The sequence below is a fragment of the Lachnoclostridium sp. Marseille-P6806 genome, from assembly GCF_964238185.1.
In the GTDB taxonomy this organism is placed as follows: Bacteria; Bacillota; Clostridia; order Lachnospirales; family Lachnospiraceae; genus Brotaphodocola.
The window spans coordinates 1-115,343 of sequence record NZ_CAXSLG010000001.1; the positions used below are offsets into that span (position 1 = coordinate 1).

Here is a 115,343-nt window from a genome sequence, read left to right on the forward strand (position 1 = left end):
TTACCTCACCAACTAGCTAATCAGACGCGGGTCCATCTCATACCACCGGAGTTTTTCACACTGCATCATGCGATGCTGTGCGCTTATGCGGTATTAGCAGTCATTTCTAACTGTTATCCCCCTGTATGAGGCAGGTTACCCACGCGTTACTCACCCGTCCGCCGCTCAGTCAATTTAACTTCCATCCGAAAACTTCCGCTAAATCGCTTCGCTCGACTTGCATGTGTTAGGCACGCCGCCAGCGTTCATCCTGAGCCAGGATCAAACTCTCAATAAAAAGTTTGTGTCCCGATTCAAAATTAACTACTAGCAAATTTTAAACCGTTCTACTGTTGTTTGGTTTGTTTTTGTTCTGAATACTCTGATTCAAAGATGTCCAACCAGGACTCTTTTTTATTAGAATTTTCAGGGTTTTAAACACTGTTCAATCTTTCATTTTCAAGGTTCATGTTGTTGTTTGTTCTCAGCAGCAACTTTTTAAGTATATCACAGTTGCTTTTGTTTGTCAACAACTTTTTTATTTTTCTTTTGAACTTTTTGAAGTTCGTTGCCGCCGTTTTCAGCGGCGAGTTATATAATATCAAACCTTCCAACAAATGTCAACAGTTTTTTTCAATTTTTTTATTTTTTCGTTTTTTCCTGTTTTATGCTGCTTTTCCATATTTTTTGTATCTGCCTCCTTTCTCATTTTTCCTCTCCCCAATCCGCCCGACTCTCTTCTCTCCCTTATGATTCTCTTTTTTCTTCGCAGTTTCTTCTATTATATTTTATAGAAATAACAGGTGTTGTACTTTTTCATAGACAATGCTTCCACGGATTGTATAATCTTTTTTTCCATGTTAAGATGATATAAAGGAATCGTAACCGTTCAGGACGGGGCATCTTCTTGTCCGGCAAAGCCGGACAAGAAGCGTCGGAGATTCCTCCGATGTGAGAACTGGAAGAAAGCCCCGCTTACAAGCAAGCTTGACACGGATTTTTCTTCCAATTCTCCCGCCGTCCTGAATAGTTACAAGAAATCAACAAGTCTGCTGCGGGGAAAATTCATTCTGCGGCATCATTTTTAGGGGAGCAGGTTTACAAATGAAAATAAAAAAATTTAACAACAGTCAGATCATTAACGGAATCGCTTTTGGCTTTTCTGCCGCATTTCTGATTTCCGCTTTTATTGCAGCAATTTATACTGGTGAATGGGGATCCGTATTTCAGAACTGGTACAGGATTCTTATTACGCCATGTCCTCTGGTGACTGATTATTTTGCCATAGGCGGCCTGGCCAGCGCCATGTTAAATGCCGGCGTATGCGGTATGGTCTGCTTTTTGTTTATGATCGGCCTTCCAGGCAATTCTCATACCAATACCTTATCTGGATACTTTCTTGTAGTTGCCCATTGTTTCTACGGACTGAACCTGCTGAATATGATGCCCTGCTTTCTGGCTCCTTTTGTATATCTTCACCGCCAGAAACTGGATTATAAAGATAATCTCCATATTTGTATGTATACAACCTCCTTTGCACCATTTATCAGCGAATTTCTCTTCCGCTATACCCAGAGAGATACCTTTCTGTTCGGTCAGGCTCAGCTGGAATTAAAGGGTGTGATTCTGGCTGTCTGCTTCTGCCTGATGATGGGCTACGTCACTCCGGCTATTTTGCCGGGAGCCCGGGCATGGCATAAGGGCTATAATCTGTACAATGGTGGGCTGGCTTTCGGAGTTTTTGGCTTTTTCGTTTTCAACCTGATGTATCGGACCATGGGAATTGTCCCACCGGAGATTATCACTGTAGAAAACCCCATTTATATCCGTTTTGGAGAAAGCTATCGGCTTTATGGAAACTGTTTCTATCTGCTGATTTTTTTATTTTGTTTTCTTACAGGTTATTTTTTAAATGGACGAAGCCTGAAGGGTCTTTCTCATTTGTTAAAGGATACCGGCTTTCGAAGTGATTTTGCAGAAAAATACGGAATGTCTGTATGTCTGATGAATATTGGAATTTATGGTTCTCTGTTTTTACTATATTTGAATCTGGTAATTCTCTTTACAAATGGAGCCGGATTCACCGGCCCCACCTTTGGTATTATGCTGGCAGCTCTTACCTTTTCTGCCATGGGACAGCATCCCCGAAATGTACTTCCTATCCTGATCGGATATCAGATGCTTTATCTTGTTACAGGATTTTTCTGTCACATGAACGGCCGTGAGCTGACCTGGTCCCTTTCTACCCAGGGATACTTAAATGGTGTTGCCTTTGCAACGGGAATGAGCCCCTTAGTTGGCCATTACGGCTTCCGCGTAGGCATTTTAAGTGGTTTTCTCTGTGCCTCCATGTGTACCGCAACCAGCGCGGTTCACGGTGGTTTTGTTTTGTACAACGGAGGCTTTACTGCAGGAATCACCGTTCTGATCCTCCTTCCCATTCTGGAGCATTATCTGCCTGGTACCAGAAGTGAAATGAAGGATCAGCGGCTGAATATGCAGGAGCTGCTGGCACTCGTTCAAAATAAGAAGAATTCCTCCCAATCAGAGAAACAACCCTGACAAAGCCTATGCCAGATAAGGCTTTGCCAGATTCTCCAGCATATCCGGATTTTTCTGACGCCACTCATGGAATTCCATGCCGCTTTCAGCCACATGCCGTCCCAGAGTTACCAGAAATTCCGGAATTTTTGTTTCTTCAATAGTTCCCAGCTGTTGTCCCATTGTCTCTTTTCCCTGGTAGTCACAGCCGCCTACATACAGTACAAAGGCTGGCCAAACCTTTCCGTCTACTTTTTTCACTCCACCGCGGAATCCCATTTCTCCTGTCTGATGGGTTCCGCAGGAAGACGGACAGCCGGAAATATGGATTTTCGGCAGAGCAGAAGCTGGAAGCTGTGCTTGCCGAACCGCCTCCACACATGCTGTCAGAAGTCCCTGAGAGTCACGGGCTCCTACCTGACAAATCGATGCACCAATACAGCTGACAGAAGCCTCAAACGGAGTTTTTGCACTGTCATCTGTCAATTCCAGAATCTGCTTTGCCTCACTGCCGGTAAGATTGATAATATAAGCAGTCTCGTCAGGAGCCAGTCGCATTTCTGCGCCGTCTATTTTCTGCAGTGCATCATTCAGCGCACAGAATTTTTCCGTGGAAGCCAGACCTCCGATCGGATGCCACATGACTGTATACAGTCCCTCCTGCTTCTGAGGTGTTACACGAACATCTGAAATTTCACTTCCGTCTCCTTTTTTCTCTATCTCCGTCACAACAGCCTGAACCGTCAGATCCTCACCAGACTCCCGAACCTGCTGAAGCTTTTCTAAAAATGCGTTTTTATATGCCTCAGGACCACCGAGAGACTCCTGCATATACCGGGTACGGGCCTTTGCACGATTTTCGTAATTCCCGTAAGCCCGGAAAGTCAGCCACATGGCCTTTATATAATAGCAAATCTCCTCTGGCTTGATTCCCTCTGCCACCAGAACGCCAAAACAGGGATTATTTCCCAGTCCGCCTGCACTATATACGTCAAAGAGTCCATCTGGACGGGCTGCAAATCCCAAATCTCTGTAAGTGGCATGGGTCATGTTTTTTGGGGAATTGGAAAATCCCACCTTCAGCTTTCTCGGCATTTTTTCTGCCTTAATAAAGGTCAACAGATATTCTCCTGCTTCTCTGGCCCATGGCAGTACATCAAAATATTCATCTTTTTCGGTTCCGGAAAGAGGAGAGCACATCACATTACGCGGGTAATCTCCGCCTCCTCCCATGGTAATAATCCCTGCATCCAGAGCCTGCTCCATCACACCAAAAACCTGTTCCTGATTCAGATCATGAAACTGAATCGTCTGACAGGTAGTAAAATGCATTTTCTTTACCTGATACTCCTGAATCATTCTGGCTACAAATGCCATTTTTTCCTTTGTAACCTGTCCGGCAGTCATTCTCAGCCGCAGCATACTGGCTGTTCCGCCTTTCTGTGCATAGCTTCCATAGTAGCCGGAAAATCCCTTATACGCGCCCTTATCCATTTCTCCTGCATAAAATGCGGCTGTTTTTTCCCGAAATTCGGGAAGATCCTGCTTCCAGTTTTCCTGATTTTTTTTCATGCTTTCTCTTTCCTTTCGTTATTTTGGGTTCATTTTTCCGCCGGACCCTTTCCTATGCAAAATCCGGCATTTCCCCTCTATGTTCTTCCTGTTATGGCAGTTCCATCACAGGCTTCCCTTCTGTATCATTTCCCGTGAATCATCCTCTTTGGTCTGCGCCATAGCCAGTGTAAACCAGAACTCTACTCCATTTTCCTTATTAACCACACCGCAATCCTGATGATGAGCATCCATAATAGCTTTAACAATTGATAGCCCAATGCCGCTTCCGCCATAAGAACGGGTTCTTGCCTTATCTACTTTGTAAAATTTGGTCCACAGATTCGGCAAGTCTTCCTCTGGAATCGGGTTTCCTGTATTGAACACTCGAATCACAGCCTGTCCTGTTTCTTTTCTGACTTCTGCACGGATCCGAATCAGCCGTTCTCCGTCCAGATGATGAATGGCATTTGTCAGATAGTTTGTCACCACCTCTTCGATTTTAAACTCATCTCCTAAAACCTCCAGATGCTCAGGAACAGAAACCTCTACCTGGGCCTCATTCTGCTGAAGCAGAATGCTGGAGGAATTTACCAGATCACGAATGAGCTCCGCCCCGTCAAAAGGCTCTATGACCGGCATATCTCTTCCAAATTCCAATGCTGTCAGAGTGAGCAGCTGCTTTACCATTTTATTCATCTTATTAGCTTCGTCCATAATGACCTCGCAGTAATAGCTCCGGCTCTCCTCATCCTCACACATTCCCTCTGTCAGTCCCTCTGCATATCCCTGAATCAGGGCAATGGGCGTTTTCAGTTCATGGGAAACATTGGCAATAAACTCCTTTCGCATTTCATCGATCTGGATTTTTTCGTCAATATCATGCTGAAGCTGCTGATTGGCCTCCTGAAGCGCTCCTATGGTTTCCTTCAGTTTATCCGAAAGAGTATTCATACTGCGTCCCAAAACTCCGATTTCATCCAAACGGCTGTCGTCGCAGCTTACGTCAAAATTCAGTTCTGACATCTGCTCTGACAAAGATGCCAGCTTCAAAATCGGTCTTGTAACCTGGTTCGTTGCAAAATACATAAGAACACTTCCGGCAACCAGCACGATAAGACCCGCATACGTAATAAAACGGTTTGACAGACCAACGCTTTCCCGGATACTGTCCAGAGGCATAGACATAATAAACAGAGTCTTATTGTCAGAAAAATATCCCCAGCTCTCCACATAGGTTGCGTTCGTTCGGGAATCGTAATTCATTTCAATGACGTAATTTTCCCCCTGTTTTAAAACCTTGGACCTGTCGGCATCCATTCCCAGCACATACTGCTGAACCTTCCTGGCCAGAAAATCTGTTTCCCAATCTGAACGCAGAAGAATAGTTCCTGTGTAGCTGTCAATCAGCACCGTGGTAATGTTGTTATGGTCCCCATAAGTTCGAATGGTACCCAAAAGCGTTTTTTTTCTGCTTTCGGGGGAAGCTTTTGGAAGGCTCTCTGAATCATTTCCCCAGGAACCGGACTGTTTTCTGTCCTCAACCCAATTTTCCCACTCCTGATGCTGTTCCTCCGTGATGATATCGCTGACGCTTTTTCCTGCCTGAACCTGCTCCATTACTACACAGTTAATATCCAGGTAAGCTTGCTCCATCACCTCCTGCTTCTGGGACACATAATAGCGTTCCAGCCAGAAATTGTTAATCGCCCAGACAGCCAGAAGCATACTGGCCATGAGGCCAATAAAAATCACCATAATCCGGCGGCGAATGGAATGCCTCAGGCTGAACCGCTGCCTGAGCCTGCTGAAATATGACTGATTATTCATTGATCTACCTCAAATTTATACCCCATTCCCCAGATGGTTTTAATATAGTTTCCCTTTTCTCCCATCTTGCTGCGGAGCTTTTTCACATGGGTATCAATGGTTCTCGCATCACCAAAATAGTCATAATTCCACACATTATTTAAAATCTTTTCCCTGGAAAGAGCAATTCCCTGATTGTCCGCAAAATATGCCAGCAATTCAAATTCCTTATAGCTCAAATCTACCGGCTGTCCGTCAATCGTTACCTGATGGGCTGCTTTATCAATGCGGATGCCGCCTATATCTGTCACGTCTGACACTGCCATATTGCTGCGTCTGAGAATCGCCTCTACCCGAGCAACCAGAATTTTGGGGCTGAAGGGCTTGGAAATATATTCGTCTACTCCCAGCTGAAAGCCCTGGAGCTCATCCCTCTCCTCGCTTCTTGCTGTCAGCATGATAATCGGAACTCTGGAATACTGGCGAATAGTTTTGCACACATCCCAGCCATTCATTTTCGGCATCATCACATCCAGAATAATCAGAGCGATATCCTTCTGCTTAAAAAACAGATCGACTGCCTGCTCTCCATTTTCTGCTTCAAGCACATAAAAGCCTTTTACTGTAAGAAAGTCCCGGACCAGCTTTCTCATTCTCGCTTCATCATCTACAACGAGTACCTTTAAACCATCTGTTCCCATATAGGAATCCTCTCTCTCTGCTTCAATTTCTGCTCAACATTTCTGTCTTCTATAGATATCTTCATTAGTAACTGTTCAGTTCTCCCGCCGTCCTGAATAGTTACCCTCATTGTATCAAATTAAAGTCCGTTTTTCCATGTTTTCACATACTTTTCACAGATCATGTCCAGAAAATTTGTCTCCAAAAGACGCAGAGAACCGCCATGTTTTTCACACGACGGTTCTCCATTTTCCGCTTCTCTCTATTCTGCTGTAATTTTGCTTTTATTCAGCATCCGCTGCCTCAGGGGAAATCTCAATGCCAAGCTCTTCCAGCTGCTTGGGATCTACCGGAGTCGGAGCCTCTGTCATCAGACAGGACGCATCCTTTACCTTCGGGAAAGCGATCACCTCACGAATGCTGTCGCAGCCGCCCATCAGCATAGCCACACGGTCCAGACCATAAGCCAGACCTGCGTGAGGCGGAACTCCATACTTAAATGCCTCTAACAGGAAACCGAACTGCTCCTGTGCTTTTTCCGGAGTAAAGCCCAGTACCTCAAACATTTTGGACTGGATATCGCTCTGGTGAATCCGGACAGAACCACCGCCCAGCTCTGTTCCGTTTAATACAATGTCGTAAGCCTTTGCACGAACAGCGCCTGGATCAGAATCAATCAGATGCCAGTCCTCATCCATCGGCATGGTGAATGGATGGTGCATAGCTACGAAACGTCCCTGCTCCTCAGAATACTCTAACAGCGGGAACTCCGTTACCCACAGGAATTTGAAATCATCCTTTTTCAGGAGATCCAGCTGACGGGCCAGTTCCAGACGCAGAGCACCCAGCACTGCCCATACAACCTGCTTCTTATCTGCCGCAAACAGCAGCAGATCGCCAGGCTTTCCGTCCATAGCGGCCACCAGAGCAGCCATCTGCTCCTCTGTCATGAATTTTGCGAAGGAGGATTTCAGGGTTCCATCCTCCTGAATTGCTACATAAGCCAGTCCCTTTGCGCCGTAATCCTTTGCAAAGGAAACCAGAGCGTCAATTTTCTTTCTGGGCATTCCTCCCTGTCCCTCGGCATTGATGCCGCGAACCGTTCCGCCATTTTCCAGAGCGCCCTTAAATACAACGAATTCACAGTCTTTTACTACTTCGGAAACATCTTTCAGTTCCATACCAAAACGAATATCCGGTTTATCGGAACCATAGCGATCCATAGCCTCCTGCCAGGTCATTCTCGGAATCGGCTGAGGAATCTCCACATTCAAAAGCTCCTTAAACAGCTTGTAAAGCAGACGTTCATTGACATCAATTACATCGTCCACATCTACAAAGGACATCTCCAGATCGATCTGGGTAAACTCCGGCTGACGGTCTGCCCGCAGATCTTCATCTCGGTAGCAGCGAGCCAGCTGGAAATAACGGTCATAGCCAGAGCACATCAACAGCTGCTTAAACAGCTGCGGAGACTGCGGCAGTGCATAGAAGGATCCCGGGTGTACACGGCTGGGAACCAGATAGTCTCTTGCACCTTCTGGAGTACTCTTAATCAGAGTAGGAGTCTCAATCTCCAGGAAGCCTTCCTCAGCCAGGAACTGTCTGGTGAGAATGGCAATCTTACTGCGAAGGATCAGGTTTCTCTGAATATCCGGTCTTCTCAGATCCAGGAAACGGTATTTTAAGCGAAGCTCCTCTTTTGTCTTGGAATTTTCCTCAATGGGGAATGGAGGAGTCTCAGACTCTGAAAGGATACGCAGACTTTCTGCGCGAACCTCAATTCCTCCGGTAGCCAGATTTTCATTGACACCGCCGGAACGGGCCTCTACTTTTCCTGTTACTGCAATGACAAATTCACTTCTCAGCTTCTCTGCCTTTGCAAAGCTTTCCTCTCCACAGTTATTTTCCTCAAAAATAATCTGCAGAATTCCGGAACGATCCCGTAAATCCACAAAAATAATTCCGCCTTTGTTTCTGCTTTTCTGCACCCAGCCCATAACCGTTACCTGTTCACCGATATTGGCTGTGCCAAGCTCTGTACAGCGATGGGACCGTTTCAGCCCCAGCATAGACTCTGCCATGATCATAATCTCCTTTTATTTATCTCCCGGCGGAACCTGCCGCCGTTATTTGCATCTCTCTAAAATCCTGCCTATTTTAATGCTTCCCGGTAGAACTCTACAAATTCTGTGTAACCTTCTTTTCCAAGCTGTTCCTTCTGGAACTTTTTATTCTTGTTCATCTGGGAAACCAGTACCTGAACACCGGCCCGGCGCTCGTCCATGGCCTGCTTCATAATCTGGCTGAACCGGCCAGAATCCATTCCCTTTTCCACCAGATATGCTTTTCTCACAATACCGTCCTCAACACGGCCGCCCTGCTCCATCAAAATCGTAACAATCCGCTCAAAACCAATGGAAAATCCGCAGGCCGGGGTATCCTGACCAGTAAATTTGCCGATCATCTTATCGTAGCGGCCGCCGCCTGCCACGGAACCACCAAAGCCCTCCATGGAAACCTCGAAAATCGTTCCTGTATAGTAAGACATTCCGCGAACCAGAGTGGGATCAAAAGCCAGCTTAAAATCTGTCTCTGCCACCTCTGTCACCGTATCCATAATAGAAGCCAGATTCTCTGTCACAGCCACAGGAAGTACCTGAGACAGCTTCTCACCGAGGCTTCGGACAGCTGCCGCATCATCGCCAAGCTCTGCCAGAAGACCTGTATACTTCTCCACACTCTCTGACTCATATCCCAGCTCCAAAAGCTCTGCGCTGACTCCCTCCAAACCAATTTTGTCCATCTTATCCAGTGTAATAAACACCTGATCCAGCCCATTCTCCGGGAATCCGCAGTATAAAGCCATTCCCTTCAGAATTTCTCTGTCATTGATCCGCACGGTAAAACCATTGTCCGGACAGATCCTTCCCAGAGCTGTGGTAGTAGCCAGAATCAGCTCAATCTCAGCCATATTGGTGGCATCTCCCAGAATATCAATATCACACTGGGTAAACTGACGGAACCGCCCTCTCTGAGGACGATCGGCGCGCCATACGCTTCCCATCTGAAGTGCCTTAAAGGGGCTGGGAAGCTGGGCTCCGTTATTAGAATAATATCTGGAAAGGGGCAGGGTCAGATCATAGCGCAGACCGCTGTCCGCCAGATCATTCTCTGTCTCTGCTGTCTCCAGATTCAGCTTCTCTCCCCTCTTTAAAATCTTAAAAATCAGCTTTTCATTGTCCCCGCCCTGCTTGCTGGTCAGGTTCTCAATGTGCTCTACACAGGGAGTTTCCATCTGCGTAAATCCAAAGCTTCGATACGTTTCCTTAATCTGGTTCATTACATATTCCCGTACCTGCATTTCTGCAGGCAGAATATCTCTCATGCCGGTAACCGGCTTTTTCTTCAATGCCATGATATCCTTTCTCCGTTCCTCTTCTGCATCTGCCGCCCTGCGGCAAGTGCGTTTGCTTATCGATTATACTATTCTCACAGTTAAATAGCAATGGTTTTTTCCGAGAGCAGGCGCCTTTTCCTCTCAATCATTTCATCAATTCGGCTGATATACTGCTCCACGTCTTTTACATTTTCCGCCCGCTCAATGCGGTTTTCCTCTGGAAACAGACGCTTGGTCGTAGTCCCCGCGCCGCAGCCGATAATGGTCTGCTGCTCCTCCATAATCAGCACATTGTAAATACATGCCTTTCCTGGAGCCGCGTAGCCTACGTTTTCAAAATTTCCGGCCATATTTTTCTGCCGGTACAGATAATAAGGCTCAAGCCCCATCTCCCGGGCATACTGCGCTGTCAGATCAATCATTTCCTGCGTATTGGTAATTTTTAAATCCTTATAAACTTCCTTCATGGTATTCAGCCGTGCTGCCCGCTTAATTGCCAGAGAATGAACGGTTACACTGTCCGGCGCCAGAGCCTTCACCTCTTCCATGGTCGTCCGCACATCCTCCAGCCCTTCCTCCGGAAGTCCGATAATCAGATCCATATTGATATTGTCAAATCCCATCTCCCGGGCCATTTGGAACCGTTCCTTCACATCCTCAACCGTATGGCGGCGTCCAATCAACTTTAAGGTTTCCTCCTTCATAGTCTGAGGGTTGATGGAAATTCTGGTTACTCCATGATTTTTCAGCACCTGAAGCTTTTCCCTGGTAATGCTGTCCGGTCTTCCCGCTTCTACCGTAAATTCCTGAACGGTGGAAAAATCAAAGGTTTTCTTCAGCCGGGTAATCAAAATATCCAGATCCTCCGGAGAGAGAGAGGTCGGTGTTCCTCCGCCAAAATATACCGTATCCAGCGTGCAGCCGCGCTTTTCTTCTGCCACATAATCCATTTCCCGGAACAAAGCCTCCAGATATTCCCCTGTTCTCTCTTTCCATTTTCCAATGGGGTAAGAGGTGAAGGAGCAGTACAAACAAGTGGTCGGGCAGAAGGGAATACCGATATATAAGCTGTAGCCATTTTTATAATCAATGGCTGACAAAAGCTGGCGCTCTCTCTGAGCAATCTCAATGCTGAGACGTATTTTCTCATCACTGGTAAAATACGTTTCCTTCATGTAGCGGAAAATCTCCTCCGGCAAAGCCCCCTCGGCCAGCTTTGTCATAGCAATTTTCGTGGGGCGGATTCCAGTCAAAGTTCCCCAGGGAAGCTGCTTTCCTGTCTCCCCCATTAAAAGCACATACAGTCGCCGCTTGATCCTGTTTTTTGTTTCAAACCGATCCTCATAATCCACGGAAATCTCCGTGCTTTCACTGGCTGCTTCCCACTCTTTTCTGACCTCCGGCTCCAGATCCTCTGGCACATAAAACCGGGAAGCTCCCGGAAAACGCAAAGACAGAGAAAATACCTGTCTTTCCTGATTTACCTCTCCCTCTGCATAAAAGCGCACATGTTCCTGGTCATCCTGCTCTTCATGAACAAAGGTCTCTCCCGGATAAAATGCCATCAAAAGCTCGCGGATATCCTGCTCATATCCATTATCATTTAATAAAATTCCTATCATTTTATATTATCCTCACAGATGTTTTCCTCTGAAACAGTTTTCAGCGGTTTTTCTTCCAGTACGGCACAACCGGATTGTATATTTTTTCATGGCCAATGGTTGTGGGATCTCCGTGCCCCGGATAAACCATGGTATCATCGGGAAGCTCAAACAACCGCTCTGCAATGGACCGGACAATCTGCTGAACACTTCCTGTCGGAAGATCCGTTCTTCCCAGGGACTCTGCAAATAAGGTATCCCCACTGAAGAGCACCTCCTCAGAAGCAAGGTAGTAGCAGACAGAGCCCTTTGTATGCCCCGGCGTAGCCATCACCTTCCAGTCACAGTCCAGAAGCTTTACGATCTGTCCATCGCGAAGCAGCTCATCTGCCTCCACAGAAAACTGTTCTGTTCCCATGGTTCCTGACAGATTCATAGACGGATCTCTCAGCAGTTCTGTTTCATCCATGTGAGCATATACCTTACAATGAAATGCCCGCCGGATATCATCAACTGCCATAATATGATCAAAATGTCCGTGGGTCAAAAGCACTGCCTCCGGCTCCACCTGAAGCTCCCGGCATTTGTTCAGAATATAAGCTCCATTGTCTGCCGGATCTACGATCACCGCAGACTTTCCGCCCTTTCTGTAAACAATATAGCAATTCGTGCTGACCATCCCCATCACACAGGTCTGTATCCGAAAATCACTCATGATGTTTCCCCTTCTTCTCTTCTTATATAATTTGAACAGAAGCAAATATCCTCTATCTGCCTCTGTTCTCTCTTTTCTGCGCTCCTATCAAATGCGGCTGCAACTATCTAACCTGCAGTTCGCTCAATATCCAGAACGCCCTCTATCTGTCTTAATTTATCCGTCAAACGGTTCAGCTCCTCAATCCCTTGGATATCAAAGGTCATGATAATCGTAGCCTTCCCCTGCTTGCTGGTGCGTACATTCATAGAAGTAATATCAATCTGACGCTCCGTAAACACCTTGGAAATGTCTACGAACATTCCAATTCGGTTGTTGGCATAAATCTGGATTTCCGTGGAATACCGCTCCTTATTGCCTTCTCCCTCCGGCTGCTGCCATTCTGCATCAATCAGACGAACCCGCTCATCGCTGGGAAGATTAATAATGTTGATACAATCTGTTCTATGAATAGAAATTCCGCGGCCTCTGGTAACAAAACCAACAATCTCATCTCCTGGAACCGGACTGCAGCAGCGCGAAAAACGCACAGCCACATCGTGGATTCCCTTAACGACAATTCCGCTTTTGGATTTTTTATTTTCAGGAGCTTTTCCTGTCATCTCCTCAATGCCGTCCAGAATCGCCTTGTCCGTTACCTCTTTTTTCTGCTTCTTGGCCTTTTCATCCAGCATCTTGTTGATGACCTGACCTTCTTTTAATCCGCCATGTCCAATGGAAGCCAGAACAGAATCCCAATCCTTAAAAGCATACCGGGCCATAACCTTTTCCTGAAACTCCGGCTTGTTAATCTCCGGATAGTTAATACCCTTGGCCTTACAATACCGGTCAATCATCTCTTTGCCCTTGGTAATATTGTCTTCCTTAAGCTCTGTCTTAAACCACTGATTGATCTTATTTCTTGCCTGTGTGCTCTTGACCAGAGACAGCCAGTCCCGGCTGGGACCTTTGGAATTCTGGGAAGTAATAATCTCAATTCGATCGCCGTTCTGGATCACATAATCAATGTTCACTAGCTTTCCGTTGACCCTGGCTCCTACCATTTTATTGCCTACAGCGCTGTGGATGGAATAGGCAAAGTCAATCGGCGTAGAACCGCTGGGCAGGTTCTTCACATCTCCAGTAGGTGTAAAGCAGTACACGCTGTCAGAAAACAGATCCAGGTCGCCCTTAACCATATTCAAAAATTCTTTGGAGTTATCTGCCTCTCTCTGCCACTCCAGAATCTGACGCAGCCAGGACAGCTTGGCAGCCTCATCTCCTGCTGCAATCTTACCGCTTCCGCTTTCCTTATACTTCCAGTGAGCTGCAATACCATATTCTGCCGTCCGGTGCATCTCATAAGTCCGAATCTGAATCTCAAAGGGCTGGCCGGTACTGCCGATCAGAGTCGTGTGCAGCGACTGATACATATTGGGCTTGGGCATGGCAATATAATCCTTAAACCGGCCCGGTATGGGCTTGTAAAGCTCATGGATCACACCCAGAGCCGCATAGCAGTCCTTCACTGTCTCCACAATAATCCGGACTGCAAACAAATCGTAAATCTGATCCAGGGTTTTGTCCTGGTTTACCATCTTTTTGTAAATGCTGAAGAAATGCTTCACTCTTCCGTCTACCCGAGCTTCAATCCCGGCCTCGCGGATATGAGCAGACACCTCGTCTACAATACTCTGTACAAAGGCTTCTCTGGCATCCTTGCGCAGGGAAATCTTCTCTGCCAGATCATAATAAACCTCTGGCTTCAAATACTTCAGAGACAGATCATCCAGCTCCACCTTGATCTTGGAAATACCCAGCCTGTGAGCAATAGGTGCATAAATGTCCATGGTCTCACGAGCCTTTTCCTTCTGCTTCTCCGGCTTCATATACTGAAGAGTACGCATATTGTGAAGGCGGTCCGCCAGCTTAATCAGGATCACACGGATATCCTTGGCCATGGCCAAAAACATCTTTCGCAGATTCTCAGCCTGAATCTCCACCTTATCCATGGACCAGGACAGCTGAGTCAGCTTTGTAACTCCATCTACCAGAAGAGCCACCTCAGCACCGAATTCCTTCTCCACCTCATCCAGAGTCATAATGGTATCCTCTACCACATCGTGAAGAATTCCGGCAATAATAGTTTCTTTGTCCAGCTCCAGATCTGCCAGAATAATAGCAACACAAAGAGGGTGAATAATATATGGTTCACCCGACTTTCGCTTCTGATCCTTATGCGCCTCTCTGGCGATTTTGTATGCTTTTTCAATTTGGGAAATATCATCAGACGGATGGTACTTCCTGATACTTCTGATCAAATCCTGATACAATACTTCCGGACTGGTAAAGTCCGCAGGATTTTCCAGTTCAATATCCACTCCCGTTTCCAATTGTTTTTCTGCCATAGAAAAGCCACCTTTTTATACGCATAGTTATTGAATCATTATAATTATTTTTGTCGAAAAAAGCAAGAAAAAAAAGGTTTTTCGCAAACTTCCTTCCCCTTTGTCAGCCTCTGGTCAGCTGATACATCAGGGCATTGCAGACAGCTGCCGCAATATTGCTTCCCCCTTTGCGCCCTTTTGCCACAATACAGGGTGCCGGATCTGCCGCAATCAGCTCCTTCGATTCTACTACATTTACGAAGCCTACCGGAACTGCAATAATAAAATCCGGATGAATGCTTCCCTCTTCCATCATTTCATGAAGACGGATCAGAGCCGTGGGGGCATTTCCAATGGCGAATACTAAAGGGCCTGTAAGCCTTGCTGCATATTCCATGCTGACAAGAGCTCTTGTTACCTCCCGTTTCTTTGCCTCCTCTGCTACCTTCGGATCTGCCATAAAGCATACTGCATGGCCGTCCAGCGTTTCCAGGGCTCGTTTATTAATGCCTGATGCCGCCATATTCGTATCTGTCACAATGATAAATCCGCCCTTTCTGAAGATTTCCAGAGCTTTTTCTACAGCATGATCAGAAAAATACAGATTTTCTGCATAATCAAAATCTGCCGAGGTATGAATACACCGCTTCACTACTGCCAGTTCTCCGGGGCTCCAGCTTCCCTGGGGCATTTCTGATTCAATGATTTCCATACTGCGGGCTTCGATCTCCTCTGGCCGAATCCACTGCATTTGTTCTTTCATACTGTCAACTCTCCTTCTGCCTGTTTCGTCTCATCTGTGTTTTTCGCATCCATTCCCATGATTTCATATATCTTCTTCATATCCAGGTTTTCCCGCACCAGCTGGGCCAGCCTGTCATACTGTCTCTCCTTATAAGCCCTGCGGCTTTCCTCTGGGCTACTCCACAGAATTCCCTTTTTCTCTGCCAGGCCAGACAGCAGCTTCCCTGTCCATTCTTCATTATCAAACAGTCCGTGAAGATAGGTTCCAAATACCAGGCCATCCTCCCTGCAAAGGCCGTCTCTTCGTCCGTCCTCCAGAAAAACTGCTGTTTTCGCATGTTTTTCTTCCGAAGAAATCGCTCTGGTAATCCCCATATGAATCTCATAGCCGGAAATCAAGCTTCCCTGCCCTGCTGAAAAAATTCCGCTTCCAGCCTGTATGCGGCCTGTGATCCTTGTTCTTGTTTTTCTGGATGCAAATATGGTTTCTGCATGAAGAAGCCCCATTCCCTTCATAGAGCTTCCGGGTACCCCCTCTGCTCCTTCTGGGTCCTGAAGGCCTTCTCCCAGCATCTGATAACCGCCGCAGATTCCAATCAGAGGAATCTTTTTTTCCTCCACCAGGCGAATCACCTCTTCTTCCAGTCCATTTTCCCTCATCCAGGCCAGATCTGCCATGGTATTTTTCGTTCCTGGAAGAATCAGAAGATCCGGCTGTCCCAGCTGAGAAACACAGCTTACATACCGAAGCCTTGCTCCACTGCCCTGTTCCAGAGGATTAAAATCTGTAAAATTGGAAATATGGGGAAGGTGAATGACTGCAAGATCCAGATACGGCTGCTCATCTCCTGCTTCTGTCTGATATCCCCGTCTCTTCCCCGCATCCAGCCGTTCTGAAAGACTGTCCTCATCATCCAGATCGATCTGCTCCATGGGAATGACTCCTACCACCGGAATCCCCACCTTTTCTTCTATCATATCCAGCCCCGGCTTCAGTATTTCCACATCTCCCCGAAATTTATTAATAATTAATCCACGAATCCGTTTCTGTTCCTGTGGAGAAAGCAGCTTCACAGTTCCGTAAAGAGAGGCAAATACACCGCCCCGGTCAATGTCTCCAACCAGAAGAACCGGAGCATCTGCCATTTCTGCCATTCCCATATTTACAATATCATTTTCTCGAAGATTAATCTCCGCAGGACTTCCGGCACCCTCTAAAACGATTACCTCGTACTGCTCTTCCAAACGGGCAAAGGCGTCTTTGATTACGGGAATCAGCTCCGGCTTTCTCCGGTAGTAATCCATGGCCTTCATATTGCCAAAAACCTCTCCCATAATCACCACCTGGCTTCCCATATGGCTGGTAGGCTTTAACAGAATCGGATTCATCTCTGCTGCAGGCAGAATACCTGCTGCCTCTGCCTGCATGGCCTGGGCTCTGCCGATCTCCAGCCCGTCATCTGTGATATAAGAATTCAACGCCATATTCTGAGACTTAAAAGGCGCTGTCCGATAACCATCCTGATGAAAAATCCGACAAAGCGCTGCTGCCAGAAAGCTTTTTCCTGAATTGGACATGGTTCCCTGAATCATAATTTTTTTTGCCATTTTCCGTCCTCCTGTCCTGTTCAGCGCTCCATACCTGCTTCTCTGTTCTCTGCCTCTTCTTTCTCCGGCTTCCGGCTCTCCTGTATTGCCTTCCGGTAGCCGTGGCTGAAGTTCTCATCATACAGCTTAGAAAGCTCAAACTCACCTCCAAGAAAACGTCCCACTGTGATCATGGCCGTTTTCCGTATCCCTTCCTGACGCACTCGCTCCCCGATGTCCTTTAAGGTTCCGGTCACAATTTTTTCATCCTCCCAGGAAGCCTTATACACCACTGCTGCCGGAGTTGTTTCCGGATATCCGCCTTTGATCAGACGGCTGCTCAGCTCGTCCATCTGTCCTACGCTTAAAAAAATCGCCATCGATGCCTGATGAACTGCCAAGGCTTCTATCTGCTCTTTTTCCGGAACAGGCGTTCTTCCTTCCATTCGGGTAAGAATCACTGTCTGGCTGATTCCCGGAAGGGTATATTCTTTTTTCATGCTTGCTGCTGCTGCCAGAAAAGAGCTGACTCCCGGCACTACATCATAAGAGATTCCAAGCTCATCCAACTGAACCATCTGCTCTCTGTGAGCTCCGTAAATTGCAGGATCCCCTGTATGTACCCGGGCTACAGTTTTCCCCTCCTCTTCTGCCTTCTTCATGACAGCAACCACCTCAGGAAGCGTCATTTGGGCGCTGTTATATATTTCTGCATCTGGTCTGGCCCCTGCCAGAACCTGAGGATTTACCAGAGAGCCGGCATAGATAATCACATCTGCCTCCTCAATCAGCCGTTTTCCCTTCACTGTAATTAAATCCGGATCTCCCGGTCCTGCTCCGATAAAATGTACCATATCCGTCTGCCTTCCTTTCCTGTCTCTCCCAACCCCTGCTTTTCCGGTTTTTCTTGCTTTATCCCTTTTCCGGTTTTTGTACCGCTTCTGGATTTCCTTTTCCCGGACCTTTCTCAGTCTTCAAAGCTTTCGTAAGCCTTGATTTTTATATCTGCAAAGGTACTGTTTTCCTCATAAACTGATGCCGCCATATCTAACAGAGGAAACAGCATCACTGCTCCGGTTCCCTCTCCCAGTGCCAGTTGGCCGTGAATGACCGGCTCAAATCCCAGACGCTCCATGACCAGGCGGCAGGCCGGTTCCTTCCCCAGATGGGAAGGCAGAAGATAATCTGTCACCCCTGGACAAAGCGCCGCTGCCAGAAGGGCTGCCACCGCAGAAATCATCCCGTCCAGAACCACAGGAATCCGGTAAATAGCTCCTCCCAGCAAAAATCCAGTCATAGCTGCGATATCCAGTCCTCCCAAAGCTGACAGAACCTCCAGAGGCTTTTCCCGATCTGGGCCATGCAGGACAATGGCTTTTTGGATCACCTGGATCTTCCGCTCCAGTCCCTCTCCGGAAAGTCCGGCGCCCCGTCCCGTCACTGCTTCCGGCGGCTGTTCCAGCATAACGCTTGCAATGGCGCTGCTGGTTGTGGTATTGCCAATTCCCATTTCTCCCACTGCAAGCAGGTCATAGCCGCTGTCCTTTAACTCCCCTGCCAGAGCAATTCCTGTATGAATCGCCTCCAGAGTCTGTTCCATGGTCATTGCTGGCTCATGCAGCAGGTTCGCCGTCCCGTCTGCAATCCGGCAGTTTCGGATTCCCGTCTCCTGAAGCCGTCCTTTCACTCCCACATCTATCGGAATTACGTCAGCTCCGGCTACTGAAGCCATTCGATTGACGCTTGCAATGCCTCTGGCAATATTTTCCGTTACCACAGCCGTTACCTCACTGCCGGTTTGGGTTACACCCTCAGCTACCACACCGTTATCCGCACAAAAAACCACAACAGCCTTTCGTTCCAGGCACAGCTTCTCACTGCGGACTACTCCTGCGATTTTTACCAGTAAATCCTCCATTCGGCCCAGACCGTCCAGAGGCTTCGCAATTTTGTTCCAGTGCCTTTTTGATGCTTCCATTGCTTCCCTGTCTCCCGGTCTTACCTGGCTGCAGAGACACTCCAGCTGCTTTGCATAATATGATTCCATATCTCACACTCTCCCTCAGATATTCTGATATCCTCTGGGCGTTACCATGCGCCCGTCTATGATCCTTGTCTCGGAATTTCCTATAAAGACCGTTGTAAACATATCTGCCGGATACTCCTCCAGCTCTGACAAGTACATCACCTCTGCACATTCTCCCTCTCTTCCAGCCGATTTCACCACGCCGCAGACTAACTCCTGCCCTGCTTCTTCAAAAATGATCTGGCAGGCCCGTTTCAGATAATCAGAACGCTTTTTGCTGGAAGGATTGTAAAGGCAAATCACAAAATCCGCCGCTGCTGCTGCCCGAAGACGCTTCTCAATCTTCTCCCAGGGCGTCAGCAGATCACTCAGACTGATGACAGCAAAATCATGCATGAGCGGCGCTCCCAGCAGGGCTGCTCCGGCCAGGGCAGCGGTCACTCCGCTGATAACCGTTACCTGACAGTCCGGGTATTCTCTTCCCAGCTCCAGCATCAGACCGGACATCCCGTAGACACCTGCATCTCCGCTGCAGACCATAGCTACCCGCTTTCCCTTCTGTGCCTCCTCAAAGGCCATCCGGCACCGCCTGGTCTCCTGACGCATAGGCGTCGTCATGTACTCCTTATCCGGAAACCGCATTTTCAGAAGATCCACATAAACCGTATAGCCTACAATCGTATCACAGGCCTCCAGCGCCTGCAAAGCCTCTAACGTCATCTTTTCTTCCCGTCCCGGTCCCATTCCGATTACATAAAGCTCATGCTTCATCTGTCTGTACCCCATTTCTTTCCGCCCTGTTTTCCTGCAGCTTCTTTTTTTCCTTTACAAGAATCAGGGAATAGTATCCTTCCTGTCCTGTCACAGCCCCGGCGCCTCTCTGCAGCCGCTGTCCAGGCATTCCGCAGTTTTCTGCCAGAAAAACCTCCTGTCCCTCCTGTTCTGCTGTCTCCAGCTGCTGCCGAAACTGGCTGCTCTGCCTGCTGCTTTTCATAATCACCTTGGTTCCAGACAGGGCCAGACCTGCTTCTACCTGCCCCGGCTTTGCCAGAATATGAAACTGCTCATGTCCCTCTGCCAGTCCTCTTCCAAAAGCCGCAGCTGCAGCACAAAAGGATGGAATTCCGTTAATCAGCTCTGCCTGAAATCCCCGCTTCTGTATCCGGCGGTGAACATGGAGATATGTGGCATACAGAGTCACATCTCCCAGATTCAGAAAGGCTGCCTTCTGCCCCCGGCAAAGCCTCTCTTCCACAAGATTCGCTGCCTGGTCATACGCCTGCTTCAGCTGTTTTCTGTCATGTACCATGGGGATCTCCACACAGACACAGTCCTTCTCCTCCAGCTCCGGCAAAGCCTGAACGGCAATCCCATATGCAGTACTTTCCATTCTGCTTTTTCCTGGTGTAAACACCACATCACATTCTTTTAAAATACGAAGTGCCTTTATGGTCATTAACTCCGGATCCCCTGGTCCTACGCCGATTCCATAAAGAATTCCTTCCTCTGATTTTTCCTGTCTTATTTTATCTGTCATCCTTCTGTCTCCCTATTTTTCTTTTATCAGCAGGCAGACTATCATATTAATGTTTTTCACTTATCATGTCAACCTTGCATTTTGTTTCTGTTATGCGGAGCATTTTTATGTCATAGGAAATTGCCGTCCTATGACATAAGAAAAAGATTCCTGCTTCAAGAACAGGAATCTCTTACTTTATTTTCCCTCATAAATAATAGCGGAATCCACATCATATCCAGACAGATTCTTTCGTCCCTGCAATCCTGCCAGTTCCATAACAAAGCATACCTTCACAACCACGCCGCCCAGCTGCTCTATCAAATCAATAATTGCCTCCACAGTTCCTCCTGTGGCAATCAGATCATCTACAATCACTACCTTCTGTCCTGGTTTAATCGCATCCTTATGAATCTCAATCTCCGCAGAACCATACTCCAAATCGTACTTTGCAGAAATGGTTTCTCTTGGAAGCTTTCCTTTTTTCCGTACCGGAACAAAACTTTTATGCTCTGCATAGGCAACCGGCACTCCAAAAATAAATCCTCTGGATTCCGGACCTACCACTACGTCAAAATCCAGATCCTTTACCATCTCTCTCAGCTTGTCAATCGCCATGTGAAGTCCGTCTGCATCCTGAAGAATGCTGGTAACATCACGGAAAATAATCCCCGGCTCCGGAAAATCCGGGATACTGACAACATACTCTTCCAATCTTTTCATTGTGCTCATTTTCTTTTCCTTCCTGTTTCATTTTATTTTCAGCGAAATACCTGGAGCAGATTCTCCACTTCCTTCTGACATGCCTCCTCCTGGAAGGAGCTGTAGGCATAAAAGCAGAAGCCGGATACCTGTCCCGAGGCTCTTCCTGCCAGCACCTGACGCTTCATAATATCATCATATCTGAGCCATTCCGGCACCTCATTGTTGTCACTGGAGTTCGAGCCGGTCTTATACATGGCAAGACCCAGATACAGCTTTGCCTTCCCCTTCTTTTTCATCTCCAGCCAAGATTTCAGATTGTTTTCAAATGCAAAGGGAGCAGGACTTCCGCTGGAGGTTTTATGCTCAAAGCCCCAGTAAATCTGCGGCATAATGTAGTCAATATACCCTTCCTCAGACATCCATGCGTCTATATCTGTAAACAGTCTGGTATCACTGCGCAGGTGCGCCAGATATCCCTCCGGGCTGATTCCGAACTGGGCTGACGGCCTTGTTTCCTTGACTGTGCTGTAGACACTGCGAATCAGCTTGTTGACATTCTCCCTTCGCCAATCCGCAATGGACAGAGTGCTTCCTGACGCCTCATATTCCGGCTTATCAAACCAGCGGCTGGAATCCTCATCATCTACATCCGGATAAAAATAATCATCAAAATGAATTCCATCTACTGTATACTTCTGGACAATCTCCCGCACTCCGTTTACAATCAGCGCTCTCACCTCTTCCACTGCCGGGTTCAGATAATATGCGCCGTTCTGTTTCAGCACCCAGCGATCATTGGAAGGATCCCCGTCACTTAACCACTGCTTGACAGGACTGTTCTCCGACACCTGTTCCCAGGTGTTGTGATAACCTGTAACACGAAACGGATTGATCCAGGCATGAAACTGAAGTCCCCGCTCATGAGCGGCACGGACAAAATATGCCAGAGGATCATAGCCCGGATCCTGTCCCTGGGTTCCTGTTACAAAACGGGACCAGGGAAAATACTGAGACGGATACATGGCATCTGCATCCGGACGTACATGAACAAATACCGCGTTCATTTTTAATTCTGTACACCGGTCCAGAATCTTATCCACAGCAAGCTGGTAGGATCCCCGTTCGGCAGGAAGCTGTTCCCAGTCCAGATAGGAAACCCAGACTCCTCTCAGTTCATCGGATCGAATCACCAATGCCCCAGGCTGCGCGCCTGTATCCCCGGCTGTGGGAGCAGCCGCAGCCTGCTGCGGCCCGCTCATCACAATCAGAGCGCAGGCCACAAGCAGGCTGCACATTCTTTTCCATAGTTGTCTCTTGTTTTCTTTCGTTTTCTTCGCCCTCATAAAGCCTCTCCTGATTCTGCTTTTCCAAAAATATACATAACTATTCAGGACGGCGGACAAGAAGATACCCCGTCCTGAACAGTTAAAAATTTCCATATATAGCATAGTATAGCAAAACCACTGAAAAAGAACAACTGAAAGAACTCTTAAGATTCTCTGTCTTCCTCTGCCCAGTCCCCACGGATATCCTTCACGGTACTTCGGATAATCAGCTTGTTTTCCAGATAAATACGGCTGTTGTCCACAACACCATCCTCCAGACGCCGCAGAAGAACTCTGGTTCCCTCCTTGGCAATCTCACCCATATTCCGCTCTACCGTTGTGAGCTTCATACTGTTGTACCCAGACAGATCCCAGTTATCAAAGCCAACCAGAGAAACGTCATCCGGAACCTTCAGCCCCGCCTCTACAATAGCTTCTCTCGCTCCAAAGGCCATTTCATCATTAAAACAGAGAATTGCCGTAGGCTTGTGCTGCAAAAGCAGCTTAGCTCCCTGATAGCCGCTGGCGTACCGGTAGGTTCCTCCTACAATAGGGATCTCATCCGGATCCAATCCATGCTTTCGCACCGAGGCCCTCCAGCCCTTGTGACGAAGTCTGGTGGAATCCAGATTCGGCCCTCCTTCGATCACGCATATTTTTCTATGTCCGTTTTCAAGCAGATAATCCATAGCCTTTTCCATGGCCCCTGCCTCATCTGTAGTCACATTGGGCGCATCGGCATACACCGTTCTGCAAATCGTCACCATAGGGATCTTCTTTCCCAGAACCTCATCAATAAATGCCTGATCCTCCGAGCGCTGGCTCAGTACAATAATGCCATCAAAATAACTGGGATTTAAGGTGCCCGGTTCATGCATATCAATACCTTTTACCACCACATTGTATTTGCTTCCCACAACACTGTAAACCCCGGTCAATACATCATGAAGAACAAACGGCGAAGACATTTTACTGATTGTGGAAAAATACAGGCCAATCACATAGGAGCGGGAAAGCTTCAGGTTAATTGCCGCCTGGTTGGGCACATATCCCATTTCATCTGCAATCTCCAAAATCCGCTTTCTTTTTTCTGTGTTTTCGCTTCCGATTCCATTCAAAGCTCTGGACACTGTAGAATAGGACACCCCGGCCTTTTTTGCCACATCCTTAATTGTTACTGCCATTTGCTCTCATCTCCTTGCCTCTGATACCTTTTGCAGATGTTCCGTTTTCCTATAACCACCTGCCGCTTTTTCTTTCTCTCTTATCGAAGAGCGCCCTCCAGCCGATCAATACCGTCCAGAATCATAGCCTCTCCCTCCTGCCCCTCTAAAACCACATCCCGAAGCACAAGGTGGGACACATTTTTTACGAAAATGCCCATTTTTCTGCATTCTCCCTGACCGTCCAGCATAGCCGGCACCCCAGCAGTCGCATTCTCTGCATAAGTAACACGGATATGCTCCATAATCACCTTCTGAATCTTCTTTTCCGGAAGACCATACATATAAACTGCTGCCACATGGCAGTTTTCCGCCTGAATATTGTGGAATACCATTGTCCGGATCTCCGGCGTTCTCTCATCGGCCGGATATGGTTCTCTGCTCTGAACGTATTCCGTATGACCGTCCGGATCACAGAAATAGAAGCAGTTAATTACAAAAGGTGTCATTACATGATCCATTCGGATATTTTCAAACAGAACTCCGTCAATAACAGCGTCTTTTCCTCTTCCTCTTCTTGTCTTAATCCGCAGTCCCCGATCCGTGTGCAGAAACAGGCAGTCGCAAACTGTTAAATTCCTGACTCCGCCTGCCATCTCACTTCCAATCGTAATAGAACCATGTCCATCCCTCATACAGCACTGCCGGATAGTAATATCCTCACAAGGCTGTTTGTGCTTGGAACCCATATATATTTTTCCGGATTTAACGGCAATACAGTCGTCTCCCAGAGAAAAATATACGCCTGCAATCTCTACATCCCTGCAGGATTCCGGATCCAGTCCATCTGTATTGGGGGAATCCTTAGGATTTAAAACGGTCATATCAAGGAATCTGAGATGCTCCGAAAAATAGGGATGGATATTCCAGCTGGGACTGTTCTGTACCCGGATTCCCTGAAAAACAATGTCCTCACAATGGTTGAGGAAAATCATTCTGGGCCGCCATGCCCCCCGCTTTACCTTCGCATCATACCACCAGTTGTCCGGGTCCCCGTTGGCATTTCCCTCAATCACGCCTTCCCCATAGAATACCACATGCTTTACATTTATTCCAGTGATAATTGCAGAAAACATAGACAGAGGATTGCCTTCCCAGGTTCCCAGATTGTACTCTGACTCCTCATCATAGCTCTGAATCAGGCCGGGAAGTACAGGAAAATGGCTCCGATCCGTCTCAGCCGAAAGCACAGCGCCTTTTGCCAGCTCTATTTTCAGATCATCCTTTAAAAACAGACTGGTAATTTTATAGGTTCCCTCCGGAATCAGAACGCGTCCTTCCTTTGGACAGGCCATAATCGCTGCCTGAATAAACAGAGTATCGTTCTGTACGCCATCGCCCTTTGCACCAAAATCCCGCACATTCAGGGTTACAAATTCATGGTCTGTGTGAAGCCTTACAGATGCGCTTTCCTCTCCCTTTCTGACAGTAATCTCGTAATCTGTATCTGGCTTTAATCCGTATACGCTTGTAATAACCCGCTTTGTTTCTCCATAAAACGCACCGTTTACCAGAATCTCCCAGCCTTCCTCCAGTTCAAATATTTCGTTATTCTCAAGCTCCAGGACAGCGTTTCTGGCTGTCTGAAAAATACAACTGATTTTCATTCTGTTTTCCTCTTTTTCATCGTTTTTTCAATCACAAAAGGGAACCCCAAAATGAGATCCCCTCTTTGTAATTCACAAGGTACTTATTTAACCCTTTACGCCGCCTGCTGCAATACCGTCGATGAAAGAGTTCTGTGCGCAGAAGAACACAATCAGAGACGGAATAATTGTAATCAGAGACATGGCAAGAATACGGTTCCACTGGAAGCCTGTATCACCGTCCATAGACATACGCAGGTAAATAGAGTGGGTGTACTTTGTCATGTTGGAAATGTAAATCAACGGTCCCTGGAAGTCGTTGGATGTCCACATAAACTGGAACAGAGCACAGGAAACCAGTGACGGCTTCAGCATGGGAACAATCACATACCACAGGGTTTTAATGGAGTTACATCCATCGATTTTGGCTGCCTCCTCCAGCTCTCTGGGAATACCGCGCAGGAACTGTACCAGCATAAATACGAAATAGGTATCAGCTGCAAACAGAGACGGAATTACCAGCGGAAGGTAGGAATCAGTCCAGCCCCATCCATTGTACATAATGTACTGCGGAGCATTCAGCACTACCTGCGGCAGGAACAGGGTGGAAATCATCAGGGAGAACAGAATACCTTTTCCCTTAAACTCAAACCGTGCAAAGCCGTAAGCAGTAATAGTTGCAGAAACAACAGTAAAAATAACCTTCGGAATAACAATCTTGTAAGTATTGATCATGGATTTCAGCAGGTCAATCTTACCGCCGTAGCTCTTAAATGCATTGTCATATCCGTCAAACACCGGATTCTTAGGCCAGAACCAGGCGCTGGTGAAAATCTCGGAGTTGGTCTTGAAGGTAGCGCCTACCATCCAAATCAGAGGATAAACCATGATAATACCAACAACGATCAGTACGGTATAACGCAGGAATGCGCTGACTTTTGCTCTCTGCTCTCTTGTCATGTTTTCTACCTCCCATCCTCATCTGAATAGTAAACCCATTTTTTCTGGCTGATAAATGCAACTGCAGTAAAGGTCATAACGATAACAAACAGAACCCATGCCTGGGCGCTTGCCATACCCATTTTATGACGAAGGAATGCATTGTTGTAAATCAGCATGGAAATCAGAGTGGTTGCTCCGTTGGGGCCGCCCTTTGTTACCAGATACGGTGCGTTGAACTCCTGGAATGCCTGACACAGCTGAGTAATCAGGTTATAGAAGATAACCGGTGTAATAATCGGAACGGTAATCTTGAAAAACTGAGTCCACTTGCCTGCTCCGTCAATGGAAGCTGCCTCATACAGATCCTGAGAAACACCCTTTAATGCAGCCAGGAAAATAACCATGGCAGAACCAAACTGCCATACACGAAGCAGAATAATTACAAACAGAGCACTGTTGGCACCTGCCATCCAGTTAATCGGCTCCATGCCAAACATTCCAATTACGGTATTGATCAGACCGTCTGTATTAAATACTGCTCTCCACAGAATCGCAATGGCAATGGAACCGCCCAGGATAGAGGGAATATAGTAAGCAGTACGGAAAAAGTTTACTCCCTTTAACTTAAAGTTCAGGATATAAGCAATAAACAATGCAAATGCCAGCTTCAGCGGCACATCGAAAATTGCGTATTTAAATGTTACTGCAAAGGCACGGACAATATCCTCATCCGTAAAGATTTTCTGATAGTTCATCAGTCCTGTCTTTGTAATTCCAGTAAACAAATCGTAGTTTGTAAAACTGTAATACAGAGAAGATGCAAATGGATATACCTTAAATACCAGGAATCCGATCAGCCACGGCACAATAAATAAAAAGCCGATGTTGTCTGTCAAAAACCTGCTGAAGCTTTTTTTCTGCATACGCTGCCTCCTCGTTATTGTACTAATTCTTTTGCCAGCTCCTCATACCTCTCAGCCAGCACCACCTTCTGCCTGCATGCGCTCTCCAGCGCTCTGGCTAAAAGCTGTCTGTCTGCCTCCTGCGGAAAAGCCTTTTTGCAGCCTTCCTCTCTGCAGATTCTTCTAACTCGCTGAAGCTGCCCCTTAAGCAAATCACAAAGGGCCTTATAATGTTCAAATATTTCCTCGGACACCTGAGCGATGGTGTCTGCAAGGCAAACCATCTGTTCCGGGCTTAACTCCCCTAAGCTGCGGAATTCTGCCACGATGTCCGGGTACTTTGCTTTCTCTATCATAAAAACTCATTCCCCTTATATGGGCCGCTGAAAGCTTTTTCAGCGGCCCCTTTATGTTCTGCCAAGATGTCAACTACGATGCTGTTTTTTATCATGTTTCTAATTACGTTTGTTTCTTAGTTGCCCATGCACTCGTTTACGCCGTCCATCAGATCCTGAGCAGCCTTTGCACTGTCAATATCTCCAGAGCTCAGCTTACCAAATACCTTGTAGTATACGCCGTCCGGATTTGCCTTCAGATCGTTGTGCTCAAACTTCGGATCCAGCGGGAACTTGCTGTAGCCCATAACCTTTGCGTTTGCTTCCTTTACAAGAGCATCGCCCAGACCCTTTTCATTCAGCAGAGCAAGACCTGCTGCAGAACAGGGAATACCGCGCTCGGTACCGGAAATCTCAACGCCCTCAGCCTCGTTTAACAGGAAGTTGATCAGCATTGCTGCTTCCTTCGGATGTGCAGAGGTTGCGGATACTGCCAGACCCATGGAAATCTTGGTAAAGCCTCCGTTATTATCGCCCAGCTTTACGAAATCACCAATTACAAATTCCTGACCCGGCTTGTTAGTAGACTCTTCTACTGCCTTCTGGAACTTGTTTGCAGAGGAATCCCACTCGAAGATACCTGCATACTTACCATCAATCCATTTTGCATTCTTATCCAGAGAGTCAGCCATATCGCCCTGAATGGTAGCGATAGTCGGGATTACATGAGCCTCTTCCAGCTGGCAGATAAAGTCCATACCATCCTGAATCTCTTCTGCAGTGTACTGAATCTCATTGTCCTGAACCCACGGCTTGTTGTACTTGGACTCCAGATAGTAAACCAGGAAAATCATGCGGTCGTACTCGCTCAGAGCCAGGGGATAATAATCCTCGTTGAATGCCTTAAATGCAGCACCTGCATCCAGCAGAGACTGGGTATCGGTGGGGATTGCGCATCCAACCTCATCGAAGGTGGTCTTGTTCCAGTAGAACACACGTCCTGTCATAGCTACCGGCACTGCCATCAGCTTGCCGTCTGCCTTACACTGCTCCAGAGCAGCTTCCGGGAACTGGGTCAGATCCAGAACATCTCCGTACTGGCTCAGGTCTGCAAAGTTTGCTCCGTTGTTGGAATAAGCTTCAATCCAGTTCCAGTTGATCTGCATTACGTCAGCAGCATTTCCACCCAGAATATTTAAGGACTGCTTCTCTTCCCAGCCGGTCCATGCGCCGTATTCAGGAGTTACGGTGATGTTGGGGTACTTTGCCATAAATGCTTCGATTGCCTTCTCAGTAGCCTCATGACGGCTGTCACCGCCCCACCAGGAAAAGGTCAGTTCAACCTGCTCGCCGTCTGCGGCTGCGCCTCCTTCAGCCTTGCTCTCTCCTGCTGCCTGGGTTGCTGCCGGTGCATCTGCCTTTCCGCCTCCGCATGCGGTCAGAGACAGTGCTGTAACTGCTGCCAGTGTCAATGCTGTTGCCTGTTTCATGCTCTTTCTCATAAATGTTTTCTCCCTTTCTTTATGATATATTCTTTTTCTTCCGCACCCCTTTTCCCTCCTCCTGATGAGTTGCAAAGGTTTGCAAAATAATCTGAAAATTTATGCATTTCTGCCATTTGTAAGCAATTACAATTCAAGTCCATTAGGCATCCATGCATTCCTTTTGTTGATGTTTTCATTTTAACATGGTTTGTTTCTCGTGTCACTAGACATTATGCTCAATATTGTAAGCGCTTTTTTATGCATTTTCTCCAATTCTTTTCTATCTTGTTTTATGATAAAATAATGATAGCTTGCAAACGTTTGAATTCAGAATCAATCAATTAAAAACTTACAACTAAAGGAGTAAAACTGTGAAAATTCTTGACCGCTACATTGAACAGCTGCTGGAAAAAAGCAGTCCCCAGATGCCTGTCTGGAATATTGAAAAAATCAAAGAAGGAAAGGAGTCTACCTGGAATTACATGGACGGCTGTATGATTAAGGCCATCCTGGAACTGTACCATATTACCAAAAAAGAAGAATATCTGACCTTTGCCGACAATTTTATTGATTATTTTGTAAGTGAGGACGGCTCTATCAAATCCTACGATCCAAATGAACACAATCTGGATCATGTGAATGCCGGAAAAACTCTGTTTGACCTGTATAAGCTGACCGGAAAAGAAAAATACAGAAAGGCGATTGATACGGTATACAGCCAGTTAAAGACACAGCCCCGTACTTCTACCGGCAATTTCTGGCATAAGGCGATTTATCCCAATCAGATCTGGCTGGACGGTCTTTACATGGCCCAGCCCTTCTATATGCAGTATGAGCTTACTTATAATGAGGGAAAAAACTGCCTGGACAGCTTCCAGCAGTTTCTGAATGTCTACAGCCTCATGCGGGATCTGCGCAATGGTCTTTACTACCATGCCTATGACGATTCCCGTGAAAGCTTCTGGTGCGACAAGGTAACTGGCCTGTCCGACAATTTCTGGCTTCGTGCCCTGGGCTGGTATGCCATGGCGCTGATTGATACCATGGAGGTTATGCCGGAAGAGACCTTAGGCGCTGAGAAAAAGGAATTAAACCGGATTTATAAGGAACTGATTGATTCCATGCTTCCTTATCAGGATGAGAAAACCGGTATGTGGTATCAGGTTGTCAACCGCGGCGGCATCCGCCCCAACTATCTGGAAACCTCCGGTTCTGCAATTTTCGCCTATGCGATTATGAAAAGCGTTCGCCTGGGCTTTCTGGAGGAAAACTACTTCCAGTACGGACGAAAGGCCTTTGACGGCATCTGCAGCACTTATCTTTCTGAGGAAAACGGAGAACTGCAGTTAGACGGCATCTGTCTGGTTGCCGGCCTTGGCAATAAAGAAATGAGAGAAGGCACCTTTGACTATTATATGAGGGAGCCGATTGTGAAAAACGAGGCCAAGGGCGTAGCTCCTCTGATTCTGGCCTATATTGAAATTCTGTTCCGCGGAGAGGAATAAATATAACAGTTCAGCCTTGCGGGGATTCAGTCAAATCCCGGTTGGCTGCTTTTCCTACTGAACCTCAAAACGCCGCTGAACTATAAGTTTTGCTTCTGGTTCAGCGGCGCTTTTTCCTACAAAATCTTCACTGCCTCTGCTTTATCCTTTCGAATTCCATGATGGACTGCCGGCTCTGCATCTTCTGCCGGGTATCCCACAGGGAATATGGCAATCAAACCATAGGGTTCCATCTCCGGATACAGATTTTTCAGGCGGGGAGCGTCAAAGTGCCCCACCCAGGTAGTGCCCAAACCCAGATCCTGAATTTCCAGCATCATCTGCGTGGCCACAATGCTGGCATCCACATCTGCAAAATTTCTGCCGTCATACTTCCTTACCCATGCCTCTTCCTCCAGATATCCCACTACAAAAAAAATATCTGCCTCAAATGTAAAGCGGGTCACCTCATAGATTGCTTTCCGGGCCTTTTCAGACTGCATCAGCCATATTTTGTAGGGCTGCTTATTGACTGCCGTAGGCGCGGCAATCCCGGCCTCCATAATTTTTTCCAGCTTCTCCTGCTCTACCTCTTTTCCAGAAAACTTTCTGCAGGAATACCGTTCCTTTGCGAGTGTTAAAAAATCCATAGAATCCTCCTTTATCCTTTTCCTTATATGGTTTCCACCGTTTCACCATGTCTCCATTATACAGAATTCTTTCCGGAAAGTCTTTATCGAATTGTAAAAACTGTAGCCGCTGAGCTGTCACGAAAAATACAAACTTGTCACAGAACTGCTGAAATTTCTCTCAAAATATAGTATACTAATATTCATACGCTTTGTTATTTAAAAGTAACTGTTCAGGACAGCAGCTTCCTGTCTGGATTTGCCATCCTGAATCGTTACGTTCAAAATACATCTTTTAGGGAGGAAGATCGATGAATTTCCGAAAGTCATCCTCTGTTTCCAAAACAGAATTATTTGAAGAAATCCCTGTTTATCAGGCAGTCCTTCAGCTCTCCATTCCATCTGTCATCAGTTCTCTGGTTATGGTGATCTACAATCTGTCTGACACCTATTTCGTAGGACTGTTAAATAATCCCATAGAGACAGCTGCAGTTACTCTTGTTTCCCCTGTGACCCTGGGTTTTAATGCAGTCAACAATCTGTTTGGCGTCGGCTGCTCCAGTATGATCAGCCGCGCTCTTGGAAGAAAGCAGGAAGACTTTGCCAGACGGATCTCTTCCTTCGGCTTTTACGGTGCTCTGTGCTCCGGACTGATGTTTTCTCTTCTGTGCCTGCTGTTTCAGCAGCCTCTTCTTGGACTGCTGGGAGCAAACGATACAACCTGGGCTGCTACAGAAGCTTATTTATACTGGACCGTGCTCTGGGGCGCTGCCCCGTCGATTCTAAATGTTGTACTGGCCTATATGGTACGTTCAGAGGGAGCCTCTCTCCACGCCAGCATCGGAACCATGAGCGGATGTATTCTCAACATCATTCTGGATCCTATTTTCATCCTTCCCCAGGGACTGAACATGGGCGCCTCCGGAGCTGGACTTGCCACATTTTTATCCAACTGTGCGGCCTGCATCTACTTTTTTATTCTCCTGTATAAAAAACGGGCAAACAGCTGCATCCGGATTTCTCCCCGGAATTTTTCTCTGGAGAAGAATCTGGTTTTGGGCGTATGCCAGGTGGGCATTCCCTCTGCGATTCAGAATCTTCTGAACGTCACCAGTATGACCCTTTTAAACAACCTGACTGCCGTTTATGGTCCAGATGCTGTGGCAGCTATGGGCATTGCTCAGAAAATCAATCAGGTTCCCATGCAGATGGCCTTTGGCTTCTCCCAGGGCTGTATGCCGATTATCAGCTACACCTATTCCGGAAAGCTCTATTCCCGGATGAAGGACTCCATTGATTTCGCCTTCCGTGCCCTGGTTCCTATTATGATAGGAATTACTGCCCTGTATTTTATTTTTTCCGGAAACCTGATTCGACTGTTTATGGACAATCCAACCATCATCCAGTATGGAACCAGCTTTCTCAGAGGACTGTGTCTGATTCTTCCTTTTCTTCGAATGGATTTTCTCACAGTCAGCATTTTCCAATCCCTTGGAAACGGACGGATTCCCCTGTTCTTTTCCATTCTGCGCAAGCTGATTTTGGAGGTTCCTGCTCTGTTTCTTTTAGACTGGCTGTTCCCCATGTATGGTCTGGCCTACGCGCAGCTGATTGCAGAGATGGTTCTGGCTGCTGTAGCTATGGTTATGGTAAAACGACTTTACCGAAAGCTTCACATTTCATAAAGCGCAGAACGCATTTTTGACAGGGACGCTGCAAAATCAATGACAATCAGTTATTGACACGAAAAGAAACTTTTAAAAGCCACAGAAACAGCAATCTTATTTCAAGTACATTAAAAAAGAAGCTCGCCCGCGAGCTTCTCCGCCTGCGGCGGGTCGCTTCTGCGACAAAATTCTCTACCGCCGCATGGCGATCCTCGCGGAGCGTTTTTGTTTCATAGGACGTAATTTCCTATGAAACAAAAAAGCCCGTCGGGGCGGAGGAGTCACAAAAAACTCCTCCGCCCCGACGGGCTTTTACCAGATATCCTTTACCTGCTATTTAATCCAGCAAAAACTGACTGAGTACCCGATTGCTGACATCAATTCCCTGCTCAGTCAGCCGAATCACGGGCATCTCCACCTCCAAAAGGCCCTGCTGCTCCAGCCTTTCAATCACAGTCCCATAAACATTCCACATGTTCTGACCAAAGCGGGAGAAAAAATCTGTTCCGGACACACCTTCCATCATGCGCAGTCCCAAAAACATAAATTCCTCCATCCGCTCCTCCAGACTGATTTCCTGAATATCACGGACAGCAGCCCCGGCCTCCGACAAATCCAGAGAAAGATATTCCTCCATATCGTCTGTATTGTGATACCGGTGAAAAAAAGTGTAAGAGGAGGCTCCCAGTCCCAGTCCCAAATACTCCGTTCCAGTCCAGTACCCCTTGTTGTGGAGGCATTCACATCCAGAACGGGCATAATTGGAAATCTCATAGCGGTGATATCCGTGGGCTGCCATCAGCTCCTTCGTTATATGGTACATTTCCCGATCCGTTTCCTCATCCGGCAAATCCGGAAGCGCCCACAGACTCATGGGACTGCCCTTTAATCCCCGTCCTGTCCAGATTGTCTGGGAATCCCACTGACTGCAGGAACAGGAATTTTTTCCTTCTCCATATCTGCTGTAAAAAGGCGTTCCTTCTTCAATAATCAGGCTGTAGGCGGAAATATGCTCCGGCTTCAGCATCAAAACCTTTCTCAGCGTAGTTTTCCAGGAATGGAGATCCTGTCCCGGAAGAGCTGACATCAAATCTACATTAATATTTGTAAAGCCAGCCTGTCTCGCTCTCTGATAGCTTTTCAGAAAATCCTCATAGGTGTGGATTCTTCCCAGATAATTCAGTTCCTGATCATCTGCCGACTGAAGTCCCAGACTCAGCCGGTTGACACCGCTCTGCCGGTAAAGCTCCAGCTTTTCCATAGTCAGTGTGCCGGGATTTGCCTCTATGGTAATTTCCGCATCTGCCTCAATATCAAAACACTGGTGAAGAACTGCAAACAGCTCTTCCATAAGCGATGCCGGAAGCAGGGAGGGGGTTCCTCCTCCCACAAAGATAGAAACCACCTGATATTCCCGAAAATTTTCGCTCTGACCGTATATTTCTTCAATCAGCTTATCCACATATTCCCGATACATCCGTTCCGGCGCAGCAAAAGACAAAAAGTCACAGTAAGCGCACTTACGGACACAGAAAGGAATATGAAGATACAGCTCCAGCTTCTTTTTATTCATTATCCAGTTTCAAAACACTCATAAATGCCTTCTGCGGGATCTCTACGTTGCCCACCTGACGCATCCGTTTCTTTCCTTCCTTTTGTTTCTCCAACAGCTTCTTCTTTCGGCTGATATCGCCTCCGTAGCACTTGGCCAAAACGTCCTTGCGCATAGCCTTTACTGTTTCTCTGGCAATAATCTTGCCGCCTACCGCTGCCTGAATGGGAATCTCAAACAAATGACGCGGAATCTCCTCCTTCAGCTTTTCACACATTTTCCTTCCCCGCTCATAGGCAGAATCTGCATGAACAATAAAGGACAGGGCATCCACCTCTTCCTTGTTGATCAGAATATCCAGCTTCACCAGCTCAGACGGCTCATAGCCCTTCATATCATAATCAAAGGATGCATAGCCTCTGGAGCGGGATTTCAGTGCATCAAAGAAATCGTAAATGATCTCATTCAGAGGCAGCTCATATTTTAACAGAGCTCTTGTCTCCTCAATATACTCCATTCCCAGATACACGCCGCGCCGCTCCTGACACAGCGTCATAATAGCGCCTACAAACTCCGTTGTCACCATAATTTCCGCGTTGACAATCGGCTCTTCCATATATTCAATCTCTGTCGGATCCGGAAGATTGGAAGGATTCGTCAGGGCAATTACCTCTCCGTTTTTCTTATGGACCTTGTAAACAACGCCAGGGGCAGTCGTTACCAGATCCAGGTTGTATTCTCTCTCCAGACGCTCCTGGATAATCTCCAGATGAAGAAGACCTAAAAATCCGCAGCGAAAGCCAAATCCCAGAGCAACAGAGGTCTCCGGCTCAAAGAACAGGGAAGCGTCGTTTAACTGAAGCTTTTCCAGCGCATCCCGCAGATCATTGTATTTTGCACCGTCTGCCGGATAAAGTCCGCAGTACACCATAGAGGTAACTTTTTTATAGCCAGGCAGAGGGCTGTCGCAGGGACGGACCGCATCCGTAATCGTATCGCCAACCCGGGTATCCTTTACGTTTTTAATGCTGGCAGTTACATATCCTACCATTCCGGCGCTCAGCTCTTCGCAGGGAATAAACTGTCCTGCTCCAAAATATCCAACCTCCACTACATCTGCTTCCGCTCCTGTTGCCATCATGCGGATTCTGGTTCCCTTCTTCACCGTTCCCTCTTTGATCCGGCAGAATACAATTACACCCTTGTAAGAATCATAAAGAGAGTCAAAAATCAGGGCCTGAAGTGGCGCATCTGGATCACCAGTAGGCGCTGGTATCTTCTGAACAATCGCCTCCAGAACATCTTTAATATTCAATCCTGTTTTTGCAGAAATTCTCGGCGCATCGTGGGCCTCTATGCCGATTACATCTTCAATTTCATTGGCAACCCAGTCCGGGCGCGCACTGGGCAGATCGATTTTATTAATCACCGGAAACACATCCAGATCGTGATCCAGAGCCAGATAAACATTGGCCAGAGTCTGGGCCTCAATTCCCTGAGCCGCATCCACCACCAGAATGGCTCCGTCACAGGCGGCCAGGCTTCGGGAAACCTCATAGTTAAAGTCCACATGTCCGGGAGTGTCAATCAGGTTGAAAATATACTCCTCTCCATCCTCTGCCCGGTACACAATCCGGACTGCCTGAGACTTGATGGTAATGCCTCTTTCCCGCTCCAGATCCATGTTATCAAGAATCTGCGCCTGCATTTCCCTGCTGGTCAGCAGTCCGGTCTGCTCAATAATCCGGTCTGCCAGAGTAGATTTGCCGTGGTCAATGTGGGCTATAATACAAAAATTGCGAATTTTACTTTGGTCCATTACTGCCATATATCGTATTCTCTCCTATGCAAATGCTGGTTATCCGGCTGTTTTTCAAAGAAACAGCCTGTTTTCAAATTGAAATTATCATACCATTTTTTCAATTTCCTTGCAACACCCTATCTAAAAGATCCGCCAAAGGCTCCATGGCATTCATAGCTTCCTGAAGGGTATTGGTCTGAGCTCCTACCTCAATCAGGGCTGATCTGCCGCGAAGATGCAGATTGTAGCGCAATCCCTTTAGATAGATTTTTCTTGTATACCCCGGATACAGCCCCTCAGCCGCAAACTGCATCTGAAAGGCAAAGGCCAGATTTTCCTTCAGATAAGGGTTGGGAAGATAGGCAATCTCCCCCTCAGGAGTCCGGCTCATTCCATGAAAAAACATAATTTTTGCAGTCTCTTTCCCGTTTACCTGACTGATCAGCCTGGTTCCCTCCTTTACTCCGTCCCGATGAAGATCCAGAATCACCTGAATTTCCGGATTCTCCTGCAGAATACCTGTAATCCCATCCAAAGCGTAATTATAGGCTCTGTTCCGATCCAGCTTTCCTCCCTGAATATCATAGGTGCCTGTGTCGTGGATCACATTCCAGCCCCTGTCTCTAAGCAGTTCTGCAAGATACTCGCCGCAGGAAACTATGGTAGCTTCCGGATTTTCCGAGCCGTAATCTGCATAGGTTTCCTGGGAATGGGTGTGATAAATCAAAATCTGCGGAACCTGGGGATTCTGCTCCAGCTTCATGCCGGTTCCCAAAAGCATATCTGCCTTCATCAGATCCCGGCCTGCTGTTGTGGAAGCATGGACGCTGTAAAAATGCTTCATAAGAAAATCATAATCCTGAAGCTGGGCCAGGGTAATCTGAGCCGCTTCTTCCCCTTCCTTCGGCCAAAGGCTCTCTTCCTGAAAACCATCTTTCTTTTCCTCCCCCTCCTGCAGCACCTCCTCCTGCTCCAGGGAACCCTTCCCCTCCTGAAAGGACTGCTCCCCATCTCTTCTTCCCTGACTGTCCTCCCCTGTATTTTCAGACAAAAACAGGTATCCGTATGTATCATACGCATACCTGTATCTTTGATATATCTTATAAGCGGGATCCTGTTCCCTCACAGCCCCGGTCTCCGTCCTGACTGCCGCCGGATAGCGGATTTGAAGCAGAACCAGAAGCAGCAGCTGAATCAGCCATGAGACAAGCTTATTCAAACCGGACAATTTCCTTCTTCAGGCGCTTCATAATTTTCTTCTCCAGCCTTGAAATATAGGACTGGGAAATCCCCATCAGATCCGCTACCTCCTTCTGGGTCATCTCTGTTCCTTCCTCATTTTGCAGCCCATAGCGCAGCTCCACAATCTGCTGCTCTCTTGGAGTCAGGCGGCTGATCGCTGACAAAAGCAGCTGTTTTTCTGTTTCATCCTCCAGATCCCGGTAAATAACATCCTCATCTGTTCCCAATATATCAGAAAGCAGCAGCTCATTGCCGTCCCAGTCCACATTCAGCGGTTCATCAATGGAAACCTCCATTCTTGTTTTATTATTACGCCTCAGATACATCAGAATTTCATTTTCAATGCACCGTGACGCATAGGTAGCCAGCTTGATGTTTTTCTCTGGATTAAAGGTGTTGATTGCCTTAATCAGTCCAATGGTTCCAATGGAAATCAGGTCCTCCACCCCCACACAGGTATTGTCAAATTTTTTTGCTATGTATACCACCAGTCTTAAATTATGCTCAATCAAAAGCGAACGGGCCGCTTTCGCATCCTCAGTTCCCAGAAGTGCGATCGTTTCTGCCTCTTTTTTGCTTTCCAGCGGCGGCGGAAGAATGTCTGCCCCTCCAATATAATGAACCTCCCCCTGTTTCTGCAGAAGCACCGTTTTAAATGACGGAACTGCCTTAAACTGAAACCGGTTGGGTATGGAAACCTTTACTATCATGATCACTGTCCTCCAAGTCTGTTTTTCCTTTACTGCTCTCCGTGCAGAAGCATTTCATACTGATGACGGGATGAAAGCGGCTCCCTGCTGACGGCAATCCATGGCCTGATGCAGGTTTTTACCAGCTTTCCGTTCTGCCATATTTCCATTTCATCTGCCTGAATTCCTGGAATGAGACCATAGCTGGTTCCCACAGAACGAAAGGGAATGTAAATCACCCGGGAAAGGGTTTCAAACAGCTCCTTTCCAGCTTCCGGACTCATCACATGAACCGGCTGATGGCCGTAGGGCTCATAAAGAGTATTTCCTGTATCCCACAGCGCCGGCAAAATCTTTGTTTTCCCATGATAATGAATCACCGCCTGACAGATTCGATTCTGCATCCGAAATCTCTGCTGCAGATATCCAGCCCCTGCCCTTCCGCAGAAAAAAATCCCCATCCCCCCCAGAATCACTCCTTCCAGAGGAAACTGGCCAGAAATTCCAGCTTTTCCCGCAGCCTCTCTGACTGCCTCAAGCACGCCTCCTGCAGCGGCTCCGCTCATCCACAAAGCCGCCAGACAGCGAAGCCCTTCTCCGGGACTCTGCCTTCCAAATGCAAGAGCTGTCATCACAAGGCCTGCCCCTGTCCAGGAAGCTGCTGCTGCCCAAAGGCACGGCTCTCCAGGAAGCCGGATTACTGCCTCTGCACAGGCCCAGAACGCTCCCACACCGGCTGCTGCTGCCAGCCGCAAAGTCCGTCCTGGAGCCATTTTCCTGTTTTCCGCGCAAATTCCAAGAAGCTTTCTGACCAACAGAAGCAGCAGAAAGTCCATGAAAAAATTCACAGCAAAATACACATCCAGATACAATACTGCAGTCACATCCGGCTCCCACCTCCTGCACTCTGATTTACAGTCTCTATTATACCTGCTGTCCTGTAAATATTTTGTCAAAACAGAGGAGGGTATCCCACTTTTTTGTACGACAAAAAAAGACAGAAAATCCTGTTTTTAGAATTTTCTGTCTTAAATCTTTCTTATTTTCTTCCCTGCCGCGGGGGAGAAGGTTCATTTTCACTTCTGACTTCTTATCTCTTGTTCTTCAGGAAATCCGGAATGTTAATCTGTGTTTCCCGGTTCAGAGGACGGAATGTGGGCTGAGTCGGAGCAGCCTGCTGCTGTACCTGCTTCTGTACAGATGCAGCCGGTGCAGATGTCTGCTGAGGAGCAGAAGTTCTGGGAGCCGTTGCGCTGGCTTCTGCAGCTGCAGCAGTGCGGTTCAGATTCATACCAGTCGGATTCAGATTCATGCCTGCGGGCATCTTCGGCTTAAAGTTGCCAAGACCAGACATGGTCTTGTTTAAGGGAGCCGCATTGTTCTGATCATCCAGACCAGTTGCAATTACAGTAATGGTAGCCTCGTCCTGAGCATTCTCATCATACATAGCACCGAAAATAATATTGGCGTCATCACCTGCCAGCTCCTGAACGTAGCTTGCTGCCTCATTGGCCTCAATCAGGCTGATATCACCGGAAATATTGATAATTACATGGGTAGCGCCCTCGATAGTTGTCTCTAACAGAGGAGAAGCAACTGCCTGCTTCACTGCCTCTACAGCCTTGTCGTCTCCCTTGGCATGTCCGATACCGATATGTGCAATACCCTTGTCTGTCATAACAGTCTGTACGTCTGCGAAGTCCAGATTAATCAGGCCAGGTACGTTAATCAGGTCTGTAATGCCCTGAACAGCCTGCTGCAGAACCTCATCTGCCTTCTTTAATGCATCCGGCATAGTGGTACGGCGATCTACGATCTCCAGAAGCTTGTCATTGGGGATTACAATCAGAGTGTCTACACTCTCTTTTAAATGCTCGATTCCGTTTAACGCATTGGTCATACGGGTCTTTGCCTCAAAACGGAAGGGCTTGGTCACAACGCCTACAGTCAGAATTCCCATATCCTTGGCAATCTTTGCAATCACGGGAGCTGCGCCGGTACCGGTACCGCCGCCCATACCGCAGGTAACAAATACCATATCTGCACCCTTGATAGCCTGTGCCAGCTCTTCGGAGCTTTCCTCTGCTGCCTTCTGACCTACCTCAGGCTTTGCACCTGCGCCCAGTCCCTTGGTCAGCTTCTCGCCGATCTGCATCGCGGTAGGAGCCTTGCAGAACTGAAGCGCCTGCTTATCTGTATTGATGCCGATAAATTCCACACCTGCAATATTTTCATCAACCATGCGGTTTACCGCATTATTTCCTGCACCACCAACACCAATCACTACGATCTTAGCAGAATTCTCCGCCTCATTTATCTTTATCTCTAACAAGACTTTCTCCTCCTTAACCTCTTTTTCGCGTCTTATATTGTAACAATTTTGTAATATTTTTTGTAAAACTAGCCTACCTAATACTATATTTGATTTCCTAAAAAATATCAACCTCTAATTTGTAGATTTTCACCGGATTTTTGCTGTTTCCTTTGTTTTTTCTCACGAACAGAATCCTTCTGCCTGACCTGTCTCCTTTACTGCCGAGGCTTAAAGGCATACATGGCATTGGTCGCCGTCTCGTCATAGGTATCCAGATACAGAGTCCCCTTTCTTCCTTCCAGTTTGGGAAGCATATCGCTAAGCTCGGCAATCTTTCCGTTCATTCCAACATTGTTCCCAAGAATTACTTCCAAATCTCCCATATAAAGGGCTGCCTCTCCAAAGCTGTTGTACTGAATCCGGTTTACCTCCAGCTGATAAATCGAAAGGATCTGGGTCAGATTTAAAATTTCCTGAAATACCGCGTCATTTTCTACCGGAAGCTTCTGATACAGCACAATATGGCCAAATTTCAGCCCCGTAATCTCAGGGATTCCAGGAAGGGTTTTGCTGGTACTCTCCACAACAATACCGTCCTTATCAAAATACATGCAGCTGCTCATATAGGAAACGTATCCCACTACACTTTTTTCATAAACAATGATTTCTACCTTGTTCAGACCCTGAAATTCAATCTTATAATCCTGTACAAAGGGAATCTCCACATGTTCCTGGAAATGATCCTTCAGGTAGCAGACCACCGGATTGCGGCTTACCTTATCTGGAAACAGCATTTCCGTAATCTGCTCCTGAGTATACCGCACATTTCCCGTAACCGTCACCGTTTTAATCTGCAGAGAAAAAAGACCGATCAAAATCAGCAGCAGAACAATCACTGCTGCAGCAATCCCTGTTTTTTTCTTTTCTGTCCATCCATATTCCATCTTCCGCCGGTTCCCCTGTCATCGTTCTTATAGCGCAGAATATGCTCTGAGCCCATTTGTTAGTCCTCTGTTTCCATAACTCTTGCGCCTGCTCCCTGCAGATCCCGGCAGATATCCTCATAGCCTCTTTGGATGTGGCCGCAGCGGTCATCCACCGTTACCGGCTGCCAGGAAGCAAGAGCCGCCGTCACCAAAGCCGCTCCGCCTCTGAGATCTGCTGCATAGACCCGGCCTCCGCTTAAAGGAAACCGGCCTTCTATCTGCGCATTTCTTCCCTCTATTATAATATGGGCCCCCAGTTTCCGCAATTCCTTTGCACAGGAAAAACGGTTTTCAAATACAGTCTCCCTGATATGGCTTTTCCCCTCTGCAACAGCAGCCGCTGCCATCATCACCGGCTGGAGATCCGTAGAAAAGGCCGGATACGGGCCTGTAGCAAAGGAAACAGGAATCGGGCGCCGGTTCATTTCCACAAGGATTCCCTCCGGACTGCAGGAAATCTCTGCTCCCATCCGGGATGCCAGCTTTAAATTTGATTCCATATGTTCCTGAGGAGCCCCGGAAAGGAGTACTTTCCCTCCTGCAGTCATCACTGCGCCCAGATAAGTACCTGCCACAATCCGATCTCCCGGAATGGCAAATTCCACATCATGGAGAGAACTTCCCCCATATATCACAATCGTTTCTGTTCCTGTCCCCTCTATCCTCGCTCCTGCCGCTTTAAGGAAATCACAGAGAACCTTTATTTCCGGCTCTCTGGCCGCCCCTGTCAGAGCCGTAACTCCTCTGGCTGCTGCAGCAGCCATAATAAGATTCTCCGTTGCTCCCACGCTTGGATAATCCAGGTGAACATCACTTCCTTCCAGAGCTGCTGCTGAAGCGGCAATCTGAGCTCCTTCCTCCCGGATATCAGCTCCCAGCTTCCGCAATCCCTCCAGATGAAGATTGACCGGGCGTTTTCCCAGACAGCATCCCCCTGGCAGGCTGGTCACTGCCTCTCGAAACCGCCCCAGCATTGGCCCCAAAAGCATAATGGAGGAACGCATTTTCCCTGCCATTTCCACCGGTATGGGCATTCCAGATGCCTTTCCTGTATCAATGGTAAGACTATGTCCCTCCAGCTTCAGCTCACAGCCCAGATACTCCAGAATCTCCATCATGGAATACACATCCTGTATCTTAGGTACATTTCTAAGAACCGTAATTCCTCTGTGAAGTAAAGATGCTGCCATTACAGGCAGCACCGCATTTTTTGAACCCTGAATTTCTATGGCTCCCTTCAGGCCGCCAAGTCCCTGGATATGAATCACAGACAAACCTATTCCCTCCCGCTCTATCCGTCTCTATTCCATCCTATGTACTCTGCTCCTAAAAAGGTTCCTCAAAAAGGTTTATTTTTCCATTTTAATCTGATTGGATACACTTAGAACCATTCCCATCTCCACCATCAAAAACAGAACTGACGTTCCTCCATAGCTGATAAAGGGAAGGGTAATTCCCGTATTGGGAATGGTATTGGTTACAACCGCAATATTTAAAATAACCTGAATCGCCACATGGGCCATAACACCTACGACAATCAGCGCACCGAACAGATCCGGGGCATTAAAAGCAATCACCATAAACCGGTAAATCATAAACAGAAAAATCAAAATCACCGATACCGCTCCAAACAGCCCCAGCTCCTCGCAGATAATGGAGAAAATCATATCGTTCTGCGCCTCTGGCACAAATCCCATCTTCTGGATGCTTTCTCCCAGCCCTTTTCCCACCAGACCGCCGGAGCCAATAGCGTAAAGTCCCTGAAGCACCTGAAATCCGCCATCCAGCTTGTATGCCTCCGGCTCCAGCCATACATGAATACGCTCCAGCTGGTAGGGCTTTAAAATCTGGGTTGCCTCCAGAAAGGATGCAAGAGGGCCTGCCAGAAAGATGGAGCTGACTGCTCCAATCCCACACAGATAAAAGGGCCAGCTTTTTTTGCAGGCAACAAACAGCATGACAAAGGCAATTCCCACAATAATAATTCCCGAGCTTAAGTTATTGGCTGCCACGATTCCCGCAATCGGAATGGCAAGTCCCATAACCACAGCCATAGCCTTCCAGGAATTGACCTTCCTTCCCATCTGGGTAATCACTGACGCCAGAAGAACAATCAGCGCGATTTTAACAAACTCTGTAGGCTGAAAGCTGACAGGTCCCAGCTGAAGCCAGCGCCTTTTTCCGTTTACCACTTTTCCAAACAGAGATACCACGATCATCAAAACATACGAAAGCGCATAGGCAAAAAGGGCAAACCTGGCATACCAGTGATAATCCATTTTTGAGATCACCAGAGCTACCACCAGACCGGCCACCCCGATTTTCAACTGGCGCATCATAAAGTAAGCCGCATCTCCATATTTCAGCTGGGCCATATAGGAGCTGGCGCTGTAAATCATCACCAGCCCAAAGGCCATAATAAAAATAATGGTAAACAGCAGGCTGTAATCATAAAAACGCCTGTTCTTTTTCTTTTTTGCCATAGGCTCCTCCTACAGATTTCTTACACACTCCTTAAATATCTCGCCCCGCTGCTCATAGTTGTCAAACATTCCCCAGCTGGCGCAGGCCGGAGACAGAAGCACATTCTCCCCGGCATTGGCATATGCCGCACAGACCCGGACAGCCTCCGGCATATCCTCTGCATACATAATCTCCGTAAAGCCATGGCGTCTGGCGCACTCGGCAATCTTATCCCTGGTCTGACCAATCAGAACCAGATATTTTACCTTATCTCCAAAGGACTCAATCCACTCATCATACTCGCTCTGCTTATCATAGCCGCCAGCAATCAGCACCGTCGGCCCCGGCATAGCGCGGATAGCCTGAATGGCTGCATCTGGATTGGTTCCCTTGGAATCATTGTAATACTTCACACCGCATCGCTCCAGAACAAATTCAATCCTGTGCTCCACAGCCTTAAACTCCTTAATCACCTTCCGAATCGTATCCAGAGGAACGTTCATCTTCAGACTCATAGCTACAGCTGCCATCACATTTTCATAGTTATGTTTGCCCAGAAGCTTCAAATCATGAACATTGACTACAGACTCTCTCTTGCCGCCCTTTGCCAGAATGATCTCATCCTGATCCAAAAACAGACCGTCCTTTAACTCCTGGGTGCTGGAGAAAAATACCACTCCGGGCTTTAAGTCCTCCTTCTCTCCAAACTCCCGCAGAACCGGATCGTCGTAATTAAGTACAACCCAGTCGTCCTCTGTCTGATTTGCACAGATCCGCTCCTTAATGTCAATATAGTTTTCCATGGTTCCGTGACGGTTTAAGTGATCCGGAGTAATATTTAAAATCGCACTCACATCCGGGCGAAAATCCATAATGGTTTCCAGCTGGAAGCTGGAGACCTCAGCCACTGTCACTGCCTCATCCGTCGTCTCCAGAGCTGTCTCTGTATAAGGAATTCCAATATTGCCCACCACATAGACCTCTTCAAAATGGGCCTTCATAATCTCTCCCATAAGAGCTGTGGTCGTGGTCTTGCCATTGGTTCCGGTAATTGCAATCAGCTTGCCCTTAGCCACATGATAGGCCAGCTGAATCTCGCTCCAGATAGGGATCTTTGCCTCATCCAGTACTGGAACAAAGGGCGCATCCAGAGGAATTCCAGGGCTGATTACAGAAAGCTCCACTCCCAGCAGATCTGTCCGTGTCAGTTCTCCCAGCACAATAGTCAGACGCTCCCGGTCCTTTTCCTCAAACTTTTCCTTCAGTTCTTCTGCATCCAGTTTATCATTTCCGTCATACAGGACCACATCGCCGCCCATCTGCAGCATCAGCCTTGCTGCAGCGATACCGCTTTTTCCGGAACCTGCTACTAATACCTTCTGATTGCTCATGTACCTTTCCTCCTTTTATCACAATCCCAGATAAGCCACCAGACAAAGAATGGCGGTGGTTATGGAAAATACTGCCACTACTCTGGTTTCCGACCATCCGCACAATTCAAAATGGTGATGAATCGGAGCCATTTTAAAAATCCTTTTTCCATGTGTTGCCTTAAAATAAGATACCTGCATAATCACAGACAGTACCTCAACCAGATAAATCAGCCCGATAATGGGAATAAAGAACGGCATCTGCATCATAAATGCGCTGGACGCCACAAAGCCGCCCAGAGCCAGAGAGCCGGTATCTCCCATAAAAACTCTGGCAGGATAGACATTAAACAAGAGAAATCCCAGAAGACTTCCTACAACAGCCCCGGTAATGGGACTGATTCCGCTGTTTTCTCCCAGAGCTACAATGGTCATAAAGGTTGCCACCAGAATCGTTACACTGGTACACAGGCCGTCAAGACCGTCAGTGAAGTTTACTCCATTGTCTGTTCCCAGCACGACAAAAAACAGAAACGGCACAAATAAAATTCCGAGACTGATAAAAATACCGTCGTCAAATCCACCAGTAAAGGGAATCAGCATGGTCGTATCCACCTGTCCGGAATGAAGCAGATACCAGGCAAAAATCCCGGTAATAATAAACTGTCCGATCAGCTTCTGAAGAGGATTCAGTCCCTCTGAACGCTTCATGACAATCTTAATATAATCATCCAGAAAACCGACAATGCCAAAGCCAACGGTTACAAACAAAACCGGAATAATCTTTGGATAATCTCTGATATAAAACAGAGAGGTAATTACAATACTGGTCAAAATCACCAGACCGCCCATGGTAGGGGTTCCCTGCTTTTTCAAATGGGCCTGAGGGCCGTCGTCCCGCACCTGCTGTCCAAATTTCAGCTTGTGAAGAAAGGGAATCACCACCGGACAAAGCAGGGCGCTGATGGCAAAGGCTATAATAATCGCTAGTATGGTTTCATTAATCATGATGCACTCCTAATTGGTTATGTATTCATTTGTGGCTGACATATTGTAACCGTTCAGCCATGCATCTTCTTGCCCGCTTACAGCGGACAAGAAGCATCGGGCATCCGCCCTATGAAGATTCAGACAGGAAAACTCTTATGAAAACAAGCTTTCAACGCTTTTTCCTGTCTGAATTTTCGCATGGCTGAACGGTTACGACATATTAAGTAGTATACGTCTTTTTATGGGAATAATCAACTACTGATTCCCATTGACCAGACAGTTTCTTCCACTGCTTCCGGAATTCCCAGATACGGAAGAATATTCTTAAAAAGATCTGCAATCACCGGCGCTGCAATGGTTCCGCCATAGTAAACGCCCTGAGGTTCGTCAATGGTAATCAGAGCAATTACCCTGGGATCATCTGCCGGGGCAAAGCCAATAAAAGAAGAAATATACTTTTTCAGACTTCTGGGAAGCTTCTCTGACGTAGCGGTTTTCCCGCCAATCCGGTATCCCTCTACCGCAGCCTTTTTTCCGCTTCCCTCTGCTACCACCTGCTCCAGAATATACCGCATGGAAGCGCTGGTTTCTTCTGAAACAATATGCTCCTTTACCGGCCAGGAAAAGCGGTGAACGGATGTTTGATCTTTGCTGACTGCCCGGACTGCAAAATGAGGCGTCACCCGGTTCCCTCCGTTTATAATCGAAGCAGCTGTAGTAATCAGCTGAATTGGCGTGATCTGAAAGGACTGGCCAAAGGACACTGTAGCCAGCTCTACCAGTCCCATATTTTCTTTTTTGTGCATAATGGTTCCGGCCTCTCCCGGCAGGTCAATCCCGGTCTTCGCCTTTAATCCGAACTGCTCAAAATAATAATAATACTTTTCAACCCCCAGCCTCTGCCCTACATCAATAAATACTGGATTGCAGGAATTCATCACTCCCTGCAGAAAGGTTTCTCCTCCATGTCCCCCGATTTTGTGGCAGCGGATTTTCCGATCCTCCACAATCCGAAAGCCAGGGCAGGAAAAACGATCCTCCAGCCGCACTGCGCCCGCCTCCAGACCAGCTGCCGCAGTAATAATTTTAAAGGTTGAACCTGGCTCATAGGTGTCATTAATTGCCGGGTTCCTCCACATCCTGTTTAAAAGCTCCTGCTTATTTTCTCCTTCTCCGGTATAGGGCTCTGTCAAAGTAAAGGGATCGTTCAGATGAAACTCCGGAGCATTTACCATAGCCATAAGCTCTCCGTTCTGCGGATTCATCACAATAACGGAAACCTGCTTTGCCCCCTTGCGCTCCATCGTTTCATAAGCCGCCTGCTGAGCATACTGCTGAATATTCATATCAAGGCTGATATACAGATCGTGTCCTGGCACCGGCTCAATCCGATCCTCAAAAGCATTTTCAATCTCCACTCCCGCTGCATCTGCCTGAGTCAGAATCATGCCATTCATTCCCTTCAGCCATTCCTCATAAACCACCTCCAGACCGATAATTCCCTGATTATCTCCTCCGGTAAAGCCCAGAACTCTGGAGGCAAGGCTGTCATAGGGATAATATCTCCGGTAATCCTCGTCTACCTTAACTCCGGCCAGATGAAGATTTCGGATCCGATCCCCGATTTCCTTATCTACATTTGTGGAAATGATTTCTCTCGAGCTGCGTTTTTCCACACGTTTTCTCACTTTTCCTTCATCCATCCCCAGTTCTTCACAGAGCATCCGGATCACCTGCTCCCGATCCTCCACCTGATTGTATATCACAGAAATGGTACAGACCGTCCTGTTCGTTGCAATCACATTCCCTGTAGCATCGATGATTCTTCCTCTGGCCGCCTTGATGCTCCGTTCTCTCTGGTGAAGCTCCTCTGCCATCCTGCTGTAATAATCTGAGCGGTATACCATAAGATACACAAGCCGCCCTGCTAATCCTGCCATACATAGGCACAGCAGGAAAAACAGGACGGCTGTTCTTTTTCGATGTTGTGTGTGATTGGAACTCATGGCCCGCTCCCGACAGAATCCTTGTTATCACTATATGAAGGGGAACGTGCTTTAGAACAGCCTCTTTTCCGGCTGTCTCCTATTAAGTGCCTTGAGAACTTGTTTCAGCCGGAGTGCTGCCTTCCCCGCTGCTGCTCTCGGTTTCCGATCCTGCGGGCTTTTCGCCGCTGTCTGACTGGGTCCCGGAGCCTTCCTTTCCAGATTCAGAAGCGGCTCCTCCATCTCCCTCAGACGCCTCTGCATCTGGAAGCCCCAGATCCATTCCCGGATCTACATATTCCTCGGTATCATATACCTTGGATTCTTCCGGCTCCTCTTGTGTTTCTGTGCCGGTCATATCTGTAATTCCCTCAGACTCCGGAAGCTTCTCTGCTGCCTCCTGGTCTACCTGGATATCTGTATCCGGGAAAATATTCAAATATGGAAGAATATCGCTCATAATTTTCTGGAAAATCACACTTGCATAGGTACTATGAGGCTGATCCTCCACGTGGGGAACGTCTACCACCACATATACCAGAACCTGGGGATCATCTGTGGGCGCAAAACCACAGAAGGACAGCAGATAATTACGTGCGGAACGGGGAAGCTTCTCTGCTGTTCCTGTCTTGCCGCCGATTTTATATCCTGGAACTGCTGCCGCCTTACCGGTTCCCTCTGCAACCGTCCGGTAAAGAGCATCCCGGATAAAACTGCTGGTAGACTCGGAAACCGTTTCCCTTACCAGCTTCGGCTCAATTTTTTTAACAACCGCTCCCTGCTCATTTACAATCTGGCGAACCACATGTGGCTCATAATAGGAGCCACCGTTGATCACGGAGCTGAATGCCGCTGCCATCTGCACCATAGTACAGTTATAGGTCTGTCCAAAGGAGCTGGTTGCTAAATCCACCGGCTTCATCGTATCCGCCGTATAAAGCAGGCCGGAGGTATCCGGCTCGCCGGGAAGATCAATCCCGCTTTTTGTTCCAAATCCAAACAGTCTCTGATATTTTGTAAATAAAGGCGTACCTATTTTTGCCGCAATCTGCATCATGGCATCGTTGCAGGACACCATCAGAGATTCTGCAAGATTTACATTCTGATGACCTCCCTTAATATAAGCAGTACACTTTATCGGAAATCCTCCTACCTCCTGATATCCGTCGCAGTAAAAACTGTCATTGGGCGTAACAATTCCCTCCTCCAGCGCTGCGGCTACCGTAAAAATTTTAGAAGGAGAACCCGGCTCAAAGGTATCGCTGACGCAGAAATTTCTCCACTCCTGATTCCAGGCCACCTGAAGACCCAGTGAGCGGATTTCCTCCTCCGTATAGTGAGCTGGAACCTGATCCTCTGTAATCGTTGCCTGATCGGTATTTCTGTGTTTTCTCTTATAATCTCCAACTGCCTCTTTCACACCCAGCTGACGGATTTCTGCATCCGTATACCGGCTGGATACTTCTCTGGGATTGTTCAAATCAAAGGGACTTTCTCCTGCCATGGCGAGAATCTCCCCATTATTGGGATTCATAACTACAACCCCCACATGATCGGATCCCGTTTCTGTCATCCACTCCTGGATCCGCTTTTCCACAGCATTCTGTACATTCACATCCAGCGTAGACACTACCGTATTCCCGTTGACAGCCGGCTTAATCACCCGCTCCAGATTGGAGTCATCATTTAGATATCCATACTCTCTTCCATTCGTTCCAATCAGAGAACTGTTGTAGGACTGCTCAATTCCTCCATTTCCTCCTCCGCCGTCGCTGGTGGCAAATCCAATTACACTGCTGGCCAGAGAATTGTAGGGATAAACCCGTTTATACTCCTCCTCAAACCAGACCCCCTTTACCCGGGCCTTGGAATCTGCTTTAGAATTAGCCTCGTTCGTCTCCTTCTGGTATGTTAGAAATGCCTCCTTCTGATCATAAGAAAGCTGCCTTGCATACCGCACATAGGCAGTATCCGGATTGCCGGTAATCAGCGTCCGCAGTTCTCCGGCATCGTACCCCAGAACGGTTGACAGCGCTGTGATAGAAGCTTCCAAATAATCCTCCTGATCCGACATAATCTGTCTGGGATCCAGAATCAGATTATAAACCTTTTCTGTTGTTGCCAGATAGGTTCCATTTCGATCCACAATGTCCCCCCGACGGTATGCCAGAGATCTGCTGTCATAATCCTGCTGAGTCAGCACAATCTGATTGTAACTGTCTCTGTTATTTTCCACAATATTATGAAGCACATAAATTAAAGCAAACAAAGCCAGCGTAATCGCAATTACTGCGATCGCCAGCCTTTCCTGCATATATTTTACGAAAACCTGTCGTTTCACAGACTCCCTTTTTTTCTTCCGCTTCCTATCGGGATTAGTTTTCTGGGATGTCCTCATACTGTCTCACATACTCGCTTTCCGTTTTGTCATAGAGAATTACCTGGTCCTTATTGGCATAGACCATTCCCAACTCCTCTGTGGCAACCTTATAAACGTGATCCAGATCAATTTCTGTATTGATTCTTGTCTGCAATGCATCATTATTGGATCTCAGCTGCTCAATCTCCCGCTCCAGTTCTTCAATATGATGAATTCTTCCCATAATGGAGGACTGCACATGAAGATAATTCACACAGATAGTAAGTGCACAGAAAGCCGCGATGGTAAGCATTACCACATAGGGCAGATCCATCTGCAGGGCCTTCTCCTGATTTCTTCTCACCCGGCGGTTCATCCGCTGGTATCTGGCTGTCTGGCGCTCCAGCTCGGCAGCTTTCTTCTGTCTCCGGCGGTAATCCGCCTCTGCCGACTCTGCAGCCCGCACCGTGTTTCCATATATATATTCCTGTCCGCTTCTTCCACGGTATCCTGCAGCCATGTCCATTTCCTCCCTGAAATTCCTATTCCAAAACTATTTTTTGAAAAAGAAGCTCGCCCGCGAGCTTCTACGCCTGCGGCGGGTCGCGTAAGCGACATTTTCCTTTCCGCCGCGGTGCGATCCTGCAGAGCATTTTTTATTTCATAGGACGCACTTTCCTATGAAATAAAGAAACTCCTTTGCTTTGTTCCATCCCCGGCCTCTGCTTTCAGCTCCGCTCAAAAACCCGGAGCTTAGAACTTTTTGACCGTTTGTTCTCTTCTAGTTCCTTTTCTGTCGGTACAATGGGCTTTCTTGTAATCACTCTGCCCTTACTTTTTTTCCCGCACATGCATACAGGAAATTCCGGAGGACAGGTACAGGGATTTTCATTGATTCGGAATCTGTTTTTTACAATCCGATCCTCCAGGGAATGGAAGGTAATGATGCTCAGTCTTCCTCCCGGATTCAAAAAATCAATCATCCTATCAATGGAATTTTCCAGTACATCCAGCTCATGATTTAACTCAATCCTGATTGCCTGAAACGTTCTTTTTGCCGGATGACCGCCTGTTGCCCTTACTCTGGCCGGAATCGCTGCCCGAATGGTTTCTGCCAGCTCACCAGCTGTCTCAAAAAGTTTTTCCTGCCTTCTTTTCACAATATGCTTGGCTATATTCTTTGCAAACCGATCCTCGCCGTAATCCCGAATGATCCGATACAGTTCCGATTCGCTGTAGGTATTTACAATATCTGCCGCTGTCTCGCTTCCCCGCTGGTCCATACGCATATCCAGCGGTGCATCCTCTTCCCGGTAGGTAAAGCCCCTCTCTGCCGTATCCAGCTGATAGGAGGATACCCCCAGATCCAGATAGATACCGTCTACCTTCTCAATTCCCAGAGAAGCCAGAACCTCGGCAATATTTACGTAATTGTTCCTTACTACCGTAACTCTGTCGCCAAATACGGACAGACGTTCTGATGCAGCGCGAATGGCATCTGCATCCTGATCAATTCCAATCAGACGGCCCTTTTCTCCCAGACGGCTGCATACCTCAAAAGCATGTCCTCCCCCGCCTAAGGTTCCATCCACATAGATCCCGTCTGGTTTTATATTCAGACTGTCTACGGTTTCTTCTAATAAAACGGATTTGTGTTCGAATGCCATATTAAATTCCAAGACCCTCCATATTTTCTGCGATTTCCTCCATATCATCATAGGTATTGGACTGATTCCAGTTGTCCTTGCTCCATATCTCAATTCTGCTTCCCACACCTACTAAAACCGCATCCTTGTCGATTCCGGCAAAGTCTCTTAATACAGCCGGCAGAAGAATCCGTCCCTGCTTGTCTACTTCACAGGTGGTAGCTCCTGCCAGGAAAAAGCGCGAGAACTTGCGGGCATTCGCATTGGTCAAAGGCAGGGCGTGAAGCTTTTCTTCCAGAGCTTTCCACTCTGTATTTTCATAGACAAATAAACAGCCGTCAAGTCCCTTTGTCACAACGAACTCTTCGCCCAGCTGTTCTCTGAATTTGGAAGGAACAATGACTCTTCCCTTCGCGTCCACTGTATGATTATACTCGCCCATGAACATACGAATCACCTGTTACCCTGTTACACCACTGTCGTACCCTTATCTACCACTTTACTCCACTTTCTACCACTCGTATGTTTATTTTATTACATTAACAGGAAAATAGCAAGGAAATTTCACAAAAAATTAAGACGGCCGCAAGATATTGCAGCCGCCCTTAAAAGGTCTGTAAGATATGGCGATTACAGTCATCCCCATAAAGCTTTCTGTCAGTATTCCGCCAACAGATAGGCCTCTATCAGATGATCCAATTCAACACTGTACTGATATACAGTTTTGTACTCCTCACCGTTTTCTATGCTTCTGTTCAGTTTTTTTCTGGCCGCCTCAATCTTTTGAACCAGTTCTTCCTTGGATATCCCCATCACTTGTTTTCTCCTTCTGTCTCTTAAACAGTCTGCGGTAATGATAAATCAAAACCCCAACTGAAGCCAGAACCAGTATCAAAGACAGCCCCTGTGAAACAGCAATTCCTGTTCCAAACAAAATCAGCTGATCGGTGCGCAAACCCTCGATCCAAAATCTTCCCAGGCCATAGCCCACCAGATAAATCCAAAGCATTTCTCCATCAAACTTCTTCCTTTTTCTGTACCAGAGCATAAACATCAGCAAACCCAGGTTCCACAGGGATTCGTAGAGAAATGTAGGATGCACCTGTATATATTCCACGCCGTTTTCCACAATCAGATGATTCAGCACATCCCCATTCAGCATGTTTTCGTTGACAAGAGAGCGTTTGATCCGCATTGCAAGCAGACTGTCTGTGTATCCGCCAAATGCTTCGCAGTTAAAAAAGTTCCCCCATCTTCCAATAATCTGTCCGGTTATCAATCCCAGAACACCACTGTCGGCCATGGAAAAAAAAGGCACCTTTCTTTTGCGGGTAAATACAATTAAAGTAAGAACCGCGCCAATAACGCCTCCATAAATCGCCAGCCCTCCAGCTCTCAGATTGAATATCTGAAGCAAATTATCTTTATACATATCCCACTCAAAAATCACATAATACAATCTTGCCCCGATAATGGCAAAAATAATACCATAAAGTGCGAAGTCCAAATAAATATCTGGATCCTGCCCTCTTCTTTTTGCGTCATTCTGGGCCACCCAGATACCGGTCAGCATACCGATTCCAATAATAATCCCATAGTACGCAATTGAAAAACCAAATACAGAAATCTGATTTTTCAAGTTTTCAATGGTAATTCCTAAATGAACGAAGCTGATGTCCGCTTCCGCCATGATAAAACTCTCCTTTCGACCTGATTCTTATTTTACCCCTGGAAAAACTGAAAATCAAATACAATCGAGCGACTAATTTCGCTATGCTTCGACAGGGTAATCAATTGTAACCATTCAGCCATGCATCTTCTTGTCCGCTTACAACAGACAAAAATCATCGGAGTTTCCTTCGATGGGAGATCTGGCTGGAAAATCCGCTTACAAACAAGCTTGATACGGATTTTTCCGCCCGTTCTCCCGCCGTCCTGAATAATTTACATGAATTCTATGCTACAATAGATTTGCATGAAAATCAAGTCTGAGCTGTTACTATTTCTCATTGGATACAGAAGCAGGGCGCAATCCCATAGGAACTCCCTGTTCCTGCGCCAATGCAGCCGCCCTTACTCAGAGTCAAAGCATAGCTTCCTTTGTTCTCGCCCATAAATATCGATCGGAACCAGGTATAACTGCTTCCCCCTCTTTCATCGTAGAGATATGCGTTTTCTGTATTATAATTAACTTTCCGGAGGCGCTGACCCTCCAGCGGCTCGCCCTCCAGTCTGTGATAATAAGGCGTCTTTTCACCATCTGCAAAATATTCATTATATGCAGGAAGCCACAGTCTGTCCCGCGTAACCGCCACATTTTCCGGGATTCCCGTATGATGAACCGTGTCTGATTTTATTGCCCGAGGACAAATAGCGTTTTGAAGTTCCTCTGGAAAGCATGACAACAGGCAGTTTGATTCATGCAGCCGCTTCTGTGCAAACTCATGATTCTGATTCGTAATATTTCCCATATTATCTGTAACTGTTCCGTTTAACATATTTCTTATTGCGCTGTCCGGCCATCCGCCCTTATTGGTTCCGTATTTGTATTCATCAGAGTTTTCTTCAAAATAAGCAGAATATTTGTAATTCCATCGTCTATAGCTAGTGGCAATTGACCAGAACATACTTCCCACTCCATCTCCCTGATCCATTTTTCCGCTGTTGCTTTCTCCTTTCAGGGGACTTTCATTGCCGTCCTCATCGGTAAAAAGAATCAGTACGGAATGCGTACAGCCATTTTTCATGCAGGTATAAAAAACCGCAGAATCCTGTCTTACCTGAGCAATGATTTCCTTCCAGGTCAGATCATGAATACACAATTCCCCTTTCTTCGGAATATGATTGACATAAGAACTGCGTAAATCTCCTCCTGCTGGTCCGAAGGTTATGGGGATTACCGTTCCATCTGCATCCTTATCATTGATTGCATAAATCGACACTGCATATTTTACATCATAGGCTTCTTCCCATTTTGCATAAATGCAAATATCCTTTTCAACCGGCTCTGAAAAATCATATTTTTCCTGAAGTGCCTGATCCTGATACCATCCGGCAAACCGGAATCCTGATTTTTTCGGCTTGTTTTCCGGTTCTGGCAGAATACTTCCTTCTCTTACCAAGCGCTCCCATCTCTCTACCGCCGTATTCGTCTCATCTCCGTCCCTTACAATAGTTCCTCCGTTCAATTCCATAACAACCTGATACTTCTTCCAGGGTTTTGGAAGCCGTATTCCAATAGTAAAGGATGCTGTTTTCTCCGTTCCGTTTTCCCGATACCGTACAAGCCCCGTATAGCTGTCAGAGCTTCCGTCTGCCAGCGGATTGTCAAGAATCCAGCTTCCCTGAGGAAGTATTTTTTCTGTTCCATCATCATAGAAAGCAGTAACTGTCAGATCTGTATCCTTGATAAGATATTGCCTTTTCTCTGCATCATAGCCCTCCGTATTCTCATCAATGGGATCTGGCCCATGATATTCTGCCCGAATTCCCGTAAGCTTTACGCCTGACTTGATAATATTTTCCACATTGGCTGTGTGCGACAGCTTTTCATACTGCTTCATTTCATTTACAAAAGTGACCTCTCCGTAATCCGCTGTAGTCAAATCTGCCCTTGCAGTTTTCCCCACGACAGATACCTGCTCCGTATCTGGAATAATCCGGCTCAGACGATATCTTCCTGCATTTAATTCTGTAATTTCGTATACATAGCCCTGATCTGCTGATATCTGTACACTTCCCATAGGCTCTTCATTTGAAAGAGTGATGGTCTTATACAATGTTTCCACTGCCCTGTTTGTTTCTCCATCCCTTTTTTCAATCCGAAAAATAAACGTAGGGTTTCCAAAGGGCTCATATACTGTATTTACCCTTTTGTTGATTCTCAGCTCTGCCCGATTTCTCTGATCCTCTGCCGTCAGCTCCTGAATGATATCCACATTCTCTCTGGTAATAGAAAATCTGATTTTTTCATCAGAAAGACCATACCCCTGCGGGGCCTTTGTCTCCTGAAGATAGTAGCCTCCCTGAGGTATCTCTGTCAGAAGAATGGTACCATCCTTTCCAGTTACAATTTTGTTCACCCCTTCCGGAAGTACATAATCCATACCTGGCCGGCATTTTATTCCATTTGTCTTATACAGTTCATATTCTGCTCCCTGCAAAGTCCTCTCCGGCTCCTCTTTATCTATTTTAATCAGACGGATCCTTCCCTTTTTTCTCTGATCCACCGCTCTTCTGTAAATAACAGACTGAACGGTTTCCTGGTTAACACAAAAACCAATCCTTTCCGATGACAGCTCAAAGCCTCTGGGAGCCTTTGTCTCTATCCAGTAATAATCTCCCCACTCCAGCTCAGATGCATGAATTTCTCCATTTTCATCAGAAGAAGATACAGAGCCAACCCTTCTGTAGCCCTCCTGCTCCGATTCTCTGTACATCAGCATATATTCTGCCCCTGACACAGGAAGTCCTGTTTCATCTGTTTTTGTTAAAACTGCCTTTCCTTTCATTCTCCGGTTGGTACAGGCAAGCTCCAGAACCTGACCAGCTGTTGTTCGATCCAGGGTAATGGTTTTTGCCGTCTCCGGATCGGTCTTTTCCAGTTCGTAACCCATAGGATTTTTCGTTTCCACAAAGTAATACGTTCCGTACAAAAGACCGTCTGCCTGCAGTTCTCCTGTCCCATCGGTTTTCAGGCCGCTTTGGATCAAAACATCTTTCTTCTCTCCCTCCTTTGCCTTCCGATACAGACTGAAAACTGCGTTTTTTAATCCCTGCCCTGTCTTTTCATCCACCTTCCGCAAGCGCAGAGATGCCGGTGTCTGTCCATTATAGGCCCTAAGCTGTACTGTAATTTTTGCATTTTCCTCTGAACCGTCTTCTTCGGATACCTGCTCCTTTCCAATCGAAAATGCAATTGGTGTATCCATCCGCTCATATCCATCCGGCGCCTTTGTCTCTGTCAGGCTGTAATTTCCCCATGGAAGATTGGTAATTTTCAGAGTTCCATCTGGTCCTGTAACTGCTGCAGAAACCGTTCCATCCTCAGAATAGCTTCCATCCTCGCTCAAATGCACGGTCTCTCCGCGAAAATCAGAAAGCTCAAATTCAGCTCCCTCAAGAGGACGGACATTTATATCATCCCGATCATATTTGGTTAAAATCACCTGCCCGCGAAGCCTCTCGTTGGGAATGGAAATCATTTTTGTAATTCCGTCTACCGTAAAAGAATGTCTGCCCTCTATTTTTTTGTAGCCCTTGGGAGAAATCAGTTCCTCCCACTGGTATGTTCCAAATGGAAGATTGGAAAGACTGATCTGCCCCAGTGCATTAACCGGAATCCCATCTTTTCCAAACATAGGATCTCCTGCCGGATTATAAATCTGAAAGGAAGCCCCTGTCAAAGGTGCATATCGAGCTGTACCGTCCTGATACACGCCAATTTTATGCTCTCCATCTGTTTTCTGCAAAATTATGCTCCCTATTGTATCAAGCAGTCTGACTCTGGTTTCTGCAGAAGAAAGCCGGTATCGTGCCTCCATCGTATCAGAAGAACCGATTCCATAGGCATCGAACTCTACGAAATACTGATTCACTGCTGTTTTTCCCGCCAAATCCTGCGCCTCAGGCGCTTCCATATGAATTTCGACATAGGTCATCTGACGAGTCTGTAAAAGGCCATACTCCAGCTGTGAAGTATCCAAATGGATCCATACTGCTTTTACATCTCCCGGATCCTTCGGCCGCTCCTTCCTCCACCCATCTGCATCTGCACGCAGCTCCTGTTTTTCATCTGTACTGTAATATACAGTGGGAATCAGCTTCATGCTTTCTGCATAAGAAGTATCCACAAACAGGAAACGTCCTTGCCACTGTGAGGGAATCCACTGTTCCTCCTGTCCTGGCTTATGGGAAGCGAGTCTCGCCCCTTGCTCAATAGAATCAAAAAAATCGATGTTCTTTGCATGATTCGATCCCAGTCCAAAATCCAGCCGATAAGAATATCCCGACTGAGCGCTTCTGTCTCCGGCACGGACAACGGCTTCTGTCCCATATCCCGCAGAGTGATCTGATTTTACATATTTTGATACATACTCCCGCCACTCTGTCGCAGAATCCAGAACCACCTCCCGATCACTGGAATAGGCGGCCTGTTCCAGAACAGAACCATTGTCATCCATATCATAAACATCTGTCATAATAGAGGTTCCTGCAATTTTATCCAGTCCGTCATCATGAACCATCAGGTAAGATACTGTCCGATACTGATTTCCAAAGGAAATAAAATCTGTGTAGCTTAATCCCACCTCAAAATCTAACACAGCCTCCACTCCTTTTAAGCCTTCCAACGGAGCCCCTGAAAAGTCAAAATCTGCCGCCAGCATAGTTTTTTTGTTGTAACTTCTCACCTGATAGCTGACATGATTCTGAAAATCCCCTTCTGACACCGCTTCCCCGGACAGGTACTCTCCTTTCCCCTTCACACGAACAGCGTCTGGGTTCAGATTCAAAACCAGTCCCTCTGGAAGCTCCACATATAAGGAAAAACGCTCCAGTGCTGCCGAATCGTCTGTTCTGATTTTTCCGCCGGTTTGAACCCTTGAGGTAAATCCATTCTTCTGATTTCCCTCAAAAGCCCCCATTGCTGTCTTTGATTCCAGGTTGGTAACCGGGCTTCTCAGCCACACATTGGAATAAGCCCGCAGTGTACACTCCCCATATACCGCCCTGTCCCGTTTTGCCAGCTCTCTTCCATAGGTTCCTGTGTAGCTGTCTGTATCCACAGCACAGTCATTCACCTCATATCCGTCCTGATCTACATAAAGAGAACGAACATAGGAAAAATTGATCAGATGATTTTCATGATCTGGAACCGGCTCTCCTGCTGCCGCCTTTTCCTGCTCTTCCTTCCAGTCCAGATGCAGCCTTACCCCCAGCTGTACAAGACTGTCAAAGCTGCCCTGAAGGCCGTTAAATCGGACAAACACTGCCTTAACACCGTTCGGAAGAAACACAGTGCTTTTCTCTTCTGTAGTTCCCTCTCCCAGACACATATAATCCTCTGTCGGCGTATCCTGGGCAGGAGCTCCATATACTTCATATGCACAGGCCTTTGGAGTTTTCGCTATAACAGCATAAACCATATCATACTCATCATCCTCCAGACAGCGCACAGTACCGTCTGTCAGGAATACCGCCAGCTTATCATCGCCTACAATCAAACTGTAGTCCTCCGAATTGCCATTCTGTCCAATCTGGCTCATTCCAGACAGATTGCCTCCTGGGCGTATGGGACGTCCAGCTGCAGACATGCTATCAGAAGAGGTGGCTGGTGTCGCTTTCTCTCCTTCTTTGGATTCGGCTTCTGCGGTTTTTATGTTCTCCTCATTTCCGGAAACTGCCGCAGCCCTCTGTTTCGGCATCAGCCACTGCCCTGCCTTCAAAAACATTCCTCCCAGCGCTACCACTGCCCCAGCTAGTCCTTCCTCCTCTTCTAAAATCCAGTCTGAGCCTGTAGCCTTTTCCGGATGGCGTTCTTTGTAAGTCATAGCTTCCTCCCATATTCTGCTGTCTCCCAAAGCCGCCCCGTCCAGTCCATGTTCCCGCCAGTGAAGATCCTTCCAGTCCTCCATCCCATTTTCCGCAGTCTCCAAAGTCATGTCAATACGTGAATTGCCAGAATATTCCAGCTCTGACGGAGTTGCAGCCTATAGTTTCTGAACGCCTCTATATAAATCTTCTTCCTCCCTGAAGGCTTTCTGAACATAATCACGGTTTGCAGATGTCTCCAAACGAAACTGTACCAGCTTTCCGCTGTACATATTCACGGCATTCATACGGGAAGAGTAATCTTCCGGCGCACCGTGGTGGTAAGGGTAATTTTCATAAGAAGGACACCATTTCCTATGATTGTACAGGTATCCTGCATACTCAAAAGAATAATCGGCTACTGTAAAGCTGACTGCATCCTTTACCTGTTCCAGCTCTCCCGCAGCAGTAATCCACTGTTCTTCATCCTGATACAGTCTGTCCAGATGTCCCCGCACTGTCACTGTACGATAGGCTTCCTCCCCATCTGCAAAATGCTCCTTCAAAAATCCAATCTGAAAGCAGTCAAAAAAAGTTTCATATTCACTGCCCAGATCCCCTTTCCTATTCTGAAAGGGATAAAAGCCCCATACCCGCTCCCCGGATTCTGTTTCAATCTGCTCCAATGGAAACTGCTTTCCGTCTTTCTTTATCAGCACACTTCCATAATCCTTTCCCTCCGGAAGCTCCACTGCGATAGAATAGCTGGATTGAGACAGGCCTCTGGCCAGCCAGTCCTTATCAAACCTGGTTTCCATTTCATACCAGATATAATTTTGATCCGCTGTTTCATAGTCTTCAGCAGGAAGCTTTTTCTTTTCCAGTGAAATCCGGTATCTGTCCCTCCAGGAAGAAAATCGGTAGGTGAGAGGCGTCAACTCCATTGCTTCCTCCCCCTGAATTTGAAACACCGGTTTTCTCTCCTGAACATATCCGCTTTCAGAAAGTCTGGACTCAATCGTCCAGAGCAGCTGAAAACCGCCGGAAAGCGACTGTCCCTTCTCCACCGAAAATTGATTGGAAAATGTATAAAGATCCTGTTCCTGATCCCAGTCGCAGCTCCACTCCGAATCCTCCTCATCGCTGGCCAGCTTTGATGCCTTCAAAATAGAGGAGCGGTTCAGATTTCCGATTCCCGGGATTATAAACTGGATTTCTCCTGGAACATAATCTCTGGGAGCATGATCCATACGGTATGTTACAACCATTTTGGGCTGCTTCATACTGTCAGTTTCTGCTTCCCAGAAGTCGTCATAAGACAGAACAGACCAGGCGCAGTCCACCTTCCATCCGTCTGACGCTGTGTCCTGCCCTTTTCCTGCCCGTACAGGAAAAGGAATTCCTGTCAATGCCAGAACCAGTACCAGAAAAACAGAAAATTCCCTGCGCATATCACGCTTTCTTTTCTTCAACCAATCCTTCACCTGTTCTTCATCTCCTCTCCAGATATTCCGTCCATGCCATTTTCCATCCCTCATCCTGTTGTGAAACATCTGCTGCCGTAAAGCTCCCATCCTCCTGTTCCTCAAAAATACAGGTCTGAATAGAATCTGCTGTCACCAGAATGTCAAAATCCCGAATCTGGCTGTCCTGTTCATAACTTACCAGAATCTGTTCTGCCAAAGGCACAGTCCTTTCTCCTGGATTCACTGGAACTGTATAATAATAAAAGCCTCCCAGCAACGGATCCTCTTCCAGAGAAAGATAACACCAGTTTTGAGGAAAATTCTCAAAGTCAGAAGATCCATACTCCACAGCCGGATACCAGCTTCTTCCATCAGGACTGATGCGGGCGCGCTTCTTCGTACCTGAGTCTGAAAACTCCATAAAAACCCGAACAAAACAAGCGGTTTCATCCATATTTTCAATCTGAACTCTTTTTTTGAAAATATTATCTCCAACTTCCTGTTTCTTTGGAGGCTCAAAGTCCTCGGTAATGGAAATCGTATTTCCCCCTGCCTGAATTGTGTTGATAATGGATTTCTGATAAATCAGATATGCGGCAGAAACTCCGGCTGCTGCCAGAAATCCTATGACCGCCGCCCATTGTCCCACACTTTTATGAATCATCAGACTCCTCCTTTCCCCACATTCCCGCCTTTTTTCCCACTAAGGTCAGAATCAGCAAAGCAGCTCCTGCCAGAACAGCGGCTGTAAAAAACTCCTGCTGCCAGCTTCCGTCCCCTGTTTTTGGAAGCAAGCCCTTCATAAATGACACAAGCGTATCATCTGCCAAATACTGTCTCCTCAGCCGTTTTCCTACAGAAATCGTGCCATATGTAATCTCCTTTTCCTGAAAAGCATCCTCCCCCTCTTCCACCTTCGTGTTTTCTCCTCCATCTCCTCCGTGATCTGAGGAAGAGCTGATGTAATCTGCTGAAAAAATCCATTGCACTCTTGCCTTCTGCATAGCGCTCTGATTCTTAAGCCATTTCGGCATATCTACGTGGAAAGCAATGGTTTCCTCCTGCCCCGTTCCCTGAAGGGAAGCAAGCAGCAAGCCCTCCTCCAGCACCTTTCCATGAAGCGGCCCTTCATAAATTACCATATTTTCCTTCTCAATCGTCAAAGTCATGGTTTCCAGCAGCTTTATGCTGTCTTCTGCCTGCCCTGGTACCCGAGTCTTAAAATAAATGTCAACTGGTCTCTCTGACCGGTTTCCCAAAAGAAAGGAGGATGCCTTGGTATCCCCTGGCATCCATGTGGAAAATCCATGGAAAAAGTCCTGTTCTGTTTTAAAAAATCCATCTGCTCCATTTTCAAAAATAATGGCCAGCCTGACATCCTCCCAAGCCCGGTGCCAGGTATGTTCACTGTGAACACACTGTTCTATAGGAATTCCAAACCAGGGATCCTCTGATTGAAAATCCGGAATAAAATGCGCCTGCTGAATCGCTTGAGCAGTCACATCTATGGCAAATTTCTTCTCGCCCTCTTCTTCACTCCAGTCACCAGGAATCCTGACATGATCAAAAAAGAGAAGCTCCTCTCCCTTTTCCGCTGGACGAGTCCAATAATAATATGCGCCGCATTTGATCCATCCGTCCGGGATTCCCTCCAGAACAGCTTCCCCTCCTGCAGTGCCTGCAAAGCCTGAAAATTCTGCTTTTGCCCGAATCCATGCAGGCTCTGCCTCATTCACAATCGTTACAATCTTTACCGCCTTCTCATTGGGAACTACGCGCTTTCCGTCTATATAGGGAACCCGCTCTCCCTCTTCATTCCACTGATACTCCTGAATGGAAATAGAAATATCTCCTGTCATAACTTCATTATCCACCTCTGTTGAAAACTGACGCACAGCCCCCAGCACAGAGCTTCCTGATGTCAGCCACAGCACAATGAATACTGCTGCAAATCTGCTTTTTTTCATTCATCACCGCTCCCTCCCGGTCTTTTATCCCCCTTCTGCTTCATTATTTCTATTTTCAGATCCGATATCCAGGAGCACAGCTTCTTTTCTGTGCCGCTTTTTAAATGCCTCTCCTTCCTGCCCTTACTGCTGTTTGGGATTTCCTATCAGATCCAGTTCATTTCCCATTCCTGCCTGTTTTCCCTCCTCTGCATGAATCCCCTTCCAGGGAGCCAAAGCTCCTGTCTTGGGATCCTCTGTCTGGTTCTGGTTTTTAAACACTGCAAAAATCTGAGAGAGTGTTGCCTCATCCATCATTCCCTCTGTCTCAATATTGTGATTTCCTTCGCTGTTGTCTGCGCTCTGAAGAAAATCTGCCTGAATAGCATAAGCCCTTACAGGAACCCTCAGTTTTTCCTTCTCCAGCTGCCCCTCTACCAGATTAGCCAGACGAATATAGTCAAAAATTGGCGGCACCTGAGTCGCTTCTGCAGCCTCCACAGCTGCCTGATAGTCATCTTCCCCCGGAACTCCTACTGCCTCCTTTCCTTCCGCTGCTGCCTTCACAACCTGATGATATCCATAAACATAGGTTTTATAATCAGAAACCCCATTGTTATCCTCATCGATCTCTTCCGGTGTTCCCAAAAGGATCCATCCATCATTGACAGAGGAATACGTTCCGCTTTCTGTACGAAAATCGAACAGTTCCTGATTCACAGCCTCTTTCTGAACTGTCCCGTCATACTCTGCCGTTTTTACAGTTTTCATGGGAATATCAAAGCTGACAAATACAATCTCATCATTATTTCCCGTATTTACCACAGTTGGATCCTTGGGAATTTCCTGATTCGGCACACGGGGAACCTCATTTTCCGGTGTATATCCCGGCTCTGTCAGATCAATGGAGACTTTTCCCACAGTAAAGGTATTGGTTACACTTTCCCCATCTGTCAGATAAGCTGCCGAGGCTCCAGCTCCCACTGCTGCAAGCATTCCGCAGGCAGCTGCAGCTGCTATCCGCTTTTTGGTTTTGCCGGAAACGGCTTCGGATTTTTTCCTGTTTGCTCTTTCGATTTCTGTTTTGTTGTTCTTCATACTGTTTTCCGACAGATCAAAGCCCGAACCTTTCATCTGTCTCTCCTTTTTCATTTATCTTTAATCCTTTTGGATTTCGGGCATATCCAGCATAATTCCAAATACATGCATGCCAAAAAGTGCAGCTGCCGCCCAGGCAGTCCCCTTTCCCCTCAAGGCTGCTGCCGCATAACCTGCCCCCGGCAAAGCTCCGATACAGGTTCCAATCATGCGTTCTTTCGTAAGAAGGGCCGGATCAACAGTATCATTGTGATCTCCCTTTGTTATATATCCCTGATCTGTCACGCAGTGAATTCTATGAGTTACAACAACCTCCTGTCCGCTTTCTCCAAGCAGAAAGGTCACAATATCTCCTTCCTCTGCCTTCCTGTCTCTGGTATTCACAAAGATCAGGCTCCCTGTGCGGATAGCAGGCTCCATCGAAGACGATAAAATCACATACGGCCTTACACCAGCCAGTTTCGGAATAAATAAAATTCCTGTGCTGATAACAGCCGCTGTTGTAAGCAGCCAGAGCATAATCTCATAAACCATCACAGCCTGGTGGTATCCCCATAGTCTCTTTTTCCGTTTTTCCATATCGATTTCCTTTCCTGTGAAATTTTAAGATGAATCAGAATATATCAGAAATTGCATCAGACGCAGACTACACGAAATTCAGAACTCATGAAAATTTAGAATCTATAAGAAATAACAATAATCAAAGAATGATAAAATAAAAAACAGCAAAACAAACAGAACGGCACGCAAAAAACAGCCCTCGTATCCTTACTCATTTCTTGTTCTCTGGAAAATATAAGAAAATAAAACTTTGAATATAGAATAAAACATTCTAAAAGATAAAAACAGAACAGGAATCTGTCCTGAAACTGTTTCCAATATAGCATATCCTGTTTGCTGTGTCAATCATTATTCCAAACATATTTGCCCGATAAAACTTTCAAAAGTAAATTCCACTGTCCGCTTATGCGGTGGAATTTACTCCTGCATGAGTAGCATTTAATCTTTCATATATTTGTGCTATGCTCAAGAAGACCTTCTGGCAGCAGTAGAAGGAGATCTCTATGAGCAAATATATTCCTGGTAACCAGAAACATCTTTCCCTTGAAGACCGCAAATACATTGAGCATTCCCTCAACCGTGGCAGTTCCTTTAAAGATATCGCCCGATTCTTATGCAAGGATCCTACTACATCTTTGAATATGTCTGTCAGCTGGATGTGGAGCGTTCTCGAAAAAGCGGTGTTCCAGAACAGGACTACTCAGATATGCCTGAAGCTTTTTCTAATGTATCGGCAGAAAGTTTAGGCGGTTATATGAAAGCACAATTCCATTATTGGAGTGAAGATGAAATTGCTTGTAATTTCCGTAAAATGCTTACTTTGGAACAATACAAATCCCCGGAAATGAATGCTTTGTATCAAAAAGTTCTTGTCAGCGGACCCATGGATTATATCGAAAATCTATTTCGTGAAATGTCAAAGAAGCAAGAGAAACAGCTGCCATCTCCCCATGTATTGGCAGTAGAGTTCTATTCTCCCTTTTTTCTTCTGCTCAGCATGTCTGATGGAGTAGAGTGTACAGAAACAAAAGAAGAAATCGCCAAAAACTATGAGTGTTATATCGACGATTTTTTCCAAAAATATTTTTCATAAAACTTACACTGGAAAGGAAATTGTAGTGGATAATTTAATTAACATAAAAAAAAACGGATTCTCCGAAAGCTTTTCAAATGGAATCCTACAAGATAATCAATTAACCCCAGCTCGTATTCTTTCACAGGAAAAAGGGTTCTATCGAATCATATCCGACAAAGGAAAGAAATTGGCAGAGGTATCTGGAAAGTTTCAATTTCAAACGACAGTTTCATCAGATTACCCTGCTGTTGGCGATTTTGTACTGGTAAATTGGAACGAATCCGGCAACAGTGCAATCATTGAATCGCTGCTGCCACGAAAAAGTGCTTTTATCCGAAAGGCGGCTGGAGGATCACAGCAGGAGCAGGTAGTTGCTGCGAACATTGACATTGTATTTTTGTGCATGGCATTGAACAATGATTTTAACCTGAGACGAATGGAGCGATATATTTCGATTGCGTGGGATAGCGGTGCTATGCCGGTTGTGGTTCTGACAAAATCGGATTTGTGTGATGATTTGGAACAGAAACTTGCTGAAGTATCTACGATTGCTTTTGGGGTGGATGTTCTGGTTACTACTTCAACAGAAGAAAATGGATACGAGGAACTTCTTCCATTTATTTCGGAGGGCAAAACGATAGCGTTCATTGGTTCTTCGGGCGTAGGGAAATCTACCCTCATCAATCGCCTGCTGGGGAAAGAACTCCTAAAAACAAACGGACTTCGCAATGATGACAAAGGCAGACATACCACTACACACAGAGAATTGTTTCTGCTCCCTTCAGGCGGCATGGTAATCGATACTCCGGGTATGCGTGAATTTGGAATGTGGGATAATGATACCGGAATTGAAAGAACCTTTATGGACATTGAAGAACTGGCTGCTCAGTGTAAATTCCGCAACTGTACCCATACAAATGAGCCGGGATGTGCTATTCAGAAAGCATTGACAACTGGAAAATTAGAAATTAACCGTTGGCAATCCTATCAGAAGCTTAAAGCAGAAAATGATTATATGGAAGATAAAGAGAGCTACATGCTTGCAAAAGGAATGCGAGAAAAGCAAATTTCCAAGTTAATTAAAAAAATGCCAATCAGAGTGTAAAAAGGAGATACTGCTTTATGGAAGAAAATATTATTATTAGAAATGAAAAGAAAGAAGATTGGGAACTTGTAGAGAGGATTACAAGACAAGCCTTTTATAATCTTTATGTACCGGGATGTGTGGAACATTATTTAGTTCATATCATGCGGGAACATGAGGACTTTATTCCGGAATTGGATTTTGTATTAGAACTGGATGGTCAGGTGATCGGCAATATCATGTATACAAAAGCAAAATTGACCGATGAAAATGGAACTGAAAAAGAGATTTTAACATTTGGTCCGGTTAGTATCCATCCGGCTTACCAGAGAATGGGGTATGGAAAAATGCTTATGGAGCATTCATTTCAAGCAGCCATACAGTTAGGATATGATACGATTGTTATTTTGGGAAGTCCTGCCAACTATGTTAGCCGTGGATTTAAATGTTGCAAGAAATATAATGTTTGTATCGAAAACGGAAAATATCCTGCTGCGATGATGGTAAAAGAACTAATCCCCCATATATTGGATGATCATAAATGGCTTTATCAGGATAGTCCTGTTATGGCAATCAGTAAGGAAGAAGCGGAACGCTATGATGACACATTAGAACCAATGGAAAAAAAGTACCTTCCAAGCCAAGACGAATTTTATATTATGAGTCAGGCTTTTATAGAGGAATAATATAACACTCAGAGATGATTAAATTACTTCCCCCGAACCTTTACGACTAAATGCCCGCCGCCCACACAGCGGCAGTCTGCGATTGCCGCTGCCTACCTTGCCAAGCACCCGGATGATAAGGATAAAACGAAAAAGCACCGCTGGAAAATCTATATAAAACAAGCATTTCCACGGTGTTTTTCTAAATCTCACTGTCAAAGATAGGAATATCGCATATCCTGTTTGCTGTGTCAACCATTATTCCAAACATATTTGCCCGATACGATTGAAAAAGCAGATTCCTTATGCTATACTTTATGGCGATGAAAAAGGCGTAAAAAGGGCGTAAAAGAAATATAAGGAAAGGCAGAAGCCCGCAAAATTGCAAGGTTTCTGGACAGGTAAAGATAAAATGAAATTAGGTATCGTGGGACTTCCCAACGTAGGAAAAAGTACACTGTTTAATTCTCTGACCAAGGCAGGCGCAGAATCTGCAAACTATCCCTTCTGCACCATCGATCCCAACGTAGGCGTAGTTCCTGTTCCTGACAAGCGCTTAAAGCTGTTAGGCGATCTGTATCACTCCAAAAAGGTAACTCCAGCTGTTATCGAATTCGTTGATATTGCCGGTCTGGTAAAAGGAGCATCCAAGGGCGAAGGTCTGGGCAATCAGTTTCTGGCCAATATCCGTGAGGTAGACGCTATTGTACACGTTGTCCGCTGCTTTGAGGATGAAAATGTCATTCATGTAGAAGGAAGTGTTGATCCTCTCCGCGATATTGAAACCATCAATCTGGAGCTGATCTTTTCAGATCTGGAGATTCTGGAACGCCGGATTGCAAAGACAGCCCGCTCTGCCATGAATGATAAGTCTCTGGCAAAAGAGCTGGACGTTTTAAGAGAGCTGAAGGTAATTCTGGAAGACGGCAAGCTGGCCTGCACCTATGAGAACGAGGATGAGGATGTTATGGCTTTTGTTAATTCCCTGAATCTGCTTACCTGCAAACCGGTTATTTTTGCCGCCAATGTAGGTGAAGAAGATCTGGCAGACGACGGAGCTTCCAATTCCCATGTTGCTGCGGTAAGAGAGTTTGCTGCTGAAAACGGTTCTGAGGTATTTATTATTTCCGCTCAGATTGAGCAGGAAATTGCTGAGCTGGACGATGATGAAAAGCAGGAATACTTAGAGGCTCTTGGTCTTTCCGAATCTGGTCTGGACAAGCTCATTGCTGCCAGCTACCGACTTCTGGGTCTGATTAGTTATCTGACCTCCGGAGAGGATGAAACCAGAGCATGGACCATTAAAGTTGGAACCAAAGCTCCTCAGGCTGCCGGAAAAATCCACTCTGACTTTGAACGCGGATTTATTCGCGCTGAGGTTGTAAACTATCAGGATCTGCTGGACTGTGGAACCTATGCCAAGGCAAAGGAAAAGGGTCTGGTTGGACTGGAAGGAAAGGATTATGTGGTAAAGGACGGAGACGTTATTCTGTTCCGCTTTAACGTATAGGTTCCATTAGAACGATTAATATCCCCCGCCGGAAAAGCTGATATTCTGCAGCTTTCCGGCGTTTTTTCCGTTTTTTCAGGCTCTTTTCCCTAAACGTTCCCTTCTCTCCTGCTTTTCTCTCCCTTCTCCTATACCTCGCTGTGCTTTCTGTATTTTTCCATCATGGGACACTCATCTAAGGTAGCGAAATAATCCTGCGGCGTTTCTGCCCTTCGTATCTTCTGTACCGTTCCATCTGATTTCAGAAGAAGCTCTGCTGATTTCAGCTTTCCATTGTAATTATACCCCATAGAAAATCCGTGAGCCCCGGTATCGTGAATCACCAAAAGATCTCCCATCTCTATTTCTGGAAGCATCCGATCAATCGCAAACTTATCGTTGTTTTCGCAGAGAGAGCCCACGATATCATATCTGTGATCACAGACAGCTGTTTCCTTTCCAGCCACAGTAATATGATGGTAGGCGCCGTACATAGCCGGACGCATCAGATTGACCGCACAGGAATCTACGCCGATATACTCTTTATAGGTATGCTTTTCATGAATAGCTCTCGTAACCAGGCACCCATAAGGTCCTGTCATAAACCGTCCCATCTCCGTACAGAGACTGACATCTCCCATCCCCGCCGGAACCAGCACCTCCTCGTATACCTTTCTCACGCCCTCTCCTATAGCCATAATGTCATTGGGCTCCTGATCCGGACGATAAGGAATACCGACGCCTCCAGAGAGATTAATAAAGGCCACATGAGCTCCTGTTTCCTGATGCAGCCTTACAGCCAGCTCAAACAGAATCCTTGCCAGCATGGGATAATATTCATTGGTTACTGTATTGCTGGCAAGAAAGGCATGAATTCCAAAATGTCTGGCCCCCTTTGCTTTCAGAATACGAAATGCCTCAACAATCTGATCCGTTGTCATCCCATATTTGGCATCTCCCGGATTATCCATAATCTCGTTGCTGATTTTGAATACACCGCCTGGATTATAGCGGCAGCTGATGGTTTCTGGTATATAGCCCAGAGTCTTTTCCAGACATTCAATATGGGTAATGTCATCCAGATTGATGACAGCTCCCAGTCTTTCTGCCAAAGCAAACTCCTCCGGAGGAGTTTCATTGGAGGAAAACATAATGTCATGGCCGGAAAATCCCACAGCATCTGCCATCATAAGCTCTGTTGCGGAGGAACAGTCAGCTCCGCAGCCCTCCTCCTTCAAAATCTGCAAAAGATAGGGATTCGGCGTAGCCTTCACGGCAAAATATTCCCGGTATCCGGAGTTCCAGGCAAAAGCCTTTTTCAGACGTTCTGCATTTTCCCGAATGCCCTTTTCATCATAAAGATAAAAAGGGGTCGGATATTTCTTTGTAATGATTTCCAGCTGTTCCTTTGTAACAAATGGTTTTTTATCCATACTAACCTCCTATACTGACTTTTTCTAAAACAAGAAAAATTTCTCTTCCGCCGCATGGCGTTCCTCGCGGAGCGTTTTTGTATCATAGAGCGAACTTTCCTATGATACAAAAAGAAGTCTGAATGACATTTTTCTGCCATATCAGACTTCTTTGTCTCTGTTATCTCATAACAATTTCTAAATTTTGTTCTTAGTCAACAACAACTACACGCATAATGTTCGTGTTTGCAGCCGGCTCATGACGGCTTGCTCTGCTGACAACGCCTGCAGTTACAACCGTAACATCGCCTTCCTCCAGAATTCCCTTGTTCTTCAGAAGCTCCAGAGAGGACCAAATCAGCACGTCTGTAGATTCAGCACGCTTTGCCTGGAAAGGACGAACTCCCCAGTAAATCTGCATCTGACGCACAGCGGAAGCGCTGGGAGACAGACCAATAATCTGTACGCCCGGTCTCCACTTAGACAGCATTCTTGTTGTAAAGCCGCTGATGGACGGAGCAATAATTGCCTTGGCGTTCAGTGCATGTGCAGTGGAAACTGAAGAATAGCACACTGCATTGGAAATATTCTGCTCATTCTCAGCAGAAACCTTTCTCTTGCGGTAGGAGCCGTAATCCAGATATTTCTCTGTAGACTCACAAATCTGAGCCATCATGCTGAGAGCTTCCACCGGATATTTACCCATAGCAGTCTCACCGGACAGCATAACAGCATCGGTTCCGTCATATACGGCATTTGCCACATCCGTTACCTCTGCTCTGGTAGGACGGGGATTACGGATCATGGAATCCAGCATCTGTGTTGCAGTAATAACCGGCTTGCAGGCCTGGTTGCACTTGGAAATAATGATTTTCTGAATGTGGGGAACTTCCTCTGCCGGAATCTCTACGCCCATATCGCCTCTGGCTACCATAATACCGTCACTGGCTTCAATAATCGCATCCAGATTCTCAATTCCCTCTGCATTTTCGATCTTGGCAATAATCTGAATAGAAGAACCAGCCTCATCCAGAATTTCACGAATCTCACGAACTGCATCTGCTGTACGTACAAAGGATGCAGCAATAAAATCAAAGCCCTGCTCAATACCAAAACGAATATCTGCCTTATCCTTATCGGTAAGAGCCGGCAGCTTAATTTTTACATTTGGTACATTAACTCCTTTTTTCTCTCCCAGTTCACCGCCATTTATAACCTGACAAACAATATCTGTGTCATTTACTTCCTGTACCTTCAGCTCAATCAGTCCGTCATCAATCAGAATCCGGTTGCCTTCTGCTACGTCTTCATTTAATCCGCTGTAGTTAATATGAGCAATCTGATTGTCTCCCACAATCTCTCTGGTTGTCAGAGTATAGGTCTGTCCAGCTTCCAGAGTTACCTTTTTTCCATCTTTCAGAAGTCCGGTACGAATCTCCGGTCCCTTCGTATCCAGAAGAGCGGCAATGGGAAGCCCAGTTTCTTCACGGATGCTTTTCAACATATCGAGACGCATTTTCTGTTCCTCGTAATCGCCGTGAGAGAAGTTAAATCTGGCAACATCCATGCCATGAAGAGCCAGAGCCTTCATCAGATCTCTGTCGTTGGTATTTGGTCCCATGGTACATATGATTTTTGTCTTTTTCATAAAAAATTGTCCTCCGTTTTTTACAGCCTATTGTCCAGAATTCTTTGTAACATGCTGATGGGTGTACAGGTGATCCTGGCAGTATTCATAATTTCCCTCGCATTTGGAACAGTAGCGGAATTCCAGATTTTCTCCATCCAGCTCTGTCCTGCCGCATACTGCGCAGCGATGTCTTGCCTGTCCAGGCGCTATGATTTTCATTTCCCGTTTAAATTCCTGCTTCCGCTTTATCTCCTTAGGCGCATACCGCTTGTAGTTGCGGGTCATAGCAAAGAATACCAGGATATTCAGCAAAGAAACTGCCAGCTCCACTTTTGTATTCATTCCGCCGTTGATAAAGTCAAACAGATACACCGCTCCCTCTGCCACTGCCAGCCATCTGGCTTTAATCGGCAATACAAAAAACAGAAGGAACTGCGCATCCGGAAAACAGATGGCAAATGCAAGGAAAACCGAAGAATTAAGAAAGCCTGTTGTCAGCATCCAATTTTCCTTAAATATAAAATATCCTACAAAGGCAGCCAGAACCTGAGCTACCACACCCATCAAAAAAAATACATTAAATCGAAAAGAACCCCAAACATTTTCCAGCGTCTGACCCAGATTATTGTATACAAACAGGGCTAAAACACCTAAAAACACGGTAGAAAACTGCCAGTTTCCAAATGCCGGCGGAAACAGCAAAAATGTCACAATCCGCCAAACCTGTCCTTGGAGAATTTCCCCCACATCCAGACTCAGATATTCAAAATACAGAATCGGATTTACCAGCCAGATTACCAGTCCAACTGCATAAAGAATTGTAATATAATACATCAGATTCGGTATCGCATATCTTTGATACTTTCTTTCTAATTTTCTGAAAAACTCCATGAATCTTCCTTTCCGAAACCTATTTGCCAACAATTAAAACAGATTCTTCTTGGAAAAAATCAGCGCTACCAGGCCGGACAGCAGGGCTGCAAAGCCCAGAACAATCACAAAACCATAGGGGCTGGAAGCAAAAGGCATTCCCACTGAATTGACGTTCATTCCATAAAAGCTGGCTACCATTGTCGGAATCGACATAACAATCGTAATCGTAGCCAGGAACTTCATTACGATATTCAGATTATTGGAAATAACCGATGCAAAGGCATCCATGGTTCCGCTCAGAATACCGCTGTAAATATTGGCCATCTCGATGGCCTGTTTATTCTCTGTGATAACATCCTCCAGAAGATCCGTATCCTCCGGATACTTCTTGATCTTTTCGCTGCGCAGCAGCTTCTCCAGCACCATCTCATTGGAGCGGAGGGAGGTTGTAAAGTACACAAGGCTCTTTTCCAGCTCCAGCAGCTCAATCAGCTCCTGGTTTCTCTGGGATTTGTGAAGCTCACGCTCCACTACCTCACTCTTTTTATCAATAATTCTCAGATACTGCAGATACAAGGAAGCATTCTTATACAGAATCTGCAGAATAAAACGGCTCTTCATATGGGTATGGAAATCCCGCACCCGGCCGTCCATAAAGGCTGTCAACACCGGGGTATCCTCCAGGCAGACAGTCACGATTGCCTCTTCTGTCATAATAATACCCATAGGGATGGTCACATACCAGTCCTTTTCGTTGCGCTCCTCAATCAGCGGAATATCCACAACAATCAGGCTGTAGGTATCCTCGCTCTCAATACGGGATCGCTCCTCCTCATCCAGCGGTGCCTTCACATCATCCGGATCAATTCCAAACCGTTCTGCCACCTCAAGAATTTCCGTAGCTGTCGGGTCGGTCAGTGCAACCCAGCATCCGCTCTCAATCTCTTCAATCTGGCGAACTACGCCTTCCTCTGTTTTAAAAATACGAACCATGTCAGATTATTCCTTTCCTTATAATATTATTGTCTGCCACAGCGCTGGAGATACCTGCACCGCGGTTCTTCAGGAAAGAAAATTTTCTGATTCCTCTCTGAATTTAAGAATGCAATGCAGGTATGCGCTTTCGTCCATCTTCTGTTTCCGCGTGGTAACACGAGCCACCATCCATAGCTGCCATCCATCCTTTCTTTTCCATATTTTCAGAGTTACTGCTATATCATTATAGTTTCTGCCAGCCTGTTTGTCAAACCAAAAGACCTAATTTTTCAAATCTCACAGTTTTTATACAGTTTCTTAACTTTTTTTTAACAGGTATGAAAATTGTATTTTCTCATGTTTTATGTTAAACTGAGGTGTAAAAATGCTATTTTACGTGTTTCAGATAAGGAGGCGGGGAAAAACATTCCCGAAAACATGAAATTACATAACTCTTTAGGAATCGACATCGGTTCCACAACTGTCAAAATCGCTGTATTAGACAGCGATAACCATATATTATTTGCCGACTACGAGCGTCACTACGCCAATATTCAGGAGACGCTCGCTCTTTTATTGTCTCGGGCAAAAGAAAAACTGGGAGAAATGACCGTCAGGGCCAGTATCACAGGTTCCGGCGGTCTGACTCTTTCCAGACATCTGAACATTCCCTTTACCCAGGAGGTTGTTGCCGTAGCCACTGCGCTTCAGGCGTATGCTCCTCAGACAGATGTAGCCATTGAGCTGGGCGGGGAAGATGCAAAGATCATTTACTTTACCGGAGGAATTGACCAGCGAATGAACGGAATCTGTGCTGGCGGCACCGGTTCTTTTATTGATCAGATGGCCTCTCTGCTGCAGACAGACGCATCCGGTCTGAATGATTATGCAAAACATTATCAGATGATTTACCCGATTGCAGCCCGGTGCGGAGTATTTGCAAAATCTGATATACAGCCGCTGATCAACGAAGGGGCTACCAGAGAGGATCTGGCTGCCTCTATTTTTCAGGCTGTTGTCAACCAGACCATCAGCGGACTGGCCTGCGGAAAGCCTATCCGTGGTACGGTTGCCTTTCTGGGCGGACCTCTTCATTTTCTTCCAGAGTTAAGACATGCCTTTATCCGGACTCTGAATCTTGATGCAGAGCATATTGTAGCGCCAGAACACTCTCATCTTTTTGCTGCTACTGGAGCCGCTATGAATGCAAAGAACGATATCTCCAGTTCCCTGACCGAGCTGAGCAAGCGCCTCTCCTCCGGCATTCAGATGGAGTTTGAGGTTAAGCGTATGGAACCGCTGTTTGCCTCACAGGAGGAATATGAGGATTTCTGCAGCCGTCATCGTCAGAGCTGTGTGAAAAAAGCGGAGCTTTCCACCTACAGCGGAAACTGCTTTCTGGGCATTGACGCCGGTTCCACTACAACCAAGGTGGCGCTTGTCGCAGAGGATGGAAGTCTTCTTTACCATTTTTATGACAACAACAACGGCAGCACTATTGCCACTGCCATACGGGCCATCGGTGAAATCCGCCAGCAGCTTCCAGACACGGCAAAAATCGCCTGGTCCTGCTCAACCGGCTATGGAGAGGCTCTTTTAAAGGCTGCCCTGATGCTGGATGAGGGAGAGGTGGAAACCATCTCCCATTATTATGCCGCTGCATTTTTTGAGCCAGATGTAGACTGTATCCTGGACATTGGCGGTCAGGATATGAAATGTATTAAAATCAAGGACAGCACCGTAGACAGCGTTCAGCTGAACGAGGCCTGCTCCTCCGGCTGCGGTTCCTTTATTGAAACCTTTGCCAAATCCCTGAACTACAGCGTAGTTGATTTTGCCAAAGAAGCGCTGTTTGCCAAGAATCCTACGGATTTGGGCACTCGCTGTACGGTATTTATGAATTCCAATGTCAAACAGGCTCAGAAGGAAGGCGCTTCTGTCGCAGATATTTCTGCAGGACTGGCCTATTCTGTCATTAAAAATGCTTTATTTAAGGTAATCAAAATTACCCGTCCATCCGATCTGGGTTCTCATGTGGTGGTTCAGGGCGGAACCTTTTATAATGACGCTGTGCTGAGAAGCTTTGAAAAAATATCTGGCTGCGAAGCTATCCGTCCTGATATTGCAGGAATCATGGGCGCTTTCGGTGCTGCTCTGATTGCCAGAGAACGGTACACCAGCCAGAAAACCTCATCCATGCTGCCTCTGGACAAGATCATGCAGTTAAAATATGAAACCTCGATGACCCGGTGCAAGGGCTGCACCAACCACTGTGTCCTCACCGTCAACCGTTTTGAGGGGGGACGCCAGTTTATCAGCGGAAACCGATGCGAACGCGGTCTCGGCCGGGAAAAATCAAAAAAAGAGGTTCCAAACCTGTTTGACTACAAGTTCCGCCGTGTTTTCGGCTACGAACCACTTACAGCTGATCAGGCCCCCCGCGGAGTTATCGGCATCCCCAGGGTTCTGAATATGTATGAGGATTTCCCGTTCTGGGCTGTATTTTTCAGGGAGCTGGGCTTTTCCGTCCTGCTTTCCCCTCAGTCCACCAGACAGCTTTATGAGCTGGGTATCGAATCTATTCCCAGTGAGTCTGAGTGCTATCCGGCAAAGCTGGTTCACGGCCATATTACCTGGCTGATTAAGCAGGGCGTTCAGGATATTTTCTATCCCTGTATTCCCTACGAGAGGAATGAAACTCCCGATGCCGGAAACCATTACAACTGCCCCATGGTTACTTCCTATGCAGAAAACATAAAAAATAACGTAGAGGAGCTGGCTGAAAACCATATTCACTTTATGAATCCTTTCTTTGCCTTTACCAGCGAAGAGATTCTTACGAAACAGCTGATTGTGGAATTTGGCAGGGAATATGAGATTTCCTCCATCGAGATTCAGAAGGCTGCCCATGCAGGCTGGCAGGAGCTTCTGGCATCCCGACGGGATATGGAGAAGAAGGGTGAGGAAACCATTGCATGGCTGAAAGAGCATGACCGCCACGGCATTGTTCTTGCCGGACGTCCCTACCATGTGGATCCGGAGATTCACCACGGCATTCCGGAGCTTATCGCGTCCTATGGACTGGCTGTTCTCACTGAGGATTCTGTCAGTCACCTAGGTCAGGTGGAGCGGCCTCTTGTTGTCACGGATCAGTGGATGTACCACTCCAGGCTGTATCGGGCGGCCTCCTATGTAAAAACCTGCGACTGTCTGGATCTGATCCAGCTGAACTCCTTTGGCTGCGGCCTGGACGCAGTCACCACGGATCAGGTTCATGACATTCTGACCAGCGCCGGGAAAATTTATACAGTGCTGAAAATCGATGAAGTCAACAATCTGGGAGCTGCCCGGATCCGAATCCGCTCCCTGATTGCGGCGCTTCGTGTCCGGAGACAAAAATCTCTGGAGCAGAGAGTGGTTTCCAGCGCCTACAACCGAGTTATCTTTACCAAGGAAATGAAGCGGGATTATACCCTGTTATGTCCTCAGATGTCGCCCATTCACTTTGATTTGATTGAGCCTGCCATCCGGGCATTCGGATATCGCATAGAAATCCTTCAGAATGACAGCCGGGAATCCATTGATACTGGGCTGCAGTACGTCAACAATGACGCCTGCTATCCTTCCCTGATTGTAATCGGACAAATCATGTCTGCCCTTTTATCAGGAAAATATGATTTGAATAAAACAGCTGTATTTATGACTCAGACCGGAGGTGGTTGCCGCGCCTCCAATTACATCGGATTTATCCGACGGGCGCTGGAAAAAGCAGGAATGCCTCAGATTCCTGTTATTTCTGTCAATGCCAACGGCATGGAAACCAATCCCGGATTTACCCTGACGCCGGGACTGATCACCAAAGCCATGCAGGCTGTGGTTTACGGTGATATTTTCATGCGGGTTCTCTATGCTACCCGTCCCTATGAAAAGGAACCGGGCGCTGCCAATGCGCTCCATGAAAAGTGGAAAAAACGCTGTATTGCCAGTCTTTCTACCAGGGCAGCCGGCATGATCGAATTTAGAAGAAACATTCGAGGCATTGTCCGTGATTTTGACCGTCTTCCAAGGGTTACTGTCAAAAAGCCTCGCGTAGGTATTGTAGGCGAGATTCTTGTAAAATTCTCTCCTCTGGCCAACAACCATATTGTAGAGCTGCTGGAAGCCGAAGGCGCTGAAGCCGTTGTTCCGGATCTAATGGACTTCCTGCTGTACTGTTTCTACAATAACAACTTTAAGGCCGATCATCTGGGAGGAAAACGCTCCACTGCCCGCCTGTGCAATCTGGGTATTGCTCTTCTGGAATATTTCCGGAAAGTAGCCCGCAGGGAGCTGGATTCCAGCGAACACTTTACGCCCCCCTCCCGCATCTGGGAACTGGCTGACATGGCCAAGGAATATGTATCCCTGGGCAATCAAACCGGTGAGGGCTGGTTCTTGACCGGAGAAATGCTGGAGCTGCTTCACTCTGGTGTAGAAAATATTGTCTGCACCCAGCCCTTTGGCTGTCTGCCCAACCATATTGTCGGAAAAGGCGTAATCAAAGAGCTTCGCCGGACCAATCCCGGCGCCAACATCATTGCTGTAGACTACGATCCCGGCGCCAGTGAGGTGAACCAGCTGAACCGGATTAAGCTGATGCTGGCAACCGCACAGAAAAACTTAACTGCGGATTAAAGATGACAATGTAACATCCTGTCAGCCAGACAGAGCACATACTTTAAAAGGAAGAAAAAACATCGCTGCGAAGTAGATGAGAAAGCATCTATGGAGCAGCGCTGTTTTTATATAAATGCGTATTTGACGTGTCCGCCTAATGGGATGGGTTTTATGCATAATATCAAGGCCTGGTTTTGCATTTTGGAGGGAAAACGGCGATTTCTGCACAATTTCTGGGCATAATTTTGCATTTTAGAAGAAAAATGGCGATTTCTGCACAATTTCTGGGTATAATTTTGCATTTTAGAAGAAAAATGGCGGTTTCTGCACAATTTCTGGCCATAATTTTGCATTTTAGAAGAAAAACGGCGATTTCTGCACAATTTCTGGGCATGGTTTTGCATTTTAGAAGAAAAATGGCGATTTCTGCACAATTTCTGAGCGAGATTTTGCATTTTGGAAGAAAAATGGCGATTTCTGCACAATATCAGGCGCGCTTTTTGCATTTTTAGAGGAAAACGGCGATTCCTGCACAATCAGCTGAATACAAGCGCCAAAAGAACATAGGGCTGTCCTGAAAACAAATTGGTGGAGTTCTATTTCCATAAAAATTACACAATTCACGCAAAAAGCGGTATAATATGTACACTAGATATTGATTTTTTATTGTTCTTGTCGTATTTTAAAGATAACAGGAACAGGTGATGAATGTAAGAAAAGAGGCACTCACATTTGCCTATATCATAAATTTAGAACAAAAGAATTTACACAAAATATATGAAGCTGCCCCCAGATAACAAATATTTTCATATTTCCACAGGTATCCTGGAGAATCCGACTGCCTACGAATTATCTTCCATCGCATGTTATACGGATGCAGATATGGCTCCCTCATTGACAAAATAAAGGTAACAGTTCAACCTTGCGGGGATTCAGTCAGGAAAACTCGTTGAAAGTTTGCTTTCATAAGAGTTTTCCTGACTGAATCCACATAAAGCGGACGGCTAAAGCTTCTTGTCCGCTGTAAGCGGGCAAGAAGCTGCAAGACTGAACTGTTACAAATAAAGAGTTTCCCGGCTCTTACTCCAGCTCCGAAAGTCCCGTATACAATTCGTAATACCGCCCTTTCATCGCCAGAAGCTCATCGTGATCGCCCCGTTCGATAATCCGTCCGTTTTCCAGTACCATAATAGCATTGGCATTGCGAACTGTAGAGAGCCGGTGAGCAATCACAAAGGTGGTCCTATCGGCCATCAGCCGATCCATTCCATGCTCAATATGGCGTTCTGTTCTGGTATCCACAGAGCTGGTCGCCTCATCAAGAATCAGCACCGGCGCTTTGGAAATAGCTGCTCTGGCAATGTTTAAAAGCTGCCGCTGTCCCTGGCTTAGATTCGCTCCGTCTCCCTCCAGCATAGTCTGATATCCGTGAGGCAGACGCATAATAAAGGAATGGGCGGAAGCCGTTTTTGCAGCCTGAATCACTTCCTCGTCTGTAGCATCCAGCCGTCCGTAACGGATATTTTCCATCACGGTTCCTGTAAACAAATGCGTATCCTGCAGTACCATGGCAATATTGCTTCTCAGGTTCTCCCGCTTAATATGCCGGATATCTACGCCGTCAATGGTAATGCTTCCTGACTGAATATCATAAAACCGGTTAATCAGATTGGTAATGGTTGTTTTTCCTGCTCCTGTAGAGCCTACAAAAGCAATCTTCTGTCCTGGCTTCGCATAAAGGCTGATATCATTTAAAATCACCTTGTCCGGATTGTATCCAAAAGTCACATGATCCAAAATTACATGGCCTTCCATTGGCGCAAGAGTCACTGCATCCTTGTCATCCTCCGGCTCCGGAGCCTCATCCATCACAGCAAAAACCCGCTCCGCTCCTGCCAGGGCAGAAAAAACATTGCTGACCTGCATGGAAATTTCATTGATCGGACGGCTGAACTGTCTGGAAAAATTTAAAAATACAGACAGACCGCCTACGTCAAAGCCCCGAAATACACATAGCAGGCCGCCAATGCAGGCTGTAAGAGCGTAGTTTACCTGGCTTAAATTTCCCATAACCGGGCCCATAATTCCGCCGAAAAACTGGGCGCGAATCTGATTATCACGCAAATCACGGTTCAGAAGTTCAAATTCTTCCGCAGCCACATCCTCATGGCAGAATACCTTTACCACCTTCTGTCCAGTGACTGTTTCCTCAATGTAGCCGTTCAAGGCTCCCAGAGAAGACTGCTGGGCCGAAAAGTATTTCTGGCTTCTTCGCGCTACAGCTCCGCCTGCCTTCATCATCAGAGGGATCATAATCAGAGTCACCAAAGTCAGCCAGATATTCGTGTAAATCATCAAAATCAAGGTTCCCACAATGCTCAAAGCTCCAGAAAACAGCTGTACCAGCGTACTGCTCAGCATATTTCCAATGGTATCCACATCGTTTGTAAAACGGCTCATCAGATCTCCGTTGGAATTGGTATCATAATACCGCACAGGAAGACTCTGCAGCTTCTCAAACAGATCGTTTCGGATTCGTTTTAAGGCGTTCTGGGCCACAGTCAGCATAATCTTTGCCTGAGCATAGTTGGCTCCTACCCCAATCACATAAACTGCCGCCATAACAAGCAGCGCCCGTGCCAGCCCCGCAGCATCACCGCGGCTTCCGTCAATAGGAACAATATAGGTGTTGATAATCGGACGAAGCATATAGGCGCCTGCCAGGGTTCCAAAGGTGTTTAACACCACACATACAAAGGCAAATCCCATTTTCGCCTTATCTTCCTTTAAATAGGTCATCAGACGGCGAATCGCTGCTTTGGCCTCTTTGGGTCTTCCGCCCTTTGCCGCCATCCGGGCTCCCGGCCCATGATGCCTGCGCATTCCTCCGCCTCCCACAGCTCCTCTCTGGGAGGGACGGCGTCCATAACGCCGTTTCAGACTGTCCAGTTTCTGTTTTTCGTTCATTTATGCGCTTGCCTCCCCTTCCTTATCTCTCTGGGAATAATAAATTTCCTGATAAGCCTCGCAGTGCTCCAGAAGCTCTCTGTGAGTTCCCACTCCAATCAGATGTCCGTCATCCAGCACCAGAATCTGATCTGCATCTTCTACCGAACTGATTCTCTGGGCAATAATCAGCTTTGTCGTATCCTTCAGCGTGGTATGAAAGCTTTCTCGGATCTTTGCCTCTGTAGCCGTATCCACCGCGCTGGTAGAGTCATCCAGAATCAGAATCTTCGGTTTTTTCAGCAGAGCTCTGGCAATACACAGCCGCTGCTTCTGACCGCCGGATACATTTACGCCGCCCTGCCCCATGTCTGTGTCATAGCCATCTTTAAAGGACGCTACAAAGCTGTCTGCCTGGGCTGCGTCTGCTGCTGCCCTGATATCCTCTTCTGAGGCGGTCTCACTGCCCCAGCGAAGATTCTCTTCAATCGTTCCGGAAAACAGCACATTTTTCTGGAGAACCATGCCTACGCCGTTTCTCAGATGCTTCAGAGAATATTCTCTCACATCCACTCCATCTACCAGAACCGCTCCCTCTGTCACGTCGTACAGACGGGGAATCAGCTGAACCATAGAAGTCTTTCCGCTTCCCGTAGAACCGATAATTCCCACAACCTGTCCCGGCTCCGCAGTAAAACTGATGTGCTCTAATACCTTGTCCTCTCCATTCCTGTCATAGCTAAAGGATACATCCTTAAATTCAATCCGTCCCTCTTTGACCTCAAGCTCCTTTCTTCCTGCCTGATCGTCTGTCAAATCCACCTCTGTATTCATCAACTCATCGATTCTCTTAATCGATGCCATGGCCCGGGCGCTCTGAAGAAATACCATGGAAAGCATCATCAGAGACATCAGGATCTGAACAATATAGGTAGTAAAGGCCGTCAGATCTCCCACCTGCATGGTGCCGCCGATAATCATATTTCCTCCGTACCACACAACAGCCACTGTTGTAATATTCATGGCCAGCATCATCACGGGCATAGTCATAATCACAATCTTCATGGCCCGCAGGCTGTTTTCCTGCAGATCTTCATTGGATCTGCGGAATTTTTCCATTTCATGATCCTCGCGCACAAAAGACTTGATCAGCCGCACATTGGTCAAGGCTTCCTGGATGCCTGAATTCATCTTATCCAGCTTAGTCTGCATAATGCCGAATCTGGGATAAGCTGTTGTCATAATAGCCGCGATTGCCGCTGCCAGCAGAGGAATCACCACAAGAATAATCAGAGCCAGTCTGGGATTCATCAGAAATGCCATAATCAGTGCTCCTACGAGCATTCCTGGTGCCCGCAGCGCCAGACGAAGTCCCATCATCATTACCTGCTGCACCTGCTGTACATCGTTGGTCAGTCTTGTTACCAGAGAACCTGTGCTGAAATCATCAATATTTTTAAATGAGAACCGCTGTACCTTTTCAAACAGCTCCTTTCTCAGATCACTGGTAAAGCTAATCGATGCCTTTGCAGAAAAATAAGCGCCTCCGATTCCGCTGACTGCCATTACTGCTGCCACCAGAACCATGTAAAGCCCCATACGAAGAATATAGCCTGTATCGTGGGCAGCTACTCCATGATTAATAATCAGAGACATCATCTTCGGCATAAGAATGTCACCAAGCACCTCTGTCAGCATCAGACACGGACCTATGATAAAGGCGCCAAGATAAGGCTTTGCATATTTTACATATTGCTTCATGATATATCCTCTCTTTCTGTCTCAGACAGAAATTCTGTCAGATTTTTCTTAATTCGTTCCAGATCCCCTGTCAGCCTGGTCCGCTCCTCTTCTGTAAATCCCGCAAACATCCTCTGCTGAACCTGACTGAAATACCGAATGCTGTATTCTACCACCAGCTTCCCCTTTTCTGTCAGACAGATCTGATTGCACCGATTATCCCGGTCATCTGCTACCCTGTGAATATAGCCGCCCTTCTCCAGTTTTTTCAAAGTCACTGCCGCTGTAGCCGGAGAAATCCGATTGAGCCTTGCAATCTCCTTCTGAGACTGGTTGGGATGATCAGAAATATACATCAGCAGCTGATGCTGACTCCGGTACAGTCCATTCTGATTCAGCTTTCTCTCCAATATGGTTCTGTGAAGATGGTTTACATCCATCCAGTTTTCTGTCAGGTCCCGCCAGAAGGCCTCCTCCCCCCTTCGGGCTTTCCTGTTCTCTTTCACGTTCTTCACCTGCCACTCAAAATGTGTTGAAATATACTCAAACACATCGAGAAATTGAAGTCCTTGCGGATACTTCTTACTGCTTCAATGTGTATGCTTTGGCAATTATAAACAATACGCTACTCACAAGTTCTTGTACACTCCACAGTCGTAAATTCCTGCGATAGCCCGCAGTACATACTTACGTTTGCTTTCATTATGCAACTTCGTAAGTTAAAGCATCTCTTAGATTAAGAGCAGCATTAAAATCCCTATCCTCGACATAGCCACAATCACAACGGTAGATTCTATCTGAAAGCTTCAAATCTTTCTCGATAGCACCACAACAATGACATATTTTGGATGATGGATACCATCTGTCTACGACTCTTAATTCAATCCCATTTTCATCACACTTAGCTTTAAGCTTAGTTCTAAATTCATAGAACTTTTGTGATGCAACGGCTTTTGAAAGATGCCTGTTCTTCATCATTCCTGATACATTCAAATCCTCAATCGTTATATAAGATGGCTTGGTTTTTACTATCTCAGCGATTGTTTTGTTCATGTAATCCGTGCGGACATTGTCTATCCGATGATAAAGCTTCTGTACCTTAAGCTTTTGCTTTTGTATATTTGTTTTTTGAGTGGACTCTCCTTTCTTTAAATTTTCATACTTACGGGAGAGACATCTCTGCTCCCGAATCAGTCGTTTTTCAAGTTTTTTTAATCTTGCCGATTTGTTAATATTTTTATATGTCTTACCATTTGAAATAATGGCAAAATCCTTTAACCCAAGGTCTATGCCAATTCCTTCACTGTAATCATTGGTCGTTATCTTGCTATCCGGTATTTCTGCCAGAACCGAAACATAAAACCTGCCAGCTTTCATGGAAACCGAACCGCTTTTTATGACATATCCATCTTTTGTAACAGGGATATATCCCTTTTCCTTCACTCTAACCCATCCAAGGGATGGAATGTTAATTCTATGTCTTTCGCAGCGGCAATCCTTTGGATTATTCTTTACGAAATACATTTTTACATCTGATTTTCCCTTCTTTTTAAACTTAGGAAAACCACTTTGATGTTTGAAAAACTTTTTAAATGCGGTTTCTCCATGATTTACTGACTGTGTTACTGCTTTTGAATAAGCCTCCTTAATCCATGCATATTCTGGGTGATTTGGCATATATTCATTGTTAAGCCAGACTCTGAATTGATGGCTGCTCATAAATCTTTCACCATTTTCATGAAGTTCTTTATTATGAGCAAGATAGAAATTATAGATAAATCTACAGGTTCCTATCGTCTTACGAATCTTAACCTTTTGCTCCTCGGTTGGATTTATTTCCGTCTTGAAGCTCTTTAGCAATCTCCCCATCTCCTTCTATTTGTTTTTTATACTTACGAAGGCCGTATAACCTACAGGAGAACACAGGAAGGATGGAAACAATATCCTGTACAAGTTCTTCTTGCGGTGATAGTTCTTCGTTGTTTACTACCACTATGGTTGTGTTGAACTTCATACAGAATTTTTCGAACCAATCATAGCCAAATCTGACAAATCTATCTTTATGTGTGACTAGGATAGTCTTGATTTTTTGTTCCATCACTTCATCCAATAATTGATTCCACTTCTTACGATTGTAATTAAGACCACTTCCATACTCTTCAATGCATTGGTCTACAATCATTCCTCTGGCGTTACAAAACTGACGTAAAAATGTTACCTGGTTTTGTAAATCATCTTTTTGGTTTCTTGTAGATACTCTGGCATAAATAACAATCTGACGATTATCGTTTTCAGTATTTATACCCTTAAACTGAAGATATTGGTCATAAGTATAATAACGCCTATCAGTTGGAGTCCGATTTGCTTTCAGAATCCCTTCTCTATCCCAACGTTGTAACGTTTTGACTGAGACACCCAATAATTCAGCAAAATCTTTTGGTTTGTAATTAGTGATATTAGATGTGTTCATAACAATATCCTCCATGAGTATATTTTAACACATTTAATCACTATTGACAATGATTTTGATTACTTAAAGTTTCCTCCTGATCCTGGAATCGTTTTCAACGATAGCATCTTTATAATAATTAGCTTCCTAATAGTTAGCTAGCTTATCATTTATGGATTATAAAAGCGCTTACAATAAAATGCAAGCGCTTTTTTGTGATTCTTTTGTGAACAACTTTCTGTATTCTGGTCTTTAGCGATCCGGAAAATCCACAATATAATGGTCATAAGCATTGACCACCACAGTGCTTCCCAGCTGATCAACCCGCTTAAATCCATTGCCGTAATTGGCATGTACATGCCCGTGTACAAACAGGTTTGGCTGGTATTTTTCGATCAGAGCACGAAAGCAGGCAAAGCCCCTGTGGGGAAGATCCTCCAGATCATTCACCCCCCTTGCCGGCGCATGGGCAACCAGAATATCAAAGCCCTTATGGCGTTTCAGCTTCCACCAGAGCTTTTTAATTCTCCAGTTCATTTTCAGCTCCGTATACTGATGCTCCGCTCCGGGAATGTACTGCATGGAGCCGCCCAGTCCCAGAATCCTGATTCCCTTGTATACATAAATGTCATCCTCAATGCAGATACAGCCGCATTGTTCATTTTTCCTGTACCAGCCATCATGATTTCCCAACACATACAGTACCGGCGCATGGCACATAGACGCGAAGAAATCCAGATACCCTTTTCTCAGATCCCCGCAGGCCAAAACCAAATCTACATCCTTTACCTTTTCCGGTTCAAAATACTCATAGAGCGCCTTCGATTCATGATCCGCCAGTACCAGAATTTTCACCTTTTTCATCCTCCCCATTTTCATCTTTGGCATCTGTTCTGACCCCCTGCAGCAGAATCATAGGACGTGCCTCCGGCTTAAATGCCTCTACCGGCGGAATCGTTCCCACAATATTTGCTGCCAGCCAATCCATTTTCACAATCTCCTCCGGAGTCAGACTGCGTCCCTCTTCTCCTATAATTTCTCCACTCTGAGTTTCAAATTCCCCTTCAAAAATCTGGAATCTTCCTCCGCAGATAGAGGATTTCAGGAAACGGATCAGACGCTTGGTATATCTTGGCAGAGCCTCCGAGCAGATAACGTCAATCACATCTGCAGACATTCCCCACCAGTAATTCACTGCCATTTTTCCCTTCTGTCTTTCTGCATCCTGCATACCGCGGCAAATCATTTCTACCAGCTGGACATAACATTTTCCCCAGTCACAGATGGGTGTTGCCAGATTTTCCACCGTTCCGTCCGGCAGGCAGTGATAAAGGCCGAATTCCCGGGAAGCTCTCTTTGGCGTAATCGTATCATCTCCGGAAATCCAGGTAATTCCCGCCTCCTCCAGTTCCTCCCTGCTTCTGTCATTTTCCAGACCTGACCAGGTCAGGCGCACCCTGGCTCTGGGGTTGATCATTCTGGCTCCCAGGGCAAAGGCATTGATATTGGATACCCGGCCATAAATCGGATAATCCGCAATATATCCCAGCTCGTCCCCATCACACATAGCCGCCGCCAGCGCCCCCATCAAAAATTTTGCCTCATAGGTTCTGGCATAATAGGTACAGATAGAGGAGTAGGATACATTCACAGAGCAGTTAAATACACGAATCTGAGGATTTTCCACTGCTGCCTTTACACTCTGAGCCGCCATCTGAGGAGATGTAGTGAAAATCACATTGCAGCCGGAAGCCACAGCCAGAGATATATTCTGCGCCACCTGACTGTCTGTAGAGGCATTATTAAATACCACTGTCTGCAGCTTTCCTTCGTATTTCTGCTCCAAATACATCCGTCCCAGCTCATGAGCATAAACCCAGCCAGAGCTTTCCTTGGTCTTCGGATATATAAATGCTATTTTCAACATTTCCGGCTCAATATTTTCAGAACCCTTCAGCCAGTCAAGCAGCTTTGCTGCAGGCTTTTCCTGCTCTGCGGGATTTTCTACCAGATCAATCCTGTTTCCATGAGCCTTTAAAAGCAGCTCATCCCATATTTTATCCAAATCCCGCCGCATCTGATCTCCTGTTTTTTCCTTTACCTGGGAATAACCGAAAATCTCTACATAAACCAGAAAGGCATCGGATGCCGTCATCTCAATATCCGGTGTCCGCTTTCCTTCAAATATCTGAACAAACAGATCATGAGCTCCCTTAAAATACATTCTCTGATCCTGATCCCACACCTGTCCCGGCTTCATTCCCATAGCCTTCAGAAGGCGGCTGTAGCTTTCCTCTCTGCTGAACCATACGTCACAGTTAAAGGATACCTGATAGAAATCCAAAAAGGCATAATACAAACGGTTGTCTGCTTCCTTACTGCGGCGGGGAAGCAGGCGGGTTACATAGGCAGGCACGCTGTAGGCATTGACATACTTCAAAACACTGACCCGCTTATTGCCCTCCTGCACATAGTAGCGATTCATAAATTCATATGCCAGAATCGGATCGTGAATCCCCTCTTCAATCTGATAATCATAAACTCGGGCCCATTTGGCTCCAAACTCTGTCTTTTCTCCCAGAAGAGGCATAAAATTTCCTGCAAAGGCTTCTGTCCGTCCCTTTGTCTTAGTTCCCACAATCTTGCTTAAGGGCACATCAATCAGCCCTAAATTAACCTCTGAAACAATATCTGCATTGGCAAGAATATCATCCAGAACCGGAAGATAGGGATATTCGCCCTTTGCCACCGATGCCTGGTACTGTTTGCGCCCCTGGCGCAAAGCTCCCGTGTAATCGTAAAGTGCCATCGCTTCTTCTCCTTTCTGCCTGTCCAGGCACTGTTTTATGACAGCAGCTTCAACAGCTCCTCTTTTGTAAGAGAGGACAGGGAAAGCCTTTCCCCGGAAATAATCTGATCTGCCAGATTTTTCTTCTGCGCCTGCAGCTTCATTATATTTTCTTCAATGGTATCCTTCATAATCATCTGGAACACTGTTACCTGCTTTTCCTGGCCAATTCGATGGGTTCTGTCGGTTGCCTGATTCTGGGCTGCTGCATTCCACCAGGGATCATAATGAATCACCATATCTGCCGCTGTCAGGTTCAGCCCTGTTCCTCCCGCCTTCAGAGAAATCAGAAAAACAGGAACGCTGTCCGTCTGAAAGGCCCCTGCCATGCGTATTCTTTCCTCCTTGGAGGTTCCTCCTGTCAGCAGATAATAGGAAATCCCCTCCTTTTTCAGGCGTTTTTCAATCACCTCCAGCATAGAGGTGAACTGAGAAAATACCAACATTTTATGGCCGCCCTCAATTCCTCCGGAAATCAGCTCCATACAGGTATCCAGCTTTGCAGAGCCGCCTCTGTACTTCTGAAAGCAGAGGGAAGGATCGCAGCAAATCTGTCTCAACCTTGTCATCTGCGCCAGAATCTGCAGCCGCTCGCTTCCTCCAAAATCACCATCCAAATCCTCCAAATACCGCTTCAGCTGCAGCGCCTGTGCATTATAAAGGGTCTGCTGCTCTGTCTCTGCCCTGGAATAAACCACAGTTTCCAGCTTCTCCGGCAGATCCTTTAGCACATCCTTTTTCAGACGTCTCAGGAGAAACGCCCCCGTCAGCCTTTTCAGAGTCTCCACAGCCGTCTGATCCCCGTCCTTTGCCACCGGATTCTCAAAACGCTTTTTAAATTCTCCATAGGAAAACAGAAATCCCGGCATCAGATAGTCAAAAATACTCCAAAATTCACTAAGCCTGTTCTCAATAGGAGTTCCTGTCAGGGCAAACCTGGTTCTCGAGGAAATCATCTTGACTGCACGGGCCGTCTGGGTGGACGGATTTTTAATATACTGCGCTTCATCAATAATCTGAAAACGGAAGGAAATCCCTTCATAAAAAGGCAAATCCCGTTTCAGAAGATCATAGGACGTAATATAAATCTGCGGCTTCTCCCCGACATTTCCTGCGTGGGCCGCTGCAAGAATTTCCTGTCGTTCCCCGGCAGCTCCTGTCACAGTCTGCACCTTCAGCTCCGGCGCAAACCGGTTAATCTCATTTTCCCAGTTGTACACCAGAGAAGCCGGACAGACAATCAGAAAACGGCTGGCCTGGTTTTTCTGGGCCTCATCCAATAAAAGTGCAATCACCTGAACGGTCTTTCCAAGTCCCATGTCATCTGCCAGAATTCCGCCAAAGCCATAGCTGTCCAGGGTTTTCATCCAATAAAAGCCTGTTTTCTGATAACTGCGCAGTACACTGCGCATAGACACAGGAATCTCAAAATCTCCGTCCTCCACAGACTTCATTCCTCTGACAACAGCCTTGAACAGGTTATCCCTGTAAAAGGTAATCCCATTTCCATCTTTCAAAATACTGTCCAGATACAAAGCCCGGTACATGGGGATCCGAAAGGTGCCGGACTCCTCCTTCTCCTGTTCTGCCGACATACCGTTGATCATTTTTGCAACTGTAAAAATCCCTGCGTCTCCCAGCTGGAGAAATTCTCCCGTTTTCAGTCGGTAATAGGGCTTTTTCGGCTGATAATTTTTTAAAAGCTGCTGAAGCTGGGCCTGCGTCATTCCCTCTGCCTCCACATGAAGCTCCAGCCAGTTTCCCATAGTCTGAACCCCCACCTGCACCCTCGGCGGCGGAAGAATCCTGATTTTTTCAGCTTCCTCTGACACAAAAACTGTTCCCAGCTCCATAAATTCTGCCATACCCTCGCTAAGGAGCCGGTACATAGCTTCTTCATCATCCCGAATCAGAAGAGTTTCCCCGCTTTCATCACGGTATTTAAAATATCTGGTAATTGCCTGACTGATTCTGAATTCTCCCGGAACGTCACGGCAAATGGTTCTTGGCACCTTCTCATCTTCTACTGGCTGAAACGAAAAATCTCCGTAAGAAAGCACCGGCTTCATGGTAATTTCTCCCGGTCTTGGGCTGTCAAATGAAAAAGTTGCTTTTAATTCCTGAGGCCGATACTGTTCCAAATCCACATCCTTAATATTCATACTGGTATAAGGGAGAATTTTCTGAAGCACTCTCTCATAAAACAATGGAATATCCCTATCCTGAACAGTCAGTGTATGACTTCTTTTGTCTTTTAAAACCTGCTCTAAAAAACTTCCCATCTGCCTGGAGGCTTCTCCCTCCAGACACACGAAACGCGTTCTGTCTCCTACATACCAGCAGTCTTCTCCCGGAAAACCATAGGTATCCGGATCCACAGAAACCTGAATGCCGTCTCTGCCTGCACGGCAGATATCCACAGAAACTGCAAAAGGAAGGGTCTCTGTCCCCTCTTTTCCGGAATGGCTCACCGTCACCTGTGCAGATGCCCCGGAGGAAAACTCTACCTCAAGAGTCTGTCCTTCCATCAGCCTGAAAAACCGATCCCGGTTAGCACGGCTTAAATTCAGCTGTCTCAGCCCCTGTACTGTTGCAAAGGTGCTTCTGCGAAACTGCTCATAATGTTCCTGATACACATGAACCAGCTCTGCCAGAAGCATACAAAGAGGTCTGTCCTCTTCTGCAAACGCATAAATGCTGTGATGAAAGGTCAGCTGTTTTCCGTAGGAGACACTGGCGCCACTGTCGATTGCCTGTACAAAGGCTATCAAATCCCGAAGCACATAAAACCGCGATCTGCCCAGCTTAAACTCAACAGATACTTCATTATTTTTTAGAATCAGGCGAGGAATCAGACGAATCTGTCCTTCCTCCTGCTCCCGAATAATCTGAGCCACCTCACGATTCGTATATTCCCGAATCATAGTTCGAATTTCCTGGGATGTAGATACAGGCTTTCCTGTTTCTACTGCCAATTCCTTCTGCCATTTATCCCATACCAGCTTCGCGTGAGCACACATTCCGTGAAAAGAATTTCCCTTTACACAAGAACAAGAGTAGTCGCGAATCTGACTACCCTTGACATAAAGGCGCACCTGATAAGAACTGCCTTCATCCTCAACAGATGCCTGCAGCCCCATCTCTCCTTTCCAGAAGGTGCTGGTTCTGAAATTGGTTATTTCCATATACACGCCTCCGGTTCCTACTGATTTTCCGGTCACTTCCCGCTCCTGACGCACTCCCAGCTCGATTCCGCTTCGCTTCATCTCGCTGCGCGGGTTCCGCCCTATAAAAGAAGACCTCCGGCCTGCTCTACGTGAGCATGCTCACTCCGCTCTGGGCTCTTCCCTCTCCTGACGTGCTCCCAGCTCGATTCCGCTTCGCTTCATCTCGCTGCGCGGGCTCCGCCCTATAAAAGAAGACCTCCGGCCTGCTCTACGTGAGCATGCTCACTCCGCTCTGGCTGGAGGTCTTCTTTTGCACGTCAGGGCTGTAACGTCACATCCGTTCGGGGGCTTCGAAGCCTAATACCTGGATGCAGGTGGTAAGAACATCTTTTACCAGGGTGATCAGACGAATCCAGCTGGCCTGACGGGCCTTATCTTCCTCTGCGAGAATTCTGGTATCGTGGTAAAAGCTGTTGAATGCGTTGGATAAATCAAAGATATACTGACAGATCTTATGAGGCGCAGTCTCTGCAAAAGCATTTTCCATTACCTCATTATATTTTGCCAGTTCTAACATCAGTGTCTTTTCTCCGCTGCCGGACGGCGCAAGAACAGCAGAAGCCTCAGCTTCTTCCTGCTTCTGATCCAGATATTTGCCCAAAATGGATTTGATCCGGACAATCGTGTACAGAATATAAGGACCTGTATTTCCCTCAAAAGAAATAAAGCGCTCTAAGTCAAATACATAATCCTTTGCAGCCTGGTTGGAAAGATCTCCGTACTTTAATGCAGCCAGTCCCACAACCTTGGCTGTTTCTCTCGCTTCATCCTCAGATACCGTGCGGTTTTCCATAATTCTGGCATAAACAGCCTCATCAATATCTGCAATCAGATGCTCCAGACGCATAACGCCGCCGTCTCTGGTCTTAAAGGGCTTGCCGTCTCTGCCGTTCATAGTACCAAAGCCAATATGGATCATCGGGGTTTCCGGCTTTACATATCCAGCCTTTTTCGCTACACGGAATACCTGGGTAAAATGCAGCTCCTGGCGCTTGTCTGTAATATAAATATATTTTACCGGCGCAAAATCCTTTTCTCTCTCCAGAATCGTTCCCAAATCTGAAGTAGCATAAAGAGCTGCTCCGTCTGATTTGCGGACAATACAGGGAGGCAGTTCCTTAGAATCTGTTGGCTCTGCAATATCTACAACCAGAGCGCCCTGACTTTCATAAGCCAGCCCCTTATCCTGCAGATCCTGAATCAGCCAGGGGATATACGGCTCTGCATCGCTTTCTCCCTTCCACAAATCAAAATGTACGTCCAGATTTCCGTAGTTTCTCTTTAAATCTGCCAGAGAAACATTCATAATGTGTTTCCAAATTGCAGTAAAGGGTGCGTAACCGTTCTGCAGCTTAAAGGTTGCAGTCTGAGCACGCTCCTTAAAGCACTCATCCTCTTTTGCCTTTTTGCTGGCAGTAGGATAAATGTCCTCTAACTCACTGATGGTAAAAGGCGGCTCTGTCGGGTATTCTCCAGTATAAGATTCATCAAAATACACCAGCTCTGGCTTTCTGTCCCGCAGTTCCTCGATAATCAGTCCCATCTGCAATCCCCAGTCTCCCAGATGAACATCGCCCACCATATGATATCCCAAGAAATTTCCCATCCGACGAATGCTTTCTCCAATAACTGCAGAACGAAGATGTCCCACATGCAGAGGCTTTGCCACATTGGCTCCGCCGTAATCCACAATAATGGTTTCTCCATGACCAATTTCATCCAGCCCCAGCTTCGGAGCCTGAGTCATACCTTCCATATACTCTGCCAGATATAGGGAATTGACACGAAGATTGATAAATCCCGGCATTACTGCATTGACATCCTCATCCAGAAAAACAGGAGTTTCTCCTGCAGCAGCTCTCACACTGCACTGCTCCTTCAGCTTTGCAACTACATCTGAAGCAATATCAATCGGTTTCTTTTTATAGGCTTTTGCAGCTGCCATAGCGCCATTGCACTGATATTCACAGAGATCCGGGCGGTTTGACAATACTACCTTGGCATAAGATTCCTCATACCCACAGCCGGCAAATGCCGCCTTCATTTCATCAGCAATCAAATCAAGAAATTTTTTCACGTTTCCTGTCTCCTTTTATTCCATTCCTGCCGTCTTCTGATGACTGAAATCCAACTCCAGACATACGGCTCTTTTCCTTAGAAACTGATCTATTATTATAAAGGAATTTCAAAAAAAATTCAAGTCATTCAGAACTTACATTTCCCTGTTTTCCTGATAGATTTCCTGATTGTTTTCCTGAATTCTCTGAATATGCTCCAAAGAAAGGGTGTCCCTCTGCCTTATACAGAAACTAACCGCTATCCCCCAAAATACAAACGCTTCACTGGCATGGAATGCAGAATTTGGCTTTTCCTGTCGAAAATGCAAAATCCCACACCCAGATTGTGCAGAATCCAGCCTTTCTACTCCTAAATACCAAAACCCATACTCAAATTGTGCAGAATCCAACTTTTCCGCCTCTAAATGCAAAAAACCGCCTCGGCCAAGGCCGAAGCGGTTTTTGCATTTATCTGCTTTAAAATTATGCTCTGGAAAGATACTCACCAGTACGGGTATCAATCTTAATCTTATCGCCGTTATCCACAAATAAGGGAACGTATACGGTAGCGCCTGTTTCAACAACAGCCGGCTTGGTTGCGCCCTGTGCGGTATCGCCCTTGAAGCCCGGCTCTGTGCTGGTAATCTCCAGCTCAACGAACAGCGGAGCCTCAACAGAGAATACTTTTCCGTTGTAAGAGCAAACCTTAACAACTTCGTTCTCTTTTACAAACTTCAGAGCATCGCCAATCACATCGGGAGTCAGAGCGATCTGCTCGTAGTTGTCCATGTTCATGAAGTTGAATAAATCACCATCTGCATACAGATACTGCATGTCTACACGGTCAATTCTTGCAGACGGGAACTTCTCAGTCGGACGGAAGGTTCTCTCTACTACGGAACCGGTCATAACGTTTTTGATTTTGGTTCTTACGAATGCAGCACCCTTGCCCGGCTTAACGTGCTGGAACTCTACGATCTGATATACTGCACCCTCGATTTCCAGGGTAATGCCGTTTCTAAAATCACCTGCTGAAATCATGTGATATTCCTCCTTGAATTTACGTACTGTTTTACGCGATTAATCTATTCTATAATATAATAAAAGATACGTTTTTTCAACCTTTTTTTTTCGTCTCCTAAAAATCCCCGTATCAGTTCAGCCCTGCAAAGGTTCAAACAGAAAAATGCGTTGAAAACTTATTTTCATAAGGCAGACGCCCGCTTCCTCTTGTTCCCCTGTAAAGGGGCAAAAAGATATATGGCAGAACCGTTAGAAATCCTCAGCTGGAAAAAAATTATCCCTCTTCTCCTGTTAGATAATCCATCGCCAGATCATAGCCCCGAAGTCCAAGCCCCACAATCTGTCCGGTGCAGACCGGAGCAGTCACAGACGTATGGCGGAACTCTTCCCGCTTATGAACATTGGAAATATGAACCTCAATAATCGGCACCTGAATGGATGCCAGAGCATCCCGCACGGCGTAGCTATAGTGGGTAAATGCTCCTGGATTAATAATAATTCCCTCTACACCTGTATGGTATGCCTCCTGAATCTTGTCAATCAATCCGCCCTCACAGTTGCTCTGAAAAACCTCCAGCTCATGTCCCTCAGCGGCAGCCTTTTCCTCCAGATGCTTCACCAGCCATTCATAATCCCTGGTTCCGTAAATTCCCTTTTCCCGAATGCCCAGGAAATTCAAATTTGGTCCGTTTAAAACAAGAAGCTTCATTAATTCTTCCCCTCTTTCTCTCTTATCAGATGCACAATCTCTTCCACGGTTTTCCCGTCCACATCTACAATCTGATGAGCTGCCTGACGATAAATAGGATTCCGGTAGGCCAAAAGTTCTTCCGCCCGCTGCTTCACATCAGTTCCCTGAAGAAGAGGTCTGGTGGTATCTCCCTTTAACCGTTCTATCACCGTTTCTGCTTTTACCTGAAGAAAAATCACCTGTCCCAGTTCCCTTAAAAGAGCTCTGTTTTCCTCCCTGAGAGGCAGTCCTCCTCCCACTGAAATTACCTTCGGCTCCGTTTCCTTCTGCAGCTTTTTTAATACAGCAGTCTCCGTTTCCCGGAAAAATTCCTCCCCCTTCAACCGGAAAATATCAGAGATGGTCATGCCCGCTTCCTCTTCTATCATCTGATCCGTATCCACTAACGGAATTCCTGCTGTCTGGGCATAGGCCCGTCCCACACTGGTCTTGCCTGCTCCCATAAATCCAATAAAAATCACATTTTCTCCGCTCATACTCCCATCTCCCATGTAAATATTTTTCTCTCTTCCCAGTCCATGCGTGCCTTCCGGCGCCTACTTTTGACAGCATATTCCCCTGGCTCAAAACTTCCGGCAAAAACGCTCCCCTGGCTCAAATCTCCCAGCAAAACGCCCCCAAACTCAAACCTTTTCACAAAACGTTTCCAGGCCCAAACCTCGCGCCCAAACATCTCCCGTCATTTTTTCTGGCTGGAATGAGATTTTTTATAGCAATGTAAAATAGGAGCCTCCAAATATCGTTTCAATACAATCTGGATCTCCTCTCTGGGGTTAATGGGCTTCACTAAAATCCCGTAAATCCCACAGCGATTGGCCCCGTAAACATCTGTAAACAGCTGATCTCCCACAAACAGGGTTGTCTTTCTGTCTGTTCCCATCAGCTCCATCGCCCGGAGATAATTTTTTCTTCCCGGCTTTCCTGCCTTATAAATATAAGGAGAATGTACGGCAGCTGCAAAGGACGCCACCCGAGGTTCCTTATTGTTGGACAAAAGGCAGGTTTTTATGCCCAGTCCCCGAAGCCGTTCAAACAGCTCCACCGCCCTTTTATCTGCCGGAGCACCATGCTCCACCAGCGTATTGTCAATGTCAAAAATCACGCCCCGAATACCCTTTTTTTGCCACTGCTCCCATGGAATCTCATAGGTGCTGTTGAGCCATTCACGGGGATAAAACTGTTCCAGTATCAATGCTTTTTCTCCTGTTTATTTGTTCTGAAGAAGCTTTCCCAGCTCCTCCATAAAGGTGTTCACATCCTTAAACTCCCGGTAAACAGATGCAAAACGCACATAAGCCACCTCGTCTAACTGCTTCAGCTTGCGCATCACCAATTCACCGATTACCGTAGTCTCCACTTCCTTTTCCTCCATGTTGAAAATCTGATTTTCAATCTCATCAATCATGGCATTGATCTGCTGTGTGGACACCGGCCGCTTGTGACAGGAATGAATAATTCCCGACTCAATCTTGGAGCGATCATAGGTTTCCCTGGACCGATCCTTTTTAATTACCATCAGGGGCATTGTTTCCAGTTTCTCATAGGTAGTAAACCGCTTTCCGCACTTTTCACACTGACGGCGTCGGCGTATGGAGCTGTTATCATCAGCAGGTCTGGAGTCGATTACCTTTGTATCCTGTGCATTGCAGTATGGACATTTCACTTCCTCTTTCCTCCTCATTCTCTGTAAAAACCCATGGGGTTTTGTCTGTAAATATTACATTTATTTTACATGACATAACCAAGATCCGCAAGCAGTTTTCACTGCAATCCCCCGGCCGCCATACTCCCCCCTTTTCTCACACACCGCTGCATGCCTTTTCCACATCCTTCAGACGTCTGATTTCCACAAGAATAATGTCTGAGCCAATCTGCCTGACATCGCGAAAGGAAATCACATACTCCTTTTCCCTTCCGAAAATCCCGCACAGACAGCCCGGCCCCGGTACAATCAGGTGAGTAATACAGCCAGTTTCCGGATCAAACTCCACATCTCCCACATATCCCAGACGTCTGCAGTCGCAGATATTAATCACTTCTTTTTTTTTAAATCAAAAATGCGCACAGAACCACCCCATTTCTTCCTGGTATATTCTATGCGCATCTTGATCATATGGTTCCATCCGGAAATCATTACCGAAACAGCTCTTTACCAAAGAAAAACTGCTGCAGCCCTGCAACCAGATTCTCCGGCAAATCAAATTCCGGCTCCGGCATCTGAGGAACCTCAGGAATACCGATTTCAAATCCTCCTCCGTATCCTGAAATTCCTACAAACAGAAAAAGTCCCCACATAAAAACAGTTAAAATCAAACCTCCCAGGGACAGCCCCAGCCCTGCCTTGGCCCGTCCGCTCATCGGTTCGTTTCCTTTTGACAGAAGGGCAAATAAAATTCCCAGTCCGCCGAAAATAAGTCCCCCGTAGCAGCAGCACGTCATCACAACTGCCAGGATTCCCATAACCAGAGAAGCAGTCGCCAGACCATTTGGTGACTGCCTATTCTGGTGGGATGGGGCAGAGTAAGACTCTGCCTGGAGATTCTGATACACGGGATACGAATTGTTCTCTCTCTGATCCTGGTTTTCCATTTCACCCTCCCTTGTTTTGCCGCCCCTGCCCGAAATTTTTATTCTGGCAGACGGCTGGAGCCTCTGCTATTGCTTAAAACAGCGGAACAACAGCGCCCTCATAAGTTGTCTCCATAAATTCCTTTACGGTGTCACTGGTAAGAGCCTCCATCAGCGCCTTTGTGCCCTCCTCATTTTCCTTTCCTTCCTGAACAGCTACAACATTTCCATAAGTAACTGCTGCCTCAGAATCAGAAGACTCTACAGCCAGAGCATCTGTTACCTTCATACCTGCTTCGATGGCATAGTTTCCGTTGATAACAGCAATATCTACATCTGGCAGAGAACGGGGAATCTGCGCTGCCTCAACCTCAAACAGCTCCAGATTCTTCGGATTCTCAACAATATCCATCTTGGTTGCCTTCAGGCCAACGCCTTCCTTTAACTTAATCAGGCCCTGCGCCTCCAGAAGCAGCAGTGCGCGTGCCTCGTTCGTTGCATCATTGGGAACTGCAACCTTTGCTCCGTCTGCCAGTTCCTCCAGAGAAGCTGTCTTTCCTGCATAAATGCCAAAGGGCTCATAATGAACAGCGCCTGCGCTTACCAGCTTTGTTCCTCTTTCTGCATTAAACTGCTCCAGGTAAGGGAAGTGCTGGAAATAGTTTGCATCCAGATCACCGGTATCCAGAGCCAGATTCGGCTGTACATAGTCTGTATATTCTACAATCTTTAAACTGTATCCCTTCTCCTCCAGAACCGGACGGGCTGCTTCCAGAATCTCTGCATGAGGCGCCGGACTTGCACCTACCACCAGCTCTTTCAGCTCTGCAGGTGCCTTGCTCTCCTCTGCCTCTGCCTCAGTCTCCTTGCTCTCTGCTGCAGCTGCCTGTGTTGATGCTGCTGCCGTCTCCTCAGTCTTGCTGCCGCATGCAGTTAATGCTGCCGCTGCCAGAAATGCTGCCGTAATTACACTGATTCTTCTCTTCATAATTCTTATCCTCCTCATAGATAATAATGAATAGATACCGGACAGTTCTTCTGCCCTGATTTATAAAGCCCTTTCGGCTGACAGTCTGAGGTTTTTCCCCTGGCTGCTAAATCCGTTTTCTTTGAAAATCCCGTTTTCTTACCGGATTCTCTTATCGCTGACTCTGGCCAGCTTCATGCCAATCTCCTGAATAATCTGAACAATAATTACCAGAATTGCTACCGTCAGAAACATCATATCTGACTCATACCGGTAATAGCCGTAGTTAATGGCAATACCTCCCAGTCCGCCGCCGCCTACTGCTCCGGCAATAGCGGAATATCCCAGAATCGTGGTGGTGGAAATAGCTGCTCCCACTAACAAAGATGGCTTTGACTCCGGAAGCAGCACCTTCCATATAATCTGAAAGGTAGTAGCGCCCATGGACTTGGCCGCTTCAATCACTCCGGCATCTATCTCCTTAAAAGAAGACTCTACCATTCTGGCAATGTAAGGAGCTGCAGACGCCACCAGAGGCGGCACCACTGCCTTCCAGCCCAGACTGGTTCCCACCAGCTTTCTGGTCAGGGGAATCATCATAATCAGCAAAATCAAAAATGGAACGGAGCGAAGCAGGTTAATGGCAACGCCCAGTATCTTCTGAAGCATGGGAATCGGATGGATTCCCTCTTTATCTGTCACCACAAGAATAATGCCTAAGGGAATTCCGATCATATAGGACAGCACTGTTGAAATCAATACCATGCAAAGCGTCTCTCCGATTCCATTTTGAATCAGCTCCATAATCTGCGGACTAAAGGTCATTTTCTTTTACCTCCTCAAATGGAATTTTTACAGTTTTCAGATAGTGAAGGGCTCTTGCAGCATCAGCTTCATCTTCCGGAAGCTGAATAATCATCTGCCCCATCGCCTTTCCTCCTACATCTCTCGTTGAAGCATACATAATATTCACCGGTACCTTGCAGGCAAGAATCATGTTGGCCAGCACCGGCTCCATGGATTCCCGTCCGTCAAAGATGATTCTGATTTTCCGGGAATGGCTGATCTTCACATTGGTAATCGCATCTCCCAGAATCAGCTGGCGTCCAATTTTTGACTTAGGCTCTGAGAAAATCTCGGCAACCTTTCCTACCTCTGCAATATGGCTTTTGTCAATAATTGCTACCCGATCGCAGATGGCCTCAATCACTGCCATTTCATGAGTAATCACAATCACGGTAATTCCCAGCTCCCGGTTAATCTGCTTGAGCAGCTGCAGGATCGACTTGGTTGTGTTGGGATCCAGGGCGCTGGTTGCCTCATCACAGAGAAGCACCTTGGGATTCGTGGCAATCGCTCTTGCAATCGCCACTCGCTGCTTCTGACCGCCGGACAGCTGGGCTGGATAAGCTCCTGCCCTTTCCTCCAGACCTACCAGCTTCAGCAGCTCCATGGCCCTGTTCTTTGCCTCTGCCTTAGTGTAAGAATGGTTCTTTGCAATTTCCATGGGAAAACAGATATTTTTCAGAACGGTTCTCTGGGACAGCAGATTAAACTGCTGAAAAATCATTCCCATGGACTGCCTTGCCATTCTCCGCTCTGCCTCGCTCATAGCCGCCAGATTTTCCCCTTCAAACAGCACCTGTCCAGATGTGGGAACCTCCAGCATATTGATACATCTTACCAGTGTGCTCTTTCCTGCTCCGGAAAGGCCAATAATTCCAAAAATCTCACCTCTGTAAATATCCAGATTAATGTCGTTTAACGCCACTACCGGGCCGTTAGCCGTCTTAAATTCCTTTCCCATTCCCTTTAACTGGATAATCGTCTCTTCGTTTGCCATATTTCCTCCTTCCATTTCCCTGTGCTCAAAAACGAAGCTCGCGAGCGAGCTTCTCCGCCTGCGGCAGATCGTCTCATCAGCCCAATTCTCTTCCAACCCATGGCGATCCTTGCGGAGCGTTTTTGTTTCACAGGAAATTGCGTCCTATGAAACAAAAAACCGCAGGCCTGTAAAGACCTGCGGCTGTATCTCCGGTTCCCCGGTACTATCCCTATTGTCTCTCAGCATCCATGCAAATCATATCCTGTTTTTTGAATACGCAAACATACGGCACATATCCATCATCATGCCGCACATCATTGCTATATTCATCTGCATGGTTGTAATCTGAGTCATAACAGCTTCCTCTCTTCTTCCCTGATATGGTAAAACAGAAGTTCTCTATGTGGCGTATTGTACGTCACATGGTCTTATTTGTCAAGCAATAATTCACAATTTCCTTGACTTTTCCTCTGTTTCCTGTATAATGTCCCTCTAGTTAGTTCTATTTCGAACTGTTCAAAATAGAACTGTTTGCTGAAAATCTATTTTCTTCAAGACCATTTGAAAGGAGGTATTCTCATGTCATCCTGGATCACTGAGCTTCTGGAGACTACCCGCCGCACCAATAAGCTTCACGAGTCTTTTCTGCGGGATCTCTGCGAAACCTATCATCTGACCATGACAGAAGCGTCCATCATTTGTTTTCTGAAAAACAATCCACAGCTGGATACAGCAGCAGACATTGTAGAATATAAAATGCTGGCTAAAAGCCATGTTTCTCAGGCCGTAGAATCTCTGATCCAAAAATCCATGCTGGCCCGGACTGCCGATCCTCACGATCGGCGCAGACAACACTTATCCCTGCTGCCTGCCAGCGCGCCTGTGACAGACTCTATTCAGGCAGTCCAAGAGCTGTTTTTTCAGGAACTTTTTTCCGGTTTTACAGAAGATGAGCAGAACCAGTTCTTTGCATTTAACCAGAGAATCATTAACAACACAAAAAACATGCTAGAAAGAAGGAAATATCTATGACAGACAACAAAGATTTTCTTGGAAGGGAACCTATCGGCAAGCTGCTGTGGACCTTATCCCTTCCTACCATTGCCGCCCAGATTATTAATATGCTCTACAACATTGTAGACCGGATTTATATCGGCCATATTCCGGAAACAGGCGCCCTGGCTCTGACCGGTGTCGGCGTCTGTATGCCGTTAATTATGATTGTGTCTGCCTTTGCCATGCTGGTAGGCAACGGCGGAGCGCCCCGAGCCTCTATCTTTATGGGCAAAGGCAAATATGAAGATGCAGAAAAAATACTGAACAACTGCTTTACTCTTCAGCTGATAATTTCCGTAGTTCTCACAGGAATTCTGCTTTTGTTCAACCGAACGCTGCTTATGGCCTTCGGCGCCAGTGAAAATACCATTGAGTACAGCGTCAGCTATATGAATATCTACGCCATAGGCACCATCTTCGTACAGCTTACCCTTGGCATGAATGCATTTATTACTGCCCAAGGCTTTGCAAAAACAGGAATGCTCTCCGTACTGATTGGCGCAGTCACCAATATCATTCTGGATCCGATTTTTATCTTCGGTCTGAATATGGGCGTCCGCGGCGGAGCTCTCGCTACGGTTCTTTCTCAGGCGCTTTCCTGTATCTGGGTTCTAACCTTTTTAATGGGCAAAAAAACACAGCTGCGGCTGCGGCCAAATCAGTTCGGCCTCCAGAAAGCCATCATCCTTCCCTGCGTTGGACTGGGTACCTCCACTTTCATTATGCAGAGCAGCGAGGGCATTATTTCTGTATGCTTTAACTCCTCTCTTCTGAAATATGGAGGCGATATTGCCGTAGGCGCCATGACCATTCTGACCAGCGTAATGATGTTTGCTATGCTGCCTCTGCAGGGACTGGGACAGGGCGCTCAACCAATTATCAGCTATAACTACGGTGCCAGAAACCCGGAACGGGTGAAAAAGGCTTTCTGGCTTCTGCTTAAAGTCAGCATGGCCTATGCAACGCTTCTGTGGCTGTTTATCATGATATTCCCCAGAGGCTTTGCCGGACTGTTCACCACCGACGCAGCCCTTCTGGACTTTACCAAACGGGCGCTTCGGATTTACCTGGCATGTCTGTTCCTGTTCGGAATTCAGATTTCCTGTCAGATGGCCTTCAATTCCATCGGCTATGCCAAGGAATCCATTATGGTAGCAGTTATGAGAAAATTCGTTCTCCTGATTCCGCTGATTTACATTATCCCACATTTCTGGACAGGAGATCAGGTCTCTGCTGTATACATGGCCGAACCCGTTGCCGATTTCTTTGCCGTTTCCTTTACTGTCTTCCTGTTCCGGAAACAGTTTAAAAAAGCGCTGGAAAGCATCAGCGGGAAGAAGGACGTCTTAAACGCTTGAGGTATTCCTTCTGCTCCGGTTTAATCCGGAAGCTTTCCACAGATTTTTGAATCGTTTTATTGTGCGTCCACGCATCCAGGCGCTGCTCCTCCAAAAAGGGCAGCGCCTTTTCATACTGTTTTGCCAGCGCTGTTGCAAAATACCAGGCAATCATCATTTTCACATAATACTCTTCTGAATGCAAACCGCATACAAGCTCCAGATATTCCGGTTCAAACTCCTCATCCAGATAATAGCACATCAGCATTTCCGCAGCAAATCGGATGGTATACGTATGGTCAGAACAAAGCCACCGGCGGATCTCTTTCAGAAATTCCGGAAGGCGCTTTTTTACTACTGCCGGACGAATCAGATCGCAGGTAGCCCAGTTGTCCACCTGAGGCAGAAAACGCTCCAGCTGAGCCACGCAGTCTTTATAATCCCTGATTCCGGAAATCAGAATTCCATGAAGATTATTTTCCTCATAATAGCTGTGAACTTCCTCCTGTAAAAACTGCCTTGCCTCATCTGTTCCCGTCAGTTCCCGGGCCAGACGTCTCAAGTCCGGAGTTCTTACGCCAATAATCCGCTCTCTGCTTATTCCCGGCATCAGACGGGCCTGAAAATCCCCATATTCCTGATCCTGAAGGGAAAAGAGCCTGCTTAAAATTCTATTTTCCTGTGTCTCTCTGCTTTCTTTAACCACTCACATCTCACACCCTTTCTCTCTCTGCTTTCCTGTGCCTTTCCCATGCTGCCTCTGCCTTCAAAGCCAGGATACCGGCAAGCCACCCTACAAAAAAACCGCCCAGCACATCCGTAGGATAATGAACGCCCACATAAAGCCGGGAAAAACCAATGAGAACAGCCAAAATCACAAAGCCCCACCCCTTCCGCTCCGGAAACATCCGCAGATAGACAAGGGCTGCTGCAAAGGACGCGCAGGTATGGCCTGAAGGGAAGGAAAAATCTGTCTGCTTCTCCACCAGAAGCTCAATGACAGGATACAAATCATAGGGCCGTATCCTAGCAACAGCATTTTTCAGAAATACATTAGTAATCAACGCTCCCACAGCCAGAGAAAAACCGGCTGTCAATCCCGCTCTCCTGGTTTTGGGGATCAGAGCAAAAACCACAGCTGTCACAATCCAGAACCAGCCTGCATTTCCCAAAAAAGTCACAGCCTTCCAAAATCCCGTCATCCAATCTGCCCGGAGATATTCCTGTATCAGCAGTAAAATCCACACATCTGCCTGCTGAATCCATTCTCCTATCATAACAATCACACTTTAATCCTTTCTCTCTTTTCTTGCATTTTCCCCGATTCTGTTATATGATGGCATTCAGTATTGGCAGCTATTCAAACACAAGGAGGAATACCATGATTTACAGCTTTAACAACGATTACAGTGAAGGCGCCCATCCGAGGATTCTGCAGGCTATGATGGAAACCAACCTGGAACAGAATAATGGTTACAGCCTGGATCTCCATACAGACCATGCAAAGGAACTGATTCGCCAGGAAATTGGCAGAGAAGATGCAGATATCCATATGATTACCGGAGGAACCCAGACAAATCTTCTTGCCATTTCCTGTGCCCTAAAGCCCTACCAGGCTGTCATCTGTGCAGAAACCGGTCATATCAATGTCCACGAAACGGGAGCCATCGAAGCCACCGGACACAAGGTTCTGGGACAGCCCACCCCAGATGGACTTATGACCCCTGCCCTGATCCAGAAGGCTCTGGACTGGCACACTGACGAACATATGGTACAGCCAAAAATGGTCTATATTTCCAATGCCACTGAAGTAGGCACCCAGTATACCAAGGCTCAGTTGGAGGCGCTTTCCGCTTTCTGCCGCCAGAAAGGGCTTTACCTGTTTTTAGACGGAGCCAGACTGGGTTCTGCCCTTACCAGCCCTGCAGGCGATCTGACACTTGCGGACATTGCCCGCCTGACGGATTTATTTTACATTGGAGGTACAAAAAACGGCGCCCTTTTCGGAGAAGCCCTGATCATCCTAAACCCGGATTTAAAGCAGGATTTCCGTTTCCTCATCAAACAGAAGGGCGCCATGCTGGCAAAAGGATGGCTTCTTGGTATCCAGTTTGAAGAGCTGTTTCAGAACCGCCTCTTCTATGACATAGCTTCCCATGCCAATGAAATGGCAGGCAAGCTTCGCCGCGGCATTGAAGACTGCGGATATTCCTTCCACTGGGCATCCACAACAAACCAGCTGTTTCCCGTACTTCCAAACACGGTTATGGAAGCTCTTTCCAGGGATTTCCTTTTCTCCGTCCAGACTGTAATTGATGATACACACACCTGCATCCGTCTGGTGACCTCCTGGGCTACAAAACCGGAAGCCGTTGACGCCTTTTTAAAGGCGCTTCAGAAGCTTTCCTGATTTTCGGCTCTCTGCATGTTTCTTTCGAAGAGGATCATAAGTGTTCTGGTCCTCTTCTGGAAAGAAGCCCCCTGCAGGCTAACGTTTTTTCATTTCCGATTCTGCCGACTCTTTTTGGCTTTGAAAAGCCTCTTCTGCCGCTTTTATAGCTTCCGGTTCCATAGCCTCTGAAAAGTTCAGCACTAAAAGCCTGCTTTCATCCGTAATCACATACGTATCAAAGGCATCCCCGGAATCCTCCCGAACAGACATCCCCGGAATCTCCAAACTATAATGGAACCGTACCACAGTCATCGAGGGATCCTCGGCCGAAAGCTCTGTCCGGGTAATTCTCCATTTATCACCCCGATCCTTAGGATAGACGGATCTGCTGAAGCGCAGCGCAGCAGGAATGGGACTTTCAAAATACTCGATCATCATTCTGGCCCCGGTCTTGCTGCTTCTTCCTATTTGACTCTGATAAACAGCTGCCGGACTTTTTAAATTTTCCAAAAGATAATTTTCAACCGTATCATATTCCGGGGCTATCTTTTCCAGAGGATACATCCATTCCCATGTATCTTCCTGCAAAGCTCTGTTTTCCGGAATGTTTTTTTCCATAAGAAATACAGCTGTTCCCCAAAAAATCATACTGACTGCCGCACTGCAGACAGCATATTTTCCCTTTTTTACTCTAGTATCTCCGCTCCCGTGCAGACGAATCCAGGACTGCATTCCCAGCAATATAAAAAAGAGCGCCATAATTGCAAAAAATATCACCGAATTTCTGCTAGAAAGTCCAGATATGCCAAGATATCCGGCAAGCAGAAATATCCCTAAGAATGCCGTTGCCAGAGTCTTTACCTTCACATATCCCAAACTGTGCTGCAAGAGTATTCCTGTATCTTTCATCTGACGGCTTCCCCGCACAAACCAGAAAATGCCTTCTAAAATTCTCCCTCCAAAAAATACTGACAGAATCACCAGCAAAAGTCCGTCTGCTAGGCTCTCTGGATCTGCCAGGCTCTTTCCTGGATTTTCCAATACATCTCTCATGGCCCAGACAAAAAAAACAAGCAGCAGGGCTACTGTAAACCAGGATGTCATAAGCCTTTTTTTCTGAATCGAAAACTGGATATTCTCCTTTAAAGGCTCTGCCAGTGGAAGCTCCCAGCTTCTGGCATAAAAAATCTGAATACCAGGACCTCCGCACTGAAATCTCCATCCGGCCTTCCCGCACTGTTCTCTCATCTTCCGCGCCTCGTAGCTGTCAGGCCCTGTTATAAAGGAACCGCCGGGAACAAAGGCTGCCGCATAACGCCTTTGTTCCGGCTCTCCCTCATAAAATACAATTCCCCACTCCCCTATCTTATCCGGAAACCATCCTTTTTCTGCCATCTGTTCCAGATACATGGACAAAGCGCCCATCTCATTTGTCTCAAATGACCAGAATGTCCATTTTCTTTTCTTCATGCATTTATCTCTCCTCTGATTCTCACCCTTATGAATCCCCCATTCTTCTTGTTCGGTCTTGCCAGATAAGAAAAAAGCTCGCGAGTTTATCCGCCTGCGGCGGGTCGCTTCTGCGGCAAAATTCTCTGACGCCGCATGGCAATCCTCGCAGAGCGTTTTTCTTTCATAGGACGCAATTTTTTATGAAAGAATGACCGTCCTGAACAGTTACTATTTTACTATAAATTTTCAGACCATCACAAGTAAAATTTGAGTAAACCAGACGTTCTGTGAACAGTTATGAGTTCTCTGCACTGTCCTCCGGCATGGAACGAAAAAAAGATACAACGAAAGGAAGCGTAATTGCTGCTGATATAATATCTGCCGTCACCTGGGAAATCTGAATTCCAAGCAGACCAAATACATGGCTGAAGATCCACAAAATAGGGATAAATACAATGCCGCTTCGTATCATCGACAAAAAAGTTGCCATTCCGCTTCTTCCAATACTCTGAAACAGCATATTTCCGCACAGAGAGATCGGAAGAAAAAACAAAGAGAGACACTGAGCCCTAAGAGCCCGAACACCCACGCGGATCACCTCCGGATCATCCCGGAAAAGAGCAATAATCCATCCAGAACAGAAAAATCCTGCTACTGCTGAAATACTTAACACAACCAGACTGCTGCGGATACTGAACCAGAAGCCCTCCCGCACGCGGCTGTATTTTCCTGCTCCGTAGTTGAAGGCACTGACCGGCTGAAATCCCTGCCCAATTCCCAGCGCCACACAGAACAGAAAGTTAATTACCCTGGATACAATACTCATAGCTGCGATTGCTGCATCCCCATATACAGCAGAGCACAGATTCAACACCATCACAGAAACGCTGTTGAGTCCCTGACGCATCAGGCTGGGAAAACCCACTGCTATAATATTGGTAATATCCTTCCAGCTGTGAGTGAAATATTTTATGCTGATTCGGCTCTGAACCTTTTCCCTGAGAAAGGGGCTGATCAGAATCGCCGCTCCCACATACTGAGAAACTGCGGTGGAAATTCCTGCTCCCCTGACCCCCATATCCAATCCGAAAATCAGAACCGCATCCCCAAAAATATTCAAAATTCCGCCGAAAGCCAGTCCCATCATGGCAAACACCGCTTTTCCCTCATACCGCAGAATATTGTTCATCACACAGCTGGAGGCCATGGCAGGCGCTGCTAAAAGAATCCAGGTACTGTATTCCTTTGCATAAGGCAAAATGGAATCAGTACTTCCCAGAAGACGCATCAGCGGTTCCTGTAAAGCCAGTCCCAAAATCCCCATCAAACTGCCGCACAAAAGCGAAAGAAAGAAGCTGGTAGAGGCAAAGATTCTGGCACTCTCCACATCTCTTCCGCCCAGTTTTCTGCTGATATTGCTTCCTGCCCCGTGACCCAGCATAAATCCGAAAGCCTGAATAATCGCCATCAGAGCAAATACTACGCCGGTAGCTCCACTGGCGCTGGTTCCCAGGCGGCTTACAAAAAAAGTATCCGCCATATTATACACATTTGTCACCAGCATACTGATCGTAGTGGGAAGTCCCAATGTCAAAACCAGCTGATGAACCGGAGTTTTTGTCATTTTGTCAAACTGCTCCTGAGCGCTTTCGCCTTTTTCCACATGTTTTCCCTGCATTCCTCTTACACCCCTGAATTACACTGTTTTTCTATCCTGTCGCCTGTTGACAAAAACAGGAATTTTACCTGTATCTTAGCACATTTAAAAACCTTCTACAAGCTTCTGAAAAAGAATCTGCCTTGTTCATCTCCCCTTTCCCAGCTGTGTTAGCAGCCATTTTTCTCTAGAGTACATTGCCCATTCTCACAGTTCGTTTTTATATCACAAAATGTACCTTCCCATAACAAAAAAAAGATACTGCCCAACCATCAACCGACGATCGGACAGCACCTTTATGAAGCTTACTTTTACAGAATAATCTTGGAAGGACACTTTTCTGCGCACTTGCCGCAGTTTGTACACTTCTCATAATCAATGACTGCTACGTTGTTATCCATGTGAATCGCATCAAACTCACACTGCTTGGTACACAGGGTACAGCCAATACAGCCATTGTCACATTTGGCCTTTACGTCCTTGCCCTTATCGTGGGAAGCACACTGTACCAGATGCTTTGCAGAGTAGGGAACCAGCTCAATCAGATGATTGGGGCAGGCAGCCACACACTTGCCGCAGGCAACACATTTTTCCTTGTCTACAACAGCAACACCGTCCACAACATGAATCGCATCAAAAGCACAGGCCTTTACGCAGGAGCCGTAACCCATACATCCATAGGAGCAGGCTTTTTCACCAGCACCGGGAACTACAGCAACCTTGGCACAGTCATCAATACCAAAGTAATTGTACTGTACACGGGTTTTATCACAGGTACCTTTACATTTAACAAAAGCAACTTTCTTCTCAGAAGCTCCGCCTTCTACGCCCATAATTGCGGCAATCTTATCAGCTACAGCCGGACCGCCTACCGGACAGGCATTGACAGCTGCAGTTCCGGCGGCAATCGCGCTTGCCAGACCGTCACATCCCGGGAATCCGCAGCCGCCGCAGTTATTGCCCGGCAGCTCTGCTCGAACCAGGATTTCTTTTTCATCTACCTCTACTTTTAACTTCTCACTGGCCAGTCCCAGGAGTACACCGATAATAATACCGATAGCACCGATGATTCCTGCTGCCATGAGCAATCCCATCATATTCATCCTTCGATCCCTCCCGTTAAATCAGACCGGAAAAGCCCATGAAGGCAATCGCCATCAGACCGGAGGTGATCAGCACAATGGGTGATCCCTTAAAGTTAAATGGAATATCATTGTCTTCAATGCTTTCACGGATACTTGCCAGCAGTACAATTGCAATGGTAAAGCCTACTGCAGTACCAAAACCGTTGGCCACGCTGAAAATAAAGTTGTACTCCTTCTGTACGTTGGTCAGAGCGGAACCCAGAACTGCGCAGTTGGTGGTAATCAGAGGCAGGAACACGCCCAGCGCCTGATACAGGGACTGCATATTTTTCTTCAGGAACATCTCAACCAGCTGTACCAGAGCTGCAATAACCAGGATAAATGCAATGGTCTGCAGATAGGTAAGACCTGTCGGTACCAGTACAAAGGTATAAATCAGGTTTGTCACAATAGAGGCCAGCACAATTACGAAAATAACGGCTGCGCCCATACCCAGAGAGGTGTCTACCTTCTTGGATACACCAAGGAACGGGCAGAGTCCCTGGAACTGGCTCAGGATGATGTTATTCACCAGAGCAGCGCCCACAATTACTAAAATTAATTCTTTCATCTACTCAGCCCCTCCTATTCTGCCGTTTTCTCTGCAGCTGCTTTTTCAGCGGCTGCTTTTTTTGCTGCAGCTGCCTTCTCAGCGGCTGCTTTCTTTGCTGCCAGAGCCTCTTCTTCTTTCTTTCTGCGAATTTCTTCCAGAGCCTCATGGTTTGCCTGACATGCAGAGCCGCTGCAGGTTAAGCAGTTGCCGCCGCAGGCCAGCTTGGAAGGAGCCACAGAGCCATTAGTAGCAGAGGGAGCCTTAAATTTGTTCTGAAGGGCAGTCAGGCCAGCCAGTACAAAGAATGCTCCGGGTGCCAGACCGAAAATAGCAATACGGTAATTTTCCGGAATCAGCTCAATACCGAAAATGGAGCCAGAACCAAGGATCTCACGGAAAATAGCAATACAGGTCAGACCTACAGTAAATCCAAGACCCATACCAATACCATCAAAAGCGGATTCCACAGGACCGTTCTTTGCTGCATATGCCTCAGCGCGGCCAAGGATAATACAGTTTACTACGATCAGCGGAATAAAAATACCCAGTGACTCATACAGGCTCGGAATATATGCCTGCAGAAGCAGCTGTACAATAGTAACCAGAGAAGCAACAATTACAATATATGCCGGAATACGTACCCGATCCGGAATAATTTTCCGCAATGCGGAAATAAATAAGTTAGAGAAAACCAGAACTGCCGTTGTGGACAGTCCCATGCCGACGCCGTTGATGGCGGTTGTGGTAACTGCCAGAGTCGGACACATACCAAGCATCAGGACGAAGGTCGGGTTTTCTTTAATAATACCGTTATATAAACGTTCTACACATTTATTCATGACTTCCTACCTCCTACTGTGCCAGGCAGTTCTTTACATAGTAAACTGCCCCGTTTACTGCACCAGTTACTGCATTTGAAGTAATGGTCGCACCGCTGATTGCATTAATCTCATTCTCTGCGGAAGCGCCGTTTTTGGTAACAGTAAATGAATCTACATTCTTGCCTGCATACTGGCCTTTCCATTCCGGCTTGTCTGCATTCATACCAAGACCTGCTGTCTCAGCCAGAGTTAAAAACTCAATGCCGGAAACTGTGCCGTCTGCTTCAATACCTACAGAAACGGTAATTGCGCCGCCATATCCGTCCTTGGAGGTAGAGGTAACAACATATCCCACCTCTGCGCCGGAAGCATCCTTGCCGCTTACTGCCTCATCCACAGTTACATTGCCATAGCCCAGGCCTGAAATCTCCGTATTGGCTGCTGCCAGAGCATCTGCAGAACCAGCCTCCTCAAAGGTCTCTGCTGCCGGTAGAACTGTCTTATAAGCCTCTGCCTTGGCAGCCATCTCAGCCGCAGCAATGGGAGCCTTTGTAATCTCATAAACACCGCCCAGACATGCACCGGACACCAGTGTGATGGCAAACAGGATCATGGCATCTTTCATAAATCCGCCTTTACTCATGATTTTTTGCCCTCCTTTCCAAATGGTGTCGGAAGAGTGAAGCGCTCAATCAGCGGAACCAGCAGGTTGCTGATGATAATTGCGTAGGAAACACCCTCCGCAGAACCGCCGAAAATACGGAACAGTCCTGTCAGAATACCTAAAAGAATACCGAACACAATCTGGCCCTTTGGTGTGATCGGGCTGGTCACATAGTCCGTTGCCATAAAAAAGGCACCGAAAATCAGACCGCCGCCGCAAAGGTGAGCCAGTACATAATTCAGATCCTGCTGTCCAAAAATAAATACGAAAACAGCGGTGGTCAGAATATAGGTAACCGGAATTCTCAGGGAAATCACTTTTTTCACAACCAGGTAAGCTGCACCGATTAACAGGGCAATCACAGAAACCTCACCAATGGTTCCCGGAATCTTACCAATAAACATCGCTGCTACATCTACACTCTCGCCTGCCTTTAATACTGCCAGAGGAGTTGCTCCCGTCCAGCCGTCCAGAGTAAATGCAGACATCTGGCCGGTAAAGGAAATCAGCAGGAAGCATCTTGCTGCCAGAGCCGGGTTCATAAAGTTCTGTCCCAGACCGCCGTAAAGCTGCTTTACTACAATAATGGCGAACACACCGCCCAGAGCCGGAATCCACAGGGCAATCTCCGGCGGCATATTAAGCGCCAGAATCATACCGGTAACAACGGCACTGAAATCACTGATGGTACAGGGTCTTTTTGTAATCTTTTCAAATACATACTCACTCAGCACGCAGGCCGCAATGGTTACAATCAGAACCAGCAGCGCGTGAAGCCCAAACTGAAATACACCAAAGGCTGTAGCCGGAAGCATGGCAATCGCCACATCCACCATAATGCTCTGGGTCGTCTCATTGCTCCGAACGTGCGGGGATGAGGATACGTTTAATAATTTACTCATGTCTTATCTTCCCCTCCTACGCTTTCTTTCTGCGGTTTGCTGCAACCGTTTTTCTCATTTCCTTGAAGGCCTGGGTCAGAGGACGCTTAGCCGGACAGATAAAGGTACAGCTTCCGCACTCCATACATTCCATGCCGCCAACCTTTTCAAAGGCCTTACAGTCGCCCTTTAAGGCTGCCTTCATCATCTTTACCGGCACAATATGGCTGGGACATACGCTTACGCACTTGCCACAGCGGATACAGGGCGTCTCTGCATTGGCAGCAACCTCGTCCTTGCTCATGCACAGCAGAGCGGAGTTAGTCTTTGTCACCGGAATATCCGTTCCAAATAAAGCCATACCCATCATAGGGCCGCCTGCAATCAGCTTCTCCGGCTCTGTTTTAAAGCCGCCTGCTGCCTCGATCAGCTCCTGCATATTGGTACCGATCTTCACCTGGAAGTTCTGGGGATTTGCAATCGCATCACCCGTCACGGTAACTACGCGGCGCATCAGCGGCGTTGTCTTACATACAGCATTATATACGGAAATAACCGTGTCAACGTTATCTACAATACAGCCAGCGTCCGCAGGAAGCATGGAGGAATTCACCTTTCTTCCAGTTACTGCATAAATCAGAGAACGCTCACCGCCCTGAGGATACTTGGTCTGCAAAGGACATACCTCAATCCGGGACTCGTCCTTTACCAGCTCCTGAAGCTTTTTAATTGCCTCCGGCTTGTTATTCTCAATGCCGATTACACCCTTGGCGTTGTCAAACAGCTGAAGGATCACCTTCAGACCGCCTACTAACTTCTCCGGCTCTTCCATCATCAAACGGTAGTCAGATGTCAGATATGGCTCACACTCTGCACCATTCACCAGAATATATTCGATTTTACTCTCATCCTTTGGTGCCAGCTTTACATGTGTGGGGAATCCAGCTCCGCCCAGACCTACAATTCCGGCCTCCTTCACAATATCGCGGATCTCCTGCTTTGACAGCTTTGCCGGATCGCGGTCTGCACCCAGCCCCTCTACAGCAGTGTACTCACCATCATTTTCCACCACAATGGAGTTTACCATTGCACCGTTTGCAACACGCCTCGGCTCAACTGCTTTGACCGTTCCGGAAACAGAACAGATAACATTTGCAGAAATGAAGCCGCTGGCTTCGCCGATTTTCTGGCCTGCCAGAACCTTGTCACCCTTTTTCACCAGCGGAATCGCCGGAGCGCCGATGTGCTGAGACATTGGATAAACCAGATCTCCCTTCGGCATCAGGATCTGTACCGGCTTGTGCTCGGACAATTCTTTTCCTTCATAAGGATGAACGCCGCCTTTAAATGTAGCCAATCCCATGAATCCTTACCCTCTTTCTCTACTTTTTTCTTGCATTTTATTGACAAAATCTCTCACCTTGTCATCCATATCAGTATAACATAATTAAACAGGCCATTCAATTCCATTTTTCTCCTTGTATACTGTGTATATAATACATTTCTCGACCATTTTGTCTCATTTCTAAGTAGTTTTCGACTATTTTTTGTTAATAAAAAAACAAGTTTTTCTGTTTTTGTATTTATTATGTTTTTCTAAAAAAACAATTTATTTTTTATGAATTCCAATGATTCAAGAAAAAGGGTGAAATGAGGAAAAAACTGACAGGAGAGCTGATTTCCTGCGGCTGTCAGATTGTGAAATTTTTGTTCATTTTTAGCGTTTTTTATGAAAATTTTGGATTTATTGTTTTTTCTTATTTATATTAATAAGTATTGTTATTTATTTTTATTTAAAAAATTTTTTCAATTTTTTTGAAAGAAGTGCAATAAAACTCACTGCCTCTGCATTAACTAATTGAACGGATGAAAAGAGGAACGCTCTGAAGCAGAACATGCGGCAAAAAACCTATCAAGAACATTTACGAGATCCCTTGATGCATTACACTCTATCACACACCGCCGCAGCTCCTGTACAGGGGCAGACTCCTTTTCAAAAAACCTTAAAAATTAGGGTTGCAACCAAAAGAAGCGGGATTTCCCACAGCTCAACAAACTGTGAAAAATCCCGCTTCTTTTTTATACTCTCCTCAAAACAGAAAAACGTGATAAAATAGAAAAATAAAAACCACGAAACCATACAGGGAGGTATTTCTATGACTCAACCAGAACGCCGCGATGCATCTATGGCCTATATCAGCGATGACGCTGTCATGGAAGAACAGCGCCAGTGCCGCAGGATTCTTCAGCGGTTTAATTTTGCCGATCGCTCTGACTTTGAAGGTCTGGCTGCCATCGTAAAAGAGCTTCTCGGTAAATCCGATCACGCCTTTATTAACCCGCCCTTTTT

Annotated in this window: 95 protein-coding genes and 1 rRNA gene (1 of these 96 running past the window's edge); 14 read left to right on the top strand and 82 right to left on the bottom strand. The window is 46.5% G+C overall.

The annotated features are described in order from the left end of the window. A 16S ribosomal RNA gene (locus ACESON_RS00005) occupies window positions 1-277 on the bottom strand; the annotation flags it as partial. An 806-nt stretch (window positions 278-1,083) separates the two neighbouring features. Between ACESON_RS00005 and ACESON_RS00010 the strand changes: the two genes are divergently transcribed. Then, window positions 1,084-2,541, top strand: coding sequence for a DUF1576 domain-containing protein (locus tag ACESON_RS00010; protein ID WP_177959981.1), 1,458 nt, complete (start codon window positions 1,084-1,086; stop codon window positions 2,539-2,541). Between the two features lie 6 nt (window positions 2,542-2,547). Here ACESON_RS00010 and ACESON_RS00015 read toward each other — a convergent pair whose 3' ends face one another. From ACESON_RS00015 to ACESON_RS00120, 22 genes are all read right to left on the bottom strand, one after another. Next, window positions 2,548-4,092 carry a nitrite/sulfite reductase gene (locus tag ACESON_RS00015; protein ID WP_373107819.1) on the bottom strand — a complete coding sequence of 515 codons (1,545 nt, stop codon included), beginning with the start codon at window positions 4,090-4,092 and terminating at the stop codon, window positions 2,548-2,550. A gap of 105 nt (window positions 4,093-4,197) precedes the next feature. Continuing rightward, window positions 4,198-5,856, bottom strand: a complete 1,659-nt coding sequence (locus tag ACESON_RS00020) for a sensor histidine kinase (protein ID WP_373108277.1) — start codon at window positions 5,854-5,856, stop codon at window positions 4,198-4,200. A gap of 41 nt (window positions 5,857-5,897) precedes the next feature. Beyond that, window positions 5,898-6,581, bottom strand: coding sequence for a response regulator (locus tag ACESON_RS00025; RefSeq protein ID WP_177959979.1), 684 nt, complete (start codon window positions 6,579-6,581; stop codon window positions 5,898-5,900). 264 nt (window positions 6,582-6,845) lie between these two features. After that, a complete protein-coding gene (gene aspS / locus ACESON_RS00030) occupies window positions 6,846-8,645 on the bottom strand; it encodes an aspartate--tRNA ligase (protein ID WP_177959978.1) in 1,800 nt (599 codons plus the stop codon). 71 nt (window positions 8,646-8,716) lie between these two features. Then, window positions 8,717-9,979 (bottom strand): histidine--tRNA ligase, encoded by a 1,263-nt coding sequence (gene hisS, locus ACESON_RS00035; RefSeq protein ID WP_177959977.1) that lies wholly within the window; start codon window positions 9,977-9,979, stop codon window positions 8,717-8,719. 80 nt (window positions 9,980-10,059) lie between these two features. Beyond that, entirely contained in the window at window positions 10,060-11,583 is a 1,524-nt protein-coding gene (gene hemZ, locus ACESON_RS00040; protein WP_177959976.1) for a coproporphyrinogen dehydrogenase HemZ, read from the bottom strand. 40 nt (window positions 11,584-11,623) lie between these two features. Next, entirely contained in the window at window positions 11,624-12,277 is a 654-nt protein-coding gene (locus tag ACESON_RS00045; RefSeq protein WP_177959975.1) for an MBL fold metallo-hydrolase, read from the bottom strand. Between the two features lie 107 nt (window positions 12,278-12,384). Further along, entirely contained in the window at window positions 12,385-14,664 is a 2,280-nt protein-coding gene (locus tag ACESON_RS00050; protein ID WP_373107822.1) for a bifunctional (p)ppGpp synthetase/guanosine-3',5'-bis(diphosphate) 3'-pyrophosphohydrolase, read from the bottom strand. Between the two features lie 103 nt (window positions 14,665-14,767). Next, a complete protein-coding gene (locus ACESON_RS00055) occupies window positions 14,768-15,406 on the bottom strand; it encodes a precorrin-8X methylmutase (protein ID WP_373107824.1) in 639 nt (212 codons plus the stop codon). Continuing rightward, on the bottom strand, window positions 15,403-16,995 hold the full coding sequence (locus ACESON_RS00060) for a cobyric acid synthase (protein WP_373107825.1): 1,593 nt from the start codon (window positions 16,993-16,995) through the stop codon (window positions 15,403-15,405). Before ACESON_RS00060 ends, ACESON_RS00055 begins: the two co-directional genes overlap by 4 nt. Window positions 16,996-17,015: 20 nt before the next feature. Further along, entirely contained in the window at window positions 17,016-17,828 is an 813-nt protein-coding gene (cobM, locus tag ACESON_RS00065; protein WP_373107828.1) for a precorrin-4 C(11)-methyltransferase, read from the bottom strand. A gap of 113 nt (window positions 17,829-17,941) precedes the next feature. Next, entirely contained in the window at window positions 17,942-19,021 is a 1,080-nt protein-coding gene (gene cobT, locus ACESON_RS00070; protein ID WP_177959970.1) for a nicotinate-nucleotide--dimethylbenzimidazole phosphoribosyltransferase, read from the bottom strand. 15 nt (window positions 19,022-19,036) lie between these two features. Then, entirely contained in the window at window positions 19,037-19,786 is a 750-nt protein-coding gene (cobJ, locus tag ACESON_RS00075; RefSeq protein ID WP_373107829.1) for a precorrin-3B C(17)-methyltransferase, read from the bottom strand. Beyond that, complete coding sequence (gene cobI, locus ACESON_RS00080; RefSeq protein WP_373107831.1) at window positions 19,761-20,537, bottom strand: precorrin-2 C(20)-methyltransferase; 777 nt, start codon at window positions 20,535-20,537, stop codon at window positions 19,761-19,763. Before cobI ends, cobJ begins: the two co-directional genes overlap by 26 nt. A gap of 177 nt (window positions 20,538-20,714) precedes the next feature. Beyond that, a complete protein-coding gene (locus ACESON_RS00085) occupies window positions 20,715-21,239 on the bottom strand; it encodes an adenine phosphoribosyltransferase (protein WP_177959982.1) in 525 nt (174 codons plus the stop codon). A gap of 38 nt (window positions 21,240-21,277) precedes the next feature. After that, window positions 21,278-22,564 carry a glycoside hydrolase family 10 protein gene (locus tag ACESON_RS00090; protein ID WP_373107834.1) on the bottom strand — a complete coding sequence of 429 codons (1,287 nt, stop codon included), beginning with the start codon at window positions 22,562-22,564 and terminating at the stop codon, window positions 21,278-21,280. A gap of 146 nt (window positions 22,565-22,710) precedes the next feature. Beyond that, window positions 22,711-23,730 carry a substrate-binding domain-containing protein gene (locus ACESON_RS00095; protein WP_177959967.1) on the bottom strand — a complete coding sequence of 340 codons (1,020 nt, stop codon included), beginning with the start codon at window positions 23,728-23,730 and terminating at the stop codon, window positions 22,711-22,713. An 80-nt stretch (window positions 23,731-23,810) separates the two neighbouring features. Then, window positions 23,811-25,376, bottom strand: coding sequence for a glycoside hydrolase family 28 protein (locus tag ACESON_RS00100; RefSeq protein WP_373107836.1), 1,566 nt, complete (start codon window positions 25,374-25,376; stop codon window positions 23,811-23,813). Window positions 25,377-25,463: 87 nt separating this feature from the next. Next, the gene (locus tag ACESON_RS00105) at window positions 25,464-26,315 is read right to left on the bottom strand and encodes an ABC transporter permease subunit (protein WP_177959965.1); all 852 of its coding nucleotides are present in this window, start codon (window positions 26,313-26,315) and stop codon (window positions 25,464-25,466) included. Window positions 26,316-26,320: 5 nt separating this feature from the next. Further along, window positions 26,321-27,220 (bottom strand): ABC transporter permease subunit, encoded by a 900-nt coding sequence (locus ACESON_RS00110; RefSeq protein WP_177959964.1) that lies wholly within the window; start codon window positions 27,218-27,220, stop codon window positions 26,321-26,323. A 14-nt stretch (window positions 27,221-27,234) separates the two neighbouring features. Then, window positions 27,235-27,555 carry a hypothetical protein gene (locus tag ACESON_RS00115; protein WP_373107838.1) on the bottom strand — a complete coding sequence of 107 codons (321 nt, stop codon included), beginning with the start codon at window positions 27,553-27,555 and terminating at the stop codon, window positions 27,235-27,237. Between the two features lie 116 nt (window positions 27,556-27,671). Beyond that, window positions 27,672-29,036 carry an ABC transporter substrate-binding protein gene (locus tag ACESON_RS00120; RefSeq protein ID WP_373107840.1) on the bottom strand — a complete coding sequence of 455 codons (1,365 nt, stop codon included), beginning with the start codon at window positions 29,034-29,036 and terminating at the stop codon, window positions 27,672-27,674. A 353-nt stretch (window positions 29,037-29,389) separates the two neighbouring features. Between ACESON_RS00120 and ACESON_RS00125 the strand changes: the two genes are divergently transcribed. Then, complete coding sequence (locus ACESON_RS00125; protein ID WP_177959961.1) at window positions 29,390-30,523, top strand: glycoside hydrolase family 88 protein; 1,134 nt, start codon at window positions 29,390-29,392, stop codon at window positions 30,521-30,523. Window positions 30,524-30,639: 116 nt separating this feature from the next. Here the strand turns inward: ACESON_RS00125 and ACESON_RS00130 are convergent, their stop codons facing one another. Beyond that, window positions 30,640-31,152, bottom strand: a complete 513-nt coding sequence (locus ACESON_RS00130; protein ID WP_177959960.1) for a nitroreductase family protein — start codon at window positions 31,150-31,152, stop codon at window positions 30,640-30,642. A gap of 290 nt (window positions 31,153-31,442) precedes the next feature. On the opposite strand from ACESON_RS00130, the gene ACESON_RS00135 reads away from it, so the two are divergent. Continuing rightward, window positions 31,443-32,816: an MATE family efflux transporter gene (locus ACESON_RS00135; RefSeq protein WP_177959959.1), complete on the top strand. Its 1,374-nt coding sequence runs from the start codon at window positions 31,443-31,445 to the stop codon at window positions 32,814-32,816. A 319-nt stretch (window positions 32,817-33,135) separates the two neighbouring features. On the opposite strand, the gene hemW is transcribed toward ACESON_RS00135, so the two are convergent. The 24 genes from hemW to ACESON_RS00255 all read right to left on the bottom strand — a co-directional run bounded on the left by hemW (window position 33,136) and on the right by ACESON_RS00255 (window position 64,814). Then, window positions 33,136-34,371 (bottom strand): radical SAM family heme chaperone HemW, encoded by a 1,236-nt coding sequence (hemW, locus tag ACESON_RS00140; RefSeq protein WP_177959536.1) that lies wholly within the window; start codon window positions 34,369-34,371, stop codon window positions 33,136-33,138. Beyond that, window positions 34,364-36,178 (bottom strand): translation elongation factor 4, encoded by a 1,815-nt coding sequence (gene lepA, locus ACESON_RS00145; RefSeq protein WP_177959535.1) that lies wholly within the window; start codon window positions 36,176-36,178, stop codon window positions 34,364-34,366. Before lepA ends, hemW begins: the two co-directional genes overlap by 8 nt. 91 nt (window positions 36,179-36,269) lie before the next feature. Next, complete coding sequence (spoIIP, locus tag ACESON_RS00150) at window positions 36,270-37,370, bottom strand: stage II sporulation protein P (protein WP_373107842.1); 1,101 nt, start codon at window positions 37,368-37,370, stop codon at window positions 36,270-36,272. Then, on the bottom strand, window positions 37,363-38,103 hold the full coding sequence (gene sigE, locus ACESON_RS00155; RefSeq protein ID WP_177959534.1) for an RNA polymerase sporulation sigma factor SigE: 741 nt from the start codon (window positions 38,101-38,103) through the stop codon (window positions 37,363-37,365). Before sigE ends, spoIIP begins: the two co-directional genes overlap by 8 nt. 29 nt (window positions 38,104-38,132) lie before the next feature. Continuing rightward, entirely contained in the window at window positions 38,133-38,966 is an 834-nt protein-coding gene (locus tag ACESON_RS00160; protein ID WP_373107844.1) for a sigma-E processing peptidase SpoIIGA, read from the bottom strand. Between the two features lie 206 nt (window positions 38,967-39,172). After that, window positions 39,173-40,414: a cell division protein FtsZ gene (ftsZ, locus tag ACESON_RS00165; RefSeq protein WP_177959532.1), complete on the bottom strand. Its 1,242-nt coding sequence runs from the start codon at window positions 40,412-40,414 to the stop codon at window positions 39,173-39,175. A 197-nt stretch (window positions 40,415-40,611) separates the two neighbouring features. Beyond that, a complete protein-coding gene (locus ACESON_RS00170; RefSeq protein ID WP_177959531.1) occupies window positions 40,612-41,340 on the bottom strand; it encodes a cell division protein FtsQ in 729 nt (242 codons plus the stop codon). Window positions 41,341-41,399: 59 nt separating this feature from the next. Next, window positions 41,400-42,656: a UDP-N-acetylglucosamine 1-carboxyvinyltransferase gene (gene murA / locus ACESON_RS00175; protein WP_373107846.1), complete on the bottom strand. Its 1,257-nt coding sequence runs from the start codon at window positions 42,654-42,656 to the stop codon at window positions 41,400-41,402. Window positions 42,657-42,731: 75 nt separating this feature from the next. After that, the gene (locus ACESON_RS00180) at window positions 42,732-43,865 is read right to left on the bottom strand and encodes an FtsW/RodA/SpoVE family cell cycle protein (protein ID WP_177959529.1); all 1,134 of its coding nucleotides are present in this window, start codon (window positions 43,863-43,865) and stop codon (window positions 42,732-42,734) included. A gap of 9 nt (window positions 43,866-43,874) precedes the next feature. After that, window positions 43,875-45,236 carry a UDP-N-acetylmuramoyl-L-alanine--D-glutamate ligase gene (gene murD / locus ACESON_RS00185; RefSeq protein ID WP_373107848.1) on the bottom strand — a complete coding sequence of 454 codons (1,362 nt, stop codon included), beginning with the start codon at window positions 45,234-45,236 and terminating at the stop codon, window positions 43,875-43,877. Between the two features lie 18 nt (window positions 45,237-45,254). Continuing rightward, window positions 45,255-46,223 carry a phospho-N-acetylmuramoyl-pentapeptide-transferase gene (mraY, locus tag ACESON_RS00190; protein ID WP_177959527.1) on the bottom strand — a complete coding sequence of 323 codons (969 nt, stop codon included), beginning with the start codon at window positions 46,221-46,223 and terminating at the stop codon, window positions 45,255-45,257. Between the two features lie 233 nt (window positions 46,224-46,456). Beyond that, window positions 46,457-48,211 (bottom strand): penicillin-binding transpeptidase domain-containing protein, encoded by a 1,755-nt coding sequence (locus ACESON_RS00195; RefSeq protein ID WP_177959526.1) that lies wholly within the window; start codon window positions 48,209-48,211, stop codon window positions 46,457-46,459. 82 nt (window positions 48,212-48,293) lie between these two features. Then, entirely contained in the window at window positions 48,294-50,588 is a 2,295-nt protein-coding gene (locus ACESON_RS00200) for a peptidoglycan D,D-transpeptidase FtsI family protein (protein ID WP_373107851.1), read from the bottom strand. Beyond that, window positions 50,566-51,069 carry a cell division protein FtsL gene (locus tag ACESON_RS00205; RefSeq protein ID WP_177959524.1) on the bottom strand — a complete coding sequence of 168 codons (504 nt, stop codon included), beginning with the start codon at window positions 51,067-51,069 and terminating at the stop codon, window positions 50,566-50,568. Before ACESON_RS00205 ends, ACESON_RS00200 begins: the two co-directional genes overlap by 23 nt. Before the next feature lie 208 nt (window positions 51,070-51,277). Continuing rightward, window positions 51,278-52,216: a 16S rRNA (cytosine(1402)-N(4))-methyltransferase RsmH gene (gene rsmH / locus ACESON_RS00210; protein ID WP_177959523.1), complete on the bottom strand. Its 939-nt coding sequence runs from the start codon at window positions 52,214-52,216 to the stop codon at window positions 51,278-51,280. 1 nt (window position 52,217) lies between these two features. After that, entirely contained in the window at window positions 52,218-52,643 is a 426-nt protein-coding gene (gene mraZ, locus ACESON_RS00215; RefSeq protein WP_177959537.1) for a division/cell wall cluster transcriptional repressor MraZ, read from the bottom strand. Between the two features lie 209 nt (window positions 52,644-52,852). Continuing rightward, entirely contained in the window at window positions 52,853-53,008 is a 156-nt protein-coding gene (locus ACESON_RS00220) for a Spo0E family sporulation regulatory protein-aspartic acid phosphatase (RefSeq protein ID WP_177959522.1), read from the bottom strand. Next, window positions 52,971-53,885: a prolipoprotein diacylglyceryl transferase gene (gene lgt / locus ACESON_RS00225; RefSeq protein WP_373107853.1), complete on the bottom strand. Its 915-nt coding sequence runs from the start codon at window positions 53,883-53,885 to the stop codon at window positions 52,971-52,973. The genes ACESON_RS00220 and lgt overlap by 38 nt, the downstream gene beginning before the upstream one ends. Window positions 53,886-54,201: 316 nt before the next feature. Continuing rightward, window positions 54,202-59,829 (bottom strand): SpaA isopeptide-forming pilin-related protein, encoded by a 5,628-nt coding sequence (locus ACESON_RS00230; RefSeq protein WP_373107855.1) that lies wholly within the window; start codon window positions 59,827-59,829, stop codon window positions 54,202-54,204. 75 nt (window positions 59,830-59,904) lie between these two features. Beyond that, the gene (locus tag ACESON_RS00235; protein WP_373107857.1) at window positions 59,905-61,209 is read right to left on the bottom strand and encodes a hypothetical protein; all 1,305 of its coding nucleotides are present in this window, start codon (window positions 61,207-61,209) and stop codon (window positions 59,905-59,907) included. A gap of 7 nt (window positions 61,210-61,216) precedes the next feature. Further along, window positions 61,217-61,855: a hypothetical protein gene (locus ACESON_RS00240; protein ID WP_177959517.1), complete on the bottom strand. Its 639-nt coding sequence runs from the start codon at window positions 61,853-61,855 to the stop codon at window positions 61,217-61,219. Next, window positions 61,845-63,158 carry a hypothetical protein gene (locus ACESON_RS00245; protein ID WP_373107859.1) on the bottom strand — a complete coding sequence of 438 codons (1,314 nt, stop codon included), beginning with the start codon at window positions 63,156-63,158 and terminating at the stop codon, window positions 61,845-61,847. The genes ACESON_RS00240 and ACESON_RS00245 overlap by 11 nt, the downstream gene beginning before the upstream one ends. A gap of 123 nt (window positions 63,159-63,281) precedes the next feature. Beyond that, entirely contained in the window at window positions 63,282-64,289 is a 1,008-nt protein-coding gene (locus tag ACESON_RS00250) for a SipW-dependent-type signal peptide-containing protein (RefSeq protein ID WP_373107861.1), read from the bottom strand. Between the two features lie 6 nt (window positions 64,290-64,295). After that, entirely contained in the window at window positions 64,296-64,814 is a 519-nt protein-coding gene (locus ACESON_RS00255) for a signal peptidase I (protein WP_177959063.1), read from the bottom strand. 485 nt (window positions 64,815-65,299) lie between these two features. Between ACESON_RS00255 and ACESON_RS00260 the strand changes: the two genes are divergently transcribed. From ACESON_RS00260 to ychF, 5 genes are all read left to right on the top strand, one after another. Beyond that, a complete protein-coding gene (locus tag ACESON_RS00260; protein ID WP_373107864.1) occupies window positions 65,300-65,542 on the top strand; it encodes a helix-turn-helix domain-containing protein in 243 nt (80 codons plus the stop codon). Next, window positions 65,455-65,889, top strand: a complete 435-nt coding sequence (locus ACESON_RS00265; protein WP_373107866.1) for a TetR/AcrR family transcriptional regulator — start codon at window positions 65,455-65,457, stop codon at window positions 65,887-65,889. Before ACESON_RS00260 ends, ACESON_RS00265 begins: the two co-directional genes overlap by 88 nt. Window positions 65,890-65,914: 25 nt before the next feature. Then, window positions 65,915-66,976 (top strand): ribosome small subunit-dependent GTPase A, encoded by a 1,062-nt coding sequence (gene rsgA / locus ACESON_RS00270; RefSeq protein ID WP_373107868.1) that lies wholly within the window; start codon window positions 65,915-65,917, stop codon window positions 66,974-66,976. A 17-nt stretch (window positions 66,977-66,993) separates the two neighbouring features. Beyond that, window positions 66,994-67,641, top strand: coding sequence for a GNAT family N-acetyltransferase (locus tag ACESON_RS00275; protein WP_373107870.1), 648 nt, complete (start codon window positions 66,994-66,996; stop codon window positions 67,639-67,641). A 391-nt stretch (window positions 67,642-68,032) separates the two neighbouring features. Further along, complete coding sequence (gene ychF / locus ACESON_RS00280) at window positions 68,033-69,130, top strand: redox-regulated ATPase YchF (protein WP_177958812.1); 1,098 nt, start codon at window positions 68,033-68,035, stop codon at window positions 69,128-69,130. Window positions 69,131-69,258: 128 nt separating this feature from the next. Here ychF and ACESON_RS00285 read toward each other — a convergent pair whose 3' ends face one another. The 4 genes from ACESON_RS00285 to ACESON_RS00300 form a co-directional block, all read right to left on the bottom strand. Next, complete coding sequence (locus tag ACESON_RS00285) at window positions 69,259-70,542, bottom strand: diaminopimelate decarboxylase (protein ID WP_177958813.1); 1,284 nt, start codon at window positions 70,540-70,542, stop codon at window positions 69,259-69,261. 190 nt (window positions 70,543-70,732) lie between these two features. Next, on the bottom strand, window positions 70,733-72,169 hold the full coding sequence (pyk, locus tag ACESON_RS00290) for a pyruvate kinase (protein ID WP_373107872.1): 1,437 nt from the start codon (window positions 72,167-72,169) through the stop codon (window positions 70,733-70,735). 27 nt (window positions 72,170-72,196) lie between these two features. Further along, window positions 72,197-73,042, bottom strand: a complete 846-nt coding sequence (locus ACESON_RS00295) for a hypothetical protein (protein ID WP_177958915.1) — start codon at window positions 73,040-73,042, stop codon at window positions 72,197-72,199. Window positions 73,043-73,075: 33 nt separating this feature from the next. Beyond that, window positions 73,076-74,017, bottom strand: coding sequence for a magnesium transporter CorA family protein (locus tag ACESON_RS00300; protein WP_373107874.1), 942 nt, complete (start codon window positions 74,015-74,017; stop codon window positions 73,076-73,078). A 420-nt stretch (window positions 74,018-74,437) separates the two neighbouring features. Here ACESON_RS00300 and ACESON_RS00305 point away from each other — a divergent pair, with 420 nt between their 5' ends. Continuing rightward, window positions 74,438-78,673, top strand: a complete 4,236-nt coding sequence (locus ACESON_RS00305; protein WP_373107875.1) for an acyl-CoA dehydratase activase-related protein — start codon at window positions 74,438-74,440, stop codon at window positions 78,671-78,673. Window positions 78,674-78,918: 245 nt separating this feature from the next. Beyond that, entirely contained in the window at window positions 78,919-79,167 is a 249-nt protein-coding gene (locus ACESON_RS00310; protein WP_373107877.1) for a hypothetical protein, read from the top strand. Between the two features lie 568 nt (window positions 79,168-79,735). Here the strand turns inward: ACESON_RS00310 and ACESON_RS00315 are convergent. The 20 genes from ACESON_RS00315 to ACESON_RS00410 form a co-directional block, all read right to left on the bottom strand. Beyond that, window positions 79,736-81,622, bottom strand: a complete 1,887-nt coding sequence (locus ACESON_RS00315) for an ABC transporter ATP-binding protein (RefSeq protein WP_373107879.1) — start codon at window positions 81,620-81,622, stop codon at window positions 79,736-79,738. After that, the gene (locus tag ACESON_RS00320; RefSeq protein WP_177960264.1) at window positions 81,623-83,362 is read right to left on the bottom strand and encodes an ABC transporter transmembrane domain-containing protein; all 1,740 of its coding nucleotides are present in this window, start codon (window positions 83,360-83,362) and stop codon (window positions 81,623-81,625) included. It lies immediately after the preceding gene. Then, a complete protein-coding gene (locus tag ACESON_RS00325; protein WP_373107883.1) occupies window positions 83,359-83,847 on the bottom strand; it encodes a MarR family winged helix-turn-helix transcriptional regulator in 489 nt (162 codons plus the stop codon). Before ACESON_RS00325 ends, ACESON_RS00320 begins: the two co-directional genes overlap by 4 nt. 196 nt (window positions 83,848-84,043) lie before the next feature. Beyond that, complete coding sequence (locus ACESON_RS00330) at window positions 84,044-85,210, bottom strand: RNA-guided endonuclease InsQ/TnpB family protein (protein WP_373107884.1); 1,167 nt, start codon at window positions 85,208-85,210, stop codon at window positions 84,044-84,046. Beyond that, window positions 85,149-85,796, bottom strand: coding sequence for an IS607 family transposase (locus ACESON_RS00335; protein WP_373108278.1), 648 nt, complete (start codon window positions 85,794-85,796; stop codon window positions 85,149-85,151). The genes ACESON_RS00330 and ACESON_RS00335 overlap by 62 nt, the downstream gene beginning before the upstream one ends. Before the next feature lie 246 nt (window positions 85,797-86,042). Beyond that, on the bottom strand, window positions 86,043-86,645 hold the full coding sequence (locus tag ACESON_RS00340; protein ID WP_373107885.1) for a metallophosphoesterase: 603 nt from the start codon (window positions 86,643-86,645) through the stop codon (window positions 86,043-86,045). Further along, window positions 86,617-88,599 carry a BMP family ABC transporter substrate-binding protein gene (locus ACESON_RS00345; protein ID WP_177958829.1) on the bottom strand — a complete coding sequence of 661 codons (1,983 nt, stop codon included), beginning with the start codon at window positions 88,597-88,599 and terminating at the stop codon, window positions 86,617-86,619. Before ACESON_RS00345 ends, ACESON_RS00340 begins: the two co-directional genes overlap by 29 nt. Before the next feature lie 35 nt (window positions 88,600-88,634). Beyond that, the gene (locus tag ACESON_RS00350) at window positions 88,635-91,823 is read right to left on the bottom strand and encodes a DEAD/DEAH box helicase (protein WP_373108280.1); all 3,189 of its coding nucleotides are present in this window, start codon (window positions 91,821-91,823) and stop codon (window positions 88,635-88,637) included. A gap of 313 nt (window positions 91,824-92,136) precedes the next feature. Next, the gene (argS, locus tag ACESON_RS00355; RefSeq protein WP_373107887.1) at window positions 92,137-93,942 is read right to left on the bottom strand and encodes an arginine--tRNA ligase; all 1,806 of its coding nucleotides are present in this window, start codon (window positions 93,940-93,942) and stop codon (window positions 92,137-92,139) included. Between the two features lie 135 nt (window positions 93,943-94,077). Further along, window positions 94,078-94,443, bottom strand: coding sequence for a hypothetical protein (locus ACESON_RS00360; RefSeq protein ID WP_373107889.1), 366 nt, complete (start codon window positions 94,441-94,443; stop codon window positions 94,078-94,080). Beyond that, window positions 94,406-94,963 (bottom strand): elongation factor P, encoded by a 558-nt coding sequence (gene efp / locus ACESON_RS00365; protein ID WP_177958931.1) that lies wholly within the window; start codon window positions 94,961-94,963, stop codon window positions 94,406-94,408. Before efp ends, ACESON_RS00360 begins: the two co-directional genes overlap by 38 nt. 256 nt (window positions 94,964-95,219) lie before the next feature. Beyond that, the gene (gene aroQ / locus ACESON_RS00370) at window positions 95,220-95,654 is read right to left on the bottom strand and encodes a type II 3-dehydroquinate dehydratase (RefSeq protein WP_177958932.1); all 435 of its coding nucleotides are present in this window, start codon (window positions 95,652-95,654) and stop codon (window positions 95,220-95,222) included. Beyond that, window positions 95,654-96,172: a shikimate kinase gene (locus ACESON_RS00375; RefSeq protein ID WP_373107892.1), complete on the bottom strand. Its 519-nt coding sequence runs from the start codon at window positions 96,170-96,172 to the stop codon at window positions 95,654-95,656. Before ACESON_RS00375 ends, aroQ begins: the two co-directional genes overlap by 1 nt. Before the next feature lie 203 nt (window positions 96,173-96,375). Then, entirely contained in the window at window positions 96,376-96,885 is a 510-nt protein-coding gene (locus ACESON_RS00380) for a YqeG family HAD IIIA-type phosphatase (protein ID WP_177958946.1), read from the bottom strand. Between the two features lie 18 nt (window positions 96,886-96,903). Then, complete coding sequence (gene nrdR, locus ACESON_RS00385; protein WP_177958934.1) at window positions 96,904-97,359, bottom strand: transcriptional regulator NrdR; 456 nt, start codon at window positions 97,357-97,359, stop codon at window positions 96,904-96,906. A 136-nt stretch (window positions 97,360-97,495) separates the two neighbouring features. Then, a complete protein-coding gene (locus tag ACESON_RS00390) occupies window positions 97,496-97,732 on the bottom strand; it encodes a YlmC/YmxH family sporulation protein (protein WP_177958935.1) in 237 nt (78 codons plus the stop codon). 97 nt (window positions 97,733-97,829) lie between these two features. After that, a complete protein-coding gene (locus ACESON_RS00395; protein WP_177958936.1) occupies window positions 97,830-98,285 on the bottom strand; it encodes a hypothetical protein in 456 nt (151 codons plus the stop codon). Window positions 98,286-98,358: 73 nt separating this feature from the next. Further along, entirely contained in the window at window positions 98,359-99,252 is an 894-nt protein-coding gene (locus ACESON_RS00400; RefSeq protein WP_373107895.1) for a MetQ/NlpA family ABC transporter substrate-binding protein, read from the bottom strand. 138 nt (window positions 99,253-99,390) lie between these two features. Continuing rightward, window positions 99,391-100,056 (bottom strand): methionine ABC transporter permease, encoded by a 666-nt coding sequence (locus ACESON_RS00405; protein WP_373107898.1) that lies wholly within the window; start codon window positions 100,054-100,056, stop codon window positions 99,391-99,393. Further along, window positions 100,046-101,074, bottom strand: coding sequence for a methionine ABC transporter ATP-binding protein (locus ACESON_RS00410; RefSeq protein WP_373107901.1), 1,029 nt, complete (start codon window positions 101,072-101,074; stop codon window positions 100,046-100,048). The genes ACESON_RS00405 and ACESON_RS00410 overlap by 11 nt, the downstream gene beginning before the upstream one ends. Before the next feature lie 561 nt (window positions 101,075-101,635). Between ACESON_RS00410 and ACESON_RS00415 the strand changes: the two genes are divergently transcribed. Both ACESON_RS00415 and ACESON_RS00420 read left to right on the top strand, forming a co-directional pair. Further along, on the top strand, window positions 101,636-102,088 hold the full coding sequence (locus tag ACESON_RS00415; RefSeq protein WP_177958940.1) for a MarR family transcriptional regulator: 453 nt from the start codon (window positions 101,636-101,638) through the stop codon (window positions 102,086-102,088). After that, complete coding sequence (locus tag ACESON_RS00420) at window positions 102,085-103,470, top strand: MATE family efflux transporter (RefSeq protein ID WP_373107903.1); 1,386 nt, start codon at window positions 102,085-102,087, stop codon at window positions 103,468-103,470. Before ACESON_RS00415 ends, ACESON_RS00420 begins: the two co-directional genes overlap by 4 nt. On the opposite strand, the gene ACESON_RS00425 is transcribed toward ACESON_RS00420, so the two are convergent. Both ACESON_RS00425 and ACESON_RS00430 read right to left on the bottom strand, forming a co-directional pair. Next, the gene (locus ACESON_RS00425; RefSeq protein WP_373107905.1) at window positions 103,439-104,155 is read right to left on the bottom strand and encodes a DNA alkylation repair protein; all 717 of its coding nucleotides are present in this window, start codon (window positions 104,153-104,155) and stop codon (window positions 103,439-103,441) included. The genes ACESON_RS00420 and ACESON_RS00425 overlap by 32 nt on opposite strands. A 7-nt stretch (window positions 104,156-104,162) precedes the next feature. Further along, a complete protein-coding gene (locus ACESON_RS00430) occupies window positions 104,163-104,726 on the bottom strand; it encodes a phosphatase PAP2 family protein (protein ID WP_373107907.1) in 564 nt (187 codons plus the stop codon). A gap of 107 nt (window positions 104,727-104,833) precedes the next feature. Between ACESON_RS00430 and ACESON_RS00435 the strand changes: the two genes are divergently transcribed. After that, window positions 104,834-105,859 carry a low specificity L-threonine aldolase gene (locus ACESON_RS00435; protein ID WP_373108282.1) on the top strand — a complete coding sequence of 342 codons (1,026 nt, stop codon included), beginning with the start codon at window positions 104,834-104,836 and terminating at the stop codon, window positions 105,857-105,859. A 78-nt stretch (window positions 105,860-105,937) separates the two neighbouring features. On the opposite strand, the gene ACESON_RS00440 is transcribed toward ACESON_RS00435, so the two are convergent. From ACESON_RS00440 to rsxC, 8 genes are all read right to left on the bottom strand, one after another. Beyond that, complete coding sequence (locus tag ACESON_RS00440; RefSeq protein WP_373107909.1) at window positions 105,938-107,311, bottom strand: hypothetical protein; 1,374 nt, start codon at window positions 107,309-107,311, stop codon at window positions 105,938-105,940. A gap of 277 nt (window positions 107,312-107,588) precedes the next feature. After that, the gene (locus tag ACESON_RS00445; protein WP_373107911.1) at window positions 107,589-108,971 is read right to left on the bottom strand and encodes an MATE family efflux transporter; all 1,383 of its coding nucleotides are present in this window, start codon (window positions 108,969-108,971) and stop codon (window positions 107,589-107,591) included. 290 nt (window positions 108,972-109,261) lie between these two features. Next, window positions 109,262-110,047, bottom strand: a complete 786-nt coding sequence (locus ACESON_RS00450; protein WP_373108283.1) for an RnfABCDGE type electron transport complex subunit B — start codon at window positions 110,045-110,047, stop codon at window positions 109,262-109,264. A gap of 22 nt (window positions 110,048-110,069) precedes the next feature. Further along, window positions 110,070-110,645, bottom strand: coding sequence for an electron transport complex subunit RsxA (rsxA, locus tag ACESON_RS00455; RefSeq protein ID WP_177960270.1), 576 nt, complete (start codon window positions 110,643-110,645; stop codon window positions 110,070-110,072). Between the two features lie 14 nt (window positions 110,646-110,659). Then, window positions 110,660-111,466 (bottom strand): electron transport complex subunit RsxE, encoded by an 807-nt coding sequence (rsxE, locus tag ACESON_RS00460; RefSeq protein ID WP_177960271.1) that lies wholly within the window; start codon window positions 111,464-111,466, stop codon window positions 110,660-110,662. A gap of 13 nt (window positions 111,467-111,479) precedes the next feature. Further along, on the bottom strand, window positions 111,480-112,091 hold the full coding sequence (locus tag ACESON_RS00465; protein ID WP_177960272.1) for an RnfABCDGE type electron transport complex subunit G: 612 nt from the start codon (window positions 112,089-112,091) through the stop codon (window positions 111,480-111,482). Next, a complete protein-coding gene (locus ACESON_RS00470) occupies window positions 112,088-113,014 on the bottom strand; it encodes an RnfABCDGE type electron transport complex subunit D (protein ID WP_177960273.1) in 927 nt (308 codons plus the stop codon). The genes ACESON_RS00465 and ACESON_RS00470 overlap by 4 nt, the downstream gene beginning before the upstream one ends. 16 nt (window positions 113,015-113,030) lie before the next feature. Next, window positions 113,031-114,356, bottom strand: coding sequence for an electron transport complex subunit RsxC (gene rsxC, locus ACESON_RS00475; protein ID WP_177960274.1), 1,326 nt, complete (start codon window positions 114,354-114,356; stop codon window positions 113,031-113,033). A gap of 793 nt (window positions 114,357-115,149) precedes the next feature. Here rsxC and ACESON_RS00480 point away from each other — a divergent pair. Next, window positions 115,150-115,343: the 5' end (the start) of a sugar O-acetyltransferase gene (locus ACESON_RS00480; protein WP_373107916.1), read on the top strand. 427 nt of this gene lie beyond the right edge of the window; the window shows 194 of its 621 coding nt (coding positions 1-194); it begins with the start codon at window positions 115,150-115,152; the stop codon falls past the right edge of the window.

Coding starts and splice junctions, on each gene's coding strand:
- ACESON_RS00010 (WP_177959981.1), top strand. CDS start 1,084: ATGAAAATAAAAAAATTTAACAACAGTCAGATCATTAACGGAATCGCT.
- ACESON_RS00015 (WP_373107819.1), bottom strand. CDS start 4,092: ATGAAAAAAAATCAGGAAAACTGGAAGCAGGATCTTCCCGAATTTCGG.
- ACESON_RS00025 (WP_177959979.1), bottom strand. CDS start 6,581: ATGGGAACAGATGGTTTAAAGGTACTCGTTGTAGATGATGAAGCGAGA.
- aspS (WP_177959978.1), bottom strand. CDS start 8,645: ATGGCAGAGTCTATGCTGGGGCTGAAACGGTCCCATCGCTGTACAGAG.
- hisS (WP_177959977.1), bottom strand. CDS start 9,979: ATGGCATTGAAGAAAAAGCCGGTTACCGGCATGAGAGATATTCTGCCT.
- hemZ (WP_177959976.1), bottom strand. CDS start 11,583: ATGATAGGAATTTTATTAAATGATAATGGATATGAGCAGGATATCCGC.
- ACESON_RS00045 (WP_177959975.1), bottom strand. CDS start 12,277: ATGAGTGATTTTCGGATACAGACCTGTGTGATGGGGATGGTCAGCACG.
- ACESON_RS00050 (WP_373107822.1), bottom strand. CDS start 14,664: ATGGCAGAAAAACAATTGGAAACGGGAGTGGATATTGAACTGGAAAAT.
- ACESON_RS00055 (WP_373107824.1), bottom strand. CDS start 15,406: ATGAAAGAACAAATGCAGTGGATTCGGCCAGAGGAGATCGAAGCCCGC.
- ACESON_RS00060 (WP_373107825.1), bottom strand. CDS start 16,995: ATGGCAAAAAAAATTATGATTCAGGGAACCATGTCCAATTCAGGAAAA.
- cobM (WP_373107828.1), bottom strand. CDS start 17,828: ATGGTACATTTTATCGGAGCAGGACCGGGAGATCCGGATTTAATTACA.
- cobT (WP_177959970.1), bottom strand. CDS start 19,021: ATGGAATCATATTATGCAAAGCAGCTGGAGTGTCTCTGCAGCCAGGTA.
- cobJ (WP_373107829.1), bottom strand. CDS start 19,786: ATGGGGTACAGACAGATGAAGCATGAGCTTTATGTAATCGGAATGGGA.
- cobI (WP_373107831.1), bottom strand. CDS start 20,537: ATGACAGATAAAATAAGACAGGAAAAATCAGAGGAAGGAATTCTTTAT.
- ACESON_RS00085 (WP_177959982.1), bottom strand. CDS start 21,239: ATGAAAAGATTGGAAGAGTATGTTGTCAGTATCCCGGATTTTCCGGAG.
- ACESON_RS00090 (WP_373107834.1), bottom strand. CDS start 22,564: ATGAGGGCGAAGAAAACGAAAGAAAACAAGAGACAACTATGGAAAAGA.
- ACESON_RS00095 (WP_177959967.1), bottom strand. CDS start 23,730: ATGGCAGTAACAATTAAGGATGTGGCAAAAAAGGCCGGGGTGTCCTAT.
- ACESON_RS00100 (WP_373107836.1), bottom strand. CDS start 25,376: ATGAAAATCAGTTGTATTTTTCAGACAGCCAGAAACGCTGTCCTGGAG.
- ACESON_RS00105 (WP_177959965.1), bottom strand. CDS start 26,315: ATGACAAGAGAGCAGAGAGCAAAAGTCAGCGCATTCCTGCGTTATACC.
- ACESON_RS00110 (WP_177959964.1), bottom strand. CDS start 27,220: ATGCAGAAAAAAAGCTTCAGCAGGTTTTTGACAGACAACATCGGCTTT.
- ACESON_RS00115 (WP_373107838.1), bottom strand. CDS start 27,555: ATGATAGAGAAAGCAAAGTACCCGGACATCGTGGCAGAATTCCGCAGC.
- ACESON_RS00120 (WP_373107840.1), bottom strand. CDS start 29,036: ATGAGAAAGAGCATGAAACAGGCAACAGCATTGACACTGGCAGCAGTT.
- ACESON_RS00130 (WP_177959960.1), bottom strand. CDS start 31,152: ATGGATTTTTTAACACTCGCAAAGGAACGGTATTCCTGCAGAAAGTTT.
- ACESON_RS00135 (WP_177959959.1), top strand. CDS start 31,443: ATGAATTTCCGAAAGTCATCCTCTGTTTCCAAAACAGAATTATTTGAA.
- hemW (WP_177959536.1), bottom strand. CDS start 34,371: ATGAATAAAAAGAAGCTGGAGCTGTATCTTCATATTCCTTTCTGTGTC.
- lepA (WP_177959535.1), bottom strand. CDS start 36,178: ATGGCAGTAATGGACCAAAGTAAAATTCGCAATTTTTGTATTATAGCC.
- sigE (WP_177959534.1), bottom strand. CDS start 38,103: ATGATAGTAAAGGTTTCCATACCCAACCGGTTTCAGTTTAAGGCAGTT.
- ACESON_RS00170 (WP_177959531.1), bottom strand. CDS start 41,340: ATGGAATATGGATGGACAGAAAAGAAAAAAACAGGGATTGCTGCAGCA.
- ACESON_RS00180 (WP_177959529.1), bottom strand. CDS start 43,865: ATGGCAAAAAAGAAAAAGAACAGGCGTTTTTATGATTACAGCCTGCTG.
- murD (WP_373107848.1), bottom strand. CDS start 45,236: ATGAGCAATCAGAAGGTATTAGTAGCAGGTTCCGGAAAAAGCGGTATC.
- mraY (WP_177959527.1), bottom strand. CDS start 46,223: ATGATTAATGAAACCATACTAGCGATTATTATAGCCTTTGCCATCAGC.
- ACESON_RS00195 (WP_177959526.1), bottom strand. CDS start 48,211: ATGAGTTCCAATCACACACAACATCGAAAAAGAACAGCCGTCCTGTTT.
- ACESON_RS00200 (WP_373107851.1), bottom strand. CDS start 50,588: ATGAGGACATCCCAGAAAACTAATCCCGATAGGAAGCGGAAGAAAAAA.
- ACESON_RS00205 (WP_177959524.1), bottom strand. CDS start 51,069: ATGGCTGCAGGATACCGTGGAAGAAGCGGACAGGAATATATATATGGA.
- rsmH (WP_177959523.1), bottom strand. CDS start 52,216: ATGGCATTCGAACACAAATCCGTTTTATTAGAAGAAACCGTAGACAGT.
- mraZ (WP_177959537.1), bottom strand. CDS start 52,643: ATGTTCATGGGCGAGTATAATCATACAGTGGACGCGAAGGGAAGAGTC.
- ACESON_RS00220 (WP_177959522.1), bottom strand. CDS start 53,008: ATGGGGATATCCAAGGAAGAACTGGTTCAAAAGATTGAGGCGGCCAGA.
- lgt (WP_373107853.1), bottom strand. CDS start 53,885: ATGGCGGAAGCGGACATCAGCTTCGTTCATTTAGGAATTACCATTGAA.
- ACESON_RS00230 (WP_373107855.1), bottom strand. CDS start 59,829: ATGGAGGACTGGAAGGATCTTCACTGGCGGGAACATGGACTGGACGGG.
- ACESON_RS00240 (WP_177959517.1), bottom strand. CDS start 61,855: ATGATTCATAAAAGTGTGGGACAATGGGCGGCGGTCATAGGATTTCTG.
- ACESON_RS00245 (WP_373107859.1), bottom strand. CDS start 63,158: ATGAAAAAAAGCAGATTTGCAGCAGTATTCATTGTGCTGTGGCTGACA.
- ACESON_RS00250 (WP_373107861.1), bottom strand. CDS start 64,289: ATGAAAAAGGAGAGACAGATGAAAGGTTCGGGCTTTGATCTGTCGGAA.
- ACESON_RS00255 (WP_177959063.1), bottom strand. CDS start 64,814: ATGGAAAAACGGAAAAAGAGACTATGGGGATACCACCAGGCTGTGATG.
- ACESON_RS00260 (WP_373107864.1), top strand. CDS start 65,300: ATGAGCAAATATATTCCTGGTAACCAGAAACATCTTTCCCTTGAAGAC.
- ACESON_RS00275 (WP_373107870.1), top strand. CDS start 66,994: ATGGAAGAAAATATTATTATTAGAAATGAAAAGAAAGAAGATTGGGAA.
- ychF (WP_177958812.1), top strand. CDS start 68,033: ATGAAATTAGGTATCGTGGGACTTCCCAACGTAGGAAAAAGTACACTG.
- ACESON_RS00285 (WP_177958813.1), bottom strand. CDS start 70,542: ATGGATAAAAAACCATTTGTTACAAAGGAACAGCTGGAAATCATTACA.
- pyk (WP_373107872.1), bottom strand. CDS start 72,169: ATGAAAAAGACAAAAATCATATGTACCATGGGACCAAATACCAACGAC.
- ACESON_RS00295 (WP_177958915.1), bottom strand. CDS start 73,042: ATGGAGTTTTTCAGAAAATTAGAAAGAAAGTATCAAAGATATGCGATA.
- ACESON_RS00300 (WP_373107874.1), bottom strand. CDS start 74,017: ATGGTTCGTATTTTTAAAACAGAGGAAGGCGTAGTTCGCCAGATTGAA.
- ACESON_RS00305 (WP_373107875.1), top strand. CDS start 74,438: ATGAAATTACATAACTCTTTAGGAATCGACATCGGTTCCACAACTGTC.
- ACESON_RS00310 (WP_373107877.1), top strand. CDS start 78,919: ATGGCGATTTCTGCACAATTTCTGGGTATAATTTTGCATTTTAGAAGA.
- ACESON_RS00315 (WP_373107879.1), bottom strand. CDS start 81,622: ATGAACGAAAAACAGAAACTGGACAGTCTGAAACGGCGTTATGGACGC.
- ACESON_RS00320 (WP_177960264.1), bottom strand. CDS start 83,362: ATGAAGCAATATGTAAAATATGCAAAGCCTTATCTTGGCGCCTTTATC.
- ACESON_RS00330 (WP_373107884.1), bottom strand. CDS start 85,210: ATGGGGAGATTGCTAAAGAGCTTCAAGACGGAAATAAATCCAACCGAG.
- ACESON_RS00345 (WP_177958829.1), bottom strand. CDS start 88,599: ATGGCACTTTACGATTACACGGGAGCTTTGCGCCAGGGGCGCAAACAG.
- ACESON_RS00350 (WP_373108280.1), bottom strand. CDS start 91,823: ATGGAAATAACCAATTTCAGAACCAGCACCTTCTGGAAAGGAGAGATG.
- efp (WP_177958931.1), bottom strand. CDS start 94,963: ATGATTTCAGCAGGTGATTTTAGAAACGGCATTACCCTGGAAATCGAG.
- aroQ (WP_177958932.1), bottom strand. CDS start 95,654: ATGAAGCTTCTTGTTTTAAACGGACCAAATTTGAATTTCCTGGGCATT.
- ACESON_RS00375 (WP_373107892.1), bottom strand. CDS start 96,172: ATGAGCGGAGAAAATGTGATTTTTATTGGATTTATGGGAGCAGGCAAG.
- ACESON_RS00395 (WP_177958936.1), bottom strand. CDS start 98,285: ATGGAAAACCAGGATCAGAGAGAGAACAATTCGTATCCCGTGTATCAG.
- ACESON_RS00400 (WP_373107895.1), bottom strand. CDS start 99,252: ATGAAGAGAAGAATCAGTGTAATTACGGCAGCATTTCTGGCAGCGGCA.
- ACESON_RS00405 (WP_373107898.1), bottom strand. CDS start 100,056: ATGACCTTTAGTCCGCAGATTATGGAGCTGATTCAAAATGGAATCGGA.
- ACESON_RS00410 (WP_373107901.1), bottom strand. CDS start 101,074: ATGGCAAACGAAGAGACGATTATCCAGTTAAAGGGAATGGGAAAGGAA.
- ACESON_RS00415 (WP_177958940.1), top strand. CDS start 101,636: ATGTCATCCTGGATCACTGAGCTTCTGGAGACTACCCGCCGCACCAAT.
- ACESON_RS00420 (WP_373107903.1), top strand. CDS start 102,085: ATGACAGACAACAAAGATTTTCTTGGAAGGGAACCTATCGGCAAGCTG.
- ACESON_RS00430 (WP_373107907.1), bottom strand. CDS start 104,726: ATGATAGGAGAATGGATTCAGCAGGCAGATGTGTGGATTTTACTGCTG.
- ACESON_RS00440 (WP_373107909.1), bottom strand. CDS start 107,311: ATGAAGAAAAGAAAATGGACATTCTGGTCATTTGAGACAAATGAGATG.
- ACESON_RS00445 (WP_373107911.1), bottom strand. CDS start 108,971: ATGCAGGGAAAACATGTGGAAAAAGGCGAAAGCGCTCAGGAGCAGTTT.
- ACESON_RS00450 (WP_373108283.1), bottom strand. CDS start 110,047: ATGATGGGATTGCTCATGGCAGCAGGAATCATCGGTGCTATCGGTATT.
- rsxA (WP_177960270.1), bottom strand. CDS start 110,645: ATGAAAGAATTAATTTTAGTAATTGTGGGCGCTGCTCTGGTGAATAAC.
- rsxE (WP_177960271.1), bottom strand. CDS start 111,466: ATGAATAAATGTGTAGAACGTTTATATAACGGTATTATTAAAGAAAAC.
- ACESON_RS00465 (WP_177960272.1), bottom strand. CDS start 112,091: ATGAGTAAAGGCGGATTTATGAAAGATGCCATGATCCTGTTTGCCATC.
- ACESON_RS00470 (WP_177960273.1), bottom strand. CDS start 113,014: ATGAGTAAATTATTAAACGTATCCTCATCCCCGCACGTTCGGAGCAAT.
- rsxC (WP_177960274.1), bottom strand. CDS start 114,356: ATGGGATTGGCTACATTTAAAGGCGGCGTTCATCCTTATGAAGGAAAA.